The organism is Pseudomonas sp. GW822-FHT04H02 (genome assembly GCF_058800645.1).
Window position 1 is genome coordinate 425,593 of the sequence record NZ_JBXAMM010000004.1, and the last position, 115,343, is coordinate 540,935.

Annotated in this window: 90 protein-coding genes, 1 tRNA gene and 2 pseudogenes (1 of these 93 running past the window's edge); 51 read left to right on the forward strand and 42 right to left on the reverse strand. The window is 65.1% G+C overall.

The window, feature by feature from the left end:
- Positions 1-1,945, forward strand: partial view of an AAA family ATPase gene (locus tag AC1RMG_RS19350; protein ID WP_015636090.1) — the 3' portion only. 1,337 nt of this gene lie to the left of the window's left edge; the window shows 1,945 of its 3,282 coding nt (coding positions 1,338-3,282); its start codon lies beyond the left edge, outside the window; its stop codon occupies positions 1,943-1,945.
- On the opposite strand, the gene AC1RMG_RS19355 is transcribed toward AC1RMG_RS19350, so the two are convergent.
- Positions 1,936-4,563, reverse strand: a complete 2,628-nt coding sequence (locus AC1RMG_RS19355) for an MGH1-like glycoside hydrolase domain-containing protein (RefSeq protein WP_493169966.1) — start codon at positions 4,561-4,563, stop codon at positions 1,936-1,938. The genes AC1RMG_RS19350 and AC1RMG_RS19355 overlap by 10 nt on opposite strands.
- Positions 4,564-4,763: 200 nt before the next feature.
- On the opposite strand from AC1RMG_RS19355, the gene AC1RMG_RS19360 reads away from it, so the two are divergent.
- The 12 genes from AC1RMG_RS19360 to AC1RMG_RS19415 all read left to right on the forward strand — a co-directional run bounded on the left by AC1RMG_RS19360 (position 4,764) and on the right by AC1RMG_RS19415 (position 18,299).
- A complete protein-coding gene (locus tag AC1RMG_RS19360; protein WP_493169968.1) occupies positions 4,764-5,039 on the forward strand; it encodes a hypothetical protein in 276 nt (91 codons plus the stop codon).
- A 398-nt stretch (positions 5,040-5,437) separates the two neighbouring features.
- Positions 5,438-6,208, forward strand: coding sequence for a FadR/GntR family transcriptional regulator (locus AC1RMG_RS19365; protein ID WP_072449937.1), 771 nt, complete (start codon positions 5,438-5,440; stop codon positions 6,206-6,208).
- 102 nt (positions 6,209-6,310) lie between these two features.
- On the forward strand, positions 6,311-7,513 hold the full coding sequence (locus AC1RMG_RS19370) for an ABC transporter substrate-binding protein (protein ID WP_072449936.1): 1,203 nt from the start codon (positions 6,311-6,313) through the stop codon (positions 7,511-7,513).
- Between the two features lie 70 nt (positions 7,514-7,583).
- A complete protein-coding gene (locus AC1RMG_RS19375; protein WP_011061951.1) occupies positions 7,584-8,444 on the forward strand; it encodes a branched-chain amino acid ABC transporter permease in 861 nt (286 codons plus the stop codon).
- A 2-nt stretch (positions 8,445-8,446) separates the two neighbouring features.
- Entirely contained in the window at positions 8,447-9,457 is a 1,011-nt protein-coding gene (locus tag AC1RMG_RS19380) for a branched-chain amino acid ABC transporter permease (protein WP_041118906.1), read from the forward strand.
- Entirely contained in the window at positions 9,454-10,215 is a 762-nt protein-coding gene (locus tag AC1RMG_RS19385; protein ID WP_493169971.1) for an ABC transporter ATP-binding protein, read from the forward strand. Before AC1RMG_RS19380 ends, AC1RMG_RS19385 begins: the two co-directional genes overlap by 4 nt.
- The gene (locus AC1RMG_RS19390; protein ID WP_053152508.1) at positions 10,215-10,910 is read left to right on the forward strand and encodes an ABC transporter ATP-binding protein; all 696 of its coding nucleotides are present in this window, start codon (positions 10,215-10,217) and stop codon (positions 10,908-10,910) included. The genes AC1RMG_RS19385 and AC1RMG_RS19390 overlap by 1 nt, the downstream gene beginning before the upstream one ends.
- Before the next feature lie 13 nt (positions 10,911-10,923).
- Entirely contained in the window at positions 10,924-12,204 is a 1,281-nt protein-coding gene (locus tag AC1RMG_RS19395; protein WP_169893477.1) for a Zn-dependent hydrolase, read from the forward strand.
- Positions 12,201-13,613 (forward strand): amidase, encoded by a 1,413-nt coding sequence (locus AC1RMG_RS19400; RefSeq protein ID WP_401025099.1) that lies wholly within the window; start codon positions 12,201-12,203, stop codon positions 13,611-13,613. The genes AC1RMG_RS19395 and AC1RMG_RS19400 overlap by 4 nt, the downstream gene beginning before the upstream one ends.
- 379 nt (positions 13,614-13,992) lie before the next feature.
- Positions 13,993-15,387 (forward strand): amidase, encoded by a 1,395-nt coding sequence (locus AC1RMG_RS19405; protein ID WP_493169974.1) that lies wholly within the window; start codon positions 13,993-13,995, stop codon positions 15,385-15,387.
- Between the two features lie 87 nt (positions 15,388-15,474).
- A complete protein-coding gene (locus AC1RMG_RS19410) occupies positions 15,475-16,824 on the forward strand; it encodes a citrate-proton symporter (protein ID WP_493169976.1) in 1,350 nt (449 codons plus the stop codon).
- Between the two features lie 116 nt (positions 16,825-16,940).
- The gene (locus AC1RMG_RS19415) at positions 16,941-18,299 is read left to right on the forward strand and encodes an OprD family outer membrane porin (RefSeq protein WP_401153889.1); all 1,359 of its coding nucleotides are present in this window, start codon (positions 16,941-16,943) and stop codon (positions 18,297-18,299) included.
- Positions 18,300-18,393: 94 nt separating this feature from the next.
- Here AC1RMG_RS19415 and AC1RMG_RS19420 read toward each other — a convergent pair whose 3' ends face one another.
- Positions 18,394-19,296 carry a LysR family transcriptional regulator gene (locus AC1RMG_RS19420; protein ID WP_015636103.1) on the reverse strand — a complete coding sequence of 301 codons (903 nt, stop codon included), beginning with the start codon at positions 19,294-19,296 and terminating at the stop codon, positions 18,394-18,396.
- A 200-nt stretch (positions 19,297-19,496) separates the two neighbouring features.
- Between AC1RMG_RS19420 and AC1RMG_RS19425 the strand changes: the two genes are divergently transcribed.
- Entirely contained in the window at positions 19,497-19,970 is a 474-nt protein-coding gene (locus AC1RMG_RS19425; RefSeq protein WP_015636104.1) for a hypothetical protein, read from the forward strand.
- A 12-nt stretch (positions 19,971-19,982) separates the two neighbouring features.
- On the opposite strand, the gene AC1RMG_RS19430 is transcribed toward AC1RMG_RS19425, so the two are convergent.
- The 4 genes from AC1RMG_RS19430 to AC1RMG_RS19445 form a co-directional block, all read right to left on the reverse strand.
- Positions 19,983-21,224: an EAL domain-containing protein gene (locus AC1RMG_RS19430; protein WP_493169978.1), complete on the reverse strand. Its 1,242-nt coding sequence runs from the start codon at positions 21,222-21,224 to the stop codon at positions 19,983-19,985.
- Between the two features lie 185 nt (positions 21,225-21,409).
- Positions 21,410-22,321, reverse strand: coding sequence for a LysR family transcriptional regulator BsrA (gene bsrA / locus AC1RMG_RS19435; protein ID WP_493169980.1), 912 nt, complete (start codon positions 22,319-22,321; stop codon positions 21,410-21,412).
- Between the two features lie 85 nt (positions 22,322-22,406).
- Positions 22,407-22,886, reverse strand: a complete 480-nt coding sequence (locus AC1RMG_RS19440) for a hypothetical protein (protein ID WP_227454146.1) — start codon at positions 22,884-22,886, stop codon at positions 22,407-22,409.
- The gene (locus tag AC1RMG_RS19445) at positions 22,883-33,982 is read right to left on the reverse strand and encodes a two-partner secretion domain-containing protein (protein ID WP_493169982.1); all 11,100 of its coding nucleotides are present in this window, start codon (positions 33,980-33,982) and stop codon (positions 22,883-22,885) included. Before AC1RMG_RS19445 ends, AC1RMG_RS19440 begins: the two co-directional genes overlap by 4 nt.
- Positions 33,983-34,337: 355 nt before the next feature.
- Here AC1RMG_RS19445 and AC1RMG_RS19450 point away from each other — a divergent pair, with 355 nt between their 5' ends.
- Both AC1RMG_RS19450 and AC1RMG_RS19455 read left to right on the forward strand, forming a co-directional pair.
- The gene (locus AC1RMG_RS19450; RefSeq protein WP_125063539.1) at positions 34,338-35,513 is read left to right on the forward strand and encodes an SRPBCC family protein; all 1,176 of its coding nucleotides are present in this window, start codon (positions 34,338-34,340) and stop codon (positions 35,511-35,513) included.
- A gap of 24 nt (positions 35,514-35,537) precedes the next feature.
- Positions 35,538-36,641 carry an SMP-30/gluconolactonase/LRE family protein gene (locus AC1RMG_RS19455; RefSeq protein ID WP_493169984.1) on the forward strand — a complete coding sequence of 368 codons (1,104 nt, stop codon included), beginning with the start codon at positions 35,538-35,540 and terminating at the stop codon, positions 36,639-36,641.
- Between the two features lie 130 nt (positions 36,642-36,771).
- Here the strand turns inward: AC1RMG_RS19455 and AC1RMG_RS19460 are convergent, their stop codons facing one another.
- The 12 genes from AC1RMG_RS19460 to AC1RMG_RS19515 form a co-directional block, all read right to left on the reverse strand.
- A complete protein-coding gene (locus tag AC1RMG_RS19460; RefSeq protein ID WP_015636110.1) occupies positions 36,772-37,005 on the reverse strand; it encodes a DUF465 domain-containing protein in 234 nt (77 codons plus the stop codon).
- A gap of 135 nt (positions 37,006-37,140) precedes the next feature.
- Positions 37,141-39,807 carry an ATP-binding cassette domain-containing protein gene (locus AC1RMG_RS19465; protein ID WP_493169986.1) on the reverse strand — a complete coding sequence of 889 codons (2,667 nt, stop codon included), beginning with the start codon at positions 39,805-39,807 and terminating at the stop codon, positions 37,141-37,143.
- A gap of 141 nt (positions 39,808-39,948) precedes the next feature.
- Positions 39,949-40,215, reverse strand: a complete 267-nt coding sequence (locus AC1RMG_RS19470) for a DUF1652 domain-containing protein (protein ID WP_011061967.1) — start codon at positions 40,213-40,215, stop codon at positions 39,949-39,951.
- Positions 40,216-40,423: 208 nt separating this feature from the next.
- Positions 40,424-42,535, reverse strand: coding sequence for a hybrid sensor histidine kinase/response regulator (locus AC1RMG_RS19475; RefSeq protein WP_041752358.1), 2,112 nt, complete (start codon positions 42,533-42,535; stop codon positions 40,424-40,426).
- A 249-nt stretch (positions 42,536-42,784) separates the two neighbouring features.
- On the reverse strand, positions 42,785-43,435 hold the full coding sequence (locus tag AC1RMG_RS19480) for a DUF799 domain-containing protein (RefSeq protein WP_169893267.1): 651 nt from the start codon (positions 43,433-43,435) through the stop codon (positions 42,785-42,787).
- Between the two features lie 5 nt (positions 43,436-43,440).
- Positions 43,441-43,812: a DUF4810 domain-containing protein gene (locus tag AC1RMG_RS19485; RefSeq protein ID WP_072449923.1), complete on the reverse strand. Its 372-nt coding sequence runs from the start codon at positions 43,810-43,812 to the stop codon at positions 43,441-43,443.
- 29 nt (positions 43,813-43,841) lie between these two features.
- The gene (locus AC1RMG_RS19490; RefSeq protein ID WP_015636114.1) at positions 43,842-44,501 is read right to left on the reverse strand and encodes a CsgG/HfaB family protein; all 660 of its coding nucleotides are present in this window, start codon (positions 44,499-44,501) and stop codon (positions 43,842-43,844) included.
- A gap of 450 nt (positions 44,502-44,951) precedes the next feature.
- Complete coding sequence (locus AC1RMG_RS19495; protein WP_493169989.1) at positions 44,952-48,056, reverse strand: error-prone DNA polymerase; 3,105 nt, start codon at positions 48,054-48,056, stop codon at positions 44,952-44,954.
- Positions 48,053-49,468: a Y-family DNA polymerase gene (locus AC1RMG_RS19500; RefSeq protein WP_410036837.1), complete on the reverse strand. Its 1,416-nt coding sequence runs from the start codon at positions 49,466-49,468 to the stop codon at positions 48,053-48,055. Before AC1RMG_RS19500 ends, AC1RMG_RS19495 begins: the two co-directional genes overlap by 4 nt.
- 7 nt (positions 49,469-49,475) lie before the next feature.
- Entirely contained in the window at positions 49,476-50,093 is a 618-nt protein-coding gene (imuA, locus tag AC1RMG_RS19505) for a translesion DNA synthesis-associated protein ImuA (protein ID WP_011061974.1), read from the reverse strand.
- On the reverse strand, positions 50,093-50,710 hold the full coding sequence (lexA, locus tag AC1RMG_RS19510) for a transcriptional repressor LexA (protein ID WP_047337206.1): 618 nt from the start codon (positions 50,708-50,710) through the stop codon (positions 50,093-50,095). The genes imuA and lexA overlap by 1 nt, the downstream gene beginning before the upstream one ends.
- Positions 50,711-50,748: 38 nt before the next feature.
- A complete protein-coding gene (locus AC1RMG_RS19515) occupies positions 50,749-51,666 on the reverse strand; it encodes a LysR family transcriptional regulator (protein ID WP_011061976.1) in 918 nt (305 codons plus the stop codon).
- Between the two features lie 103 nt (positions 51,667-51,769).
- On the opposite strand from AC1RMG_RS19515, the gene AC1RMG_RS19520 reads away from it, so the two are divergent.
- Together AC1RMG_RS19520 and AC1RMG_RS19525 are read left to right on the forward strand one after the other, a co-directional pair.
- The gene (locus AC1RMG_RS19520; RefSeq protein WP_370059327.1) at positions 51,770-53,512 is read left to right on the forward strand and encodes an amidohydrolase; all 1,743 of its coding nucleotides are present in this window, start codon (positions 51,770-51,772) and stop codon (positions 53,510-53,512) included.
- Positions 53,513-53,613: 101 nt separating this feature from the next.
- Positions 53,614-54,351, forward strand: a complete 738-nt coding sequence (locus AC1RMG_RS19525; RefSeq protein WP_047287778.1) for a TorF family putative porin — start codon at positions 53,614-53,616, stop codon at positions 54,349-54,351.
- A 195-nt stretch (positions 54,352-54,546) separates the two neighbouring features.
- Here AC1RMG_RS19525 and AC1RMG_RS19530 read toward each other — a convergent pair whose 3' ends face one another.
- The 3 genes from AC1RMG_RS19530 to AC1RMG_RS19540 form a co-directional block, all read right to left on the reverse strand.
- Positions 54,547-55,515, reverse strand: coding sequence for a Gfo/Idh/MocA family protein (locus AC1RMG_RS19530; protein WP_493170257.1), 969 nt, complete (start codon positions 55,513-55,515; stop codon positions 54,547-54,549).
- A gap of 17 nt (positions 55,516-55,532) precedes the next feature.
- A complete protein-coding gene (locus tag AC1RMG_RS19535; protein ID WP_072444289.1) occupies positions 55,533-56,420 on the reverse strand; it encodes a Dyp-type peroxidase in 888 nt (295 codons plus the stop codon).
- Between the two features lie 290 nt (positions 56,421-56,710).
- A complete protein-coding gene (locus tag AC1RMG_RS19540) occupies positions 56,711-57,748 on the reverse strand; it encodes an AraC family transcriptional regulator (protein ID WP_011061981.1) in 1,038 nt (345 codons plus the stop codon).
- A gap of 260 nt (positions 57,749-58,008) precedes the next feature.
- On the opposite strand from AC1RMG_RS19540, the gene AC1RMG_RS19545 reads away from it, so the two are divergent.
- Positions 58,009-58,953: a SphA family protein gene (locus tag AC1RMG_RS19545; RefSeq protein WP_401400635.1), complete on the forward strand. Its 945-nt coding sequence runs from the start codon at positions 58,009-58,011 to the stop codon at positions 58,951-58,953.
- Between the two features lie 67 nt (positions 58,954-59,020).
- Here AC1RMG_RS19545 and AC1RMG_RS19550 read toward each other — a convergent pair whose 3' ends face one another.
- From AC1RMG_RS19550 to AC1RMG_RS19585, 8 genes are all read right to left on the reverse strand, one after another.
- The gene (locus tag AC1RMG_RS19550; protein ID WP_169893271.1) at positions 59,021-60,226 is read right to left on the reverse strand and encodes a DSD1 family PLP-dependent enzyme; all 1,206 of its coding nucleotides are present in this window, start codon (positions 60,224-60,226) and stop codon (positions 59,021-59,023) included.
- A gap of 85 nt (positions 60,227-60,311) precedes the next feature.
- Positions 60,312-61,640, reverse strand: coding sequence for a D-arabinono-1,4-lactone oxidase (locus tag AC1RMG_RS19555; protein WP_262212566.1), 1,329 nt, complete (start codon positions 61,638-61,640; stop codon positions 60,312-60,314).
- Positions 61,641-61,726: 86 nt separating this feature from the next.
- A complete protein-coding gene (locus tag AC1RMG_RS19560) occupies positions 61,727-62,134 on the reverse strand; it encodes a c-type cytochrome (RefSeq protein ID WP_011061985.1) in 408 nt (135 codons plus the stop codon).
- Positions 62,135-62,331: 197 nt separating this feature from the next.
- Positions 62,332-63,153, reverse strand: coding sequence for an energy transducer TonB (locus AC1RMG_RS19565; protein ID WP_065363315.1), 822 nt, complete (start codon positions 63,151-63,153; stop codon positions 62,332-62,334).
- Positions 63,150-63,596, reverse strand: coding sequence for a protein TolR (tolR, locus tag AC1RMG_RS19570; protein WP_011061987.1), 447 nt, complete (start codon positions 63,594-63,596; stop codon positions 63,150-63,152). Before tolR ends, AC1RMG_RS19565 begins: the two co-directional genes overlap by 4 nt.
- Before the next feature lie 16 nt (positions 63,597-63,612).
- Positions 63,613-64,323, reverse strand: a complete 711-nt coding sequence (tolQ, locus tag AC1RMG_RS19575; RefSeq protein WP_125063549.1) for a protein TolQ — start codon at positions 64,321-64,323, stop codon at positions 63,613-63,615.
- A gap of 81 nt (positions 64,324-64,404) precedes the next feature.
- A complete protein-coding gene (locus AC1RMG_RS19580) occupies positions 64,405-66,327 on the reverse strand; it encodes a phytase (RefSeq protein ID WP_262212308.1) in 1,923 nt (640 codons plus the stop codon).
- A 39-nt stretch (positions 66,328-66,366) separates the two neighbouring features.
- The gene (locus AC1RMG_RS19585) at positions 66,367-68,889 is read right to left on the reverse strand and encodes a TonB-dependent receptor (protein ID WP_493169996.1); all 2,523 of its coding nucleotides are present in this window, start codon (positions 68,887-68,889) and stop codon (positions 66,367-66,369) included.
- A 374-nt stretch (positions 68,890-69,263) separates the two neighbouring features.
- Here AC1RMG_RS19585 and AC1RMG_RS19590 point away from each other — a divergent pair, with 374 nt between their 5' ends.
- The 4 genes from AC1RMG_RS19590 to AC1RMG_RS19605 all read left to right on the forward strand — a co-directional run bounded on the left by AC1RMG_RS19590 (position 69,264) and on the right by AC1RMG_RS19605 (position 74,184).
- The gene (locus AC1RMG_RS19590) at positions 69,264-70,178 is read left to right on the forward strand and encodes a GGDEF domain-containing protein (protein WP_493169998.1); all 915 of its coding nucleotides are present in this window, start codon (positions 69,264-69,266) and stop codon (positions 70,176-70,178) included.
- A 9-nt stretch (positions 70,179-70,187) separates the two neighbouring features.
- Complete coding sequence (locus AC1RMG_RS19595; RefSeq protein WP_011061992.1) at positions 70,188-71,225, forward strand: AraC family transcriptional regulator; 1,038 nt, start codon at positions 70,188-70,190, stop codon at positions 71,223-71,225.
- Between the two features lie 183 nt (positions 71,226-71,408).
- Positions 71,409-73,034: an NADP-dependent glyceraldehyde-3-phosphate dehydrogenase gene (locus tag AC1RMG_RS19600; RefSeq protein WP_011061993.1), complete on the forward strand. Its 1,626-nt coding sequence runs from the start codon at positions 71,409-71,411 to the stop codon at positions 73,032-73,034.
- A 106-nt stretch (positions 73,035-73,140) separates the two neighbouring features.
- Entirely contained in the window at positions 73,141-74,184 is a 1,044-nt protein-coding gene (locus AC1RMG_RS19605) for an FUSC family protein (RefSeq protein WP_065363310.1), read from the forward strand.
- Here AC1RMG_RS19605 and AC1RMG_RS19610 read toward each other — a convergent pair.
- Together AC1RMG_RS19610 and moaB are read right to left on the reverse strand one after the other, a co-directional pair.
- Positions 74,181-75,386 (reverse strand): molybdopterin molybdotransferase MoeA, encoded by a 1,206-nt coding sequence (locus AC1RMG_RS19610; protein WP_493170000.1) that lies wholly within the window; start codon positions 75,384-75,386, stop codon positions 74,181-74,183. The genes AC1RMG_RS19605 and AC1RMG_RS19610 overlap by 4 nt on opposite strands.
- The gene (gene moaB, locus AC1RMG_RS19615; protein ID WP_015636134.1) at positions 75,383-75,922 is read right to left on the reverse strand and encodes a molybdenum cofactor biosynthesis protein B; all 540 of its coding nucleotides are present in this window, start codon (positions 75,920-75,922) and stop codon (positions 75,383-75,385) included. The genes AC1RMG_RS19610 and moaB overlap by 4 nt, the downstream gene beginning before the upstream one ends.
- 225 nt (positions 75,923-76,147) lie before the next feature.
- Here moaB and mobA point away from each other — a divergent pair, with 225 nt between their 5' ends.
- The 3 genes from mobA (at position 76,148) to fdhD (ending at position 78,648) form a co-directional block, all read left to right on the forward strand.
- Positions 76,148-76,762, forward strand: a complete 615-nt coding sequence (gene mobA, locus AC1RMG_RS19620; protein ID WP_183000956.1) for a molybdenum cofactor guanylyltransferase MobA — start codon at positions 76,148-76,150, stop codon at positions 76,760-76,762.
- A gap of 109 nt (positions 76,763-76,871) precedes the next feature.
- Entirely contained in the window at positions 76,872-77,762 is an 891-nt protein-coding gene (locus AC1RMG_RS19625; protein ID WP_011061998.1) for a LysR family transcriptional regulator, read from the forward strand.
- 58 nt (positions 77,763-77,820) lie between these two features.
- Positions 77,821-78,648 carry a formate dehydrogenase accessory sulfurtransferase FdhD gene (gene fdhD, locus AC1RMG_RS19630; RefSeq protein WP_015636137.1) on the forward strand — a complete coding sequence of 276 codons (828 nt, stop codon included), beginning with the start codon at positions 77,821-77,823 and terminating at the stop codon, positions 78,646-78,648.
- A 72-nt stretch (positions 78,649-78,720) separates the two neighbouring features.
- On the opposite strand, the gene moaE is transcribed toward fdhD, so the two are convergent.
- From moaE to moaA, 5 genes are read right to left on the reverse strand one after another with little or no spacing between them, the layout of a single operon-like run.
- On the reverse strand, positions 78,721-79,179 hold the full coding sequence (gene moaE / locus AC1RMG_RS19635) for a molybdopterin synthase catalytic subunit MoaE (protein ID WP_019094175.1): 459 nt from the start codon (positions 79,177-79,179) through the stop codon (positions 78,721-78,723).
- A gap of 2 nt (positions 79,180-79,181) precedes the next feature.
- Positions 79,182-79,433: a molybdopterin converting factor subunit 1 gene (gene moaD, locus AC1RMG_RS19640; protein ID WP_011062001.1), complete on the reverse strand. Its 252-nt coding sequence runs from the start codon at positions 79,431-79,433 to the stop codon at positions 79,182-79,184.
- Positions 79,430-79,912, reverse strand: coding sequence for a cyclic pyranopterin monophosphate synthase MoaC (gene moaC, locus AC1RMG_RS19645; RefSeq protein WP_036996513.1), 483 nt, complete (start codon positions 79,910-79,912; stop codon positions 79,430-79,432). The genes moaD and moaC overlap by 4 nt, the downstream gene beginning before the upstream one ends.
- A 26-nt stretch (positions 79,913-79,938) precedes the next feature.
- A complete protein-coding gene (locus tag AC1RMG_RS19650) occupies positions 79,939-80,838 on the reverse strand; it encodes a bestrophin family protein (RefSeq protein WP_011062003.1) in 900 nt (299 codons plus the stop codon).
- A 45-nt stretch (positions 80,839-80,883) separates the two neighbouring features.
- Positions 80,884-81,882, reverse strand: coding sequence for a GTP 3',8-cyclase MoaA (gene moaA / locus AC1RMG_RS19655; protein WP_011062004.1), 999 nt, complete (start codon positions 81,880-81,882; stop codon positions 80,884-80,886).
- 456 nt (positions 81,883-82,338) lie between these two features.
- On the opposite strand from moaA, the gene AC1RMG_RS19660 reads away from it, so the two are divergent.
- The 5 genes from AC1RMG_RS19660 to AC1RMG_RS19680 all read left to right on the forward strand — a co-directional run bounded on the left by AC1RMG_RS19660 (position 82,339) and on the right by AC1RMG_RS19680 (position 87,503).
- Positions 82,339-84,663 carry an FdhF/YdeP family oxidoreductase gene (locus AC1RMG_RS19660; RefSeq protein WP_493170005.1) on the forward strand — a complete coding sequence of 775 codons (2,325 nt, stop codon included), beginning with the start codon at positions 82,339-82,341 and terminating at the stop codon, positions 84,661-84,663.
- A 128-nt stretch (positions 84,664-84,791) separates the two neighbouring features.
- On the forward strand, positions 84,792-86,213 hold the full coding sequence (locus AC1RMG_RS19665; RefSeq protein ID WP_125063460.1) for a cytochrome ubiquinol oxidase subunit I: 1,422 nt from the start codon (positions 84,792-84,794) through the stop codon (positions 86,211-86,213).
- A gap of 16 nt (positions 86,214-86,229) precedes the next feature.
- Positions 86,230-87,246: a cytochrome d ubiquinol oxidase subunit II gene (cydB, locus tag AC1RMG_RS19670; RefSeq protein ID WP_011062007.1), complete on the forward strand. Its 1,017-nt coding sequence runs from the start codon at positions 86,230-86,232 to the stop codon at positions 87,244-87,246.
- Positions 87,233-87,364 (forward strand): hypothetical protein, encoded by a 132-nt coding sequence (locus AC1RMG_RS19675; protein WP_015636146.1) that lies wholly within the window; start codon positions 87,233-87,235, stop codon positions 87,362-87,364. Before cydB ends, AC1RMG_RS19675 begins: the two co-directional genes overlap by 14 nt.
- The gene (locus AC1RMG_RS19680) at positions 87,357-87,503 is read left to right on the forward strand and encodes a DUF2474 domain-containing protein (protein ID WP_011062008.1); all 147 of its coding nucleotides are present in this window, start codon (positions 87,357-87,359) and stop codon (positions 87,501-87,503) included. Before AC1RMG_RS19675 ends, AC1RMG_RS19680 begins: the two co-directional genes overlap by 8 nt.
- Before the next feature lie 58 nt (positions 87,504-87,561).
- On the opposite strand, the gene AC1RMG_RS19685 is transcribed toward AC1RMG_RS19680, so the two are convergent.
- The 3 genes from AC1RMG_RS19685 to AC1RMG_RS19695 form a co-directional block, all read right to left on the reverse strand.
- Positions 87,562-88,536: a Dyp-type peroxidase gene (locus tag AC1RMG_RS19685; RefSeq protein ID WP_015636148.1), complete on the reverse strand. Its 975-nt coding sequence runs from the start codon at positions 88,534-88,536 to the stop codon at positions 87,562-87,564.
- 326 nt (positions 88,537-88,862) lie between these two features.
- Positions 88,863-91,136 carry an FdhF/YdeP family oxidoreductase gene (locus AC1RMG_RS19690; protein ID WP_493170007.1) on the reverse strand — a complete coding sequence of 758 codons (2,274 nt, stop codon included), beginning with the start codon at positions 91,134-91,136 and terminating at the stop codon, positions 88,863-88,865.
- 251 nt (positions 91,137-91,387) lie between these two features.
- Positions 91,388-92,281 carry a DMT family transporter gene (locus AC1RMG_RS19695; RefSeq protein WP_194238045.1) on the reverse strand — a complete coding sequence of 298 codons (894 nt, stop codon included), beginning with the start codon at positions 92,279-92,281 and terminating at the stop codon, positions 91,388-91,390.
- 132 nt (positions 92,282-92,413) lie between these two features.
- Here AC1RMG_RS19695 and AC1RMG_RS19700 point away from each other — a divergent pair, with 132 nt between their 5' ends.
- From AC1RMG_RS19700 to AC1RMG_RS19780, 17 genes are all read left to right on the forward strand, one after another.
- Complete coding sequence (locus tag AC1RMG_RS19700; protein ID WP_011062012.1) at positions 92,414-92,851, forward strand: Lrp/AsnC family transcriptional regulator; 438 nt, start codon at positions 92,414-92,416, stop codon at positions 92,849-92,851.
- 305 nt (positions 92,852-93,156) lie between these two features.
- A complete protein-coding gene (locus AC1RMG_RS19705; protein WP_077934451.1) occupies positions 93,157-93,798 on the forward strand; it encodes a response regulator in 642 nt (213 codons plus the stop codon).
- Positions 93,799-93,833: 35 nt separating this feature from the next.
- Positions 93,834-97,490, forward strand: coding sequence for an ATP-binding protein (locus AC1RMG_RS19710; protein WP_493170010.1), 3,657 nt, complete (start codon positions 93,834-93,836; stop codon positions 97,488-97,490).
- Positions 97,491-97,613: 123 nt separating this feature from the next.
- The gene (gene gbpA, locus AC1RMG_RS19715; protein WP_072449898.1) at positions 97,614-99,143 is read left to right on the forward strand and encodes an N-acetylglucosamine-binding protein GbpA; all 1,530 of its coding nucleotides are present in this window, start codon (positions 97,614-97,616) and stop codon (positions 99,141-99,143) included.
- A gap of 318 nt (positions 99,144-99,461) precedes the next feature.
- The gene (gene gbpA / locus AC1RMG_RS19720) at positions 99,462-100,982 is read left to right on the forward strand and encodes an N-acetylglucosamine-binding protein GbpA (RefSeq protein WP_073857945.1); all 1,521 of its coding nucleotides are present in this window, start codon (positions 99,462-99,464) and stop codon (positions 100,980-100,982) included.
- 66 nt (positions 100,983-101,048) lie between these two features.
- Positions 101,049-101,555, forward strand: coding sequence for a cytochrome b (locus tag AC1RMG_RS19725; protein ID WP_065363301.1), 507 nt, complete (start codon positions 101,049-101,051; stop codon positions 101,553-101,555).
- Positions 101,552-102,085 carry a type II secretion system protein N gene (locus AC1RMG_RS19730; protein ID WP_065363300.1) on the forward strand — a complete coding sequence of 178 codons (534 nt, stop codon included), beginning with the start codon at positions 101,552-101,554 and terminating at the stop codon, positions 102,083-102,085. Before AC1RMG_RS19725 ends, AC1RMG_RS19730 begins: the two co-directional genes overlap by 4 nt.
- Positions 102,086-102,204: 119 nt before the next feature.
- Positions 102,205-104,019 (forward strand): type II secretion system secretin GspD, encoded by a 1,815-nt coding sequence (gene gspD, locus AC1RMG_RS19735; RefSeq protein ID WP_227454120.1) that lies wholly within the window; start codon positions 102,205-102,207, stop codon positions 104,017-104,019.
- On the forward strand, positions 104,016-105,509 hold the full coding sequence (gspE, locus tag AC1RMG_RS19740; RefSeq protein WP_410036847.1) for a type II secretion system ATPase GspE: 1,494 nt from the start codon (positions 104,016-104,018) through the stop codon (positions 105,507-105,509). Before gspD ends, gspE begins: the two co-directional genes overlap by 4 nt.
- A gap of 2 nt (positions 105,510-105,511) precedes the next feature.
- Positions 105,512-106,729 (forward strand): type II secretion system inner membrane protein GspF, encoded by a 1,218-nt coding sequence (gene gspF, locus AC1RMG_RS19745; RefSeq protein ID WP_065363298.1) that lies wholly within the window; start codon positions 105,512-105,514, stop codon positions 106,727-106,729.
- A gap of 17 nt (positions 106,730-106,746) precedes the next feature.
- On the forward strand, positions 106,747-107,181 hold the full coding sequence (gene gspG, locus AC1RMG_RS19750; protein ID WP_072450556.1) for a type II secretion system major pseudopilin GspG: 435 nt from the start codon (positions 106,747-106,749) through the stop codon (positions 107,179-107,181).
- A gap of 3 nt (positions 107,182-107,184) precedes the next feature.
- Complete coding sequence (gene gspH, locus AC1RMG_RS19755; RefSeq protein WP_065363297.1) at positions 107,185-107,679, forward strand: type II secretion system minor pseudopilin GspH; 495 nt, start codon at positions 107,185-107,187, stop codon at positions 107,677-107,679.
- Positions 107,654-108,049, forward strand: a complete 396-nt coding sequence (gene gspI, locus AC1RMG_RS19760) for a type II secretion system minor pseudopilin GspI (RefSeq protein WP_065363296.1) — start codon at positions 107,654-107,656, stop codon at positions 108,047-108,049. Before gspH ends, gspI begins: the two co-directional genes overlap by 26 nt.
- Entirely contained in the window at positions 108,046-108,690 is a 645-nt protein-coding gene (gspJ, locus tag AC1RMG_RS19765; RefSeq protein WP_065363295.1) for a type II secretion system minor pseudopilin GspJ, read from the forward strand. Before gspI ends, gspJ begins: the two co-directional genes overlap by 4 nt.
- The gene (gspK, locus tag AC1RMG_RS19770; RefSeq protein ID WP_123430510.1) at positions 108,683-109,567 is read left to right on the forward strand and encodes a type II secretion system minor pseudopilin GspK; all 885 of its coding nucleotides are present in this window, start codon (positions 108,683-108,685) and stop codon (positions 109,565-109,567) included. Before gspJ ends, gspK begins: the two co-directional genes overlap by 8 nt.
- Positions 109,568-109,573: 6 nt before the next feature.
- The gene (gene gspL / locus AC1RMG_RS19775) at positions 109,574-110,713 is read left to right on the forward strand and encodes a type II secretion system protein GspL (RefSeq protein ID WP_077934456.1); all 1,140 of its coding nucleotides are present in this window, start codon (positions 109,574-109,576) and stop codon (positions 110,711-110,713) included.
- A 3-nt stretch (positions 110,714-110,716) separates the two neighbouring features.
- A complete protein-coding gene (locus AC1RMG_RS19780) occupies positions 110,717-111,217 on the forward strand; it encodes a type II secretion system protein M (RefSeq protein WP_065363292.1) in 501 nt (166 codons plus the stop codon).
- 79 nt (positions 111,218-111,296) lie between these two features.
- On the opposite strand, the gene AC1RMG_RS19785 is transcribed toward AC1RMG_RS19780, so the two are convergent.
- Entirely contained in the window at positions 111,297-111,968 is a 672-nt protein-coding gene (locus tag AC1RMG_RS19785) for a Bax inhibitor-1/YccA family protein (RefSeq protein WP_011062013.1), read from the reverse strand.
- A gap of 123 nt (positions 111,969-112,091) precedes the next feature.
- On the opposite strand from AC1RMG_RS19785, the gene AC1RMG_RS19790 reads away from it, so the two are divergent.
- Positions 112,092-112,179, forward strand: a tRNA-Ser gene (locus AC1RMG_RS19790).
- A 228-nt stretch (positions 112,180-112,407) separates the two neighbouring features.
- On the opposite strand, the pseudogene AC1RMG_RS19795 reads toward AC1RMG_RS19790, so the two are convergent.
- A pseudogene (locus AC1RMG_RS19795) lies at positions 112,408-112,773 on the reverse strand (glycoside hydrolase family 19 protein); the annotation flags it as partial.
- Positions 112,774-113,144: 371 nt separating this feature from the next.
- Here AC1RMG_RS19795 and AC1RMG_RS19800 point away from each other — a divergent pair.
- Both AC1RMG_RS19800 and AC1RMG_RS19805 read left to right on the forward strand, forming a co-directional pair.
- Positions 113,145-113,543 (forward strand): annotated as a pseudogene (locus AC1RMG_RS19800) (hypothetical protein); the annotation flags it as partial.
- Positions 113,544-113,599: 56 nt separating this feature from the next.
- Positions 113,600-114,376 carry a hypothetical protein gene (locus tag AC1RMG_RS19805; protein ID WP_053159357.1) on the forward strand — a complete coding sequence of 259 codons (777 nt, stop codon included), beginning with the start codon at positions 113,600-113,602 and terminating at the stop codon, positions 114,374-114,376.
- Between the two features lie 373 nt (positions 114,377-114,749).
- On the opposite strand, the gene AC1RMG_RS19810 is transcribed toward AC1RMG_RS19805, so the two are convergent.
- On the reverse strand, positions 114,750-115,181 hold the full coding sequence (locus tag AC1RMG_RS19810; RefSeq protein ID WP_125063469.1) for a hypothetical protein: 432 nt from the start codon (positions 115,179-115,181) through the stop codon (positions 114,750-114,752).
- Positions 115,182-115,343: the final 162 nt, after the last annotated feature.

Genomic DNA, 115,343 nt, shown 5'->3' on the forward strand with positions numbered 1-115,343 from the left:
GGAACAGGCGAAAGAGCTCAAACGACTGTATCCCCATGCCCAGACTGCGTTCATCTGGATCAATGGCGCCCATTTGCTGTTTGAAAATGCGCAATGGCGTAACCCACAGATTCACACGCTGCTAGCAGCCTTGAGGCAAGCCTTTCCTGACTGGCGGTGGGCCTATGAGCTCAGCGAAAAGCCGGAAGAAGGCAGCTTCGGTCGCGATTGCACGATACAGGAAATACCAGGACTCGACCGGGCAGGTCTCGCAGCCCTTCTGGCAGCCAGGGCTCCCAATGAAAAAAAAGCCGAATGGACTTATACCGGCAATAACTTGAAAGCGCTCTACCAGTGGCTAGGTGGCGGTCAAGGAGGCACCGCCCATACCTTGGCAATCGAATTGCTCGCCACAATCGCGATAGAAAGGAAAAGCTCGCCCTTGGCGGTCTACCAAAACCTTCGCCAGGAAGTCATCGAACGCCTGGATGAAAAGCTGCTGAGCATTATTCACGATGAAGTACTCAGTGGTGCCGAGCAGCAATTGCTGAAGGTACTAGCCCTCTACCGCAACTCAATTCCACAGGACCATGCCGACTATCTTGAAGACCGTCTTTGTATCAAAGACGCTTGGCAAAACTTGAGAAGGCGTGGCCTGCTTCCTCTCGACAACAACAAAGACCACTACCTTCATGGATTCATCGCCAGTTGGACGCGGCAAAAAAAAATGGCGATCAAAGACGCAGAGCTCACTCCCGACTACGCAGAAAACATTCCGGAGAATGTAGCGCAAATGCATCTATTGATCGCCCAATGCTGGCAACGTCAGATCGGTCGTCAGAAAGAGCAAATCAATTTCCAACGTGCCAATGAAACCTTTTACCACCTGCTATGTTGCAACGAACTGGGAAACATCGAGGAGTGGATCGATCACCTGGTCGGAAAGGATACAGGCTGGAGCAACGAAGCTCTTTGGGCCATCTACCACCGTCGTCGCAATGCCAATGAGTCGATTGAAAGGCAGCAGGAAGTCTTGCAGCTACTGACCAACATTCATCCTCGCGAACACATGGCACAGCGCTTCCTTGGCGAATGCCTGCAGAAGACCAAGGGCAAAAGCTGCAACGAAGCCTTACAGGCTTTCGAACGTGCGCTGGAGCTCAGCCCACAATTCCCGCCCTATCTGGCCAATCTCGGCAAACTCCTTCTGGGTCGAGGCAAAAGTGGCGCTGAGGAGTTCCTGCGACGCCTTGAGGAGCACCAAGAAGCCTACCCGGAAGCAATCGACCACCACGTTCAGTCCATCCAGAATCGCTGCCAGCAGCTGGTAGGGGATGAGAATGAGGCAGCACTTCAACGCCGCCAAGCCATAAACAATGGCAGCAAAAACCCAGCTTTCTACAACGAAGAAGCCAGATACCAGTTGGAACAATGCAATGATGCCAACGAGGCACTGCGCCTATTGGATCTTGCCGACAAACACCAGTGCTCCAACGATTACAGCATTACCCTTCGGGGCAAAGTGCTAGAGAAACTAGATCGTGCCGCAGAAGCCTCCGATCAACGTCGTCAGGTTATCGACAGTGGCAGCAAGAACACCGTGATCTATAACGACGAAGCCCAATACCAATTGGACCAATGCAATGACGCTGAAGAAGCTCTGCGCATTTTGGATCTTGCTAACAAACACCAGTGCATCCCTGATAACTACATCGAGAACATTCGTGGCAAGGTGCTTGAGAAATTGAATCGTGGCACAGAAGCTTCCTCGTTACGAATGACCAGAATCAAAGCAGGCACTCGCGATCCGGTGCTATACGCAGATGAAGCGAGCTACCAAATGGAGAAGCTGAACAATCCTGAGGAAGCCCTACGTCTGCTGGATCTAGCTTGCATGCACAACTGCGACAATCACGTCACTCAGAACATTCGGCGCACAGCATTGCTGCGTAAAAATCAGCGCTGAAGCAGCAACGCCACCAGCGCCGTCCAGCCGGTCTGGTGGCTAGCCCCCAGGCCGCGCCCGGTTTCGCCATGGAAGTATTCATGGAACAGCACCAGCTCGCGGTCCTCGGCCTCCACCTGCAACTGCGGGTAGCCGCTCATGGACGGCCTGCGCCCGTCCTCGTCCAGCAGAAACAGTCGCGTCAGGCGCTGGCTCAAGCCGTCGGCCACCTCCTCCAGGGACGCCAGATACCCGGAGCCCCGCGGGTACTCCACCGAGAAGTTGACGTCGTAATAGCGGTGAAACTCGCGCAGGGATTCGATCAGCATGTAGTTGATCGGCATCCACAACGGCCCGCGCCAGTTGGAGTTGCCGCCGTACAACCGTGAATCGGACTCCGCCGGCTCATAGCGGGCGCACAACTGCTTGCCGTCCACCTGCATGGCGAACGGCTGCTCGAAGGCCTTGGACAGGGAGCGGATACCGAAGTCCGAGAGGAACTCGCTTTCATCGAGCATGCGCTTGAGCAGGTCCTTGGTGCGTTCGCCGCGCAACAGCGCCAGGAGCATGCGGTTGCCCTTGCCCGGCTCGTACCAGCGCGAGACCAGGCTCGCCAGGTCCGGCCGGTGATGCAAAAAACCCAGCAGGCGCTGGGCCAGCCCCGGCAGGTTTTCGTGCTCATGCTGCTCCAGCACCTGCACCGCGAACAGCGGCATCAGGCCGACGATGGAGCGCAGGCGCAGGGGTTCGTTCTGCCCATCAGGGCGATGCAGCACGTCGTAGAAGAACTGGTCCTGTTCGTCCCACAGCCCCTCGGCGCTTTCATCCACGCGGTTGATGGCCCCGGCGATATACAGGAAGTGCTCGAAGAACTTCACCGCAATGTCCACGTACACCCCATTGCGCTTGGCCAGTTCCAGGGCGATGCGCATCAGGTCCAGGGCATAGGCCGCCACCCAGGCCGTACCGTCGGCCTGGTCCAGGGCGAAACCTTCGGGCAAGGCGGCGGAGCGGTCGAACAGGGCGATATTGTCCAGGCCGAGGAAGCCGCCCTGGAACAGGTTGCGGCCTTCTGCGTCCTTGCGGTTGACCCACCAGGAAAAATTCAGCAGCAGCTTGTGGAAGATGCGTTCGAGAAAATCCAGGTCACCGACGCCAGTCAGGGACTTTTCCTGCTGGTAGACCCGCCAGCAGGCCCAGGCGTGCACCGGCGGATTGGCGTCGTCAAAACGCCACTCGTACGCGGGCAACTGGCCGTTGGGATGCATGAAACGATCCTTCACCAGCAGCAATAACTGCTGCTTGGCAAAGCCGGGATCGATCAGGGCAAAGGCTACCGCCTGGAAACCCAAGTCCCAGGAGGCATACCAAGGGTACTCCCAGGTGTCGGGCATGGAGACGATGTCGCAGTTGGACAGATGGCGCCAATGGGTATTGCGCAGGTGCTCGCGCGCGCTCGGCGGCGCCGGCTGGCCGGGATCACCATCAAGCCACTGGTTGACGTCGAAGTAGTACAGCTGCTTGGACCACAGCAACCCCGCCAGGGCCTGGCGCTGGACATTGCGCGCGTCGCTACTGGCGATACCTTGCTGCAACGCCCCGTAGAACTCATCGGCCTCGCGCCGGCGCTGCTCGAACAGGCGGCGGGCGCTGACCGGTTCGCTACCGGCCGGGGCAAAGCGCAGGAACAGGCGCTTGCTCTCGCCGCCCGCCAGATCCAGGACGAAGTGCGCCGCCACCCGGGTGCCGCCATCGAAACTCACCGCACTGGCCTGTCCATCCACCAGGTAATCGTTGAAACCATCCTTGAACGGCCCGGGTGACGCCAGCCCGTCCAGCTTGGGGAAATTGCTGTCGTTGTTGCAGAACAGCCACTGGCAGGGCTCGGCCCCCCAGGCGGTGATCTGCCGGTCGGGCAGTTGCCCATGCCGCGCCAGCACCTTGTCGCCCTCCAGGCGCAGGCTCGGCCGCGGTGCGTCGCCGCCCCAGCTCCAGGTGTTGCGCGCCCAGACCTGGGGCAGCACCCGCAGCCGCGCCGGCTGGTGGAAACGGTTGTGCACGGTGATGTGCATGAAAATGTCATCGGCCGTGTGCTTGGCGTATTCCACCGTCACGTCGAAGTAGCGGTTGTCCTCGAAAACCCCGGTATCGAGGATCTCGTACTCGGTGTCGTTCAGGCCGCGACGGGCGTTTTCCGCCACCAGGTCGGCATAGGGGAAAGCCGCATGGGGGTACTTGTAGAGCATGCGCATATAGGCATGGCTGGGCACGCCGTCGAGGTAGAAGTACAGCTCCTTGACGTCCTCGCCGTGGTTGCCCTCGGCATTGTTCAGGCCGAACAGACGCTCCTTGAGAATGCTGTCGTGTTCATTCCACAGCGCCAGCCCCAGGCACCAGTGCTGGGCCTTGTCGGAGAACCCGGCCAGCCCGTCCTCGCCCCAGCGGTAGGCGCGGCTGCGGGCATGTTCGTGGGGGAAGTAGCTCCAGGCGTCGCCATCGGCGCTGTAGTCCTCGCGCACCGTGCCCCACTGCCGCTCACTCAGGTACGGCCCCCACTGGCGCCAGTGCTCGGCGTCGCTGCCTTGCAGGCGCCGGCCCTCAACCGTATCGAGAATGCTGGTGGTGGATTTTGCCGGCATCGGGGAGTGTCCTTGACCATGGAGGTGACTTGCAGTGTAGGAGCAGCCCGTCTCGCTGCCCCGTGACAAATGTTTCACGGTACGAAGGCCCGAGGTGCCTAAAAACCCACGAGGCATCCGGGCCAGAGCCATTACGGCTAAATTTTTCGCCCCTGGCTCGTTATAATCGGCAACCCTTTTATGGCAATGCGGATTCAATGATGTTCAGTTGCAAAGCGTTTTTCCCGGGCGCACTGCTCGCGGCAGCCTTCTCGACCCAGGCTGAAGGCCTTGACCTGAGCTACCCGCAGCCCCCGTTACCGGCCCCCCCCATCCAGACCCCGGCGCCCCAGAGCGACATGCCCACCTTCAAACTGCAATTCAAGCCAGGCATCAGCTACGAGCACCATTGCAGCGGCCAATGCACCTACGAAACCAATATCGACCAGTTGCACGACCGCGAAACCCGCCACAGTTCAATCATCGGCTTCGACTGAGCCCGGCCATTAAACCTGCGGCGCGCTTGATCCACACTCGCGCTCCTGAGTCCTACAGCAAACTCAGGAAGTCCTGCCCTGCCGGCGAAGTGGCCTGCAACCTTGTGCAAGCCTTGCGACCGCCTTCGCTGGCAAGCCAGCTCCTACACAAGCGTCCGGCATCGCGCAAAATTCCGTAGGGACCGGCCTGCAGGCGAAGAGGCCCTGAGGCCTTGTGCAAACCTTGAAGCCAGCTCCTGCGGGTTTCGTGAGGGTTGGACGGGGGTGGAGGCCGCTCGGTTGTCCAGCTACGACCCCTCAACACCAAAAACGACACCCCCTGACCCCAGGCAGTTGACGCGCTGCCCTCATCTCTATTTATTACTATTTATCCGCATTAATACGATAAATAGCCGCCCATGCTGAAACGCCCCGTTCGCCGCAAACGCCAGAAGCTTTCCGACGTGATTGTCGAGTCGGTGAAGCGTTCCATCGTCACCGATGCCCTGCGCCCCGGGGACCGCTTGCCCACCGAGAAGGAGTTGATGGAAAGCTTCCAATGCTCCAAGGGCTCGGCCCGGGAAGCGCTCAAGGCGCTGGAGGTGGAAGGCCTGGTCAACACCCGCACCGGGCCCAACGGCGGCGCCTACCTGAACCAGGCCGGCACCGAGCCGGCCAGCCGCGCGCTGCGCAACTACCTGCACTTCCAGCACATGGACGGCGAGCAGGTCTATCAGCTGCGCAAGGTGATCGAGGTGGAGCTGGCGGTGTCGGTGATCGGGCGCTTGAGCGAGGCAGATTTCAAGGCCCTGCAGGACAATATCGACTTCTGCAGCCAACCCGAGGACAGCGAGGCCGGCCAGCGCGAGCAGCGCATCGCCGAGCTGGAGTTCCACAACCTGCTGGGGCGAGCCTGCCCCAACCCGCTGCTGAGTTTCATGGCGCAGTTTCTCAACGATTTGCTGCGCGACCTGGTGGTGCTGAAGAAGGCCTACAAGCCCAAGCGCAAGCAGTTCGACGCCGCCAACCTGGATTACCACAAACGCTTGCTGCTGGCCTTGCGCGCCGAAGATGAAAGCGCAGTGCGCCAGTTGATGCACGAACACATGTGCGACGCCGAGCACCACATGACCGCCCTGGAAGGCGAAGTCACCCAGCACTTCCTGCTGGAGTTCGACCACCACCGATAGCGCCCGCCGTCCACCGCTTTGCCAATAACAAGCCTGAACACAGGCTGCTACGTCGATTCGCCATTGCCACTCCTGCCAATAACTAAACCAGGGAGTTACCCCATGCAGCGTCGTACGTTGTTGAAAGCCGGTCTGGCCGTTAGCGGTGCCCTCAGCCTCGGGCTGGGGGTGCGCAACGCCTTTGCCGCCGAACCCTTTACCTTTTACGGTTTGAAGTCGATGTCCGGCGCCTTTGCCAGCTACGGCAAGTTCGCCGACATGGGCTCACGACTGGCGGTGGAGCAGTACCCGACCCTGCTGGGGCGACCGCTGCACTACAAGGTGATCGACACCGAGGGCAACGCCGGCAAGGCGGTGCGCCGGGTCCAGGAGGCGATTGCCCAGGACGGCGCGCGGTTCTTCCAGGGCTGCACCCTGTCGTCTTCGGCGCTGGCGGTGGCCAAGGAGGTGGGCAAGGTCGGCGGGGTGTTCATGACCCCGGTGGGCGCCGATGAGGTCACCGGCAAGGACTGCAATGCCTCGACCTTTCGCTGGTCGGTGCCGACCTACGGCGCCATCCGCGAAACCATGGTGCCGCTGATCAAGTTGCTGCCCGAGGCCAAGCGCTGGTACACCATCACCCCGCAATACGTGTTCGGCGAAGCCCTGCTGGAAGGGGCGAAGCAGGTGTGTGCCGAACACGGCATCGAGCACATCGGCAACAGCTACCACTCCTTGCAGGAGCAGGAGTTCTCCGGCTACCTGACCAACGCCATCGCCGCCCGCCCTGATGTGCTGGTGCTGTTGAACTTCGGCAGCCAGTCATCCAACGCCCTGCGCCAGGCGGTGAACTTCGGCATCAAGGAACGCATGAAGGTGCTGCTGGTATGGTCCGCCGGGCTCGACCAGTTCCAGGAGCTGGGCAGCGACGTCTTGGAAGGCGTCTACCTCGGCGCGCAGTACTGGCATCAGGTGGACACCCCGCTCAATCGCGAACTGGTGAAGCTGACCCAGGCCAAGTACGGCATCAACCCCACCTACCCGCTGGCCGCCGACTACATCGGCAGCAAGATCATCCTCGACACCATTGCCGCCACCGGCAGCTTTGACGGCGCTACCGTGGCCAAAGCCATGCAGGGCCTGACCTACCAGGGCCCCACCGGCGAGGAGAGCATCCGCGCCGGCGACCATCAGGTGATCAAGGATTACTACCTGCTGGTGGGCAAGGCCGCCGCCACGATGCGCGACAAGGACGACCTGGCCGAAGTGCTCAGCGCCGGTCGCTCGTTCCCGGATGTCAGCGCCACCGGCTGCACCCTGGCCTGACGCTCGACACTTCTATCGCTGGCTACAGGCAGCGGGCTCCGTCCAAGGGCTCCCTGCCGAGGGTTCCTGCATGCTTAATTTGTACCTGTTCCAGATCCTCAACGGCCTCGGGCTGGGGATGATCTACTTCCTGATCGCGGTGGGCCTGACGATCATTTTCGGCCTGCTGAACTTCGTCAACTTCGCCCATGGCGCGTTCTTCGTGCTCGGCGCCTACATCTGCTACACCGCCGTCAGCCTGACCGGCAACTTCTGGCTGGCCCTGGTGCTAGCGCCCCTGGTGGTGGCGGCCCTGGCCTGGATCATCGAGCGCCTGTTGATCCAGCGCATCTACCACTTGCCGCACATGTTCCAGATCCTGGTGACCCTGGGCATCGCGCTGATCATCCAGGAAGCCAGCGTGATGATCTGGGGCCCGGTGGGCAAGGCCGTGGCGGTGCCGGAACTGCTGCGCGGGGTGCTGGTGATCGGCGACTTCGTCTACCCCTACTACCGCCTGTTCCTGATCCTGTTCTCGGCCCTGGTGGGGCTGGGCCTGTGGCTGCTGCTGGAGCGCACGCGCTTCGGGGCCCTGGTGCGGGCCGGCAGTGAAAGCACCGAGACCGTGTCGCTGCTGGGCACCAATATCTTTCGCCTGTTTTCCATGACCTTCGCCCTCGGCGTGGCCCTGGCCGGGATCGCCGGGGTGCTGTTCGCACCCTTGCGCGGCGCCCAGCCCTTTGTCGGCCCGGAGATTCTCGGGGTGGCCTTCGTGGTGGTGGTGATCGGCGGCATGGGCTCGTTCGGCGGCGCCCTGGTGGGCGGTCTGCTGGTGGGGGTGGTGCAAAGCCTGATGACCAGCCTCTGGCCCCAGGGCGCCAGCCTGATGATCTACGGCGCCATGGCGGCAGTCATTCTGGTGCGTCCTTACGGCCTGTTCGGGAGAGCATGATCATGAGCGAGAAAAACCCCCTGCCCTTTGCCAAGACTCAATCGCGCGGCCTGCTGTGGCTGGTGATCGCGGTGCTGATCGGCCTGCCTCTGGTGCTGCCGTCGGCGACCCTGGCCAGCGAGATCCTGATCTTCGCCCTCGCCGCACTGGCCTGTAACCTGCTGCTGGGCTACACCGGGCTGCTGTCGTTCGGCCAGGGCATCTTCTTCGGCGCCGGTGCCTACTGCGCCGCCCTGTTGATGATCCATCTGCAGCTGGGGCTGTTCAGTGCCCTGCTCGGCGCGGCGCTGGTGGGAGCCTTGCTGGCACTGCTGGTGGGCGCCCTGGCGATCCGCCGCACCGGCATCTACTTCGTCATGCTGACCCTGGCCTTCAGCCAGATGGCCTACTTCATCGCCTACACCCTCAGCGACTGGACCGGCGGCGACAACGGCCTGCTCAGCGTGCCGCGCCCGGAGATCCGCATCGGTGACACAGTGCTGCTGTCCCTGGCCGACGCCCGCTATTTCTACGGCTTTGTCGCGGTGCTGTTCCTGCTGATCTTCATCGGTGCCCGGCGGGTGATCGCCTCGCCGTTCGGCAGCACCCTGATGGCCATCCGCGAGAACGAAACCCGCGCCGCCGCCATCGGCTACGACACCCGGCATTTCAAGATCCTGGTGTTCATGCTCTCCGGCGCGGTCACCGGGATTGCCGGGGCGCTGTACGCCATGCTCCTGCACTTCGTACCGCTGTCGAACATCGACCTGGCGATGTCGGAAAACATCCTGATCATGACCATCGTCGGCGGCACCGGCTCGCTGTTCGGTTCCCTGCTCGGCGCCGGCGCCATCGTGCTGCTGGGCGAGTTCCTCTCCGAGCTGTGGCCACGCTGGCTGATTCTGCTGGGGGTGATCCTGATCCTGGTGGTGGTGTTCATGCGTGGCGGTTTGTGGGGCGGTTTGTCGAGCCTGGTGGAACGCCTCAAAGGTTCACGCAAGACGGCCTTGCTGGCCGAGGAGAAACGCTCATGAGCAAGCCTGCGCAGTACCTGCTGGAAACCCAGAACCTGGAGCTGGCCTACGGTGCCTTCCACGCGGTCAACGGGGTCAACCTCAAGGTCGAGGCCGGCACCATCCACACCATCATCGGCCCCAACGGCGCCGGCAAGACCAGCCTGTTCCACTGCCTGACCGGCGAACGCCAGGCCACCGCCGGGGCCATCCGTTTCAACGGCAAGAACATCATCAAGAAACCCGTCCACGGCCGGGTCGGCCTGGGCATGGCGCGTTCCTTCCAGCTCACCAGCCTGTTCCAGAACCTCAGCGTGCGGGAGAACCTGCGCCTGGCCGCCCAGGGCCGCGACGGCCTGGGAGCGCTGAACTTCTGGCGCCACGTGGACAGCCGTCGCGAGCACCTGGAGGTGGCCGACCAGGTGCTGGAACGCCTGCAACTCACGGCCCGGGCCCAGACCCTGGCCGGCGAGCTGTCCCACGGCCAGCAACGGGTGCTGGAAGTGGGCATGTCGATCTGTTCGAAACCGCAATTGCTGATGCTCGACGAGCCCACCTCGGGCATGGGCATCGATGACATCCCGATCATGACCCAACTGATCAGCGACCTGGGCCGCGACCACACGGTGCTGCTGATCGAACACAACATGAGCATCGTCATGTCCATCAGCCAGCGCATCACCGTGATGAGCCACGGCCAGATCCTGGTCGAGGGCACGCCGGAAGTGGTGCGCGCCGATGAGCGTGTGCGTGTCGCCTACCTGGGAGAAGCCGCCTGATGCTGACCGTCGAGAACATCCATTCCTACTACGACAAGAGCCACGTGCTCGAAGGCGTCTCGCTCAAGGTGGAGGCCGGTGAACTGGTGACCCTGCTGGGGCGCAACGGCGCGGGCAAGACCACCACCTTGCGCAGCATCCTGGGGATCATCTGCCCGCGCCAGGGCCAGATCCACTTCAACGGCCAGCAACTGGTGGGCCAGAAGATCTTCGAGATCGCCCGCCAGGGCCTGGCCCTGGTGCCGGAACACCGGGGCATCTTTCGCCTGCTCAGCGTCGAGGAAAACCTGCGCATCGCCCAGCGCAAGGCCAGCCGCTGGCAACTGGACGACATCTACCGAATGTTTCCGCGGCTCAAGGAACGCCGCAAGAACGCCGGCCACGCCCTGTCCGGTGGCGAACAGCAGATGCTGGCCATCGCCCGTGCCCTGCTCAATGACCCCAAGCTGCTGATCCTCGACGAACCCACCGAGGGCCTGGCGCCGGTGATCGTCGACGAGCTGGTGAAGATCCTGCGCACCCTCAAGGAAGACGGCCTGCCGGTGCTGCTGGTGGAACAGAACCTGATGGTCTGCGACAAGCTCGCCGACCGTCACTACGTGCTCGAACAGGGCCGCGTGGTCTACCAGGGCAGCGCCGCCGAATTTCGCGCCGACCCGACCATCAAGAACCGCTACCTGGCCCTGAGCGCCTGACGGGAGAAACGCCATGAACAGTCGACTGGACCCACTGCAGTCCTTGCAAAGCAATGCCCCGCTGATCAACCGCGAGCGCCTCTGGCAGTCCTTGATGGACCTGGCCCGACTGGGCGCCACCGCCAAGGGCGGCGTGTGCCGCCTGGCCCTCACCGACCTCGACCGCCAGGCCCGTGACCTGTTCGTGCGCTGGTGCGAAGAAGCCGGCTGCAGCGTCAGCGTGGACGGCATCGGCAATATCTTCGCCCGCCGCGCCGGGCGTGACCCGAACCGCGCCCCGGTGATGACCGGCAGCCATATCGACACCCAGCCCACCGGCGGCAAGTTCGACGGCTGCTACGGGGTGATGGCCGGGCTGGAGGTGATCCGCACTCTGAACGACCTGGGCCTGGAAACCCAGGCGCCGATCGAAGTGGTGGTCTGGACCAACGAGGAAGGCTCGCGCTTCCCGCCGTGCATGATGGGTTCGGGGGTGTTCGCCGGCAAGTTCGACCTCGCCGAGACCCTGGCCAAGCAGGACGAACAGGGCCTGTCGGTGGGCGCCGAGCTGCAGCGCATCGGCTATGCCGGTCCGCGTGCGGTACTCGGCCACCCGGTGGGCGCCTATTTCGAAGCGCATATCGAGCAAGGGCCGGTACTGGAAGACCGCCAGACCACCATTGGCGTGGTCATGGGCTGCCTGGGCCAGAAGTGGTTCGACCTGACCCTGAGCGGGGTCGAGGCCCACGCCGGGCCGACGCCGATGCACCTGCGCAAGGACGCCCTGGTGGGCGCGGCGCAAGTGGTCAGCGCGGTCAATCGCATCGCCCATGCCCATCAGCCCCATGCCTGCGGCACCGTGGGCTGCCTGAGCCTGCACCCGGGCTCGCGCAACGTGATCCCCGGGCAGGTGCAGATGACCCTCGACCTGCGCCACCTGCACGCCGATCGGTTGCAAGCCATGGTCGATGAAGTGCGCCAGGTGATCGAAGACAGCTGCCGCCAGCACGGCCTGACGTTCGAGCTGACCGCCACCGCCGATTTCCCGCCGCTGGACTTCGACCCCGCCTGCGTGGCCGCCGTGCGCCAGGGCGCCGAGCACCTGGGGCTGAGCCACATGGACATCGTCAGCGGCGCCGGGCACGACGCGATCTTCATCGCCGAGCTGGGCCCGGCAGGGATGATCTTCGTGCCCTGCGAGGGCGGCATCAGCCACAACGAAATTGAAAACGCCGCGCCCCAGGACCTGGCCGACGGCTGCGCGGTCCTGCTGCGGGCCATGGTCAATGCCGCTCAAGGAGCTCAATCGCTATGAAGCAAGCCACTGACATCGCCGCCCTGAGCGGCGTCGAACTGCTGCGCCATTACCGTGACAAGCGCCTGTCACCGGTGGAGGTCACCGAGGATGCCCTGGCGCGTATCGAGCGCTTCAATCCGCTGGTCAACGCCTATTGCCATATCGACCACCAAGGGGCCCTGGACGCGGCACGAGCCTCCGAACAGCGCTGGCTCAAGGGCCAGCCCTGCGGCGCCCTGGACGGCTTGCCGGCGTCGATCAAGGACCTGACCCTGACCCGTGGCATGCCCACCCGCAAGGGCTCGAAAACTACCTTGGCCGCCGGCCCCTGGGAAGTCGACGCGCCCTTCTCCGGCTTCATGCGCGCGGCCGGCGCGGTGCTGCTGGGCAAGACCACCACCCCGGAATTCGGCTGGAAAGGCGTGACCGACAACCCTTTGTACGGCATCACTCGCAACCCCTGGGACACTCGCCTGACGGCCGGCGGTTCCTCCGGCGGCGCAGCGGCGGCGGCCTCGCTGAACCTCGGCGTGTTGCACCAGGGCAGCGATGCCGGCGGATCGATCCGCATTCCCTGCGCCTTCACCGGCACCTTCGGCATCAAGCCGACCTTCGGCTACGTGCCGCAGTGGCCGGCCAGTGCGATGAACATCCTCTCGCACCTGGGGCCGATGACCCGCAGCGTCGATGACGCCGTGCTGATGCTGCAGACCGTGGCCCGTCCGGATGCCCGTGACGGCCTGCTCGGCGCACCGCGCAGCACGCCCTGGTTACCGGAAAATGCCAGCCTCAAGGGTCTGCGCATCGCCTACAGCCCGGACTTCGGCTACGTCAAGGTCGACCCGCAAGTGGCGCGAGTGGTGGCCCGGGCGGTGGAGCGCCTGGCGCAACTGGGGGCACAGATCGAGCAGGTCGATCCCGGTTTCAGTGATCCCCTGGAGATGTTCAATACCCTGTGGTTCTCCGGAGCGGCGCGCCTGACCGCAGCCCTCAGCCCCGCCCAGCGCGCCTTGCTGGACCCGGGCCTGCTGCGCATCGCCGAACAGGGCGAAGGCATCAGCCTCAGCGACTACAGCGCCGCCCTGGAGGCGCGCGCCGCCCTGGTGGCCCACATGGCCGCCTTCCATGAGCGCTACGACCTGCTGCTCTCGCCCATGCTGCCCCTGACTGCGTTCGCCGCCGGACACAACGTCCCACCGGGCTCGGGCCTGGGGGAATGGATGGAATGGACGCCCTTCAGCTACCCCTTCAACCTGACCCAGCAACCGGCGGCTTCACTGCCCTGCGGCTTTGCCGACGACGGCCTGCCCGTGGGCCTGCACGTAGTGGGCGCACGCTTTGCCGACGAGCAAGTGCTGCGCTTGTGCCGGGCCTATGAGCAAGCGTTCCCCAGCCCCCACCCCCAAGCCCCCGTCCTGCGACACTGACCCGGGCGAAATCCCGTAGGAGCCGGCTTGCCGGCGAAGAGGTCCGCGGGCCTTGTGCAAACCCTGAGGCCGCCTTCGCGGGCAAGCCCGCTCCTACACCTGGTTCCGGCATCGTGCAGAATCCCGCAGGAGCCGGCTTGCCGGCGAAGAGGCTCGCGAGCCTTGGGCAAACCTTGAGGCCGCCTTCGCGGGCAAGCCCGCTCCTACAGAACGTCGCGATTGGGTGGGGCCGTATTCAATCGGGCCAAGGGATACGCCGCTGCAGTGCTCACAAAAACGCAACACCAGGCTGCGTCCTTTGTGATGGTTGGGCTAGGGTGGAAGCGATACAGTCGGGCCATCAGCAACCCGACTGACGCCCGACACAAGGATGCGTTCGATGACTGATTTGCACGATCTATCCACCACCCAGCTGCTGGCGCAATTCGCCAGCCGCACCCTCTCGCCACTGGACTACTACGAGCATCTGCTGGCCCATATCGGGCGCTGGGAGCCGCATATCCGTGCGCTCTACGCCTTCGATCCGGAGCAGGTGCGCCTGCAGGCCCGGGCCGCCACCGAGCGCTGGAACAAGGGCGCCCCCAACGGCCCGCTGGACGGGATTCCAGTGACGATCAAGGAACTGATCGCCACCCAGGGCACGCCGATTCCGCTGGGCAGCGCGGCCACCACGCTGAAGCCGGCGTTGCAGGATGCGCCACCCGCCGCGCGGATGCGTGAGGCCGGGGCGATCATCCTGGCCAAGACCACGGTGCCGGATTTCGGCATGTTGTCCTCGGGGTTGTCGAGCTTCCACGGCATTACCCGCAACCCCTGGAACACCGCCTGCAATACCGGTGGCTCCAGTTCCGGCGCCGCTGCGGCCGCCGCGGCCGGTTATGGACCGCTGCACATCGGCACCGACATCGGCGGCTCGGTGCGCCTGCCGGCCGCCTGGTGCGGGCTGGTGGGGTTCAAGCCGACCCTGGGGCGGATTCCCATCGACCCGTATTACACCGGACGCTGCGCCGGGCCCATGACCCGCAGCGTCGATGACGCGGTGCTGATGATGCGCTATCTGGCCAGACCCGATGCCCGGGACGCCACCAGCCTGCCGCCCTTGACCGGCGACTGGAGCGATGCGCCGGTGTCGGTCAACGGCTTGAAGATCGGCCTGATGCTGGAACCCGGCGCGGGGCTGCAGCCGGAAGGTTTTGTCTGCGCGGCGGTGGAACAGGCTGCGCGGCTGTTCGAAAGCCATGGCGCCCAGGTCCGCACCCTGGCACCGATCATGGACCGCGCTCAGCTGGACGGCCTGGACCGCTTCTGGCGTGCCCGACAATGGGCGGAACTCTCGGCCCTGGGCGCCGAACAGTTCGCCAAGGTGCTGCCCTACATTCGCGACTGGGCGGCGCCGGGGGCCGACTTGTCCGGGGTCGAGGCGGTGCTGGGCTTCAACCAGACCTTCGAGATGCGCCGGCGTGCCGCACAGGTGTTCAGCGAGTTCGACCTGGTGTTGTCGCCCACCAACCAGGTCAACCGCTTTCCCGCCCAGTGGCCGTCACCGAGCAACGACCCGCAGCAACCGTTCGAGCACATCGTCTTCACCCTGCCCTGGAACATGGGCGAACAACCGGCGCTGTCGATCAACTGCGGTTTTGCCGCCGATGGCCTGCCCATCGGCCTGCAGATGATCGCCCCGCGCTTTGCCGATCAATGGCTGCTGCAAGTGGCCAAGACCTATGAGAGCTGGCGTGGAGCGATCCACAACTGGCCGAACCCGCCGTCCCACTGATACACCGAAACTGCCACCTTCACCCCAGCCCCGGGCCTTGCCGCCCGGGGCCTGGGCAACCTATGAATAAAAATTCGAGGGGCCAGTATGCACAGCCAAGCGTCCAATCCATCCGCCACACCCGAGCCCGAAACGCCCAACTCGGCGGGAGGCAAGCGCAGCGTATTCGCGGTGATCCTCGGCAATGCCGTGGAGTTCTTCGATTTCGGGGTCTACGCCACCTTTGCGGTGATGATCGGCCACACCTTCTTTCCCTCCGACAGCGCCTTTGTCAGCCTGATGCTGTCGGTCACCGCCTTCGGTGTCGGTTTTATCGTGCGGCCCCTGGGGGCGGTGCTGATCGGCGCCTACGCCGACCGCGTCGGGCGCAAGCCGGCGATGCTCCTGACCCTGGTGATGATGGCCGTGGGCACCGGCAGCATCGCCATCCTGCCCAGCTATGAAAGCATCGGCATCGCCGCACCGATCCTGCTGGTGCTCACTCGGCTGATCCAGGGCCTGGCCTGGGGTGGCGAGGCCGGCCCCGCCACCACCTACATCCTCGAAGCCGCGCCAGCCCACAAGCGCGGCACCTACGCCTGCTGGCAGGTGGTGGCCCAGGGCGTGGCCGCCATGGCCGCCGGCACCGTGGGCTACACCCTGACCCAGGTGCTGTCCCCCGAGGACCTCAACAGCTGGGGCTGGCGCGTGCCCTTCGTGTTCGGCCTCTTGGTACTGCCAATCGGCATCTACATCCGCCGCAACCTGGCGGAAACCTTCCACGGCCAGGGTGAGACAGCCAGCACCGGCAGCCTGGTGCGCCAGGTGTTCGGCGAGCATCGCCGGGCGCTGGTGCTGGGGCTGCTGATTCTGTCGGGCAGCACCATCACCCAGTACTTCATCAACTACATGACCACCTTCGCCCTCACCGAACTGAAACTGCCCACCAGCATCTCCATGCTCTCGACCCTGGTGGCCGGCGCGGCCATGGCGGTGTGCGCGATTGCCGGCGGCATGCTCTGCGACCGTTTCGGCCGCCGCACCATCCTCATGGCGCCGCGGGTGGTGCTGTTGCTGGTGCTGTTCCCGGCGTTGCAACTGATGACCGAGCACCCCAGCCCGACGACCTTCCTGCTGACCCTGGCGGTGCTCTCCGGGCTGCACGGCATGAGCGGCGCGGCGCTGATCGTGCTGCTGGTGGAGAGTTTCCCCAAGGCGGTGCGCTCCACCGGTTTCTCCATCGTCTACGCCTTTGGCGTGGCGGCTTTCGGCGGTACGGCGCAGATCATCATCACCTGGCTGATCGGCACCACCGGCAACCCGATGTCACCCGTGGGCTACCTGCTGGTGGCCAACCTGGTGTGCCTGACCGCCGCCTGGTTCGCCAAGGAAACCCGCCCACAAACACCCGGGCGCAGCACCCCCGGCCAACGGCTCGCAGAAGCCCGCGCCCGCTGAGCATTCGCCTCACTGCCCAAAACCCTTTTCCGGCACCGCGTCTTTCTCTACCCTGCCGGCCGCGCATGACCGCGGTCGGGCGGAGGTTCGACGCCTTTGATTTGTGGGGAAGCGACATGAAACAGCTCGTACTTTGCCTCCTGGCCATGAGCGCCAGCAGCCCCCTGCTGGCCCAGGACAACCCGCGCCCAAGCCAGCAGGCCCAGGCCCCGGGCTTTATCGAAGGCAGCAGCCTGGACCTCAACCTGCGCCATTACTACTCCAACCAGCACACCCAACGCGACACCTACCTGACGATCAAGAAACCCGACGGCAACCAGCGCACCCGGGTGCGGGAAACCTGGGTACAGACCGGCATGCTCAAGTACAGCTCCGGCTATACCCAGGGGCTGATCGGCATTGGGGTGGACGCCGGCCTGTTCAGCGCAGTGAACCTGGAGCGCGGCCACGGCCGGGTGGCCAATGGCGGCGACCGAGTGCTGGTGGACAGTGACGGCGACGCCCTGCCCACCTGGAGCCGCCTGGGCATCGGCGATGTGCGCTTGCGCCTGTCCAACACCGAACTCAAGGCCGGGCGCCTGATGACCGACAACCCGGTGCTGCGCTACAAGGACAACCGCGCCCTGCCCTCCAGCTTCCAGGGCGTGGGCCTGTACAGCCATGAAACCGACTGGTTGTCGCTGCAGGCCGGCAGCTTCGACCGGGCCATCCCGCGCACCGGCACCGGCAGCGAACGCCTGACCACCACCTTCGGCAACCGCGCCTACAGCGGCGAGCGCATCAGCTACCTGGGCGCGACGGTCAAGCCCGGCCTGGGCCTGGAAGGCAGCCTTTATGCCTCACGCTTCGAGAACATGTGGGACCAGTACTACCTGGGCCTGACCCACCGCGCCGGGGACAAAAGCCGGCTGGCGCTGAAGACCGCGTTCAACTACTACCACACCCGGGACCAGGGCCAGCAGCGCCTGGGCTACATCGATAACGACGCCTTCAGTCTGGCGCTGACCGGCAGCCATCAGGCCCACAGCCTGACCCTGGCCTGGCAGCAGGTGTTCGGCGACGAGTACTTCGACTATGTGTGGGAGTCCACCGGCAACTACATGGCCAACTCCCTGTACTCGGACTACAACGGCCCCAATGAAAAGTCCTGGCAGTTGCGCTACGACCTGGATCTTGCCGCCTACGGCGTGCCCGGGCTGAGCGCCAGCTTGTGGCACGCCAAGGGCTGGGGCATCGACGGCACCCAGTACGACGGTGACCGCGATGGCCGCAACCGCGGCTACAACGTGCGCGGCCTGGACGGCGCCAAGCACAACGAGAACGGCCTGATGCTGGCCTATGTGGTGCAGTCCGGACGGCTCAAGGATGCGGTGCTGCGCACCATCGTCTACAACCACCGCGCCAGCGGCGGGCAGATCGACGGCAGCTATGACGAGTTCCGCCTGGTGGGGAATTTCCCGTTCAACCTGTTCTGACCACCGCCCCTCCTCCGTAGGAGCCGGCTTGCCGGCGAAGAGGTCCGTAAGCCGTGCAGCGCTCTTGGAAACGCTTTCGCGGGCAAGCCCGCTCCTACGCCAGGCTATGGCGTTGCATCGCCCGGACAAGCATTTCCTGGCACCTGAGGGTCGCCACCGACAAGGGCCGGTTGCGCACCACGCACAGGTCCACCCGGATCCGCTCCAGGTATTGGTCGTCGATCGGCACGGCCACCAGCCCATCCCCCAGGTCCCGGGCCTCGGCATCCACCTGGGGCAGGATCAGCACTGCCGCACGTTGGCGGGCCAGGCTTTTCTGCACCTCCAGGGAGCTGGTGGTGAATACCGGAAGGATGTTCACTCCGCGCTTTTTCGCCGCGCCCTCCAGGGCCTGGCGCACGCCGTAGGCCGAGTCGGGAATCGCCAGGGGCTGGCCCTCCAGATCCTGCAGGCGAATGCTCGGGCACTGGGCAAACGGGTGCTCGGCGCTGACCAGTACCCGGTGCCACAGTTGGCAGTGGGCGGTCACCTCCACTTCGGCCCGTTCCGGCAGGTAGAACGCCAGGCCCAGGTCGGCCTCGCCGCTGCACAGGGCATCCAGAGTGGCGCCGGCACTGGCGATGACGATGTTGAAGGTGACTTTCGGATGGGCCCGGTTGAACGCCGCCAGCACCGGCGCCAGCACGCTGGAAACGATACTTTCCGACACATGGATGCTGACGTTACCCGCTACCTGGCTCTGCCGGCTGGCGATCACATCGCGCACCTGGTCGAAGCCGCGCAAGGTGGAGGTGACCTGCTCGGCCAGGCATTCACCCTCCACGGTCAGGCGAATGCCCCGGGGCCCGCGCTCGATCAGCGCGGTGCCGAAGAAGTGCTCCAGTTGCTCGATCTGCCGGCTGACTGCGGTGGGGGTCACGTACAGGCGCTCCGCCGCCTGACGCAGGGAGGCGCACCGGGCCACCTCGTGGAAGTAACGCAACGCTCGTAATTGCATGGCCGCAGATCCCATCGTTGAACTGAGCCATGAGGCAGGCAATTACTGCGCCAGCCGCAGCGCCCCGGAGCCGTTCAACACGCGGTTTTCACACAAAAGATTGATCTGAACGATGCCCCTGCCTACCCTGCCAGGGCGCCGATGCCTCATTCGGCAAGAACCCTCCCCGCCCCCCTTGCCGTCTGCTTCCAAGGATTTCCATGAGCACTCTGCCCCGCACCGCACCACTTGCCGCAACCCTCACCGCCCTGGCGCTGCTTGGCGCCTGCTCCAGCGTGACCCGGGAGATCAACCCGGAGCCCACCATCACTTCCGCCGGCATCCTGGCCTTTCGCGATATCTGCCTGAAGTCCGCGCCGTCCTTCGCCGGCGCCGAGACCGCCGCGCGCAACCATGGCATCAGTGACCTGACCGATGCCGGCTTCGCCAAGATGGGCATGAACGAGGACCAAAGCCTGGGCGTGCAGATACAGGCCAACAAGGAATGCGCGATCACCACCCCGACCCAGAACGACAGCTCGCTGACCCAGCAATTTCTCAGCGTGGCCGGCAAGTTCTCCAGCACCCCGGTGGCCCAGAGCGTACCGAGCAAGATCACCCTCAACGGGCAGACCTTCATCCTCATGCACGACCGTCGTGGCGGTGAAGCCTATGTGATGCTCAAGACGCAGTGACCGCGCTGCGTCCTAGCTCTGGCTGAGCTGTCGCTGCGGCGGCCGGCTCAACGTCAGGACCCGGACCAGGGCGGCCGCATTCATCGGTTTGTGAAACAGAAAGCCCTGGGCCGCATCGACACCCAGGCGCTGCAGGTGCGCACGTTGCTTTTCGGTCTCGATGCCTTCGGCCACCAGCTCCAGGTTCAGCGCACCGGCCATCCCCACGATGGCCTCGATGATCCGGGTTTCCTTGGGCCCCGTAGCGTTGGCGACAAATCCGGAGTCCAGCTTGAGCTGGCCAAAGGGAATGTCCGCCAGGCGCATGATCGAGGAATGCCCGGTGCCAAAATCATCCAGGGACAGACGCACGCCACTGTGCACCAGCACACTGATGTTCTCGATGCACTGCATGCTCAGGACCAGAGCCTGGCGCTCGGTGATCTCCAGGGTCACCTGGCGTGTGGGCACCTGCGCCTCGTCGATCTGTTGCAACACCCGCAAGGCGAATTGCGGATCGCTCAGCTGGCTGGCCTCAATGTTGTAGGAGAACATCAGGGCATCGCCGCTGGCGTGGCCCTGCAACTGCCGCTGCAGCGCCAGGCCCTGCTGCAACAGGCAATCGAACAATTGGCGATGGCCCTGCGGGCTGTCGAACAGGTCGAGAAAGAACTGCGGCCCCAGCACCCCCTTGTGAGGATGCTGCCAACGGGCCAGGACTTCGGCGCCGGTGATGCGCCGGGTCTTCATGCAGACCTGGGGCTGGAAAAAAGGCACGATCTGCCGCTGTTCCAGGGCCTGGGAAACATCCAGTTCGGCCACCCAGTCGTTGTTGGCGCAACCAGCTCCCGCCGCCCCTGGAGCATCGTCACGTGCATGGCCTTTCACCGTACGCTTGATGGCCAGCGCCTTGAGCAGCAAGGCGCTGATCTGCAGCGTGTCCAGCTCGCTGTAACTGCCGACGCAGTACTTGCCGGAACGCACGCGAAAGTTCGCCAGCCCCCAACGGATCGGCGCTTGCAGCGCTTCGCATTCCATCATCGAGAAAAAGCCGTGGTGCTCGCAGAGCCTGCGCAGGTAGGGGATGGCGTTCAGGGAGTGCAGCGAGTCGCAGATCACCAGGTCCAGTTCATCCAGGGCGGGCGGGAACTGAGCGCCGTCGCAGTCATCGCTGATCACTTGTACCCGAGCAAAACCGCAAGACGCGAGAATTCTTGAAAAATGTCGAACCCGAAAAGCGTTCGAACACAACAACAGTACGCTCAGCGTCGACATCACCGCGGCTCCGGATAAAAAACCATGCTAGCCAAATTGAACTCAACTGAGTTCAAGACACTTCGCCAATGGAAGTAGGAAATTTCTGAGACTTGGCACTTTCTCAAGAAATTCCGGAGCCAGAGCTGGTCGGCCGAGGTCGGCCCCACCTGGGCAGCGCCCCGTTTACCCGGAGTGCATGGCGACTATGGAGCACTGGCAATGGCCGCAATCTCCCTGCGCAACCATTGCAGGCCCGGCGCCTGTTGCTGCTGGCGATGCCAGATCAGGCTGACCTGCACCGGCGCCGCCAGCAGCGGCAGGCTGGCGATGCGGATCGGCAGCAAGGCGCAGAAATGCTCCGCCAGGTAGCGTGGCACGGTGCCCAGCAGGTCGGACTGGGCAACGATCAGCGGAATGCTCAGGTAGTTGGGCACGAACACCTGCACCTGGCGCTGGACCTTGGCCGAGCCGAGAACGATTTCCAGGGGCGAGCCGCGCCCACCCCGATCGGGAATCGCCACGTGCTGGCAAGCCTGGTAGGCCTCCAGGCTCAGTTGCGGGGCAAAGGCCGGATGGTCGCGACGGCCGATCACCACCAGTTGCTCCTCAAGCAGCGGCTGGTAGCACAGGTCCGGGCTGTCGAAATACAGGTAGTCCACCGCCAGGTCGAGCATCCCGGCACCGAGCCAGGCGGCGATGGCGTCGGCGCTGTCGCTGCGCACCGCCAGCCGGACCCCGGGCGCTACCTGCTGCAGGCGTCGGGACAGGGCCGGCAGCAGGCGCGCCTGGGCGTAATCGTTCATCGACAAGGTGAACAGTTGCTGGGCCGCCGCCGGCTCGAACGCCGCAGCAGGATCGAGGCCCTGCTGCAACAGGTGCAGGGCCTGGCGCACGGCCACATGCAGGCTCAGGGCCCGGGAGGTGGGTTGCATGCCGCGGGCGGTGCGAATGAACAGCGGCTCGTCCAGGTGCCGACGCAGGCGCGCCAGGGCATTGCTCACCGCCGGTTGGCTGAGGTTCAGGCGTACCGCGGCCCGGGACAGGTTCTGCTCCTGCATCAAGGCGTCGAACACCCGCAACAGGTTGAGGTCCAGGCGCTGCACATTGAGCTTCATGAATAATGCCCATCGAAATTATCCAGGGGCTGGATAATTCGCGGCGCCAGCCCCGGCTGTCAATAACGGCAGCCGGAGCAAGGGGTCAGTCAGCAACCCCTGGACCAGCATTGCTCTCGGGCAGGAAAAGGCGCGCCGCCAGCCAGCAGGTCAGGCAGGCAGCCACGAATAGCACCAGCATCTCCACCTGGTAGTCGGCGAACTGTGCCTTCTTCACGCCATGGACCACCAGGGCGATGAAGATCAGCGCCCATAGGCTGGCCACGCTTGCGCCCACCAGGGCCAGCACCGCACAGGCGCGCGGGCTGTGGTAGACCTTCATCAGCGTCACCCCCAGGGCGAAGACCAGGAACGGCAGCAGAAACGCCACCTGGGCCACCAGCGGTGCAAGCACCGGCATCAGCAGCAACTCGCCCCCCCGCACCTCCCCCAGCAATCGCGGGTTGCTGGCCAGGTGGGCCAGCAGCGTGACGAACTTGAAGGCGCCGAACACCAGCCCCAACACCAGCGGGCAGAAGAAAAACGCCATGAACACCCGGCGGCGCGGGTAAGCCGCCGCACTCATGGCGCACAGCCCTGGCTCTTGGAGTAGCCCAGCAATTTGCAGCCAAACTCCACCCGGGACTTGTAATCCAGAATATCCACGCCGCCATCCATTCCTTTTCGATCACCGATCATTATCTCGGGCATGATCGACGTATCGGTCACCAGCCCGGAAAGCCAGGTGAATGCACTCCGGTCGCCCATGTACTGCTCATGAATCGGCTGCAGGATAGTCTGTTCGCCTTTCAACTGCTTGATGTCCCAGGCGACCGGATCGCTGGTGGCCTTGTTGTAGAGGTTCTTGAAGTTCTCGAAGCCACCGGTGATCAGCGCATCCCCGGCTGCCTTGCGCCAGTCATAGACCGGCGCCATCAGCCGGCCGACACCAAAGGTTATGTACGAGAGGTTATCGTCGGCTCCCAGGCCGGTCCAACCGGCCCTGGACACCTCTTCCGCCCCACCGAACCACTTGGCACCAATCCCCATGTTCTGCTCGTAGACATGGCTGGCACCAAAGAAATTGGCCCGGTTGTCGATGGTGTTCAAGTAGGTCACCAGGCGCCCGGCAGCCCCTTCGGTGTTGTAGAGATAGTCGAAGGTGTTCTTCGAGGAACGGGTCACATCCTTGTTCATGATGTTCCAGGCATCCTTCATGGCCACGTACTTGATCGAGGCATTGACCGCCGCGCGGCAACTGTCGCTGGTCGGCGCCTTGTCGCAGAGGCTGCGCATTTCCGAGTCCAGCCACTCGCTGAGTTTCTCGGCCTTGGCCACCGCAGCCTTCTTCTGCTCATCGGTAGAGCAGGTACGTCCCGACAGGCAGTTGCCCACCTCGTCGAAGGCCTGGTGCGTCAGGTAGTTGTACTGAGTGCCATTGGCCGCCACCGCCGAGGCGATGCTCATGTCACCACCGGACGCCGACGCGCCGAGTACACCGACAATCTGCGACAGCGCCATCAGGTTGGCCTGGGCCTGGATGTACTCCGGCGAGCCGGGGATCAGGTTGTCCGGCAGCAGCTTGTCCCCCAGCACCCCCACCAGCAACTCGTTGGCACCACCGGCGATGGCGCCGGTGCGAAAATCACCGCCCATGGCTTCAGACAGCAGGCCGCCGAGCCCGGCATGCAGGGCGATTTTCGCCAGGCCGCCCTCGGTCAGGCCCAGGTCGCCGATCTTGCCGGCACCATAGGCCCCGCCAATGCTCGCCGCGGTGCCGGCAGCGGCGCTGGCCAGGTTGTCCTTGAAGCTGCCGCCATAGACCGCAGTCTTGATCAGGGCATCGGCCGTGACCTTGACCGCCACGGTCTGCAGGCTCTTGGCATCCAGGCCCATGGCGCTCGGGTTGTAGTTCAACCCCTGGGCCACTCCGGCGGTGGCTGCGGCCACTGTGTAGCCCTTGATGCTCTCCTTGGAGGTCACGTCCTTGAGGACCTTGCCCAGGTTGCCGCGGTTGTCGATGGTGCTGACCGTGGCCTTGGTGGCCACACTGACCGACACTGCCTGGAGCATGGTGTTCATCCCGGCCATCATCGGCCCCATCACCGCCGACAAGGCGATGGCGATGATCAACTGCGCCGCCGGGCCCAGGCCCGAGTTGTTGTACTTGAAGGACTCGTGGATCTCCTTGACCTGGCGCCAGTCCACATCGCCACGGGCCTCGGCCTGTTTCAGCCAGGCCAGTTGCGGGTCGGCCTTGACCATGGCATCGATCGCCTGGCTGACGCTCTTCTGGTCAATGTGCTTGATGTCGATCTTCAAGCCTTCCACGGCCTTGATAGTCAGGCTGCCGCCGGCCACCAGGCTGCTCTGGCGCAGGGTTTCATCGGTGTTGCCGCGGCCTTTGGAGGAGTTCCAGAAGGCGTTGTTGTTGCTCTTGGTATGGCTTTCGTCGTGCAGGTCCTTGACCCCCTCGAAGGTGATCGCGCCGCCGCTGTCCAGGGTCAGGTCCTTGGCACTCTCCAGCTTGGCCACCTGGTACTTCTGGTCGCCACCGCTCTTGAGGGTCAGGTCGCCGCCAGTCGTGATCTCGCTGCCGATGTTGGTGACCTGGGTCACCTCGTCACGGCGGGTCTTCTTGGTGCCCCAGCTGCCTTTCTTCTTCATGTCGTACAGCGAGTAGTCGCTGTCCTGGGCCGCCAGCAACTCCAGGTTGTCACCGGCCACCAGGTAGGCCTCGTTGCCGGCGCTGATACGGCTGGAGATCAGGCTCAGGTCCTTGCCGGCACTGAGGACCACATCGGCCCCGGCGGTCAGCGAAGTGCCGACCTGGCTGACATGGTCTTCCTGGCGGGTGACCTTCTTGGTCTTGGAGTAGCTGTGCTGCTCATCCGCCGCCGAGGCCAGGGTCAGGTCACCCGCCGCATCCATGGCGATGTTGCGCTTGGCCTCGATCTGGCTGGCGACTGCCGTCAGGTCGCGTCCGGCGCTGACCGCCAGATCCCTTCCGACGCTGACGCTTGAACCGTGCTGGGTGATGCTTTCGTTGAGGTAGCGGTCGCGGGTGAGCTTGTCGTGCTCCTGGGCCGATACCAGGTTGACGTCGCGCGCAGCGATCAGGGTCGTGTCGCCGCCACTGCTCAGCACCCCGCCGATGTTATTTATATCGCGACCGGCACCGACATTCAGGTCGTTGCGGGCCTCGATCCGCCCGGCGTTGTCGGCGTAGTCCAGGCGCTGGGTGGTGGAGCCCGGGTTGCTCTGGAAGGTGGTGATGCTGCGCTCGTTGATCACGTCCCCGGCCAGGGCGCGGACCGTCACGTCACGCCCGGCGATAATACCGCCGGACTGGTTGACCACGTTGTCCCCGGCCAGCAGGTTCAGGCGATTGCCCGCCTCGATCAGGCCACCGTTGATCAGGTCAGTCCCCGCCGTGGCACTGAGGTTCTCACTGGCGCGCAAGGTCCCGGAGTTGACCAGGTCCTTGCCGGCGATCAGGGTCACGTCGCGGCCCTGGACCAGTGCGCCATTGGGCGCCAGGCGGTTGTTGGCGTTGGCCAGGTACAGCACTGGCACCAGCACCTTCTCGCCGTTCACCTCCTGCTCTTCGAGCCAGACGATGTCGTGGGTCAGGGCCGCCACCTGCTGGGAGGTCAGGGTCACGCCCACTGCCAGGTTGAGCGAATCCTTGCTGGCGATGGCGTTGTTCATCAGGTACTTGAACATGCCCTCATCGCTGTTCTGGCCATCGAGGAAACGCTGGCCGGTACGGGCCGTGACCGCTTGCTGGATCAGGCGCTGCTCGTAAAAACCATCACCCAGGCGCTTGGCGCTCTGGTCCGGGTCGTAGCCCAGTTTCGACAGCAGATAGTCCGAACCCATGAACTGCTTGAGGTCGGTGAGCAGCGGGTTGGTCTCGATCAGGTACTTGTGCGGATTGCTGCGCACACTGCTGTCCGGCAGGCCCTGGACGCGGTTGACGCTCTGGTTGCCAGCACTGCCCGTGGGCAGCAGCACGCCCCCCGGCGAATCCCCGGCCACGGCGTTCACCTGCACCGTCGCTGCGCGGCCATCGATGCCCGTGGCCTGGTGATCAACCAGGTTCAGGTCGCGAGCGCCCAGGGCCACTTGCGGCAGCGGCCGGTTGCTCAGTTCCCGGGGCTGGACCGGCTCCGGACCGGCCTGGCGAGTGCTCAGTTCCAGGCTGGCGCCGCCCATGCTCCAGCTCTGCGCCGGGGCCGAGGGCTGCGCTGCGCCGCCCTGGCCGCTCAGGCGGAACAGGCCGTTCTGCCCGGATGGCAGGCTGAAGTTGGGCAGGCTCAGGGGGTTGACCTGCTGCTGCGCCAGGTCCGGCGGTAGCTGGGAGTGGAGCACTACCATCAGCGGCTTGCTGGAGGCGCCCACCGCCGTGTCGCGGGTGCTACCGCCCACGGCGATGGCATTCTTGACCACGCTGATATTGCTGATGTCGTTGGCTGCCGTGAGCCGGGCCTTGCCACCGGCCTGGATGATGGCCGGCGCGGCGGAAGTGCTCTGGGTCGAGGTCTCTACCGGCCGGTCGATGCCATAGAAGATCCCCGGGTTGAACTTGGCCACCAGGGCGGCGAAGTCCTCCTGGTTGAAGGCACTGCCCTGCGGGTGCGCCCGGTCATAGGCCTGCACGTCACGGGCCAGCTGGAAGAACAGCCCGCGATTGATCTTGACCCCGGCGCCGACTTCATAGCCGGAAGAACCGGACGCCACCAGGGAGGCCTGGTTGGTGATGGTGCCGCTGGTGATGCTCAGGTCATTGCCTGCCGACACGGTGCTGTAGCGGTTGAGGAAGCTGGTGCTGTTGACCGTCAGGTTGCCCCCCGCGTTCAGGGTCGACTGCGGCGAGTCGCTGGTCACCACGCCTTCCACCGTCCGGTAGATAAACACCGGCCCCCGGACCCAACTGGCGCCACCGCCGCAGTGCTGGACGCAGCGGATGGTCATGCGGCCATCGGTGATCTGCTGGCTGGCTTCGTATTTTTCCCGGTCGTTGACCAGATCCAGTGCAGCGATATTGATATCGCCGCCACTCTGGATGTTGCCGGAGATGTTTCTCAGACTCTGCGCCGAGGTGCCTGCCGCCATGCCGGCCACAGTCAGGCCGCCCAGGCTGTAGAACTCGCCATAGCTGTTGGTCAGGGTATTGACGTTGAAGCCGGCGTTCTGGCCGCTGAATACGAAACCGTGGTCGTTGACCAGGGTCGGGGTGGTCAGGTTCAGGCCCTGGGCGGCGCCCAGGGTGCCGGTGTTGAGCACGCCGCCGGCATTCACCGAGAGTCCGGCGTTGGAGGTCAGGCGCCCGGCGTTGTTCAGTTGCCCGGCGACCGTGACCTGGGTACCGCCGCCACCGGCGATGCTGCCCGCGGCGCCAAGGTTGAGCTGGGCCGCGCCAAAGCCAAGGGTGCCCAGGCTGGATACCCGGCCATTACCGGAATAGGTGCCGCCGATCTGCAGGTCCAGGCTGCCATCGCTGGCCAGCAGCCCGTCGTTGTTCCAGTTGCCGCCCCGGGCCTGCAAGTGCTGGCTGGCCAGCAACTGGCCAGCGGCGGTCTGGCTGAAGTGGTTGACGTCGAGGTTCAGGCGCCCGGCCTGGATCACGCTACTGTTGGTCCAGCTGTCGGCGGTCAGCGTCAGCCCGCCCCGGGTGACCAGGCTGCCGCCGGCATTGATCACGTTGCCGGTGGCGATATCGAAGTTGCCTTCGCCCAGGTGCAGCAGGCTGCCACCCTGATTGAGGAAACCCGACGCCGCCAGGGTCAGGTCGGTGTTGGCGGATTCCAGCAGGCCGTTGCGGTTGTCGAACAGCCCGCCGATCTGCAGGTCGGTCTTGCCGCCAGGGGCCAGGGCCCGCAGCTTGCCGCCCTGGTTGTCCAGGCTGGCGCCGCGCAGCGCCAGGCTCTCGCGGCTTTCAATCAGGCCACCCTGGTTGACCAGGGAACCGTTGAAATCCAGGTCGATGTGCTGGCCGTTGATCTGCCCGGTGCTGTTGTCGAGCTGATTGCCGCTGGCCTTGACCCGCCCGCTGGCATACAGCCCGCCGTGGCTGTTATCCACCCCGGCGCTGCCGGCATTGAGCAGCAAGTCGCCACCCTTGGCCGCCATGCGTCCGGCGCCGTTGTCGAAACCGGCCAGGGCTTGCAGATCCAGGCGCTGGGCCTCGGCCTGGCCGCCATGGTTGTTCAGCACCCCCGACATCCGGGCCTGGAACAGCCCCTTGAGGCTGGACAGCACACCCGCGCGGTTATCCAGGCTGGCGCCTTGAATGTCCAGGTCACCATCCTCGGCAATCAGCTTGCCGCCCTGGTTATCGATGCCCCCGGTCGCTGCCAGGGTCTGGGCCTTGGCGCTCTGGATCGCGCCCTTGGCATTGTTCAGGCTGCCGGCGCTCAGGCTCAGGCCGGCGTCGCGGCTGTAGATCAGGCCGTCATTCTGGTTGCGCACCTCACCACTGACGTTGACCTGCAGCGCACCGTTGGCGGCCAGGGTGCCGCGGTTACTGTTGTCCAGGCTGTTGCTGAACAGAGTCATCAGGTTCTGGCTGACCAACTGCCCGCCCTGGTTGTCGATGCGGCTGGAACGCTTGAGCAGCAGCGGGCCGCTGGCGGCCAGCTTGCCCTGGGTGTTGACCAGGGCACCCAGAAGATCGAGGGTCACCGCGCCTTCACCGCGCAGGTTGCCACCCTGGTTGTTCAGGCTATTGCCGGTGAAGTTCAGGCCGCCCACGGCGCTGAGGCGGCCGCCCTGGTTGTCCAGGTCGCCGGCGCCGATGTCGAGGCTGGCGCTGCTTTCAATCAGCCCGCCCCGGGCGTTGTTCAAACCTCCACTGCCAAGGATCAGTTGCTGCTCGCCCTTGCTGGTGACGATGCCCTTGTCGCTGTTGTCCAGGCTCGCGGCCTTGAGGGTCAGCTGACCCTGGCTGGCCAGCCCGCCTTGCGCACTGTTGAGCAAGGCGCCGCTGAGGTCGATATTCAGATCCCCCAGCAGGCTCGACAAGGTACCTTGCTGGCGGTTGTCCAGGCTGCCGCCGCTGACCTTGAGCCCCTGCCAGCCGGATATCAGGCCCTGCTGGTTGCCCAGGTTCACGGCCTCGACCCCAAGCTGCTGGTGGCTGATCAGCTTGCCGCCACTGTTGTCCAGGCTGCGCCCGGCCAGGTTGAAGCCCAGGGTGCTGGAGATTTCCCCGGCCTGGTTCTGCAGGTCCCGCAGCCCGGCAATGCTCAGCACGCCCTGGGTGTTGATCAGGCCCTGGCGGTTGTCCAGGTCCGAGCCTTGGGCCCCCAGGTCGATGCCCACACGGGTGCCGCCGAGCAGGCGCCCACCCTGGTTGTCCAGGCCGTTGGCGCTGATCTGCAGCGGCCCGGCGGCCTGGATCAGGCCCTGGTTGCGCAACGGGCCAGTGACCCGCAGGTCCAGTTCGCTGTCGCTGAGCAGCGAGCCGCTGTGGTCCAGGCTAGCGGCATCGATCTGCAACGCGGCGGCGGCGATCTTGCCCTTGAGCGCGGTCAGCGCGCCCTCGATGCGCAAGGTCAGGGCCTGGTTGCTGAGCAACTGCCCGGCGCTGTTGTCCAGGCTGCGGGCGGCCAGTTCGAAAGCCTGCTGGCTGGAGATTTCCCCCTGACGGTTATCCACCGCGCCGAGGTTGCTCAGCAGTAGCACACCTGGGGCATTGATCAGGCCGCCCTGGTTGTTCAGGGTGCCATGGTTCAGGTCCAGGCTCAGGCGGCTCTTGCTGAACAGCTTGCCGCCCTGCTGCTGCAACCCGGTGACCGAGGCCGTCAGGGCCTTGGCGCTGCCGATGCTGCCCTGCTCGTTGTTGACCTGGGCAGCGTTCAGGCTCAGTTCATCACCGCTGTTGAGGTTGCCGCCCTGGCTGTTGTCCAGCGCTCCGGTATTGAGTGACAGCCGGCCCTTGGCGCTGATGATGCCCTGCTGCTGGTTGTCCAGCCGGGCACTGGCCAGGGTCAGGCCCGCGTCGCTCAACAACTTGCCGCCCTGGTTGCTCAGGGCCTGCCCGGCGCTGACCTGCAAGGCACCACCACTGGACAGGCTGCCCCGGTCGTTGTTCAGGTTGCGGGCCTGGATCGCCAGGCGGCCTTCGCTGCTGATCCGGCCTTTGCGGTTGTCGAGGTCTTCACCCAGCTCCAGGTCCAGGCGCTGGGCCCCCACCAGTTGCCCGCCCCGGTTGTCCAGGCCGATGCCGCTGAGGCTCAGGCCCTGGTCCGCGGAAATCAGGCCCAGGTTCTGGTTGAGCACCCGGGCCACCTTCAGGGTCAGGTCACCACTGGCCAGCAGGCGGCCCTGGTCACTGTTGTCCAGGCGCTCGCCGCTCAGGTCGATCTGCCGGCTCGACACTTCACCGCCGCGGTTATCCAGTCGCCCGACCTGCAGGTCCAGGGCGCGGGTGGCGCCCACCAGCCCCTCCTGGCGGTTGTCCAGGCTGGCGGCCTTGAGGGTCATCTGCCCTTCGGCCAGCAGTATTGCGCCCTGGTTGTCGGCGTGCCCGCTGACCTGCAGTTGGCTGTCGCCACGGCTGTGCAACTGGCCGTCGCGGTTGTCCAGACTGGCGCTGCGGCTGTCGATGGCTGCAGCCGAGATCAGCCCCTTGACGTTGGCCAGGGCCTGCTCGATGCGCAGGGTCAGGGCCTGATTGCTCAGGAGCTTGCCGGCACCGTTGTCCAGTTCCCGGGCGTTGAGGCTGAAGGCCTTGGCCCCGGAGATTTCACCGCTGCGGTTGTCCACCCGGTCGAGGTTGCGCAACAACAGCTGCCCCGGGGTGTGCAGGTTGCCGCCCTGGTTGTCCAGCAGGCCATGGTTCAGGTCCAAGGTCAGGTCGGCGTTGCTGAACAGCTCGCCGCCCTGCTGCTGCAGACCAGTGATGCTGGCATTGAGGGCCTGGTCGCTGCCGATCCGGCCCTGGTTGTTGGTCAGTTGGGCAGTGGTCAGGGTCAACTGCCCGGCACTGGTCAGGCTGCCGCCCTGGCTGTTGTCGAAAGCGCCGGTGCCCAGGCGGGCATCGGCCTTGGCGCTGATCACGCCCTTGTCGCTGTTGTTCAGGCTGGTGCTGTCCAGGGTCAGCCCCTGCTCGGCGACGATCGAGCCGCCCTGGTTGAGCAGCGCCCCGCGGCTGTCGAGGCTCAGGGCCCGGGCACCGGTCAGGCGTCCGCCGCGGTTGTCCAGGCTGCCAACCTTGAGGGTCAGCAGGTCTTCGCCGCTGATCAGGCCGCGCTGGTTGTCCAGGGCTGCGCTCAGGGTCAGCAGCAACGGCTTCTGGCTCACCAGCTGGCCGCCGCTGTTGTCCAGGCTGTCGCCACTCAGGGTCAGCCCTTGCTTGCTGAACAACAGCCCCTGGTTCTGGTTGATGACCCGGGCCACCTGGAGCAGCAGGCGTTGGTCCGCCAGGACCTTGCCGCCATCACTGTTGTTCAGCCCCTGGCCGTTGACCTGCACTTCCCCCTGGCCCGACAGTGCACCACCACGGTTATCCACCTCGACGACGTCCAGGGTCAGGGCCTTGAGGGAGGCCACCAGGCCCTGGTCCCGGTTATCCAGGGACTGGCCCTGCAGATGCAGAACGCCTTCGGCCACCAGCTCGCCGCCATGCTGGACAAGGCTGTCCACCTGGGCATGGAGTTCGCCTTTGCTGGCGATGCGGCCAGCGTGGTTGAGCACCTCGCCGCTGTTCAGCGTCAGGGTTGAAGTGGCGCTGAGCAGGCCACCGCTGTTGTCCAGGCGGTTGCCTTCGACGGTGACGGCGGTCCGGCTTTCCAGGCGGCCCTTGTCGCGGTTATCCACGTCACGACTGTGCAGGCCCAGGGCCTGATCGGCACGTATCACCCCACCGCGGTTGTCCGCACTCTCGCCGCGCACCACCAGGGTGTCGCTGCCGGAAATCCTGCCCTTGCGGTTGTCCAGTTGCCCGGCCTGTACTTCCATGGCCTGGTTAGCCTGAATCAAGCCCCTGTCCTGGTTGTCGAGACGCCCGGCGACCTGGACCTCCAGGCGCTTCTCGCTGCGCAGGTTACCGGCCTTGCTGTTGTCCAGGGATGCGGCCTGCACCTTCAGCAAGCGCTCCGCCCCCAGGGCACCGCCACGGTTGTCGATGGCCCCGCTGGCGTTGATATCCAGGGTTTCACCGGCCATCACCAGCCCGGCAACGTTGTCCAGCGCCGCCAGTTGCAGGCGAACCTGGCTCAGGCTGCTGAGCTCGCCGTGGCGATTGCCCAGGTGGCCGATCTCGGCCTTGAGTTGGCCGTCGCTGGTGATCAGGGCATTGTGGTTCAGCACCTGGGTGGCCTGCAGTTCCAGGCTGTCGCTGCTCAGGACCCGGCCCTGGTTCTGGTTGTCCAGAGTGCCGGCGCTGACCTTCACCTGATGCTGGCCACTAAGGGTACCGCCCCGGTTGTCCAGGGTCTGGGCCGTGTTCAGGGTCAGGTCGCGGCTGGCGACAATGCTCTTGCCGCGGTTGTCGAGATCCCGGGCGTTGAGGCTGATATCGCCGTTGGCGTTGCGAGAGTTATCGGCATTGACCCCGGCTTCGATGATGCCCTGGTTGCTCAGTTGGCCACCGCTGTCCAGCTGGATGCTGTCGCGGGCGGCGAGGGTTTTCTGGCTGCTCAGGTCACCCTTGGTCTGCACCTTGAGTTCGCTACCGGCGTAGACCGCGCCCTGGGCCTCCAGGCTGCCGGCCTTGATCGCCACCGCGCCCTTCTCGGCAGTGGCGTCCGCCATGCGCAACTGGCCATCGGCGTCCAGTTGGATATCACCGCCACTGGCGATCAGCTTGCCGTCGAGCTTCACCCCCACCCCGGCCTCGGTGCCCACCAGCTTGATCGCCCCGGCGTACATGCCGCCCAGGGCTGATGAGTCGATGGCCAGTTGCGGTGCATCCGCCGGGTTGGCGGTGCGGGCCGTGGCGTTCAAGGTCTTGGCGTCGACGTCGTTGGCCCCGGCGATCACCGCCAGGTGCCGGGCCTGGATCTCGGCGTTGATCTTGGCGCTGCGGGTGATGATTTCGAACTGGTCGATATTGCTCGCGTTGAGGCCCGCGCCCTCGATGGCGACGCTGCCCTGGTCCACTTGGTAACGCTGGAGCTGGCCGTTCTCGATCACCGGCTTGCCGGTGGTCAGGGTGGCCTTGGGGGTGTTGATGAAGCCGCAGCCGTTGCAGGTCACGCCGTAGGGGTTGGCGACAATGACATGGGCCGCTTGCCCGGCCACTTCGGTGTAGCCCTTGAGCTGGCTGGGGCTGCCGCCGTTGACCTCGTTGAGGATCACATTGGCCGCGCGGCCACCCAGGTTGGAGTTGCCGAGAATGATTCCACCGAGCTGGGTTTCCTGGGTGCGGCCGGTGGCGTTGTTGAGGATCAGCCCCTGCTGGCCGACGTTGTAGTCGCTGAACTTGTTGTGCGACAGGCCGCTGCCATTGGGCGTGGCAATGTTGACGATGGGCACGCCATTGCCGGCCTGTCCCAGGGTTGTACCGCTGCCGTTGACCACGATGCCGTCGGCCATCGCCACCAGCGGCTGCCAGAACATCATGTTGGCCAGGACGAACGCCAGGCTGCGCTTGGACAAGCCGCAGAACGAATCACGGGATTGCAGGACAGCAGAGGGTTGCTGGGCCAGGAAGGTGAAGTGGCGAACGTCCATGTCAGTCTCTTAGCAATGCAGGAGCACAAGCCCCTGGAGCCTTCATCCTGAAGGCCCATGGCGAGGAAAAATTGATTTCGGCAAGCAGGGTCGAACTGGCAGCCCCTCGATGCCTGACAGGCAAAACGGAACCAGAAAGAAGCAGAGTGCGAGCAGAAATGATATCAATTCAATATCAAAATACTAAATAGCCACTATTCTGGCGTCAATCTTTCATTCGCCTCGCTGTCGTTTCCCTGGGCTTTATCCAGGCATTTTCAGCCTGATGAATAATCCTCATTCCCACTATCCATTGGCTGGATAATTACCCGCCGGCTACGCTGCTGCCCATAAAAACAACAACGGGAATCGGGCCGTGCGAGAAACCACCCAGCACTTTCGTCAGCAATACCGAGCGGCGGTCAGTCCGCGCTACAACCCCTGGCTGCATGGCGGCTTTGTCCTGGCCTATGGCCTGCTGTGCATCGGCCTGCTATGCAGCACCCTGAGCCAGGTGCAGCCCCTGGAATGGCTGGCGGTGCCGGTGGCGCTGCTGTTCTTCAACCTGTGCATCTACGTGGTGCACCGCTGGCTGGGGCATCACAAGCAGCGCTTCGCGCGGATGTTCTATGCCCGCCATACCGGCGACCACCACAGCTTCTTCGCCCCCGGGCTGATGGCCTATGAAGGCTACCGGGACTGGCGGGTGATTCTGTTTCCGGCCTGGCTGATCGTGGTGCACAGCCTGCTCTTCGCCCTGCCCCTGTGGGCGCTGCTGCGCCTGTGGAATGGCAACGTGGCGGCGCTGTTCGCCAGTTGCACCCTGCTCGGCTACCTGGCCTACGAGGTGTTCCATGCCTGCGAGCACCTGCCCGCCAATCACCCCCTGGCGCGCCTGCCCTGGGTGCGGCAGATGCGCCGCCTGCACGAACTGCATCACCGCCGCGAGCTGATGCAGGAGCGCAACTTCAATATTGTCCTGCCGCTGATGGACTGGCTGTTCGGTACCCTGCACTGGCAACCGCAAGAGCCGCCAGCCGTCACTTCCACCCCTGACGAGGCCACGCCCATGACCCGCATGCAGCACCAGGTCGACATCCCCCGCAGCGCCGCCAGCACCCTGGCCTATGCCGCCAGCTCGCGGCTCTGGCCACAGTGGCACCCCTCCTCGCTCAAGGTCGAGGGCGACGAAGGCCCGCTGTTCGCCGGGCAAGGCTTCGAGGAAGACATCCATGCCGGCGGGCGCAGCGGTCACCTGAGCTGGAAGGTCGAGGAATACCTGCCGGGGCACCGCTGGCGTGCCAGCGCCCGGGGCGATCACGGCCTGCACCTGCAGGTGACCTACGAATGCCAGCCCCTGGGGGCGCAGCACACGCGCTTCGTACGGACCCTGGAGTACGGCTTTGACAACCTGCTGATGCGCCTGGGCAATCAGCTGTTATTCAAGCGACGGATAGAACGGGAATCCGCCGCCTCATTGCTGGCATTGTGCGAGATGGCCCAGCAAGCTATCCCGCTGCCCGCCACCGAGGCCCCCGGCCGCCCGTCCTGAGGCCGCCCCGACAGGAGTCATTGCATGAATCAGATTGCCCCCCGCCGCTTCAGCGGCCTGCGGATTGTCCTGCTGGTGCTGCTGGCCGTCCTGGCCTTCCTGCTGCTGATGCCGACCAGGGTCCAGCCGGTGGCCTGGAACCCGGCGCCGGCGCCGTCCCTGAGCCAGGGGCCGTTTGCCGAGAACCAGAAGCTCAAGGCCGTGCAGCCGGTGGGCGCCCGGGACATCGACGGCCCCGAAGCCCTGCTGCTGGAACACGAACAACTGCTCAGCGGCCTGCATGACGGCCGGGTGATCCAGAGCAGCCTCGACGGCAGTGCGCTCAAGGTGCTGGTCAATACCGGCGGCCGGCCCCTGGGCCTGGCCCGGCACCCGGACGGGCGCCTGATCATCGCCGATGCCATCAAGGGCCTGCTGGCCCTGGACAGCCAGGGCCAGTTGCAGGCCCTGAGCACCGAGGCCAACGGCCTGAAGTTCGGCTTTACCGACGATGTGGCGGTCGATGCCGCGGGGCGCTACGCCTACTTCAGCGACGCCACCAGCCGCTGGGGCTATGGCCATGACGGCGAAGCGGTGATCGAGCACGGCGCCGATGGCCGCCTGCTGCGCTACGACTTCCAGAGCGGCACCACCGAGGTGCTGCTGGACCGCCTGGAGTTCGCCAACGGCATTGCCCTGGGGCCGGACGAGGCCTATGTGCTGGTCAATGAAACCGGCGCCTACCGCATCAGCCGCTACTGGCTCAAGGGTGACAAGGCCGGCAGCCACGACCTGTTCATCGACAACCTGCCGGGGCTGCCGGACAACCTGAGCTTCAATGGCGCCGGGCGTTTCTGGGTGGCCCTGTACGCACCGCGCAACCCGTTGCTCGACGCCACCGCGCCCTACCCCTTCGTGCGCAAGATGCTGGTGCGGGCGATGACGGTATTGCCCAAGCCTGTGGAGAAGCGCGGCTTCGTGCTGGGCCTGGATACCCAGGGCCGGGTGATCGCCAACCTGCAGGATGGCAGCAGCGGCAACTACTCGCCGATCACCACGGTGCGCGAATATGGCGATGCCTTGTACCTGGGGTCGCTGACGGCCAGGCACATGGCCCGGTTGTCGTTGAAGGAGGCGCTGGCGCCTTGAGGCTGGGTGCGTTGCAGCTTGGGGTGGGGACAGCCCGGCGGGCGTCTGGGCGGCTATGCCGCCCAGCGGGAGCAAGCTCCCTCGCCACAACAAGCGCCTTGCTACTGCGAGCGTCTTTGCTACAGGGGGGTCAGGAACCGGCGGTGAGTTTCCCGGCGATCTCATCCTTGATCAGCAGGCGTTTTTCCTTGAGTTTCTTCAGTTCATCGTCTGCGGCAGCGGCAGCTTCGGCCTTGAGCACCTGATCGTCGATGCTGGTGTATTTGTCGAACAGCGCATTCAGGTGGGGGTCACTGGCCCGACGCTGTTGAATGTCTTCTTTACTGCAGCTCAGGTCCTGGTAAAGGTCGTGGGTCACCGGCATGGAACACCTCCGTGGTTGATCGGCAGCAAGGGCGTCATCACGCCCCCGCCGGTTATCAGAATGGCCTCGCCGGACCGGGTCTGTCGACCGCCAATCAGACCAGCGGTAACCGTTCGTCGCCACTTTTGCCCTGGATCAACGTCCGCCCAGCGCTTGGGCAAGAAAGGGCGCGGTGCGGCTAGTGCGCTGCTTTGCCACCTGGTGCGGGGTGCCGCAGGCCACCAGGGTGCCGCCCTGGTCGCCGGCTCCAGGGCCGATGTCGATCACCCAGTCGGCCTGGGCCACCACGCGCATTTCGTGCTCCACCACCACCAGGCTGTGCCCGGCCGCCACCAGTTTGTCCAGTTGCTCCAGCAGACGGTCCACATCCCGTGGGTGCAGGCCGGTGGTGGGCTCGTCCAGCACGTACAGGGTGGCGCCCCGGGCAGTGCGCTGCAGCTCGGTGGCCAGCTTGATGCGCTGCGCCTCACCGCCGGAGAGCTCGGTGGCCGGCTGGCCCAGGCGCAGGTAATCCAGGCCGATGTCGCGCAGCACTTCCAGGGCGCGGCGGATGCCCGGTTGTTCGGCAAACACCGGCAAGGCCTGCTCGACACTCAATTGCAGCACCTGGGCGATGTTCAGGCCCTGCCAGGTCACGGCCAGGGTCTGGGGGTTGTAGCGCGCGCCATGGCAGGTCGGGCACGGGGCGAACACGCTGGGCATGAACAGCAGCTCGACGCTGACAAAGCCCTCGCCCTCGCAGGCCGGGCAACGGCCCTTGGCCACGTTGAAGGAAAACTGCCCGGCGTCGAAGCCCCGCTCCCGGGCCTCGTCGGTGGCGGCGAACAGCTTGCGCACCTGATCGAACAGCCCGGTGTAGGTCGCGAGATTGGAACGCGGGGTGCGGCCGATGGGTTTCTGGTCCACCTGCACCAGGCGCTTGATCTGCTCCATGCCGGCCACCACCCGCCCGCCGCTGCTGACCGGTGCGTCGTCCGCCAGGTCCAGCTCCGGCGCCTCATCGCTGGCCGAAGCCTTGCCCAGGTGCGCGCCCACCAGTTCCAGCAGGGCCTGGCTCACCAGGCTCGACTTGCCGGAACCGGAAACCCCGGTCACCGCGGTAAAGCAGCCCAGGGGAAACTCGGCGTCCAGCTCCTTGAGGTTGTTGCGGCTGATACCTTCCAGCCGCAGCCAGCCCCGGGGCGGGCGCGGGGTACGCCGGGCCGGGGCCTGCTCGGGAAACAGGTAGGCCCGGGTCTGGGACTGCGCCACCTCGGCCAAGCCGGCCGGCGGGCCGCTGTACAGCACCTGGCCGCCACGCTCTCCCGCCGCCGGGCCCACGTCCACCAGCCAGTCGGCACGGCGCATGGTCTGCACATCGTGCTCCACCACGAACAGCGAGTTGCCGGCGGCCTTGAGCCGCTGCAAGGCCTCGAACAGTGCCTCGGCATCCGCCGGGTGCAGGCCTGCCGAGGGCTCGTCCAGCACATAGATCACCCCGAACAGCTGCGAGCCCAGCTGGGTCGCCAGGCGCAGGCGCTGCAACTCACCGGAAGACAGGCTCGGCGTGCTGCGCTCCAAGGCCAGGTAGCCCAGCCCGAGGTCGGTCAGGGTGCTGACCCGCTCCAGCAGGTCCTGGGCGATGCGCTGGGCGGCCAGGCGCTTTTCCAGGGACAGGTTCGGCGTATGCCGCACATCCGGCGCGCCACGATGCTCCGGGGCGCCCTGGGCATGGCGCTGCTGACGCGCGGCACGAGTCTGGGCGTGGCTCAGCACCGGATCATCGGCGGGCGCCTGCTCCAGGTAATCTGCCGCCGCCACCGGCCGCAGCACCTCGGCCAGTTGCAGCAGCGGCAGGCGCGCCAGCTCGCCGATATCCAGCCCGGCAAAGGTCACCGCCAGGGCCTCGCGCTTGAGCCGCTTGCCCTCGCACAGCGGGCACGGGCTGCCGCGCATGAACTGCGACACACGCTTTTTCATCAGCGCGCTCTGGGTGTGGGTGAAGGTGTGCAGCACATAGCGCCGGGCGCCGCTGAAGGTGCCCATGTAGCTGGGTTCCTGCTTGCGCTTGAGGGCTTCGCGGGTCTGTTCCGGGGTCAGCCCGGCGTACACCGGTACTGTGGGGGTTTCTTCGGTGAAGAGGATCCAGTCACGCTGCTTTTTCGGCAGTTGCTGCCAGGGGATGTCGACGTCGTAGCCCAGGGTCACCAGGATGTCCCGCAGGTTCTGTCCCTGCCAGGCCAGGGGCCAGGAGGCCACGGCGCGCTGGCGGATGGTCAGCGAAGGGTCGGGAACCATGCTCGCTTCGTCGACCTCATAGACCCGCCCCAGGCCATGGCATTCCGGGCAGGCGCCCTGGGGCGTGTTCGGCGAAAAGTCCTCGGCATACAGCATCGGCTGCCCCGGCGGGTAGCTACCGGCCCGGGAATAGAGCATGCGCACCAGGCTCGACAAGGTGGTCACGCTGCCCACCGAAGAGCGCGTGCTGGGAGTGCCGCGCTGCTGTTGCAGGGCCACCGCCGGCGGCAGGCCGTCGATGCGGTCGACATCCGGCACCCCCACCTGGTCGATCAGGCGCCGGGCATAGGGCGCCACCGATTCGAAGTAGCGACGCTGGGCCTCGGCATACAGGGTGGAGAACGCCAGGGACGACTTGCCCGATCCCGACACCCCACTGAACACCACCAGCGCATCCCGGGGAATGTCCACGTCGATATTCTTCAGGTTGTGCTCGCGGGCGCCGCGCACCCGGACAAAACCGCTGGCTGGAAAGGACGAAGGGCTCGCCTGGGAAGCATCGGAGGGGCTACGGGAAGCAGTCATGAACCAGCCTTATGTCGAGAACCGCGAACAGTCGAAGCGCGATCATCACACAAGGTCCGAGGCCCGAGGCAAGCCCCGTGGAAAATCGACGCGCGTACCCGGGGTTCGAGCCTCGCCCCCGGCGCAATGTTCCCTGGCGCTTCAGCGACCGTGCTGGCGGCGGGCTTGCTGCTCGGTGCTCAGGCGGGTGTGCTGGAGGTCGTAGCGCAACTCGGCAATCAGCTCCGACAGCGCCCGGGAGCTGGTCAGGCCGCGGGTGGCGATGCCGGTGACCAACAGGTCGACGCGCCCGCTGGCGGGGTCGCAGATGCGCACAGTCATGGCCCCGTCGTGGCCGACGGTGCACTGGCAATGCAGGGGCAGGAAGCTGGTTTCAACGATTCTGCGCAGTTCAAGGGTGGAGATCACGGCGGAGCATCCAAAAAAGGTTGAGAAGAAAAACCGCGCAAGACGACGTTTGTTGTTATGGGATCAGGCGGTCGATGCCCCTGTCCTTGGTCAGCAGAAAAAACGTACAAGTTCATTCAACTTCATGCAGCGTAGAAGTTTGACGCCAGTTTGTCGTCGCTCCCTGGGGATTTTTATGCGCTGCTTCACACTTGGCGCCAGGCGCCGCTCAGGCCTCCAGCACCGAACGCACCATGGCGCTCAGGTCTGCAGGCCCGTAGGGCTTGCTCAGCAGGTGGGTGTCGGGGCTGAGCTGGTGGTTGCGCGAAATCATGTCGCGGGTGTGCCCCGAGGTGAACAGCACCGCGATCGGCGGTGCCTGGGTCTTGGCCCAGGTGGCCAGGTCCGTGCTCTTGATCAGACCGGGCATCACCACGTCGGTGAAGATCAGATCGACCTTGAGCCCGTCCAGCAGCAGTTGCATGGCAGCGTCACCATTGCTCGCGGTGCGCACCCGGTAGCCCTCGTGTTCGAGCATTTCCACCGCGGCGCTGCGCACCTCGGCGTTGTCCTCCACCACCAGGATGCTTTCCTCGCCACCGCCCGCCCGCTGACCCGGGCGCGGCGCCTGCTGCAGCGTAGGTTCGGCACTGCGGGCAAAGTACATCTGCACCCGGGTGCCCTGCCCCGGGCTGCTGAAGATCTCGATATGGCCGCCGCTCTGCTTGACGAAACCGAACACCATGCTCAAGCCCAGGCCCGTGCCATGACCGTCGGCCTTGGTAGTGAAGAAGGGTTCGAAGGCCTGCTTGAGCACCTCGGCGGGCATGCCCGGGCCATCGTCAGCCACACTCAGGCACAGGTACTCGCCGGCAGCGATGCCCTTGCCGGCGCAGAAGCGCGAATCCAGCACCTGGTTCTCGGCGCTGATGAGGATCCGCCCCTCGCCGCCCAGGGCATCCCGGGCATTGATCGCCAGGTTGAGCACGGCGTTTTCCAACTGGTTGCGATCCACATGGATGCACCAGGGCTCGGCGGGCAATTGCACATCGATGCAAATGGTTTCGCCCAGGGCCCGCTGCAGCAACTCCCCCAGGCCCTCGTACAGGTGCCGCGGGTTGTAGCTGGCCGGTGACAGCGGCTGGCGCCGGGCAAAGGCCAGCAGTTGGTTCGACAGCTTGGCGCCGCGCTCCACCGCCGTCAGCGCGGCGGCTGTGCGCCGCTGCACATTGGCGTTGCCCGCTTCGTGGCGGGACAGCAGATGCAGGTTGCCGGCGATCACCTGCAGCAGGTTGTTGAAATCATGGGCCACGCCGCCGGTCAGGCCGCCAATGGCTTCGAGTTTCTGCACCTGGCGCAGTTGCTCCTCGGCGCTGAGCCGCGCGTTGACCTCCTCCAGCACCCGCTGCTCCAGATTGCGGGTCAGTTGGCGCAGGGCTTCCTCGGCGATCTTGCGCTCCTGGATATCGATCAGCACCCCGGGGAAACGCAAGGCCTGGCCCGACTCGTCGAACTCGCAACGGCCACAGGCCAGCACCCAGGTGTAGCTGCCGTCCTCGCGGCGCACCCGGTATTCGGCGTTGTAGGGCCCGCCCTGGGTCACGCTGTACCGGGCCAGTTCCTTGATGCGCGGCAGGTCATCGGGGTGGATGCGGCTTTCGGTAATATCGATCGGCAGGTTGTCCAGGGGCTGGTCCGCCGGGTAGGAAAAGGTCCGGGCAAAACGCTCGTCGCAAGACAGCACGTCGGCCTGAACGTCCCAGACGAAGGAGCCCAGCAACGCACCGGCATTCAGCGCCAGCTGCACGCGCTCGTTCTCCGCCCGGTAGGCGGCCTCCGCGGCCTGGCGGCGGCGCTCGGAAATCACATGGGCGGTGGTTTCCACGACAATGGCGATGACCCCGGCCGGAGCCTGGTCGTCCCCCGCCACCGGGCTGTAGTAGAGGTCCATCCAGACGTCTTCCGGCACCCCGTTGCGCAGCAGCACCAGTTCCTTGTTGTGATAGGACAGGGTGCCGCCGCTGAGGCAGGTGTTCACCACCCCGCGGTTGAACTCGGCGACCTCCGGCCAGCCCATCTCCACGGCGCAGCCCAGCAGGTAGGGATGGCGGCCGCCGGCGAACTCGGCATAGGCATCGTTGTAGATCATGTAGCCCAGGGGGCCCCAGAGCATCACCATCGGCAGCGGCGAGCCGAGCATCAGCTGCACTGTGCTGCACAGGCTGTGGCTCCAGTGCTGCAACGCCCCGAGGCTGGTGGCGGACCAGTCAAAGGCACGGATGCGCTCGGCCATCTCGCCCTTCCACCCCTGGCACCCGTGATGATCAGATAAGAACGGCATGAACGGACTCTACGAAAAACGTGGCACAGCGTGGGTTTTCAAGAGGCAGCAACGCAGCCTCCAGAGCCTTTGAGCACGGTGCACGCGGATGGTTTCACCAGGGCCGGGATCGGCTTCGCCACTGGTCGGCCATGCCGCCGGGCAACGCCCTTCGCGCGACTGAAAAAACAGAATAGGCGATGGCCCGGGTTCCAGGCGGACGCCGACAGGCGCCGCCTGAAAAAGAGCGGATTGCCCGCTCCCTGCCCCTCAGTCGGTGCCGTATTTCGGCGAACGCGGACCGTACAGCAAGCCGGTGCGTTGCCCGGCCGACAGCAGGCGCTGGCTGGTGATGCCGGCAATCGGATGGCCGGCGTCGGTGCTGGTGTTGATGATCTGCTTCACCGCAGCGGTGATCAGCATGCCCACCAGGCCACCGTTGTTGCCGTTGTTGCCTTCCTCACTGGAGGCGCGGGCGCTGCCGGTCCACAACGTGGTGCCAGTCTTCAGGTCCACCAGGGTGGCGCTGGCGGTGACCACGGTGGCGCTGCTGATCAGCATGTAGCTGGTGCCGTATTCCTTGACCGTGATGTACAGGCCGGCATCGGCGCCGAAGATCTCGTTGAGCTTGGCCGGCGCCAGGCCGTGGATGTCCGCCGGGTTGGTCAGGCCGTTGTGGCGGAAGGTTTCATCCACCACCGCGATCGGCATCACGTAGTAACCGGCTTCGGCCAGGGGAAAGGTCACCTGGGACAGCATGCTGTAGGTGGCCTTGATGTCCGGCGATTCATTGAGCGGCGGCAGCACCAGGATCGACTTCGGCCGGGCCTGCTTGTAGGCCGAGTAGTCCACGCTCCTGGGCGCGGCGCAGCCCACCAGCAGGCTCACGGCCAACAGGCCCAGCAGGTTGCGCAGGGTCATCAGGCTCATTGGGCGGCTCCCTTCTTGGCGTTCTTGAGCAGGAAGTCCATGTACGAGGCGGATTCGGGGAACAGCGCCTTCTCGGTATTGAACTGCTGCACCATCTGGTCATCCTTGCCCAGGCTCGCGTAGAGCATGCCCAGGTGGGCGTGGTAGCCCGGCGGCACGGCCTTGCCGGTGGACTTGATCTTCTGCAGGTCGCGCTCCAGGGCCTCGACCTGGGCCTCCCGGGCCTCCTCGCCCTTGAAGTACTCGTAGGTCTGGGTCTGGTAGGTTTCCCACTGGTACAGCGTCTTCGGCCCGCTGCAACCGGCCAGCAGCACACAGCCCAGCAAGGCGCCGGCCATCATTGGCCGCGCCATCATCGTCTTCGACATGCTTGCACTTCTCCCTGTCAGCTGTGTGATCAGCGGCCCGGTTTCCAGGCGCCGGCGTCGATGGCCTCGACCATGCGGTTGACCGCCTCGCGCATGGCCAGGTCGAGGACCTTGCCGTTGAGGGTCGAATCGTAGGCAGCGGTACCGCCGAAGCCGATCACTTCACGGTTGGACAAGGCGTACTCGCCAGCGCCCTGGGTCGAATAGACCACTTCGGAGGTGCTGATGTTGACGATGTTCAACGCCACCTTGGCGTAGGCCACCTGGGTCTTGCCGCGGCCGAGGATGCCGAACAGCTGGTGGTCGCCGGTTTCCTTGCGACCGAACTCGGTGACATCGCCGGTGACCACGAAGTCCGCGCCCTTGAGCTTCTGCGCCTGGCCCTTGATGGCCGCTTCCTGCTGGATCTCGCCCATGTTGTCGCGGTCCAGCACGCTGAAGCGGTTGGTCTGCTGCAGGTGGGTGATGAGGATGGTCTTGGCCTGGCCGCCGAGGCGGTCGACGCCATCGGAGAAGATTCCGCGCATGTAGCTGGAGCGGTTGTCGAACTTGCCCACGGCCATCGGCACCCGGGCTCCGGTCCATACCTGGCTGGCGCTCTGGACCTTCTCCACCGGCAAGGCCCGGGAACTTTCCGTGGCGCAACCGCTCATGCCCGCCAGCACCGCCAGTGCTACAGCGGACAACATCAACTTCGAGATCACTCTCACTCTATGTTCCTTCTTGAGTATCCATTTGGGTGCACTGTCTAGATGCACTTGCGCCCTGCCGCACGTCTGCGGCCCCAGTCTGTGCAGGCTCGAAAGTCGTCGGCCGAGCGTTCTGAAACTTGATGCAGGGGGCATCATCGGCGGCGATTATGCCAAAGCGCCATCAGTGCGAAAAGGAATAAAAAACCTTGGCGTCATTCTGTAACCATTGCCACAGACTCGGGGGATAGCAAAGCGGCAGGCCACTGCCGATCCGCGTTTCGTGTAGCCGCTGCCGCAGGCTCGGGCCGCGTTCGGACGAACGGCTTGGACGGCATTGCGACGCAGCAGACGCGGCGGTCTTGAGGACGCCGGGGTTCCGGCGGGAGACCGCCAAGCAAGGCCCTGCGGGCCTTTTCGCAGCATCGCCCGGGCTCGGCAGCGGCTACATCAGCGAAAGTCGCGGCTGCGTACGTGAATGCCATCCAGCAGCGGGCTCAGGTCACTCAGGCGCCCGGCAATCAGGTGGCGCACCTCGCCCTCGGTTTCCAGGGTGCCGTCGACCTTGAGCAACTGCGCACCCACCAGCACCCGGCGCTGGCGCTCGGCCAGGTCGCGCCAGACCACCACATTGACGTTGCCGAACTCGTCTTCCAGGGTCACGAAGGTCACCCCGCTGGCGGTGCCCGGCCGCTGGCGCCCGGTGACCAGCCCGGCCACGCTCACCGAACGCCCGTGCTCCACCGCCAGCAAGTCGCGCGAGCTGCGGCAGCGCCGGGCCGCAAGCTGCGGGCGCAGCAGCGCCAGGGGGTGCGGCCCGAGGGTGGTGCCCAGGCTGTGGTAATCCGCCTGCAGGTCTTCGCCGACACTGGGCCGGGGCAACGCTACCGGCGCTTCCTCCTGGCTCGGCAGGCCGGCGAACAGCCCCAGCTGTCTTTCCACCCCGGCCACTTCCCAGCGGGCCCGATAGCGATCCCCGGCCAGCGCCTGCAAGGCGCCGGCATCGGCCAGCAATTCCTGGGCGCGGACATCCAGGCGGGCCCGCTCGCCCAGGTCGGCGATATCGACAAAGGCCCGTTGCCGGCGGGCACGTTCGATGCGCCGGGCATCGTCCTCGCGAAAGCCCTTGATCATCCGCAACCCCAGGCGCAGGGCCGGCTGCCCAGGGGGGCCATTTCCAGCGCGTGCAGGCTGGACAGGAATCGGCTCCAGGCTGCAGTCCCAGTCACTGGCGCCCACATCCACCGCAAGAACCTGCAAACCATGGCGCCGGGCGTCCTGGAGGATCTGGTCGGGGCTGTAGAAGCCCATGGGCCAGCTGTTGATCAGGGCGCAGGCGAAGGCCGCCGGTTCGTGGCACTTGAGCCAGCAACTGGCGTAGGTCAGCAAGGCGAAACTGGCGGCATGGGATTCGGGAAAGCCGTAGCTGCCAAAGCCCTTGATCTGCTCGAAGATCTGCGCCGCGAATTCATCGCTGTAGCCATTGCGGTTCATCCCCCGGCGCAGCCGTTCGCGGTGCGGTTCCAGGCCGCCGTGGCGCTTCCAGGCGGCCATGGAGCGGCGCAACTGGTCGGCCTCCCCCGGGGTGTAGTCGGCGGCGACAATGGCGATCTGCATCACCTGCTCCTGAAACAGCGGCACTCCCAGAGTGCGCTTGAGCACCGCTTCCAACTTCGGCGACGGATAAGTCTCCGGCTCTTCACGGTTACGCCGGCGCAGGTAGGGATGGACCATGCCGCCCTGGATCGGCCCCGGGCGAACGATGGCCACCTCGATCACCAGGTCGTAGAAGTTCTGCGGCTTGAGCCGGGGCAGCATCGACATCTGCGCCCGGGATTCGATCTGGAACACGCCGATGGTGTCAGCGCGGCCGATCATTTCATAGGTGGCGGGATCTTCAGGCGGAATGCTGGCAAGGCTGTAGCGCTGGCCGCGGTAGCCGTGGATCAGGTCGAAACAGCGGCGGATGGCGCTGAGCATGCCCAGGGCGAGGATATCCACCTTGAGCAGGCCGACCATGTCCAGGTCGTCCTTGTCCCACTGGATCACCGTACGCTCGGCCATCGTCGCGTTCTCCACCGGCACCAGGTGGTCCAGGGGCTGCTGGGAAATCACGAAACCGCCGGGGTGCTGGGACAGGTGCCGGGGAAAGCCGATCAACTGCCCGGTCAGGCTCAGGACCCGGCGCAGCACCGGACTCTGGGGGTCGAACCCGGCCTCCTGCAGGCGCTCGACACTGGGCGGCGTATCACTCCAGTGGCCGCAGCAGTCGGCCAGGGCATTGACCTGATCCGGCGGCAGGCCCAGGGCCTTGGCCACATCCCGCACCGCCCCGGCGCCATGGTAGGTGCTGACCACCGCGGTCAGCGCCGCGCGATGCCGGCCATAGCGCTGGAACACATACTGCAGCACCTCTTCGCGGCGCTCGTGCTCGAAGTCGACGTCGATGTCCGGCGGCTCGTTGCGTTCACGCGACAGGAAACGCTCGAACAGCAAGGTCGAGCGGTCCGGGTCGATCTCGGTGATGCCGAGGGCGAAACACACCACCGAGTTGGCCGCCGAGCCCCGGCCCTGGCAGAGGATGTGCTGGCGCCGGGCGAAGTCGACGATGTCGTGCACGGTGAGGAAATAACTCTCGTAGCCCAGGTCGCAGATCAGCGTGAGCTCCTTGTCGATCTGCTTCAGTACCTCGGCCCGGGCACCAGCGGGCCAGCGGCGCACGATGCCGCGCTGGGTCAGCACCCGCAGCCAGGAGCCAGCGTCGTGGCCCTCGGGCACCAGCTCCCGGGGGTATTGGTAGCGCAGTTGGCCGAGGTCGAAAGCGCAGCGCCCGGCGATGGCCAGCGACTCGTCGAGCAGGACCTGGGGGTACAGGCCTTGCAGCACTTCGACGGGCCGCAGGTGGCGCTCGCCGTTGGCGAACAGGCGTTGCCCGGCCTCGGCCACCGGCAGGTGATGGCGGATCGCGGTCATGGTGTCCTGCAGCGCCCGGCGCCCGCGCACGTGCATGTGCACATCGCCACAGGCCACGGCCGGCAGCCCCAGTTGCCGGGCCAGGGCCAGTTGCTGTTGCAGGTGCCGGGCATCGTCCTGGCCGCAATGCAGCTCCAGCGCCAGCCACAGGCGCTGGGGGAACACCTGCTGCAACCAGCGGCCCTGGACCAGCGGCTCGCCGGCGCCCGTCAGCCACAGGGCCAGCAGCCCCGGCAGCGGTGCGGCGAAGTCCTCGCGCAGCAGGCGATAGCTGCCCTTCTCGGCTCGGCGCCGGGCCCGGGTGATCAACCGGCACAGGCCCTGGTAACCCGCCAGGTCTTCCACCAGCAGCACCAGCCGCGGGCCGTCCTCGACCTGCATTTCACTGCCGACGATCAGCTTGAGCCCGCTGTCGCGAGAGGCCTGCCAGGCCCGGACAATCCCCGCCAGGGTGCACTCGTCGGTGATCGCCAGGGCCTGGTAGCCCAGGGCCTTGGCACGCTGGAACAATTCGGCGGCACTGGAGGCGCCGCGCTGGAAGCTGAAGTTGGACAGGCAGTGCAGCTCGGCGTAGGCGCTCATGCGAACCAGCCCTGCAACAGCAGCGGCCCGGGCTCGCCCACCTGACGATAGGCCCAGCCTTGCTGGCCGGCGGCGGTTTCGATCAGGTAGTAGTCGCGGCGCACATCGGCACCGTCCCACCAGCCGGACTCGATCCGCTCCGGGCCCATGAGGATGCGCACCGAGCCCTCGCCCAGCACCTGGGGCTCGCTGAACAGCCAGCCGGGGCGGCGCAGCCCGGGGGTGGCCGGGCACGGGCGCGAATCGGTCTGCGCCTGCCAACTGCGCTCCGGGCGGTGATCGGCGCGATGCCCCAGGCCCTGCACCGCGTCATCCCCCAGGCGCGCCCGCAGGCGTTCGCGCAACTGCTCCCAGGGCAGGTTCTGCTGCGGGCGCTCGTCGAACAGCTCGCTGTGCTGGGGCACGAACAGCGGCAGGTCCTCGGCCACCAGCCGCAGGTTGCGCACCGGCGCCGGCACCTGGATCTGTTCCAGGCGCCCGCGGGCCAGTTCGAACAGCATCGCCGGGTCGCGCTCGGCGCTGAGCAGCCCCACCGGAATCAGGGTGTCGGCGCCTTCGGCGTGCTCCAGGTGCAGGGCAAAGCGCTGCACGCCACTGTCGCGACCACAGAGAAAGGCCGCCAGATCCGCGGTGAGCCGGCGCAGGGGAAACAGCAGCGCTTGATGGGACTGCACATCGAAATTCAGCTCGATGCGCAGGTCGAAGCGGTCCGGCGGCTGATAGAAGGCCAGCCCCAGCGGGCGCTCGCCGAGCAGGGTATCCAGGTGCTTGAGCAAGCTGCCGTCAAAACGCCGGGCCAGGCTGGGCCGGGGCAGCTCCCGCAGTTGCTGGAAGCTGCGCACCCCCATGCGCGACAGGGCCGTGGCCTGCTCCGGGGCCAGCCCCAGGCGCTCGATGGGCATGGCCCCCAGGGCCTGGGCCAGGGCCTCGCAGTCGGCCACCGCCAAACCGTCATAGGCATTGGCCAGGACCCGGGCCGCCGCTGGGTTAGGGGCGGCGACGATCCGGTGGCGAAAGCCCAGGGCCTGCAATTCACGGCGCAGGCGCGCTTCCAACTGCGGCCATGGGCCGAACAGGCCCAGGCTGGATTCGATCTCCAGCACCAGGGTGCGCGGATAGGCGACGCTGACCTGGGAGCTGAAGCCATAGGCCCAGGCCGCAAGAAACTGCTGCCAGTGCTCGATCTGCCGGGGGTCGTATTCGGCGCTGGCAAAGGCCTTGGTCAGGGCCTGGGCGGCTGTCAGCGATTGCCCGGGACGCAGGCCCAGTTCGCGGGCGGCGCCATTCACCGCCTGGATCACCCGGCGCTGCGGGGTGCCGCTGAGCAGCGCCAGGGGCGCTTCGGGCTCGGCGCGCTGACGCAAGACTGCGTCCAGCGCCAATTGCGGGAACAGGATGCACACCCAACGCATGCCAACCTCAGTGCCCGGCGGGCCAGGCGATAGGCGCCGGATGGGCCAGCCCGCCCCGGCACTTGAGCACCCGCAACTGCCCGGGACGGCCTTGCACGGCAATTCGCAGGGCCGCCGGCGAGGGGTTGCGCGCCGTCTCCAGGGGGCGGTAGGCAAAGGCCAGGGTCTGGCCGCTTTCCGCCGCCACCTGCAGGCGCCGCAGGGCGCGATCGTCGGCTTGCTGCGGCCAGCACAGCACCGCGCCGCAACTGCCGGAACGCAGGCACTGCTCGGCGGCCCACAGGGCATCACGCTCCCCGGCCTGGATGATCGACAACTGGCGCACATCCACCCCGGCGTTCTGCCAGGCCTGGGGATAGGGCACGAACGGCGGCGCCACCAGCACGATGCGCTCCCCCGCCGCGCTCAGCCGCGCCAGGCTCGGCCACAGCAGTTGCAGCTCGCCCAGACCCTGGGCGGCAATGAGGATTTCGGTCAGTGCCGCTTCCGGCCAGCCGCCCGTAGGCAGCACCGCATCCAGGGCGGCATGGCCGGTGGGCTGCGGGCTGGCAGGCGCGGCGGCCGGGCGGCCTTTCCACACCCGCCCGGCATTGAACAGCGAATCCAGTGCGACCACGGCGCCCATCAGCCTTGCCTCACCAGACCGCAGAACACGCCTTCGATAAACAGTTCGTGGTCGGCCGTGACCTCGATCGGCTGGTAGGCCGGGTTGCGCGGCAACAGGCGAATGCCCTGCCCCTTGCGCTCGAAACGCTTGATGGTCACCTCACCGTCGAGGCGGGCGATCACGGTCTGGCCGTTGCGCGCCTCACTGCTGCGGCGCACTGCCACCAGATCACCGTCGAAGATGCCGTCGTCGATCATCGAATCGCCCTGGACCCGCAGCAGGTAATCCGGAGTGCGGGAGAACATCCCCGGGTCCAGCAGCAACTGGCCGTGTATGTCGGCATCGACGCCAATCGGCGCACCGGCGGCCACCCGCCCCAGCACCGGGATCTCCAGCAGCTCGGGGCGCCGTGGCTGGTTGAGCAGGCGAATGCCCCGGGCCTGATGCGGGTTGACCTCGATGAACCCGGCCTCGGTCAGCGCCAGCACATGCTTGCGCGCCACGCTGCGCGAGGCGAAACCGAACGCCTGGCTGATTTCAGCAAGGCTCGGGGGCTGGCCGTGATCGGCGATGCGTTCGCGGATAAAGGTCAGGATGGCACTGCGGCGGGGAGATAAAGTCGTCATGGAGTACATTTGTACTCCTCTCGGATTTATCTGACAAGAACCGCCAATCAGTCCAGGCCACGGCTGGCCAGGAAGCCACTGACATAGTCGATGAATGCCTGCACCTTGGCGGTCGCTCGCCGGTGGCTGGGGTACACCGCGAGGATGTGCGGCCCGAAGCTGTCCGGGTCGATCGCGTAGTCGGCCATCACCCGCACCAGGCGCCCGTCGGCCAGGTACGGTGCGGCGCTCCATAGCGGCGTGTGCAACAGGCCGCGCCCGGCCAGGGCATTGGCCAGCAGCAGGTCGTAATTGTCACTGCGCAGGCGTGGTGCCTGGGGCTGGGGCAGGCTCAGGCGCTGGCCGTCGCGCTCGACCCACCAGAACTCCCGGCTGAGCAAGGGGTGGCGATACAGCAGCCATTCATGTTCTTCGAGGGTCTGCGGGGTCACCGGCCGGCCCTTGCGCGCCAGGTAGGCCGGGCTGGCGCACAGGGCCAGGCGGTTGCTTCCGACCACCCGGGCAATCAGCCCCGGCAGGTCGTCATGGCCTTCGCGCAGGGCCAGGTCGTAGCCGCTTTCCAGCAGGTTGACGAACTCGTCGCACAGGTCCACTTGCAGATTGATCTGCGGGTACTGCTCAAGAAAACCACCACACACCTGATCCAGAAACGCCTGGCCGTAGGCCAGCGGCGCGGTGACCTTGAGGTTGCCGCGCAGACCGTGCTGCAGCTGCTCCACCTCCTCGCCCACCTCTTCCAGCCGCTGCAGCACCTGGCGCGCGGTCTCCAGGTAGAGCCGGCCGATTTCGGTGAGCACGATGCGCCGGGTACTGCGCTCGAACAAGCGCGAACCCAGCTCGGCCTCCAGGTGGTTGACCGCCTTGGTCAGGGCCGAGGGGGTCTTGCCCAACTGCTCCGCCGCCCGGCTGAAACTGCCCAGCTGGGCGGTGACCACGAACATCTTCAAGGCATTCAACTTGTCCATGGTTTTTCCACCCAGGCAAAAATGTTTTTCGTGAAGCAGCCGTTCTGCCCGCTGCGGGCAGTCCCTAAGCTGGCGATCAGACGCAATAACAAGGAAATGTTCAATGAAAAGATTGACCCCCACGCTGTTACTGGCCGCCATGAGTTTTGCCTCGTTGGAAGCCATGGCCGCCGCCGACCTGGTGCTGCTCAACGGCCAGGTGTTCACCGCCGACCGCGCCCAGCCCAAGGTCCAGGCCCTGGCGGTGGAGAACGGCAAGGTCCTGCAAGCCGGCAGCGATACGCAGATCAAGGCACTGATCGACAGCCACACCCGGGTCGTCGACCTGAGCGGCAAGACCCTGATGCCGGGCCTGATCGACACCCACTCCCACGCCATCTTCGGCGGCCTGGAAATGACCGGCGCCAACCTGCAGGACGAGGTGGTCAGCCTCGACGAACTGGAAAAACGCCTGCGCGCCTGGCGTGACGACGGCAGCGCCCGGCATGCCGACGTGCTCAGCATCGCCGGCATGAGCTCGGCCTACTGGGCCCAGGCCCAGGCCCTGGGCCAGCGCTTCAACCAGGGTGAATGGGCCAGCGTACCGGTAGTGTTCACCGGCAGCGATCACCATACCGCCTGGGCCAATGACTTCATGCTCCAGCGCGCCGGCATCGACGCCGCCCTGCTCAAGAGCCTGCCCGAGGCCGAGCGCGGCACCATCGGCCAACTGCCCGACGGCCGCCCCAACGGTTTCCTGGTGGACGCTGGCTGGGACCGGGTGGCCGCGAAAATGCCGGTGCCGGGGCCCGAGCAGATGCTGCGCGCCGCGCAGTCGGCCCTGCACTACAACAACAGCCTGGGGATTACCGCCTGGATGGACCCGGCCGCCAACGCCGCCCCCGGCGAAGCGGTGTTCGCCCTCAAGCCCACCGTGCACACCGTCGGCGTGCTGCCGGCCTACAAGGCCCTGGCCGAGAGCGGCGGGATGACCGCCCACGTCGCCGCCCTGCTGGTGGCCAACCCCCGCAGCCGGCCGGCCGACCTCGACACCCTGGACAAAGTGCGCCAACAGTTCCAGGGCATTCCCAACCTGACCCTGCCGGGCATCAAGATCTTCGCCGACGGGGTGATCGAATACCCGGCGCAGAGCGCGGCGATGCTCGAGCCCTACAGCAACTCGCACAAACCCGGCGAACTGCTGATCGACCCGGCGCATTTTGGCGAACTGGTCAGCGCCATCGACCAGCGCGGCTGGCTGGTGCACATCCACGCCATCGGCGACCGTGCGGTGCGTGAGTCGCTGAACGGCATCGAGCAGGCGCGCAAGGATCGCCAGAGCGGCATCAGCCACTCCATCACCCACCTGCAGATGGTCAACCCCAAGGAGTTCGCCCGCTTCAAGCCGCTCAACGTGATTGCCTCGATGCAACTGCTCTGGGCCTCGGCCGACGACTACACCCTGGACATGATCAAGCCCTACGTCAGCGCCCTGGCGTTCCGCTACCAGTACCCGGCGCACTCGCTGCTCAAGCAGGGCGCGACCATCGCCGGCGCCAGCGACTGGCCGGTGTCGTCGCCCAACCCGTGGAACGCCATGGCCCAGGCCATCACCCGCCAGGGGCCACTGGGGGTGCTCAACGCCGACGAACGCCTGGACCGCGAAACCCTGTTCTATGCCTACACCCAGAATGCCGCGCGCACCCTGGGCCTGGAACAGCAGATCGGCTCGCTGACGGCCGGCAAGCAGGCCGACTTCATCGTCCTCGACCGCGACGTGTTTACCGTGGACGAAAAGGCCCTGCATGAAACCCAGGTGCTGCAGACCTGGTTCGCCGGCCGCGAGATCTACAGCCGCCCGCTCTGACCCCGCGCCACCGTTGCACCGCCTGCCCCGCGCCCTGGTGACGCCGGGGTACGGCGCCGCCTTGCCCGCTCCCCCATAACAATCACAACAACGGGATACCCATGAAGACCCTCACCCTGCTCACCCTGGGCGCCGTGTGCCTGCTGCCGCAGGCCGGCCACGCCCTGCCCCTGACCGACGACCTGGCCGTGGAGCTGGAGCTGACCCTGGCCAGCGACTACCGCACCCGCGGCATCTCCCAGACCCAGAACGACCCCGCGGCCCAGGCGGCCGTGACCCTGCTGCACAGCAGCGGCCTGTACCTGGGCACCTGGAGCTCCAACGTCGATTTCGGCGGTGGCCTGAAGACCCGCCAGGAAGTCGACTACTACGGCGGCTGGCTGTGGCAGGCCAGCGCAGACATCAGCCTGGACCTGGGCTACCTGAAGTACAGCTACCCCCGGGAAGCCCAGTTCAACCAGAGCGAGGTGTACGGCATCCTCAGCGTCTACGGGGTCAAGCTGGGGGCCTATTACTCCGACGATGCCCCCGGCATCGACAGCCAGCAGAGCACCCTGTACCGCTACCTTGGCTACGAGACCCGACTACCCCTCGAACTGGGGCTGCAACTGCGCTACGGCCAGATGGACTTCAAGGACCCGCGGCTGATCCGCGCCTCGGGCCAGGGCGAGGACAGCTACCACGAATGGGAAGCCAAACTGACCCGGGAAATGGCCGGTCTGGAACTGGGCCTGAGCTACATCGACACCGACCTGTCCCGCAGCCAGTGCACCAGCAACTACGGCTTCAGCGACCTGTGCGGAGCGACCTGGGTGGCCAGCGTCAAGAAGACCTTCTGAGCGACCAGCCGCCCGCCCCCGTAGGAGCCGGCTTGCCGGCGAAGGGGCCCGAACGACTGGCACCCGCCTCAAGGCCGCCTTCGCTGGCAAGCCAGCGCCTACAAAAGCCCGCAGGAACAGGCCGGCAATGCGCCCCACAAACCCCGTAGAAGCCGGCTTGCCGGCGAAGAGGCCCGACAGGCATGCGCCCTGGGATCAGCCGCGCTGCAGGATGCGGTCCATCACCCGGTCGGTCTTCAGGGCTTCGCTGGCCAGGGCCGGGTGCCGGATCTGGCCGCGGATATGGGCGTTCATGCCCTGCACGTGATGCCACTGGATGTGCGCGGGGTTGTCGATGAACAGGTTCAGGGACTCTTCGGCTTCAAGTTGCAGCGGATGCTCGTCGAACACGGAAAAAGTGATGCGCCCCTGGCTGCCGATGATTTCCACCCGGTCTACCCGGCGGTCGGCGACGAAGTTCCAGGCGCCGCTGCCCAGCGCCCCACAGGCGAAGCGCCAACTGGCGCTGACAGCATCCTCGGCGGCATACAGCCCGGCCTGGCGGGTGCTGAAGCCGGCCACCTCGACGATATCGCCCAGCAGGTACTGGAACAGGTCCAGGCCATGGCTGGCCAAATCGGCGAAATAACCGCCGCCGGCCACTTGCGGGTCGGTACGCCAGTTGGCCGCACCGCTGCGGTCGGCCTCGGAGGCCGCCTTGCTCAGGCTCCAGTGCAGGTGCCGGACCTCCCCGATACGCCCATCCGCCAGCCATTGCCGCACCTGCGCAAAGCGCGGCAAGGAACGCCGGTAATAGGAGACGAACAGATGCAGCCCGGCCTGCTCGAAGGCCTGCTGCATGGCCAGGCTTTGCCCGGCATGCAGGGCCATGGGTTTTTCCACGCAGCAATGCTTGCCGGCGGCAGCCACTTGCAGGCTGTAGGCGTAATGGCTGTCGGGGGGCGTGGCGATGTACACCGCGTCCACCTCGGGGTCGTCGATCAGGGCCTGGGCATCGGTATACCAGCGGGCAATGCCGTGGCGCTGTGCATAGTCGCGCACCGCCTCGGCCCGGCGGCCCATCACCGCCACCAGCGCCGACCCCGGAACCTTGTAGAAGGCCGGGCCACTCTTGCGCTCGGTGACACTGCCGCAACCGATCATGCCCCAGCGCACGGTCTGCAGCGGCTCGGCCCCGGTGTTCATTTCGACGCTTGCAGCGCGCGCAGGTCGAGCTGGCCGTTGTGCAGCGGCGGGCACCAGTAGTAGCCCCCGGTGATCGGCCGGCTCATGCGGTACAGGCCGTCGGTGATGCCGTCTTCCAGGCCGCTCATGCGCCGCAGTTGGGCTTCGAAGGCGTTCAGGGTGTGGCCGAAGGCAAGGAACATCAGGCCACCCTTGTCACCTTCGATCCACGGCATCGAGCGGCGCACGAGAAAGGCTTCCGGGGCGAAGCTTTCCTGGGCGGTGCGCTTGACGTGTGCCGAGACCGGCGCGTCGTCCAGTTCTTCGTTGTCGCTCAGGCGCCGGCCCATGATGTGGTCGCGCTCTTGCTGGTGCATCGCGGCAAAGCCCTGGAAGTCGTGCTGCCACTGCTGGATCGCGGCAAAGCTGCCACCGCGCAGGCCGTCTTCGCCCTCGGCCAGTGCGGCGGCCACGGCGGCTTCGTCCTGAGGGTTTTCGGTGCCGTCTTCATAACCGGTGAGGTCGTGGCCGGTCTTGTGGCGGAAGGTCTCGTTCATGCCGACCAGGCGCAAGGCCGGGGCCAGGGCGACCGCCAGCTCGTTGCTGCGGTGCAGCAGCTCGCCGCGATCATCACCGTGCAGCCAGACCCACAGCGCGTGCTGGGTCGAAGGGTTGTCCACGCCCACGCCGGTCAGCGCCGGGAACGCCTTGAGCCCCTGCACTCGCGCGCCCAGGGCCTTGACCAGTGACGCGCCAAAACCTGCCACCGCCGTTGCGCCATCCACCCGTGCCAGCAACTGGTCGAGGGCCTGGGGCAACGCCTCGATGGACTCAAGGGCAAAGAACAGGTGGCGGGCCTGGGACGGAACGGGTGCAGCGAGGATGCCGGGCTGGTAGTAACTCATGGGAACTCCTGAATAAAGGCGCAGGAGTTTACCGCCATGGGCTGCCGGCGTCAGCGTCGAAAGGGGCAAGGCTTGTCACCGCTTGCGCGGCGACGTTGCAAGGCCGTGGTGAAAAGGCCGGGCCGGGGTTGTGTAGCCGCTGCCGCAGGCTGAGAACGGCATGGGCGGCATTGCGACGCAGCAGACGCGGGGATCTTGAGGCCGCTCAAGGTTCGACGGGAGATCGCCAAGCAAGGCCCTGCGGGCCTTTGCGCAGCCTCGCGGGCTCGGCAGCGGCTACAGGGCGGCCTTCAATGCAGCGCCGCCTCTTCGCGAAAGGCGCTGGGGCTCAGCCCGGTCCAGCGCTTGAAGGCCCGGCGGAAGCTGCGCACGTCGCTGTAGCCGACCTCTTCGGTGATGCGTTCGATGGACAGCTCCGGGTTGCCCAAGAGGTTCAGGGTTCGCGCCTGGCGCACCCGTTCCAGCAGCGCCTCGAAGGTCAGGCCGTGTTCGGTCAGGCGCCGGCGCAGGGTGCGCCCGCTCATGTTCAAATCCCCCGCCACCTGCTCGATATGGCTGCCGGCCCGCAGGTCCCGGCTCAGGGCGCGCTCCACCGCCTGGATCAGGTCCATCTTCTGGTGCACCTGGGCGCTTTCCAGTTCCAGCAGCTTGAGGGCCTGGCGCAGGGCCACCGGATGATGGTTGGGCAACGGCGCCTGCAACCAGCGGGCCTCGATCACCATGCGCGCCTGCAGGCAGCCGAACTGCACGTGGGGGCCCAGCAACCGGGTATAGAGCTCGGCATAGGCCGGCGCGGCGTGCATGAACTCCACCCGCAGGGCCTGGAAATCCGCGCTGACCAGGGCCCGGCCATAGATCAGCAGGCTGGCGAAGAACTCTTCCGCGGCAAAGATCTGCACCTCGCCGTAGGGCAGGCGGCATTGCAGCTCGACAAAGAACTCTTCGCCCTGGCGCCCGACATCGGCGCTGACGATGGTGCCGGAGGTGTGCTGATGGCGGATGCCCAGCTCGAAGGCGTCGCCCAGGGTCCGGCACAACGACAACGCATGCCCCAGCAGGCCCAGGGTGCCCAGCACATTGCGGCTGCCGACCCAGAGCCCCAGGCCCTGCTGCGGCAACGCCGCCAGGGCACGTTCGATCATCGCCACCGCCTGGCGGTAGGAGATGCGCAGGGTCGGGTCCTGCAGGTCGTCCAGGGTAAAGCCCAGGCCGCGACACAGGCGCTCGGCGCTGACGCCCTTGGCTTCGGCGACATCCGCCAGGGTCTGCAGCAGGAAGGGTGAAACCAGGGCCAGCTGGTCGTGGGCATCGGCGGCTTTGATCTGCATGGGAGTGGGCTTCCGGGCCGCTTGAGCGGCTGTTTTTATTGTCGGTCAGGCACCGGCGCCAAGGCTTCACCGGCGGTTCAAGCATATCCCGTTGCCTGGGGTTTTACGGGGGAATGTAACAAAGCATTGCAAAGTGTCCGACAAAGTCCCCCTCCCTGTCCGCCAATACCCTGCCCCGCGCCCGGCCCAGGGCTTATTTCTATGGGGCGGGCGGCGTGCCTGCCGCCGCGCCCCCACTTACAATAAGAATGAGCCCAACCATGCACCCGACCCGCCTCACTCGCTCCCTGCACCTGGGCGTGGCCCTGGCCGCCTGCGCCAGCCTGAATGCCCAGGCCACCGAATCCGGGGTCGACAATATCGGCCCCGGCACCGACGGCTTCTACGTGCTGCCCCTGAGCCCCGACCAGCTCCCGGAGCACATGTTCGCCTTCAACCTCTACTACAACCATTACCAGGCCAGGAAGCTCGACATCAGCTCCTTTGGCGGCAAGGTCCAGGAGGTCAGGATCACCTCCGACGCGATCATCCCGCGCCTGGACTACCTGAGCCCGCTGCGGGTCCTGGGCGGGCGCCTGGGGGGCTACGTGGCCCAGCCCTACCTGCGCCAGCAGGTGTCGCTGTACGGCCAGAGCGACCGCCGCGAAAGCATGGGCGATACCACCTTCGCGCCGATCATCCTGTGGGACATGGGCCCCGACCTGACCCTGGGCGCGGCCTTGGAAGTGACCCTGCCCACCGGGCAGTACGATGCCGACCGGCTGGCCAACACCAGCAACAACTTCACCACCTACAAGCCGCTGTTCTCCATGACCTGGCTGCCCAGCGAGCGTACCGAGCTGTCGTTCAAGAGCACCTACAGCTTCAACCAGGAAAACCACGCCACCCACTACCGTTCCGGGCAGATCTTGCACTTCGACTATTCGGCCAGCTACCGCCTGACCGACGACCTGAGCCTGGGGCTCAACGGCTACTACCTGAAGCAGACCACCGACGACAAACAGCACGGCAAGACCGTGACCTTCATGGGCGAGGACGTGAGTGACGGGGTACGCGGGCAAGTGTTCGCCATCGGCCCGGCGCTGCACCTGCGTTTTCTCAAGTACGCCAGCGCCGAGATCCGCTGGGCCAAGGAGTTCGATGTGGAAAACCGCCCCGAGGGCGACATGCTCTGGGCCAAGCTGACCATTCCCTTTGCCCTGTGAAACCCGCGGCAGCCTGAAGCTGCTGCGGGCTCGGCGGGAGATCGCCAGGCAAGGGCTATACGTGGGATCAGTACACCGGCCAGCGTTCGACGATGCGCCCGCCGCGCAGGGCCAGCAGGTCGCCAAACTGCAGCAGTACCGCTTCGCTCTGCTGCGGGCGCAGGAAGACCTGGTCGTCCACTTGCAAGCCCACGGCGCGGGAGCCGTTGACCATCTCCTGGTTGGAGCTGCGACCGAACAGCTCGTTGCTCTGCAGACCCGCCGGCGATTCGAAATCCGCCAGCCAGTGGCCGCCATAGATGAAGAAGGTCTGGCGCTGGTTGCGGTCCCACCAGGAGAACAGCCGCGACTTGTCGTCCAGGGCCGGGATCCGCACCGGCCCGGTACTCTTGAGCACCGGGGTGGCGATAAAGGCGGCCGGCACGTGCTGCTCCAGGGACGCCAGGTCGTAGTGGCTGGGCTTGAGCAGTGCGGTGCCCACCGACACTTCGCTGCTCAGGGATTCCTGCTCGTGCCGACGGTAGCTGGGGCTGCCGGCGGTGTTCAGGGTCAGGCCGGCGTGCCACAGCGCCGGGTACTGCTGGCGGGTGAAGTCGACAAAACCGTTGTAGAGCGCCATGACCTGGTCGAACAGGCTTTGCGGCGAGCCCAGAATCCCCGGCACGCCCATGTCGACAAAGGGGTCGTAGCCCATGAAGCCGGCAAACTCCAGGTGCTGCGGGTGGGCGCTGATCAGCGCCAGCATCTGCCCGAGCACGGCATGGTCCGCCACGCCGCCACGGTGCAGCCCCACATCCAGTTCGATGTTGATGCGCATCCGCGTGCCCAGGCCCTGGGCCAGCGCCAGGTACTGCTGCAGGCGTTCGGGGGTATCGAGCAGCCATTGCAGTTGCCGGCGCGGGTCGAACGGCCCCTTGAGCTGCTGGTAGAACAGCTCGACGGCGCGGATCGGCAGGGGCTTGCCCAAGAGGATATCGGCGTCGGCAAATACCTCGGCGTCGTGGTTGAGAAACGGCTGGTGGAAGGACATCAGGCGCCGGGTACCGGCGCGCTGGGCGATGTAGGCCAGGAGCCCGGGCGATGGCAGGGATTTTTCCACCAGGCGCAGGTGCTTGCCGCCGCGCTGCACCGACTGCATGACCACATCGATGTTGTGGTCCAGGCGATCCAGGTCGATCAGCATCACCGGTTGCATCGGCCCGTGGGCCTTGAGCTCGCGATTGAGCTCGGCGAAGTACGGGCTGTAGGGCAGGCCCCGGTCGCCGGGCCGCAGCCAGGCGCCGACACCGGCCAGCAAGACTCCGGCCCCCAGGGTGCCGGCCATGAAATGACGACGGTTCATTGTGCGCATCTCCTGTTCACGCCACACCCAGCACCGAGGCCAGGTGGGCGTTGATGAATTTGCCTTGCGGGTCCAGTGCCTGGCGCACCCTGGCGAAGGCTGCCCATTGCGGGTACAGCCCCTGCAGGGTGCGGGCGTTGAGGCTGTGGTGCTTGCCCCAGTGCGGGCGCCCCTGGTACTTCCAGAAGATCGGCTCCACGGCGGCGAAGAAGTTGTGGTGGTCCATGCTGTAGTGCTGGTGCACCGAGATCGAACAGCTGTCGCGACCTTCGAACATGCTCAGGGGAATGTCGTCGGCCTTGACGTAGCGGTACTCGATGGGAAACCAGGTGCGCAGGTCCTTGTCGCGTATCAGCGCGAGGATTTCCCGCAGGCACGTCGGCCCCAGGTGCGCCGGCACCGAGTACTCCATTTCGTTGAAGCGCACGCTGCGCACGTTGGCGTAGATCTGGTAGGAATCCCCCACCCGCTCATCGAAGCGCGCCAGCCAGCGCAGGCTGTTGAGCAGGTGGCGGCGGGTCTCGGGGAAGTCGCTGACGTACTTGTCGAGGTTTTCGATCAGGTTGACGAACTCGTTGCCGCCCTCCTCGGCCGGATCGGTGGGCGGGGTCGGCGGCTCCGTGGTTTCGTTCAGGGCCACCGCCAGGGCGTAGTCGGAGTGGGTGACCACGAGCATTTCCCAGTGCTGGTTGTCGCGGGTCAGGTTGTCCATGTCCTCCAGCAGTTCCTCGGTCTTGCCGATCCACTGTTTTTCCCGCAGGCGATAGGCCTCGCGGTTCTGCAGGCGCACCCGGGTCGCCACCCCCAGCGCGCCGAGGGACACCCGGGCGGCGTGGAACACCTCGGCGTTGCGCCGGGGGTCGCAGTCCAGCACTTCGCCGCTGGCGGTCACCAGTTGCAGCCCGCAGACCCGGGACGAATAGGAACCGAAGCCGACCCCGGTGCCGTGGGTGGAAGTGGCAATCGCCCCGGCCAGGGTCTGGTAGTCGATATCCGCCATGTTCCACAGCGCCTGCCCCACCTCCTTGAGCGCCGGGCCCATCAGCGACATGGGCGTGCCGGCGGCGAATTCGGCTTGCAGGGTCTTGGGGTCGTGGTCCAGCAGGCCGTTGAAATAGGCCAGGGACAGCAAGGTGCCGTCGGTGGGCACCAGGGCGCTGAAGGAGTGCCCGGCACCCACCGGGCGGATCTTGCCCGGGGCCTGGCGGACCACCTGGCGCAGTTCATCCAGGTCCTTGGGCGCCAGCCGCGCCTGGGGCAGGCAGCTTTGCGCGCCAGACCAGTTGCGCCAGGGAATCAGCCGCGGGGCACGGGCCAGTTCGGCCAGCAGCGGGTTGCTGCACAACGCGCTGAACGCGCCGAGGGCGCCGGCCCCTTGCAGCAGCCGGCGTCGGGAAAGGTGCATGACCATGAAGGGGGAACCTGTGCTTTTTATTGGAATGAATGGCCGGACATGAAGCTGATCAGGGCCAGGAACTGCTCTTCGCTGCACTGCATGCACTGGCCCATGGGCGGCATGCCCTGGTAGCCGTTGATGCTGTGGTCCAGCAGGGTGTCGGCGCCCTGGGCCAGGCGCGGCGCCCAGGCCTTGGCATCGCCGGCCAGGGGCGCGCCGGAGGCCGGGTTGGCATGGCACAGCTGGCAGCTGCTGGCGTAGACCTGGGCCAGGGCCGGGTCGGCCGGGCTCTGGCGGGCGGCGTCGAGGCGCACGGCAGCAGGCGGTTCAGCCTCGCCGCAGGCGCTCAGCAGCAGACCCAGGGCCAGGCCCAGGGCGCTACGAATCGGTAGCCAGGAGTGGCGCCGCAACGGGCGCGAACAGGCGGGGGTGACAGTGGGCATCGGCGGTCCTCAGTGCGGCCAGGGCAAGGGGCCCGCCCCGGCGACAGCGGCGGACCACACCCGGCCACACTAAGACACCCGCGCCCCGGGGTTGAGGGCATTGCCGGCCAGCCAAGGGGACAGGCTCGGCCAGCCAGGGCGCGCACGGTCAGCCAGAGGCTGCCTGCATGGCAACGGGCCCATGCCTGCCCCGCGCCCTACTTGATCCGGTAGTGGAAGGTGTTGCGCACCGCCGGCACCGTTACCGCCTGGCCGTCGATCAGCCGCGGCTGATAACGGAAGGTCGCCACCGCTGCCAGGGACGGGCGCATGAACAGGGGGTGGCAACCGTCGATGACCTTAGGGTTCTCCACCCGCCCCTGGGGGTTGACGCTGTATTCCACGGTGCAGTCGCCTTCCAGGTTCTTGTCCAGGGCCCGTTGCGGGTAGTCCGGGGCCTCCTTGCTCAGGGGCTGGTACTGGCGACTGTCGGCCGCCGCCTGGGCCGCCTGCTGGCGCGTGCGCTCGGCAGCCAGCCGCGACTGTTCGGCACGCTGGGCCTGCGCTTGTTCCTGGGCCACACGTTGCTCGGTATCGCGCTGGCGCTGCTCGGCCTCCAGGCGCTCGCGCTGCTGGCGCTGCTGCTCCTGCACCTGCTCACGTTTCTTGTCTTCCACCCGCTTGCGCGCCAGGGCCGCCTGCTCCAGCTTCTGCGCCTGTACCTGGGGGTCAACCCGGGGCCTGGCCGGCTCCGGCGCAGCCGCGGGTGGTGGCGTTGGCGGTGGCTGTGGCGCCACCTCGGCCACCGCCGGCAGCGGTTCCGCGGGAGCGGCAGGCGGCGCCAGCATCACCAGTTGGGTGGTCAGTACCGGCGGCGTCTCGACCTGCGGCTTGTCCACCGACCAGCCCAGCGCCAGCGCCCCCAGCACTCCGGCGTGCAGGGCCAGGGCCAGGCTGGCCGCCAGGCTGTTGCGCCAGAAGCCGGACGCCTCGGGCCGCAGGGGCATCGCGGTGGGGTTGTGCATGATCATCGCCGTCATTGCGGGGCCTCGGTCACCAGCCCCAGGTTGTGTACCCCACCCTGCTGCAACGCGGCCATGGCCGCCACCACGCTTGCATAGGCGGCGTCCTGGTCGGCGCGGATATACACCTGGGTGTCGCCGCGCCGGGCAATCACCTGGGCCACCTTGGCGCGCATCTGCTCAAGGTCCACAGCGCTGTCGGTCTGATTGCGGGTGTCCAATTCGCTGCCCAGGTTCCAGTAGTAGCCGCCACCGGCCTGCACCGACAGGGTGAGGATCTGCTGGCGGCTGTCGGTGGCCAGGGCTTCGCTGGCGACCTTGGGCAATTCGATCTTCACCCCCTGGGTGAGCATCGGCGCGGTGACCATGAAGATCACCAGCAGCACCAGCATCACGTCGATGTAGGGCACCACGTTCATTTCCGCCTTGGGTCCGTGCTTGCGTTGCGGCCGGGTCAACATCGGCTTGCTCCTTCTCTCAGGCGGCCACGGCCAGGTGGCTCGGGGTACCCTGCAAGGTGCGATGCAGGCGTACTTGCAGTTCATTGCCAAAGGCGTAGTAGCGGGTCAGCAGGGTCTGGCTGCGGGCCGAAAAACGGTTGTAGGCAATCACCGCGGGAATGGCCGCGAACAGGCCGATGGCGGTGGCGATCAACGCCTCGGCAATGCCGGGGGCCACGGTGGAAAGGGTCGCCTGCTGCACCTGGGACAGGCCGAGGAAGGAATTCATGATCCCCCACACGGTGCCGAACAGGCCGATATAGGGGCTTACCGAACCCACAGTGGCGAGAAACTGCAGGCCCTTTTCCAGGCGGGTTTCCTGCTCGCTGATGGCCACGTACAAGGCCCGTTCCACACCCTCCAGCACCCCTTCTCCGGCACCGCCGGGCTGGCCGCGCAGGTGGCTGAACTCCTGGTAGCCGGCGGCAAAGATCGGCTCCACGCCGCCTTCGGCGTCGCTGCCCTTGGCCACTTCGCGGTACAGCGGCAGCAGCTCGGGGGCGGCGCGAAAACGCTGGATGAAAGCCTGGAAGCGCAGCTCACGACCGCGCAGCACGGCGCCACGCTGGATGATCAGGTACCAGCTGAGCAAGGACGCCAGGAGCAAGGTCAGCATCACCGCCTTGACCAACAGGCTGGCATCGCTGATCAGCCCCCAGATGCTCATGTGTTCGAGTGTGGCCTGCATGGTGGAACTCCTTCTCGGGTGCCCGCCTGGGCTGGCGGGGCTATTCGATGACATTCAAATGACAAGGTGATGACCGCCGGCTCAGGGCAGCTTCAGGGCCTGGGTGACCTCGGCCCAGGGCACGAACTTGAAGTTCTGGGTCTGCTCGGGCATGCGCTTGCGCCCGTCCTGGACCACCAGCAGGCCCTGGCTCCAGGGCCCGCCGAGGTTGGCCGAGGTGACTTCCAGGCCATCGGTTTCCGAAGCGCCGTCGATCCCCGCGCGGGCGTTGAGGCTGACCCGGAAGGCGCCATGGGAAGCGAACGGCGGTTCGGCATCCAGCACCAGGTAGCTGTCGTTGCCCTGGCTGGAAATCACCAGGTAGTCGCGGGCGTTGCTCTGGTACAGGGCCAGGCCCTCGACATCGGCCTGCAACAGGCCGCCGACCTTGATCACGCTGTGCAGGGTCGCCGGCTGCTCGGGCCGGGCATCCACCGCCCACACGCCGACGTCCTCTTCACCGAGGAACAGGCGCTGGCGCTGGTCATCGGCGACACAGCCCTCGGGCTGGCTGGCCACCTTGAACCGGCGCACCAGCTCGCCCTGGGCGGTACCGCCGGGGGCGCTCAGGCGGTACTGGACGAAGGTGCCGTCCTTGTCGTTGGCAATGGCGTAGATCTCGCCACTGGCCGGCTGGAACAGGCAGATGCCGTAGATTTCCTTGAGCGGCGTGGGCACCTCCCCGGCCTCGCTCAGCTCGCCGCTAGCGCGGTCGATGGCGAACAGGCTGAGGCTGTTGCGGTCGCGGTTACTGGCCACGGCCAGGTCCACACGGCGCTCGCCGAGCTGGAAGTTGGGCCGCACGTCGACGTTGTTCAGGCGCCCCACTGCCAGTTCCTGCAACAGCTTGCCCTGCAGGTCGTAGGCCAGCAGGCCCTGTTTCTTGTTGGTGCCCAGCACCCGGCTCAGGGAGGGCTGCTGCGGGTGGACCCAGATCGCCGGGTCATCGGCGGCATCGCCCTGGCGCCCCACCGGCTCGCTCTGTGCCGCCGCCTGTACGGTGGGCAATACCGGCGGCAGGGCCACTGGGGTGGCCTGCCAGTTCAACTGGCCCTGGTACAGGCGCCCGTCCTCGTCATCGCGCAGCAAGACCTGCAGGCCTTTGTCGCTGGCGCGCAGGGCGATGTTTTCCGGTTCCTTGAGGCCGGCCAGGGGCAACGTGGCCTGGGCCACCCAGCCTTGTTCCTGCTGCTGGTAGAGATGCAGTTGCGCGGCCTTCGGGTCCAGGCCCAGCACCCCGCCCGGCACCAGGGCCATGGCCCCGGCGCTTTTCCTGATGTCGCCAAAGGGCGCGCGCAGGGCCACCGGCTGGCGCGCGGTGTCGGCTTCGGCATGGGCCGGGTAGGCCCACCAGCCGACATTCTGTTCATTGACCAGCAGTTGCTGGGCGGCGTCGTCCACCTGGCAGAACTTGGCCTCCGGCGGCAGCGGCAGGCCACGTACCCGCTGCGGCTCGGCGCTCAACTGCGCGCCGTGGCCCACCAGCCACTGCTCGCCCTTGCCCTCCTCGCCCACCAGGAACAGGAACAGGTTGCTGGCCTCGTCGCGGTACAGGCACAGGCCGTTGACCGGGTAGTCCCGAGTGGGCAGGTACAACGGCTGGCCCCAGGTGCGGCGGGCCGGGTCGAGGCTCACCAGCAGTGCCTGCTGGCGCTGGTTGTCGAGGCTGGCCACCAGCAGTTGCCCACCGGCGGCGCGGCTGTCCAGGCCGTTGAACGAGCCCTTGAAGCGGGCCAGTTGCCGGCCCTGTTCGTCCACCAGCAACAGGCCTTCGCGCTCGCTGGCCAGCAGCCGGTCGGCGCCTGTGCCGGCGGGCACGAAACCCAGGCCAGTAACGCCCGGGGTCTGCTCGGCCCAGGGCTTGAGGTTCAGGCCGGGCACGCTGGGGGCAGCCAGGGCGGCGCCACAGGTCAAGCCAATGCACAGGGCCAGCAGGCGGTTTCTTGCGGTCGATACAGTGCTCATCACAATCCTTGGGTGTGCGGTCGGGCAAGGGCCCGTTGCTTAGAAATGGGTGAAGGTCAGGCCGAGCTTGTAGGTCGGGCCGTATTCCTCGTACTGGGCGTTGTAGGAGCGGTTGCCGGTGTAGACGAAGTACGGCTGGTCGGTGAGGTTCTGCGCCTCGAAGCTCAGTTGCAGGTTCTTGGTCAGGGAGTACTTGGCGCTGAAATCGACGAAGGTCTGGGCATCCACATGCAGGTCGTGGGCCTTGTCGCTGATGGAGGCCAGCTCATAGAGGTAGGCCGATTTGTAGTTGGCCGACAGGCGCAGGCTGAGCTTGTCGTCTTCCCAACCGAGCATCAGGTTGCCCACGGTGTCCGACTGGTTGGGCAGGTCGATGTCGCGCTTGCGGTTGACCCCGGCCTTCTGGTCGAAGCCCTCGATGCTCGCACTGGAGCGGCTGAAGGTGCTGTTGGCGCCCAGCAGCAGGCCGCTCCACGGCGCCGGCAGCCAGTCGAATTTCTGTGAATAGGCCAGTTCCAGGCCGTACAGCTTGGCGCTGTCGCCGTTGGCGAAGGTGTGCGCCTCGGAGAACCCGCTCCAGGCGCCGGTGCCGGCCAGGTCGGTGTTGTAGACGAAGTTCTGGATGTCCTTGTAGAACACGAAGGCCGAGACGGTGCCGGCATGGCCCATGTAGTGCTCGATGCCCAGGTCCAGGTTGCTCGACTCCAGGGGCTTGAGGTCGGGGTTGCCGAAGGTCGCCTCGTCGCCGTCGATGACAAAGCCCGGGGCCAGTTGGCCGAAGGTCGGGCGCACCACGCTCTTGGTCCAGGCCGCGCGGACCTGGGTGTTCTTGTCCAGCTGGTAGCGCGCATGCAGCCCCGGCAGCCAGTGCTGGTAGCGGCGTTGGGTATCGGTGGCGGTGAAGGCGCCGTCGGTGACCCCGGTGCCCTTGGCCTCGAACTCGGTGCCCTCGTAGCGCAGGCCGGCGATGAAGCGCCAGTCGTCGATGTCCAGGGTGTTCATGAAGTAGCCGGCGTTGATGTCTTCGCGGATCTTGAAGTCGTTGACCCGGGATTCTTCCTCGTCGTAGAAGGCCGCCTGATTCAGGCCGCCGATCAGTTGCTTGATGGCGCCGCCACTGATGCCCGGGCCGAAGCGGCCGAGGGAATAGTCCACATTGCCCTTCTGGAACTGCCCGAGGTTGAGCTGCTGGTCGGTAAAGCCCAGGGTGTCGAAGTCCTTGTAGACCCAGGCTTCCAGGTCGTTGTCCTTGTTGCGCCGGCTGACTTTGCCGCCGAACTTGAACTGCGCGGCGTAGCCACTCAGGTCATAGTCCCGGGCCAGGTCCAGGCGCAGGTTCTTCTCGGTGTCGGTGGTGTTCTGCTTTTCCCAGTCGACCTTGTCCAGGGTGAAGTTGGCCGGGTCATAGAAACCGGCGCCGATCACCGGGCGCGGCTTGCCGTTGTCGTAGAAGCCGCTGTCGGAAAAATCGCTGTTGCCCTTGAAGGTGGCCCCGGCGATATGCGCCGGGCTGTCTTCGCTGGAACGGCTGTAGCCGGTCTGGCCGCTGAGGGTCCACAGGCCGAGCTGGCGCTCGCCGCCGAACACGTAGGACTGGATATCCTGGGTTTCCTCGCGCTGCTTGAGCTTGCGCGAGGCTTCGGCGTCGCCGCGCTCGCCGGCCGCCAGGGGATCGGCGAACTCGATGCTGGTGGAGTTGCGGGTCTCGCTGTCCTTGTAGCGGCTGTACAGGGTGCGCAGGTAGTAGCTGCTGCTGTCGTCGGGCTTGTAGTCGAAGTTCAGGCCGCCACCGGCGCGCTCGCGGCTGATGGCGTAGTCGCGCTGCTCGAATTCCTGCAGCTTGGCGCCTTGCTCGAAGTCCCAGGCGCCACCGGTCTCGACGTTGTCGGAGCCGAAATCGCGCTTCTGCCAGCTCAGGGCCGCGGCCACGCCGAAGTTGTCGACGCCGTCGCCGAGGCTGAAGCGGTTGCTCGCCGCGCCGGAGAATTTCGGGCTGGTCTGGCGGGTGTTCTGGTCGTAGCTGGCCTCGCTGCTGCCGGTGTAGAACAGGCCCTTGTGGTCGAAGGCCGAGAGGCTTTTCACATCCACGGTGCCACCCAGGGAGTTGGCGTCCATGTCCGGGGTCAGGGTCTTGATCACTGACAGCGACTGCACCAGTTCCGAGGGCAGTACATCCAGGGCCACGGCTCGGCGGGCGCTTTCCGGCGAGGGCACCAGGGTGCCGTTGATGGTCACGCTGTTGAGGTCCGGGCCCAGGCCGCGGACGCTGACAAAGCGCCCTTCGCCCTGGTCGCGCTCGATGCTGATGCCCGGCAGGCGCTGCGCCGCCTCGGCGACGTTCTGGTCCGGCAATTGGGCCACGCCGTCGGCGTGCACCACGCTTTCGATGCTGTCCGAGCGCCGCTGCTCCTTGAGCGCCTGGTCGATGCTGGCGGCCTGGCCCACCACTTCCACATGCTCGGTGGCCGCAGGTTCCGCGGCGCTCAAGCGTTCACTGGCGATGGCCATGGCCAGCGCGGTCAAGGTAAAGCTGACAAGCCCGGGACTGCTGCGCTTGTACATGATGGTCCTCCCCCAAGAGTCCGCTAACGCCGGGCAAGAGGCCCGGCAACTGGGAGGGCACGCTAGGGTCGGCGAATGACGGTTCTGTGACAGGCCTGGGCGGCAACGGGCCAAAACGCCCCATTGCCCGGCTTTCGCCCCGGCAAATGAGCTGAATTGACCCCTGTGGAAACGGGCTTGCCCGCGAAAGCCATCCCCCTCGGGCGCAGGTCTTGCCGGCCCCTTCGCCGGCAAGCCGGCTCCTGCGGGCCGAAAAAAAACGCATTCGCCGTGAGCTGATTCGACCTCACGCCGGGTTTCCCCGGCGTCACCCCACTGTCACAAACATCTGCTGTGCTGGCGCCCTCTCACTCCTGGCAAAAAGGATCGCGGCCATGTTCTCCGTGCTCAAACCCCACCGCTGGAAACTCGCCGCGCTGTTGCTGGCGGCCAATGCCGGGCTGCTGCTGCACCTGGCCTGCGGCAGCCTGAAATCGGTCAGCGAGTGGCAGTGGCTGGACATCATCGGCGAAGGCGGCTCGGCGCTCCTGGCCCTGGTCTGGCTCGGGCTGGTGCTCAAGAGCCGCCCCGCCGGGCGGGTCACCAACTACCTGGCCCTGGGCCTGAGCTGCATTTTCTTTTCCTGGTGGATCGACAGCCTCGACGAGTTCATCCGCCTGCCCGACAGCATCACCTGGGACCACTGGCTGGAGTCCGGGCCGATGCCCATCGGCATGATCCTGCTGACCATCGGCATCTACCACTGGCACCGCGAACAGCTGGCCATCAGCGCGCAGATGGAAAAGAAGGAGCGACTGTTTCGCGAGCATCGCCAGTTCGACAAGCTCACCCCCCTGGCCGGCGCCGACTACCTCAAGCGCGAGCTGGTCAGCAGCCTGCAAGACAGCCGCCGCCAGCAGCAGCCGCTGTCGCTGCTGGCCCTGGACCTGGACCACTTCGCCGCGATCAACCAAGACTACGGCCATGCCGAAGGCGATGCGGTGCTGCAGGCCCTGAGCCATGTGCTGCTGCTCAACCTGCGGCGCCAGGACCTGCTGTGCCGGCTGGCCGGCGACCGCTTCGTGGTGCTGCTGCCCAACACCGGGGAAAGCCAGGCACGGCTGCTGGCCCTGGAGCTGCAACAGGCGGTGCAGGGCCTGGCACACAAGACCCGGCAACACGGCGAGCGCCTGCACCTGGCGGCCAGCACTGCGGTGGTGATGGCCCTGGAGGAAACCCCGGAGGGGCTGCTCAAGCGCCTCAACCTGGCCCTGGCCCGGGCCAAGCAGCCCCTGGCAAAAACCGCCTGAGGCGCCGTCATGACCGTGAAGACCAGCTGGTACGAAGCCGATACGCGGTTTATCCCCGGGCACTATCAACCGGCGGCGCTGATCGACCTGGCGCTGTCCCGGGACATCGACAGCCACCGCCTGCTGCGCGGCACCGGGCTGTTCCACGAGGACATCCTGGCCGGCCAGACCCGCCTCAGCCCGCAGCAGTTCCTGGCGCTGATCGGCAACGGCCGGCGCCTGCTGGATGCCGACGACAGCAGTTTCCTGTTTGGCCAGCGCCTGCTGCCCGGGCACTACGGCGCCGCCAGCCATGCCCTGCGCCATGCGCAGAACCTGCACCAGGCCCTGGACGCCCTGGTGCAGCAGCAGGCGCTGCTCAGCCCCCTGGCCAGCCCGCGCCTGGTGCTGGACGAGCATCACGCCTACTGCTACTGGCTGGACAGCTGCGGCGCCGGCGAGCACTGGCGGTTCCTCCTGGAAGCCAGCATGACTTCACTGGTGGCCATGAGTCAGTGGCTGGCCGGCCAGCGCCTGCCCTGGGAATGCAGCTTCAGCCACAGCGAGCCGCGCTACGTCGAGCAGTACTGGGTGCACCTGGGGGAACAGACCCAGTTCCAGCGGCCCCTGGACCTGATGCGCATCCCCCGGCAATACCTGACCCGGCCCTGGCCCGGGGCCTCGGCCACCGCCGGCCAGGTGGCGCGCCTGGAGGCCGGCGAGCACCTGCGCCAACTGGGGTTTGCCAGCAGTTTCCTCGACACCCTGTACCGCTACCTGAAAACCCAGGTACGCCACACCCCGAGCCTGGAGCAGGCGGCCCAGGATTTCGCCATGAGCCCGGCCACCCTCAAGCGCAAGCTGAGCAAGCACCACAGCGGCTACCAGCAACAGGTGGACCGGGTGCACAAGCACGTGGCGCTGTACCTGTACCAGATCAAGGGCTGGAGCAACGAGGCGGTGGCCGAGTACCTGAACTTCAATGACCCGGCCAACTTCCGCCGGTCATTCAAGCGCTGGACCGGCAGCACCCCGAGCTTGATCCGGCAGTTGCTGGGCAGCGGCTGAAACGTTTAATCTCGAACCACGACCGCTGACGCGCCGCGGGCCCGCACAGGGGCGCCGCGGGCCGTCGCGCTCGGGCGCCCGGTGGAAAAACCGCTAAAGCGCCGGGCCATTAAGGCGTATAAACCATGGAGCGATGCCGTCGCTGTCACCGCGCCGGAGCCATTTCCAACACGGGGTAGAGTCATGACCACAGCCAATCTATTGAGCCACCTGTTTCCTGCCGCCGCCGACATCCCCGAAGCCTTTCGCCTGCCCGACCCGGTGGAGCAGCGCGACTACCTGGTGGACGGTGAACTGCGCACCTGGAACGGCCCCCTGGCCCAGGTCCGCAGCCCGATCTACCTGAGCGGCGCCGACGGCGATACCCAGGTGATTCTCGGCAGCACCCCGCTGCTGGACGCCGACACCGCCCTCACCGCCCTGGACGCCGCGGTGCGCGCCTACGATCGCGGCCAGGGCGCCTGGCCAACGATGCGCGTGGCCGAACGCATCCAGCACGTGGAAGCCTTCCTGGCGCGCATGCGCGAGCAGCGCACGGCGGTGGTCAAGCTGCTGATGTGGGAAATCGGCAAGAACCTCAAGGACTCGGAGAAAGAGTTCGACCGCACCTGCGACTACATCGTCGACACCATCGGCGCGCTGAAGGAACTGGACCGGCGCTCCAGCCGCTTCGAACTGGAACAGGACACCCTCGGCCAGATCCGCCGCGTGCCCCTGGGCGTGGCCCTGTGCATGGGCCCCTACAACTACCCGCTGAACGAGACCTTCACCACCCTGATCCCGGCGCTGATCATGGGCAACACCGTGGTGTTCAAGCCGGCCAAGCTCGGCGTGCTGCTGATCCGCCCGCTGCTCGAAGCCTTCCGCGACAGCTTCCCGGCCGGGGTGATCAACGTCATCTACGGCAGCGGCCGCGAGACCGTCAGCGCGCTGATGGCCAGCGGCAAGATCGACATCTTTGCCTTCATCGGCACCAACAAGGCCGCCAGCGACCTGAAGAAACTCCACCCCAAGCCCCACCGCCTGCGCGCGGCCCTGGGCCTGGACGCGAAGAACCCGGGGATCGTGCTGCCCGATGCCGACCTGGACAACGCGGTCAGCGAAGCCCTCACCGGCTCCCTGTCGTTCAACGGCCAGCGCTGCACCGCGCTGAAGATCCTGTTCGTCCACGAAGCCGTGGTGGAACGCTTCATCGAGCAGTTCAACGCCAAGCTGCAAGGCCTCAAGCCGGGCATGCCCTGGGAACCGGGGGTGGCCCTGACGCCGCTGCCGGAGAACACCAAGGTCGACTACCTGCACGCCCTGGTGGCCGACGCCCAGGCCCACGGCGCCAAGGTGGTGAACGCCCACGGCGGCGAGGCCCGGGCTTCGTTCTTCTACCCGGCGGTGCTGTACCCGGTGACCCCGCAGATGCGCGTCTACCACGAGGAGCAGTTCGGCCCGGTGGTGCCCATCGTGCCCTACCGCGACCTGGACACCGTGATCGACTATGTCCTGGAATCGGACTTCGGCCAGCAACTGAGCCTGTTCGGCAGCGACCCGGCCGAGATCGGCCGGCTGGTGGACGCCTTTGCCAACCAGGTCGGGCGGATCAATATCAACGCCCAGTGCCAGCGCGGCCCGGACACCTTCCCCTTCAACGGCCGCAAGAACTCCGCCGAGGGCACGCTGTCGGTACATGACGCACTGCGCACCTTCTCGATCCGCACCCTGGTGGCGACCAAGTTCCAGGAGCGCAACAAGCAACTGATCAGCGACATCATCCGTAATCGCGAGTCGAGCTTCCTGACCACCGACTACATTTTCTGAGGGAGCCCCGAGCGTTCGCCCTGGCGCGAACGCCCGGCCCCTGCCGCCAACCGGAGGAACCGATCTGGGCCCGTTAAAACACCTGCGGGGCATCACCCTGCCACCTTTGCTGCGCCGCCTGCTGCGTCCCGTGCTCGACCCGTACCGGCGCTACCGTCACGCCCGGCTGATCCACGCGGTGCGGGTCGCCCTCGGCCTGATCGCCACCATCGTGCTGACCACCGGCCTCAACCTGCCCCACGGCGAATGGGCCTCGGTAACCATGCTGGTGGTGATCGGTGGCCTGCAGCACCACGGCAACATCGGCAAGAAGGCCGCGGAACGGGCCATCGGCACCCTGGTGGGCGCCGGGGTCGGGCTGGTGCTGGTGGTGCAGCAGGCCTACTTCGGCCACCCCTGGCTGACCTACCTGGGCATGTCGGTGGTGTGCGGCTACTTTTCCTATCACGCCATCGGCAAGGGCGGCTACACCGCGCTGCTGGCGGCGATCACCGTGTTCATCGTCGCCGGCCACGGTGACAACCAGGTCAGCGACGGCCTGTGGCGGGCGGTGGACATCCTCATCGGCATTGCCCTGGCCCTGGCGTTTTCCTTCGCCATTCCGCTGTATGCGGTGTACTCCTGGCGCTACAACCTGGCCAGCGCCCTGCGCGACTGCGCGCAGTTGTACGGGCGGATCATCAAGGGCCAGTCGGTGACCGACGACGAGCACCTCAAGCTCCTGGGCCGGGTCAACAGCGCCATGCTGCAACTGCGTTCGCTGATGCCTTCGGTGTCCAAGGAAGTACGGATTTCCATGACCGAGCTGGACGCCATCCAGCGCAACCTGCGCATGTGCATCAGCACCCTCGAGATCCTCGGCAACACCCGCCCCGATGCCAGCGACCCGCAGGCCATGGCGCAGATGCAACTGGCGCTCAAGGCCGAGCACCGGCAGATCCGCGTGCAACTGATCGGCATGGCCCGGGCCCTGCAATCGGGGGTCACCCAGCGCCTGGAGAAATCCGTGGAAGGCCACCCCGAAAACGCTCTGGAGGCCCCGGTGTATTCGGCCCTGGATGGTTACCGGCTGCTGACCCGGCAACTGGCCGCGACCCTCGGCGAGATGCACCAGCGCCTGGCCAAGAGCGCCCGGCACTGGAAGATCTAGAACAGCTCGCTGAAAGGAATGAAGGGCGCCCGATCCCCTGCCTGCAAGGTCCGGCCCTCGACGATTTCCACCAGGCCATCGGCCCAGGAAGCCCCCAGCAACACCCCGGAACTCTGGTTCGGATAGAGCACGGCGCGGCCGTTCTCCAGGCGCACCCGCAGGTACTCGCGGCGCTTGCCGGCCTTGGGCCAAGCGAAGGCCACAGGCACCTCGACGCTCAGCGGCGCCACCTCCTGTACCCCCTGCAGCCGCAGCAGGTAGGCCCGGGCCAACAGGCCGAAGGTCACCAGTGCCGAGGCCGGGTTGCCCGGCAGGCCGATCACCGGCACCTGGCCGAAGTAACCCACGGTCAGGGGCTTGCCGGGCTTGATGGCGAGTTTCCAGAACAGCGGCCGGCCACTGTCCCTGAGCACCTGCCCGAGGCAGTCGGCATCCCCGGCGGAAACGCCGCCGGTGGTCAGGATCAGGTCCGCGCCATGCTGCAACTGCTCCAGCCTGAGGCGGGTGTGCTGCGGCCGGTCGGGCAGGATCCCGGCGTCGATCACCTCGCAGCCCAGGGCGTCCAGCCAGTGCCTGAGCAGGGTACGGTTGCTGTTGTAGATGCAGCCGGGGCGCATGGGCGTGCCCGGCTCCAGCAATTCATCGCCGGTGGACAGCAGCGCCACTCGCGGGCGGCGCACCACCTGCAACTCGGTGCAGCCCTGGGCGGCGGCCACCGCCAGTTCGAAGGGGCCGAGGCGCTTGCCGGCCTGCAGCAACACCTCGCCGGCGCGGTTCTCCTGGCCCTGGGGGCGAATGTTCTGCCCCGTTTTCAGGGCCTGGGTAAAACGCACCCGGCCGTCTTCCAGCAGCTCGACGTTCTCTTGCATCTCGACGCAGTCGGCGCCTTCGGGCACCGGGGCGCCGGTGAAGATCCGCGCACAGCTGCCCGGTTGCAGGGGCGCACCGGGCTGCCCGGCGAACACGGTCTGCGCTACCGGCAACGGTGCACCGTCCCAGTGCTGCAGGTTCAGGGCGTAGCCGTCCATGGCACTGTTGGGCCAGGGCGGCAGGTCCAGGGTCGCCACCAGGTCGGTGGCCAGCACCCGTTGCCGGGCCTGATCCACGGCCAGGGTTTCGCTCTCCGGCAGGCGCTGGGCGTCGGCCATGGCCAGCAGGCTGGCCAGTGCCTCTTCCACCGGCATCAGTGGGTTCTGGCTCATCCCCGGCTCTCGCAGGCCTGCACCGGCTTGAGGTGCGGCACGAAGTTGCATGGCCGGTGTCGGGCATCCAGCTGCTCGGCGAGGATGCCTTCCCAGGCGGTGCGGCAGGCCCCGGTGGAGCCCGGCAGGCAGCACACCAGGGTGCCGTTGGCCAGCCCGGCCAGGGCCCGACTCTGCACCGTGGAGGTGCCGATATCGAGAATCGAGATGGCGCGAAACAGCTCGCCGAAACCGTCGATGTGCTTGTCCAGCAGGCAGCCCACGGCTTCCGGGGTGCTGTCGCGGCCGGTAAAGCCGGTGCCACCGGTGATCAGCACCACCTGGATGCGCTCGTCGGCGATCCAGGCCGCCACCTGGGCGCGGATCTTGTACAGGTCATCCTTGAGCAGGTTGCGCTCGGCCAGGCTGTGGCCGGCCTCCAGCAGGCGGCTGACCAGCAGTTGCCCGGAGGTGTCAGTGGCATATTCCCGGGTATCGCTGACCGTCAGCACGGCCATGTTCAAGGGTACAAACAACGCATCCGACTTCACGCTCATGTCATTCTCCGACCGGCAGGCTAAAAATCATGAACCCAGGCTAAAGGCCCGCCGACGCGGCTGTCTAATCGTTCTGGCTGACCGGATTATCGATGCGCTCTATCATCCTGCCGGGCCCTGCCGGGGGCCGATAAAGCCCGTCAATCGGCCATTCAACACTTCCGATTGGACGTACCCGAAGGACAATGCCATCGTTTGCGCCACCTACTTGATATGCGTCCTGCCATGACCCCGAACCAGCCCGCCCCCGCCTGTTCCCTGCCCTGCTCGATCCTGCTGCTGGCCGGTGGCCGCGGCTCGCGCATGGGCGGCCAGGACAAGGGCCTGGTGGCCTGGCGCGGCCAGCCGCTGATCGCCCATGTGCAGGCGGTGGTGCGGCCCTTGAGCGATGACCTGATCATTTCCTGCAACCGCAACGCCGAGCGCTACCGGGCCTATGCCGACCGCTTGGTGGAGGATGGGCAGAAGGATTTCCCCGGGCCCCTGGCCGGAGTCCTGGCCGGCCTCGCGACGGCCCGCCACCCCTGGCTGCTGGTGCTGGCCTGCGATGCGCCGCAGATCGACGCGGCGCTGATCCAGGCCCTGCTGGATGCCCGCGGCAACGACACCAGGCCGGTGATGGTGCAGCAGGCCGGGCAATGGCAACCCATGTTCAGCCTGATCCCCACGGCGCTGCTGGGTGACCTGCGCCAGGCCTGGGACAACGGCGAGCGCAGCCTGCTGCGGGCCCTGGCCGCCCATGGGCTGAGGCCCCTGCCCTGCGCCGCGGACGATCCGCGGCTGAGCAACTTCAATACCCCTGAACTACTGTCTGAAGCAGGCCCCAAGCCCCTGGCCTGAACAGCACCGGAGGTGCCCAAGGGCGCGACCGGGCAAGGCCCCAGGCCTTTTCATGGGCGCAACACCTGCGTTATTACTGAACCCGACTTTTCCCACAACAGGTGCCACCGTGGACATCAAGCAACTCAAGTTTCTGATCGCCCTGGAGCAGACCCGGCACTTTGGCCAGGCCGCCGCGCGCTGCCATATCACCCAGCCGACCCTGTCCATGCGCCTGCGCAATCTTGAGGATGAACTGGACCTGATCCTGGTCACCCGTGGCCAGCGCTTCGAAGGCTTCACCGAAGCCGGCGAGCGGGTGCTGGCCTGGGCCAAGACCCTGCTGGCAGCCCATGACGGGCTGTTCGCCGAAGCCGCTGCCTGCCGCGGGCAACTGGTGGGCAAGCTGCGCCTGGGGCTGGTACCGCTGAGCGGCTTCAACCCCATCAGCTACGTGCAGCAGCTATCGTCGAGCTTCCCGGAACTGCAGTTCAGCCTGTCGTCCATGAGCTCCGACCGGATCATCGAGGACATCGGCAACAACCAGCTGGACCTGGGGGTCTGCTACCTGGACCACGTCAACCCCAACTATCTGGACTTCTTCGAGATCGGCGAGACCCGGGTCGGCCTGCTCTACGACACCCGGCACTTTCATTTCGAAGGTACCGAGATGAGCTGGGAGGACGCCGCCGAACTGCCGCTGGGCATGCTCAGCACCGGCATGCACTATCGCAAGTCCATCGACCTGAGCTTTCGCAGCCGCGGCCTGAACCCGCAGCCGATCCTGGAAAGCGACTCCACCTACCAGCTGTTCCAGGCGATCCACGAAGGCTTCTGCTGCTCGATCATGCCCCTGGACAGCGGCCTGGATTCGCCCATCGAGAACCTGGCCTTTATCCAACTGCCGGATGCCAGCGTGCTGGCGCCACTGGGGCTGGTGATGCGCAAGACCGAGCCGCGCTCGGCGATTGCCGAAAAGTGCTTCGCCGAAGCCAAGAAGCTGTTTGCGATCAAAGAGTGAATCAATGCCCCAGGGCCGCCCATGGCCCTGGGCAAATCGAATGCAACGAGGTGTGGTCATGGTTTGCCGGATCGAACAAACGGAGCAACAACCCGAGGCCAATGCGCCGGCGCCGGCGCCGCAGCGGGTGGCCTATCGCGAGTACAGCGCCGACGGCCCCATGGCCGAGGCGCCGCTGGCCGCCGAGATCGCCCTGGCGATCACCTACAACGGCCTGAGCCAGGCGGTGATGATGGTGTCTCCGGGCAACCTGGAAGACTTCATTCGCGGCTTCAGCATCACCAACGACATCGTCAATGACCTCGGCGAAATCTACGACATCCGCCTCAGCCACTTCCCCCAGGCCTGCCAGGCCGACGTGGAAATTTCCAGCCGGGCGTTCTGGGCCCTCAAGGACCATCGCCGGCAAATGGCCGGCACTAGCGGCTGCGGCCTGTGCGGAGTGGAGGCCCTGGAACAGGCGCTGCCGCAACTGCAGATCCTCGAACCCGCGGCCCTGCCACCTGCCGAACACCTGCAGGGCCTGCGCGAGCGCATCGAACAGGCCCAGCACATGGCCCGCAGCAGCGGCGCCCTGCATGCGGCGCTGTACTTCGACGAACAGGGCGAGGTGCGCCTGTGCCAGGAAGACATCGGCCGCCACAACGCCCTGGACAAGCTGATTGGCGCGCTGCTGCAGGCCGGGATCGATGGCAGCCGGGGCTTCACCGTGGTCACCAGCCGTTGCAGCCTGGAACTGATCCACAAGGCCGTGCGCGCCCGCCTCGGCACCCTGGTCAGCCTCTCGGCGCCGACCGCACTCACCGTGCAATGGGCCAACAAGCATCGCCTGAACCTGATCCACGTCCCCCACCGCAACGCCCCACGTATCTACAGCCCGGTGTAAATGCACCACGCCGGATGACATGCATCCGGCGTGGCTAGCCCCTTCCCTCAAGCCTCTGTCAGCGGCATAAGCTCAACGTTCTACACCCCAACGTTCGGCCGCCTGCCGGTCGCTCTCGCGGCCGTCGATCCAGCGTTCGCCGGCCGGGGTGACTTCGCGCTTCCAGAACGGGGCGCGGGTCTTGAGGTAATCCATGATGAAGGCGCAGGCCTCGAAGGCCGCTTGGCGATGGGCGCTGGCCACCCCGACAAAGACGATGGGCTCACCCACCTGCAGCAACCCCACCCGGTGCACCAGGCTCACCCGGTTCAGCGGCCAGCGCGCCTGGGCCTGCTCCACGATGCGCTGCAGCGAGCGCTCGGTCATGCCCGGGTAGTGTTCAAGAAACAGGCTGTGCACCGCCTCCCCCAGGTTGAGATCGCGCACATAACCGATAAAGGTCACCACGCCGCCGACGCTGGCGTCGCCGGCCTGCAAGCCGGCATTCAACTGGTCGAGGCTCAACGCCTGGGTCTGCACCTGGATGCTCATGCTCAGCCCCCGGTCACTTGCGGAAAGAAGGCGATTTCATCGAAGTCCTCGATGGCCGCATCGAGCTTGCACAGTTCCTGGTTCAGCGCGCACATCAGGCTGTTCTCCCCCAGCACCTGCGCCCAGGTTTCACCCCGGGCCATCAGCCGCTGGCGCAGGTCCTCGACGGTGCGCAGGCTGGCATCCAGGGGCAGTTTCTCGCCACCGCAACCCAGTTGCTCACGGTAGCGGGCAAAGTAGTTGACCAGAATCATCGGGCCTCTCCTGCGATAAAGGTGCCGGACTTGCCGCCCTGCTTCTTCAGCAGGTGCAGCCCTTCGATGACCATGGCGCGGTCCACCGCCTTGCACATGTCATAGATCGTCAGCGCCGCCACGCTGGCGGCGGTCATGGCTTCCAGCTCGACCCCGGTGGCGCCGTTGAGCCGGCAGCAACTGGTGATCTGCACCCGGTCCGGCGGCAGTGCCTGCAGTTCGATGTGGATCCCGGTGAGCAGCAACGGGTGGCACAGGGGGATCAGTTCGTGGGTCTTCTTTGCCGCCATGATCCCGGCGATGCGCGCCACGGCGAACACATCGCCCTTGGGATGGCCCTGGTCCTGGATCAGTTGCAGGGTGGCCGGGAGCATGCGTACCCAGGCCCGAGCCTGGGCCTCGCGCTCGGTAGCGGCCTTGCAGGTGACATCCACCATGCTGGCCCGGCCCTGGTCGTCCAGGTGAGTGAGTTCATTCATGTGCAACCTCGGATAACAACAGTGGATCAGCTCAGGACATAGTCCACCGGCTCCAGCGCCGGCGGCAGTTCGGTGGCCCCCAGGGCTTCGAGAATCTCGCGCTCGATGTTGCGCACGATGGCGCTCAGCGGCAGGTCGTTCTCGTCGTGGCCGAAGGGGTCTTCCAGCTCGTCGCCAATGGCGTCCAGGCCGAAGAAGGTGTAGCTGACGATGGCGGTGAAGATCGGCGTCAGCCAGCCCAGGGGCTCGGCCATGGCAAAGGGCAGGAGGATGCAGAACATGTAGCTGGTGCGGTGCAGCAGCAACGTGTAGGGAAACGGCAGCGGCGTGGCCTTGATCCGCTCGCAGGTGGATTGCGCGCCGGTGATGGCCGCCAGTTGATTGGCCAGCAGCAGGTAGCGCCATTCGCTGAGCCGCCCCGCCTGGGCCTGGTCCGAACACTGGCGCGCGATCTGGCGCAGCAGGCTGTCCGGCAGGTTGCTGGTGCTTGCCGGCGGCAACTGGCTGAGCCAGGTTTCGGCAGCGCTCAGTTCATCTTCGCGGCGCAGCCGGGCCTTGAGGGCATGGGCGAAACCGCACAGGTCACGCAGGATCGCGCTGCGCGCCCGGGTGTCTTCAAGCACCTGGGTTTCGCGGATCATCGAGCGCACCTCGGTCACCACCGTGCCCAGGGCCTTGCGCGCTTCGTACCAGCGGTCGTAGCAGGCGTTGTTGCGAAAGCTCATGAAGATCGACAGCGACAGGCCGAGCAAGGTGAACGGGGTGGCATTGACCTTGGAGAAATACGCCGGGTGCAAGGTCTCGATCAGCACGATGGCCGAGGCCAGCAGGGTCACCAGCAGGCTGCGCAGGGCGATACGCTTGGCAATCGACCCCTTGAGGGAAATCAGCACGCTGATCAGGTTGGGTTTGGATCTGACGATCATCGGGGTAGAACCTTTGCACAATGAAAAGCCGTGATGAGCAGCGGTTCAGCCGCCGGTCATGTTCATGAAGCGCACCACCTGCACCTCGTCGTTGAGTTCGAAGTGATGGCTGTAGGGCTTGAGTTTCATCGCCTCGACTATGGCCCGCTGCAGGCGCCCGGTATCGCCGGGGTAAGCGCGCAGCACGGCCTTGAGGTCCACCGAGTGCTCGTTGCCCAGGCACAGCAGCAAGCGGCCTTCGACGGTCAGGCGCACGCGGTTGCAGGTGCCGCAGAAGTTGTGGCTGTGGGGCGAGATGAACCCCAGGCGAATGTGCGGCGCCTCGGCCAGGCGCCAGTAGCGCGACGGGCCCTGGGTCGACTCGGCGGACTCGATCAGGGTGTAGCGCTCGGCGATCCGCTCGCGAACCCGGGCACTGGAAAAGAACGCATCGCTGCGGCTGTGTTCGCTGATGGTGCCCAGGGGCATTTCCTCGATAAAGGAGATATCCAGGCCGCGGTCGATGGCAAAGGCCACCAGCTCGTTGATCTGCTGGTCGTTGCGCCCCTTCATCACCACACAGTTGAGCTTGGTGCGCTCAAAGCCGGCGGCAATCGCCGCGTCGATGCCGGCGACCACCTGGCCCAGCTCGCCGGTGCGGGTCAGCTGGCGAAACAGGGTCGGGTCCAGGCTGTCGAGGCTGATGTTCAGGCGCTTGACCCCGGCGTCGAACAGCGGCGCGGCCAGCTTGCCCAATTGCGAGCCGTTGGTGGTCATGCACAGCTCCCGCAGCCCGGGCAGCCGGGCAATGTCCCGGCACAGCTGGACCACCCCGGGGCGGATCAGCGGCTCGCCGCCAGTGAGGCGGATCTTGCGGGTGCCCAGGGCCACGAAACGTTCGGCCAGCTGGTACAGCTCTTCCAGGGTAAGAATGCGTTGGCGCGGCAGGAACTGCATGTCCTCGGCCATGCAATACACACAGCGGAAATCGCAGCGGTCGGTCACCGACATGCGCAGATAGTCGACCCGCCGAGCGAAGCCATCGAGCAATACCTGATCTGACATCCGAGCCTCTTTCGACGGTGGGAATCCATCGCGATTAGTTGAAGTTCTTCCACACAAGCACATGCAGAAGGTGTTATTGGCGGCAAGATTAAAAGCCATTAAAAGCCCCGTCCAATCGCTATTAACAACTGGCTGATCAATACAATCTATCGCTCCTCAAATCGCTTCCAAAAAAGACCGAAACAAACAATCAAGCATTTGATATATATAGATTTTTAATGGTGATAGAGGCTTTCGATCAGCCGGTCATTAATTGCGATTAGACAGCGGCCACGGGTGACGAATAGGCTTTATTCGTGGCCCATATAACGAGCCCTGAAAGTTACTCCACGCCAATAAGCAATACCGAACTCAAACAAGTTCACAACAACCGCATTTAGCCTGTGCAGTCAAACAATCACTGACATCGATTCAATGTCGGCCGGTTGCCTGCGTGCGCTGTATTGGAGAAATATCATGAGCGAAGTTGATCGATACAAACCCTACAAGGGCGCCGCTGCCGGTTGGGGGGCGCTGATCGCAGTGACCAAGAACTGGCTGGGCAGCGAGAATGCCTTCAAGAACATCCGCGCCATGCTCAAGACCAACCAGAACGGCGGCTTCGACTGCCCCGGCTGCGCCTGGGGCGAGTCGCCAGAAAACGGCATGGTCAAGTTCTGCGAGAACGGCGCCAAGGCGGTCAACTGGGAAGCCACCGGGCGCCTGGTGAACCCGGCCTTTTTCAACAAATACACGGTCTCGGCCCTGGCCGCGCAGAGCGACTACTGGCTCGAGTACCAGGGCCGCCTGACCCACCCCATGCGCTATGACGCCACCCAGGACCGCTATGTGGAAACCACCTGGGACGAAGCCTTCGACCTGATTGCCAGCCACCTAAAGGGCCTGGACTCGCCCAACCAGGCGGAGTTCTACACCTCCGGCCGGGCCAGCAACGAGGCGGCCTACCTGTACCAACTGTTCGTGCGCGCCTATGGCACCAACAACTTCCCCGACTGCTCCAACATGTGCCACGAGGCCAGTGCCGTGGGTATGTTCGAAAGCGTCGGCGTGGGCAAGGGCACGGTGGTGTTCCATGACCTGGAACAGGCCGACGCGATCTTCGTCATCGGCCAGAACCCCGGCACCAACCACCCGCGGATGCTCGAGCCACTGCGCGAGGCGGTGAAACGCGGTGCCCAGGTGATCTGCTTCAACCCGCTCAAGGAACGTGGCCTGGAACGCTTCCAGCACCCCCAGCACCCGCTGGAGATGCTCACCAACGGCTCCGAGCCCACCTCCTCGGCCTACTTCCGCCCGGCGCTGGGCGGCGACATGGCGGCCTTTCGCGGCATCGCCAAGTTCCTCCTGCGCTGGGAGCGCGAAGCCCTGGCCAACAATGGCGAAGCGGTGTTCGACCGGGCCTTCATCGCCGAACACACCTCGGGCCTGGACAGCTACCTGGCCGAGGTCGATGCCACGTCCTGGAACCACATCGTCGAGCAGTCCGGCCTGAGCCTGGCCGACATCGAGCTGGCCGCGCGCATGTACCGCAAGGCCAAGCGCGCGATCATGTGCTGGGCCATGGGCCTGACCCAGCACACCCACTCGGTGCCAACCATCCAGGAAGTGATCAACGTGCTGTTGCTGCGGGGCAATATCGGCCGTCCCGGCGCCGGCCTGTCGCCGGTGCGCGGCCACAGCAACGTGCAGGGCGATCGCACCATGGGCATCAACGAACTGGCGCCCACCGAGCTGCTGGATGCCCTTGAGGCGCGCTTCGGCTTCAAGCCGCCCCGGGAGCACGGGCACAACACGGTGATGGCGATCTCGGCCATGGAACAGGGCCGGGCCAAGGTGTTCATCGGCCTGGGGGGCAACTTTGCCCAGGCCACCCCGGACACACCGCGCACCCACGCGGCCCTGCGCAACTGCGAGCTCACCGTGCACATCGCCACCAAGCTCAACCGCAGCCACCTGGTGACCGGGCGCGAGGCGCTGATCCTGCCGTGCCTGGGCCGCACCGATATCGACATCCAGGCCAACGGCCCGCAAGGCATCACCGTGGAAGACACCTTCAGCATGGTGCATATCTCCCACGGCCAGCTCAGACCCAAGTCGCCGCACCTGCGTTCGGAACCGGCGATCATCGCCGGCATCGCCAACGCCACCCTGGGCCAGCACCCCATCGACTGGCTGTGGGCGATCGAAGACTACGGGCGCATCCGCGACCTGATCGCCGACACCATCCCCGGTTTTTCCGACTTCAACCTCAAGCTGCTCAACCCCGGCGGCTTCCACCTGGGCAACGACGCCAGCCAACGGCGCTGGAACACCGCCACCGGCAAGGCGCGGTTCATACCCAGCGAGCTGCCGGAACACCTGGTCAGCGCCGGGGTGCGCAAGCTCAAGGTCAAGCCCGACCTGATCCTGCAGACCATGCGCTCCCACGACCAGTACAACACCACCCTGTATGGCCTGGACGACCGCTATCGCGGGGTCTACGGCATGCGCGAGGTGCTGTTCGCCAACGAGGACGACATCCGCCGGCTGGGCTACGAGCCGGGGCAGAAGGTCGACATCGTGTCGCTGTGGGATGACGGCCGGGAACGCCGGGTCAGCGGTTTCACCCTGATCGCCTACGACATTCCCACCGGCCAGTCGGCCGCCTACTACCCGGAGACCAACCCCCTGGTGCCCCTGGAAAGCTACGGCGACCGCACCTACACGCCGACCTCCAAGTTCATCGCCATCCGCCTGGAGCCGGCGGCGGCCAGCAACCTGATCCAGTCCGTCGGCGTTTGACCCGGCCGGAGCGGCCAAGGCGCCGCTCCAGCCTGCCCCGCGCAGCCTTTTGCCGTACGCCGCGAACCCGGGTTCACGGCGGCCGGAAGGCGCCTGCGCGGGCCCCCAGCCATTACGAGGGTTTCGTCATGTTTCATCTACAGGCACTCGACCTGGCGCGCATCCAGTTCGCGTTCACGGTCTCGTTCCACATCATCTTTCCCGCCATCACCATCGGCCTGGCCAGTTTCCTGGCGGTGCTCGAAGGCTTGTGGCTCAAGACCCACAACAGCACCTACAAGGACCTGTACCACTTCTGGTCGAAGATTTTCGCCGTCAACTTCGGCATGGGCGTGGTTTCCGGGCTGGTCATGGCCTACGAGTTCGGCACCAACTGGAGCCGCTTCTCGGACTTCGCCGGGAGTATCACCGGCCCTCTGCTGACCTATGAAGTGCTGACCGCGTTCTTCCTCGAAGCGGGCTTTCTCGGGGTCATGCTGTTCGGCTGGAACCGGGTGGGTCGCGGGCTGCACTTTTTCGCCACGGTGATGGTGGCCATCGGCACCCTGATCTCGACCTTCTGGATCCTCGCCTCCAACAGCTGGATGCAGACGCCCCAGGGCTTCTCCATCGTCGATGGGCGGATCATGCCCATGGACTGGCTGGCGATCGTCTTCAACCCGTCCTTCCCCTTGCGCCTGATGCACATGGCGATTGCCGCATTCGTCGCCACGGCGTTCTTCGTCGGATCGAGCGCCGCCTGGCACCTGCTGCGGGGCAACGACACGCCGCCGGTGCGCAAGATGCTGTCGATGGCGCTGTGGATGGCGCTGATCGTGGCACCGATCCAGGCGGTGGTCGGTGACGCCCATGGCCTGAACACTCTGGAGCACCAGCCGGCGAAGATCGCCGCCATCGAAGGCCACTGGGAAAACCACGGCAGCGAACCCTCGCCCCTGGTGCTGTTCGGCATTCCCAACATGGACGGCGAGAAAACCGACTACGCCGTGGAAGTGCCCTACCTGGGCAGCCTGATCCTGACCCACAGCCTGGATAAGCAGATCCCGGCGCTCAAGAGCTTCCCCAAGGAAGACCGGCCCAACTCGGCCATCGTGTTCTTCAGCTTCCGCATCATGGCCGGCCTGGGCATGTTGATGATCCTCACCGGGTTGCTGGGCCTGCTGCTGCGACGCAACGGCGGGCTGTACCGCAACCGCCTGTTCCTGCGCCTGGTGCTGTGGATGGGCCCCAGCGGCCTGATCGCCCTGCTGGCGGGCTGGATCACCACCGAAGTCGGGCGCCAGCCCTGGGTGGTGTACGGTCTGCTGCGCACCAGCGACGCCGCCTCCAACCACAGCGTGGCGCAACTGAGCATCTCCCTGGCGCTGTTCGTGGTGATCTACTTCTCGGTGTTCGCGGTGGGCATCGGCTACATGATGAAGCTGGTGCGCAAGGGCCCGCAGCCACACCACGAGCATCCGCCCAGCACTGCGCCCGGCCAGGAGCCGACTCCGCGCCGGCCGCTGTCGGCCATCCCCGAGACCTTCGCCACCGGCGACCACCACCTCTGAAACAAGGGCAACCAACATGACGATTCAAGGCATAGACCTGTCATTGATCTGGGGCGTGATCATCGCCTTCGGGGTGATGATGTACGTGATCATGGACGGCTTCGACCTGGGGCTGGGGATCCTCTTTCCGCTGATCCCCGATGCCCGGGAGCGGGACGTGATGATGAACACCGTGGCCCCGGTGTGGGACGGTAACGAGACCTGGCTGATCCTCGGTGGCGCGGCGCTGTACGGCGCCTTTCCCCTGGCCTATTCGGTGATTCTGGAGGCCCTGTACCTGCCGCTGATCTTCATGCTCGCAGGGCTGATCTTCCGCGGCGTGGCCTTCGAGTTCCGCTTCAAGGCCAGCCCCGAGAAACGGCACATCTGGGATTGGGCGTTCATCGGCGGCTCGCTGCTGGCGACCCTGTGCCAGGGCATCGTGATCGGCACCTATATCAGCGGCATCCCGGTGGTCGATCGGCAGTTCGCCGGCGGCACCCTGGACTGGCTGGCGCCCTTCCCGCTGTTCTGCGGCCTGGGGCTGATCGTGGCCTATGCGCTGCTGGGCAGCACCTGGCTGCTGGTCAAGACCGAAGGCATGCTGGAAGCGCGCATGCGCCACTACACCCGGCCCCTGGCGTTCGCGCTGACCGCGGTGGTGGCGGTGCTCTGCGTGTGGACCGCGCTGCTGCACCCGGAGATCGCCAACCGCTGGTTCAGCCATGCCCATATCGTGATCTTCGGTGCGCTGCTGGTGCTGGGGCTGGCGGCACTGTTCGGGCTCCTGGGCACTTTGCGCCAGCACCATTCCCACTGGCCGTTCGTGTTCACCCTGGTGCTGGTGTTCCTCGGCTACATCGGCCTGGCGTTCAGCATCTGGCCGAACATAGTGCCGCCGTCCATCAGCCTGTGGGAGGCGGCTTCACCGCTGTCCAGCCAGCTGTTCATCCTGATCGGCACCCTGTTCATCCTGCCGGTCATCCTGATGTACACCTGCTGGAGCTACTACGTGTTCCGCGGCAAAGTGAGGATTGGCGATGGCTACCATTGATCGAGCTACACCCCTGCCCTGGCACAAGGCTGTGGCGCAACTGAGCCTGCTGTTCATCGGCGCACTGCTGATGCTCGCCTGCAGCGGCGCACTGATGCTGGAGCTGGCGCATGGATAGGCTATCGACGCGGCCGGCATCCACCTGGCAGCGGTTGCTGTGGATGGGGGGTATCTGGCTGGCCAGTGTGGTGGGCCTGGGGCTGGTGGCCGGCGTGTTGCGGCTGCTGATGCAAGCCGCCGGCATGCACAGCCACTGAGCAGGGGCGATAACGCCTGCAACCCCGGCCCGCAATAGCGGGCCGGTTTTTTTTGCGCCTACAGGCCGGTGGGCGCGCGCTCGGCCAGGTCTTCCAGCAGGTCGGCGGAGGGCACGAAGAACAGCCCGCCGGTGACCGCAGTGCTGAAGTCCAGCAGGCGATCGTAGTTGCCTGCAGGGCGGCCGACGAACATGTTCTCCAGCATCTGCTCCACCGGCCGTGGCGAGCGGGCGTAGCCGATGAAATAGGTGCCGAACTCCCCGGCGCCCGGGCGGCCGAACGGCATGTTGTCGCGCAGGATCTTCACCTCCTCGCCGTTCTCTTCCAGGGTGGTCAGGGAGCTGTGTGAGCAGCTGGGTTTCACTGCATCGTCGAGTTCGATATCCGACAGTTTGGTGCGGCCGATGATGCGCTCCTGGGCCTCCACCGTCAGTTCGTTCCAGGCGGTCATGTTGTGCAGGTACTTCTGCACCAGCACGTAGCTGCCATTGCAGAACTGCGGGTCCTCGTCCCCCACCAGGGTGAAATCCACCGCCTCGCGGCCTTCCGGGTTCTCGGTGCCGTCGACGAAGCCGACCATGCTGCGCATGTCGAAATAGCGGAAGCCCTGGACCTCATCCACCACCTTGATCGAATCCCCCAGGGGCTTGAGCAACTGCGTGGCCAACTCGAAGCACAGGTCCATCTGTTCGGCACGGATGTGCAGCAGCAGGTCGCCGGGAGTCGATGGCGCGCGGCGCCCCTCCACGCCCACCTCGATGAACGGGTGCAGCGACGCCGGGCGCGGGCCGCCGAACAGGCGGTCCCAGGCGCTGGAGCCAAAACCGCAGACACAGGACAGATTGCCCCCCGGGACGCGCTTGCCCACCGAACGGGTCAAGGCGGCGATATCGGCGCACCAGTCGCGCACGGTTTGCGCGGCAGCGGCGCCGGGCGCCAGGGTGGCGACGATGAAGATCGCGCTACGGGTGATGGGATTGCAGATGGCTTGGGGCTCGGGCTTGCGCTCGGCCAGGGAGGACGGCTGGGTCATTATGGGTTCCACAGGCTGCGGTCGGAAAAATCACCGACAGGAAAATAGCAGATTGTGACCTTGGCCAGGGAGATTGCTCCCCCTGGAAGGTGCCGCCCTCCCATTCACCAAATCCCCGGGCCATCAAGCATCTCTGGCCTCCCGAAGCGCACGACCCTGTAGCCGCTGCCGAGCCTGCGAGGCTGCGCAAAGGACCGCAGGGCCTTGCTTGGCGATCTACCGCCGGGCATCAGCGTTTTCCGGATCGCCGCGGCCGCTACGCGACCGTGCGCAGCCTGCGGCAGCGGCTGCACGAGTCGCGAGGCGCTGTGGCGCTGTGGCTCCGTTCAAGCGGGGCTTGAGCGCAACACTCGCACCGGCACCGATTTGTAGGACGGCGTGCCGCTGTCCACGTCCAGGTAGTCCAGGGGCACCAGGCGGTTGGCTTCGGGGTAGTAGGCGCCCACCGTGCCATTGGCGATCTTGTATTCGATGGCGGTGATCTTCTCGTAGCGCAGCCGGCGCCCGCCGATCACCGTTTCGATGTCCACCAGGTCGCCATGGGCCAGGCCCCGGGCGGCCAGGTCCGCCGGGCTGATGAACAGTACGTCGCGGCGGCCGAACACCCCGCGATAGCGGTCGTCCAGGGCGTAGATGGTGGTGTTGTACTGGTCGTGGCTGCGCAGGGTGATCAGCCGCAGCACATCGGCGCCGTCCACTTCCTTGTCCTCATGCAGCCCGGGAAAGACGAAGAATTCGGCCTTGCCCGAGGGCGTCAGCCACTGCCGCTCGGCTGCCGCCAGGGGCATGCGGAAACCACCTGGCACGCGAATGCGGGCGTTGTAGTCGTCAAAGCCGGGCACGGTCTGTTCGATCAGGTCGCGGATCTTGTCGTAGTCGGCCACCAGCTCCAGCCAGGGCACGCGGCTGCCCGGCAGGGTGGCCCGGGCCATGCCGGCGACGATCGCCGGTTCCGACAGCAAAAACTCGGAGGCCGGCGCCAGCTTGCCGGCCGAGGCATGCACCATGGACATCGAGTCTTCGACGGTGATCGCCTGACGCAGGCCGTCCTGCATATCCAGCTCGGTACGGCCCAGGCAGGGAAAGAGGAAGGTTTCCCGGGCCATCAGCAGGTGGCTGCGGTTGAGCTTGGTGGCGATGTGCACGCTCAGGTCCAGCTTGCCCATGGCCGGGAAGCACTGGCCCGGGTCCGGCAGGGCCACGGCAAAGTTGCCCCCCAGACACAGCAGGGCCTTGGCGCTGCCGGCGATCATCGCCTGCATGGCTTGCACCGCATCGTGACCGTGATGCGCCGGCGGGGTGAAGCCGAAGGTCTGCTGCAGCTTGTCGAGAAAGGCCGGGGAAGGCTTCTCGGTAATGCCCACGGTGCGGTTGCCCTGCACGTTGGAGTGGCCGCGCAACGGGCAGATCCCCGCCCCCGGCTTGCCCAGGTTGCCCCGCAGCATCAGCAGGTCGCAGATCAGCCGGACATTGGCCGTGCCTTCGTTGTGCTGGGTGATGCCCATGCCGTAGGTGACGATGGTGGCGTTGGACTTGGCATAGGCCGCGGCGACCATTTCCAGGTCCGCCTGGTGCAGGCCGCTGGCCTGCTCGATGTCTGCCCAGGCGGTGGCATGCAGGTCCGCCGCCAGGGCCTCGAAGCCCTGGGTGTGCTCGGCGATGAATGCCTGGTCCAGGACTTGCCCCAGGCTGTCCTCCAGGGCCAGCAGCGCCTTCATGATGCCCTTGATCGCCGCCGCGTCGCCGCCGGCCTTGACCTGGAAGTACGACGAGGCGATGCGGGTGGAACCGTAGGTGGCCATCTCCACCATGTTCTGCGGGTCGGCGAACCGCTCCAGGGCGCGCTCGCGCAAAGGGTTGAAGACCATGATCGGCACCTTGCGCCGCGAAGCTTCATGCAGGGTGCCCATCATCCGCGGGTGGTTGGTGCCGGGGTTGTGGCCGATGGAGATGATCAGCTCGCAGAGGTCGAAGTCCTCCAGCGACACCGTGCCCTTGCCGATGCCAATGGACCGCGGCAGGCCGACGCTGGTGGGCTCGTGGCACATGTTCGAGCAGTCGGGAAAGTTGTTGCAGCCGTATTCCCGGGCGAACAGCTGGTACAGGTAGGCCGCTTCGTTGGACGCGCGCCCGGAGGTGTAGAACTCCACCTGCTCGGGCTGCAGGCTGCGCAGGATCTCGCCGATGCGGGCAAAGGCGTCCTGCCATGCCACAGGCTTGAAGGTGTCGCTGGCGCGGTCGTAGACCAGGGGCTCGGTCAGGCGCCCGAGGTCTTCGAGTTCGTAGTCCGAACGCTGCAGCAATGAGGTCACCGGATGCTGGGCGAAGAACGTCGGGGTTACCCGCTTGTTGGTGGCCTCCCAGGTCACCGCCTTGGCGCCGTTTTCACAGAACTGGAAGGTCGACTTGTGCTCCTTGTCCGGCCAGGCGCAGCCCGGGCAGTCGAAGCCGTCGGGCTGGTTGGTGCGCATCAGGGTCAGCGGCGCCTTGAGGGTGTCCATCTGCTCGCGCACCGCGGTCGCAGTGGCCTTGAGCGCGCCCCAGCCACCGGCGGGACCATCGTAGTTGCGGATTCCGGGAACCTTGCGTCGAGTACTCATGAGCGCTCCAGGGCCGGCCCGGCGCTGCACGACGCGAACCGGTGGTTGCGGGTGACCGAGGCGCGCCAGGGCAGGATGCCCAGGGGCCTGGATCAGGGGGCAAGCGCGCTGGAAAAGCCTCAGCGCAGGGTAAAATCTAGCCCTGCGGGTTGGCCTGTCAAGGCCAGGCGCCGACCGGTACAGGGCCCATGCCAGGGCCCCGGCCAGGCCCGAGGGAGCCTATTGCAGGCCCCCGCCAGAACCTGTAGCGCCTACTGCAACACGCTGCGCCGGCGCTTGAGGGTCCAGCCCTGCTGCATGCCGGCCGCGGCCAGCAGGATCGCCCCCACGCCCACCCATTGCAGCAGCCCCAGGCGGTGCCCGAAGGCCACCCAGTCGACCAGGATCGCCGCAATCGGGTAGATGAACGACAAGGCGCCGGTCAGGGCCGTCGGCAGTTTCTGGATCGCCCCGTACAGCAGCACGTACATCACCCCGGTATGGAGAATGCCCAGGGTCAGCAGGCTGGCCCAGGCGCTGGCCTGCTGGGGTGGCGTGCCGAGGTTGGCCCAGGGCGCCAGCAACAGCACCCCGGTGCAGACCTGGATCAGGGCGATCAAGTGCGGCGGCGTGCCGCTCAAGCGCTTGATCAGCAGCGCGGCAAAGGCGTACAGCGCCGCCGCGCCCAGGGCCAGGGCAATGCCCAACAGGTAGTCGCCACCCTCCTCGCCCTGGCTGCCGTGGGCACTGACGATGGCCAGCATTCCGGCGAACGACAGGCCCAGCCAGAACAGCTTCTGCGGGGTGATCTTTTCTCCCAGGAACAACGCCCCGAGGGCCACCAGGATGAACGGCTGAACGTTGTACACCGCGGTGCCGATGGCGATCGAAGCCCGGGAGTAGGAGCCGAACAGCAGCACCCAGTTGCCGACAATGGCCACGCCACTGAGCACCGCGAGGATCAAGGCGCGCTTGCTCAGAATGTTCTTACGCAAAAAGCCGAAAGCTCCACAAATCAGCAGCAAGGTCCCGGCGCCGAACAGGCACCGCCAGAACACCACATCCAGCACCGGTTGCCCGGACACCAGGACGAACCAGCCAATGGTTCCGGAAATCAGCATGGCAGCGGTCATTTCCAATGATCCGCGTCGGGTTTGTGCATCCATCATCAGGCTCCTTTGCAAGTGGGCAAATTATGCCCAGCCAGCAGAGCCCATCGCCAGATCAAAACCTGGGCTAGAATCGATTCAGACCTTTTTTATCAAGGCCAAAGAGCCCATTCACCTAACGAGATCGCCATGCTGGATGCCATCGACCAAACCCTGATCAGCGCCCTGATGCAGGACTCGCGACGCTCCCTCAAAGCCCTGGCGCAGATCAGCGGGCTGTCCGCTCCCAGCGTCTCGGAGCGCTTGCGCCGGCTGGAAGAACGCGGCGTGATCAGCGCCTATACCCTGGAGATCGACCCCAGGTTTCTCGGTTACCAGTTGCAGGCCATCGTCCGCATCCGCCCCTTGCCGGGCAAGTTGCAGGAGGTCGAACGGCAGATCCTCGCGATTGCCGAGTTCACCGAATGCGACAAGGTCACCGGCGACGACTGCTTCATTGCCCGTCTCCAGGTGCGCTCCATGGAACAACTGGACAGCCTGCTGGACCACCTCAATCACTACGCCGAAACCAACACCGCGATTGTCAAGAAATCGCCGATCAAACGGCGCCTGCCGCCTCTGGAATGAGCCCCATTCCGAAAGCGCCTTCAGGATTGAAAAACGCCAGAAACGAAGCAGAAAAGCACCGCTGAGAGCCCAATCTAGAGGCGTTTCACACTACAAATCAGCTACGCATCCTACATATTTACAGGACATTTCTTAGCAAACATAAGACGATTCTTAAAAGCGCCTCAGCAGCTTTTTGACGCCAATTTCAGTGATACCCTGCGAAACCTCTGACGAACCCACTAGCAAAATGCCTACTCCAACCAAAGGAAGCCGGCGCTTTGCTGGGTGCTCATGCCTGTCGAAAAGCCGAGTAGCGAAAAACGATGTCGATCCGCGTCCAGATAGCCGATGACCATCCCCTGACCCTGATTGGGATACACACCCTGCTGGAGAACCGCGCCAACCTGGACGTGGTCGCCCAGGCCCACAGTGTTGAAGCCCTGCTGGAGAACCTGCAGCGTCACCCCTGCGACCTGCTGTTGACGGATCTGATGATGCCCGGCGGCGAGCAGGTAGACGGTATCCGCCTGATCCGCCGCTTGCGCACGCTGTACCCGCAGCTGGCGATCGTGGTGGTCACCATGCTCGACAACCCGGCGCTGATCAGCAGCGTGCTCAAGCTGGGCATCCAGGGCCTGGTGAGCAAGCGCGGCCTGCTCAACGACCTGCCCAAGGCCGTGGCGGCCAGCCCGCGTGCGCCTTTCGTCTCCGCGTCGATCCAGCACCTGCTGGATTCCAGCGCCGCGTTGCACGGCAAGCCGTTGCTGCAACCGGAGCAACTCTCGGCCCGGGAAGTCGAAGTACTACGCCTGTACGGCACCGGCATGAGCATCGGTGCCATTGCCCTGCATCTGTCCCGGAGCAAGCAGACCATCAGCACGCAAAAAAGCAGCGCCATGCGCAAGCTCGGCCTGGACACCTCTGCCAGCCTGTTCCTGTACATCCAGGAGCACGGCCTTTCCTGAGCTGCAAGCGCGGCACATCCCGGAGTCCCCCCTCTATGTATCTCTTTTCGCTTTCCTTCGTGCGCCGGAGGATGCAGCGCTTTTGCCTGCTGCTTATCCCGCTGGCCAGCCTGCCAACCCTGGCCACAGCCCACGCCGACAACCTGCCGCCAGCCGCCCGGGACAGCAACCTGCCGCTGAACAAACTGTTGCAGCTGCGCGACAGTCTGCCGCGCAAGCGCCTCAAGGTGGCGCGGATCGTACCGCCGGATCGGCCCATGGAGAGCGCCGGCAATCAGGTCTTGAAGGCCATCTCCGACCAGTACCTGCAACTCATCGGTGAACAACTGGACCTGCACTTCGAAAACGTCGAGCTGCCTTCGCCCCAGGCGGCGGTGGATGCGCTGCTGGAGCAGCGGATCGACCTGCTGCCGAGGGCCAGCGATTTTGAAGCAGCCAATCCGGAGCTGCGCCTGAGCCTGCCCTATTTGCGCAACCAGCCCATCATTGTCGGCCGCTCCAGTGACCGCAGCCTGCCCCTGGACCTGCGAGGCAAGCAGGTGCTGGTGCTAAAGAACTACCTGGACAGCAATCGGGTCCGCAAGGCCTACCCCCTGAGCATACTGCGCGAGGTCAGTACCACGGCGCTGGCCTTCGAGCAGTTGGCCCGGGGCGAAGCGGACGCCTTCATAGGCGACCAGTTCCGCTCCGGCTTGTACCTCCAGGCACGTACGGACCTGGCTCTGCACAACAAGTTTTCCGCACAACTGCCCGACACCGGCTTCGCCTTCGCCGTGCGCCGTGATGAACTCACCCTGCTGACCCTGCTCAACCATGCGCTGCAGAGCATTCCCGAGGCCCAGAAGCTCAAGCTCCAACAGCAGGCCAGCCACGGGCCGTTCCCCTACTCCCCGATCGACACGTTCATGCTCAGCCCCCAGGAACTGGGGTGGTTACAGGACCACGGGCAAATCAACTTGCTGGCCCATGAAGCGCCGCCGTACCTGTATCGCACCAGCGACGGGCGCTGGTCCGGTCGCAGCGTCGAGCTGCTGCAGACCCTCGCCGATGCCTTTCGCCTGGAACTGAACATCGAGTCGAGCCAGTCCCGGTCCCACGACCTGGAGCAACTGGCCAGAGGCCACGTCGACCTGGCCAGCCGCCCGCTGGCGATTGCCGACGGCTCCCGCGGGATACGTTTCAGCCAGCCCTATGTCACCCGCAACTGGGCCTTCATCATCCGCAACGGAGACAGCTCCCCCAGTTCCCTGGAGGCCATGGAGGGGCACACCCTTTCGCTGCCGCGCCAGCACCCGCTGCTTGAACACTTGCGTCTGCGCTATCCGCAGATCCAACTGATGCTTACCGACAACTTCCAACAGGCCCTTGACCTGGTGCGCCTGCGTCGGGCCGACGCGACCCTGGACAGCCCCGCAAGCGACCCGATGCAGCCTGGCCCCGGCCTGCAATACGGCCTGTCGATCAAGGCCACGCCCAGCCCCCACCAGTTCGCCGTGGCCCAAGGCTCCGGCGAGTTGCTGGGTATCCTCGACAAGCTGCTGGACTCGTTGTCCCGCGCACCGCTGAGTGATATCCAGGTGGTGGCCGAACGCCCCCGGGAGAATTTCTGGGAATGGGCCGCAGAGCAGGCCTGGCACGTCGGCGTCGGGGCTCTGGTGATCTTCGCCCTGTTCCTGGTGTGGAACTGGCGGCTGAAGATCCAGGTCAAGGAACGGATCTGCGCCCAGACCCGGCTGCAGGACAAGCTGGCATTCCAGTTCTCCCTGCTCAACGGTCTGCCGACGCCACTCTACGTCTGCGACCTGCATGGTCGCCTGAGCACCTGCAACCGCGCCTACGAGGAGTTCTTCAGCACCTCCCAGGAACAGGTGGAGGGCTGCCTGCCCACCGAACAACTGAACATGCCAGCGGAGTTCGCCCAGGTCCTGCAGGACGAGCACCAGCAACTGCTGCACAACCACCGGCCGCGCTTTCTCGACACCAGCCTGGTGATCAAGGGTGAACAACATTACCTGTACCAATGGCTGGTCCCCTTCTACAGCGCCCGGGGCCTGCTACAGGGACTGCTCGGCGGCTGGCTGGACATCTCCGAGCGCAAACACCTGGAAATCAAGTTGCGCGAAGCCAAGCAGGTGGCACTCAAGGCCAGCGCGGCCAAGAGCGAATTCCTGGCGTCCATGAGCCACGAGCTGCGCACTCCGCTCAACGCTCTGGTGGGCCTGCTGGAGCTGGAAACCAGCAGCCGCACCTTGCCATCGCACAACCTGCGGGTGGCCCAACAATCGGCGACTTCGATGATCGACCTGATCGGCAACATCCTCGACCTGGACAAGATCGAGAGCGGCCTGATGCAGCTGGCTGCGCACCCTACCGCGCTGGAGCCGTTGCTGACCAACAGCCTCGGCCTGTTTGCCGCCCAGGCGCGGGAGAAAAACCTGCAACTGCACTTCGACTACCATGCCGACCGCCAGCGCCTGTACTGGGTCGACTCGCTGCGTGTGCAGCAGATCTTCCATAACCTGATCAGCAATGCGCTGAAGTTCACCGACCAGGGCGGCATCCATGTCCGAGTCAGCGAAAGTGTCCTGCGCGAAGGCGTCAGCCTGCTGACCCTGAGCGTCAGCGATACCGGGATCGGCATTCCCCTGGCCTTGCAGCCACAGATCTTCGAGCCCTATCGCCAGGCCAGCGCGCGTACCGCCCACCTCTACGGCGGCTCGGGCCTGGGCCTGAGCATCTGCAATCAGTTGACCCAGTTGATGGATGGGCATATCTGGCTGGAAAGCCAGCCCGGCCAGGGCTGCTGCGTGAGTGTGGAACTGCCCCTGAGCTGGCAATTGGCCCCAGGGCCAGTGGACGAGCCCCTGTTACCTGACCAGCAGGAGGCCAAGGCCCTGCGAGTCCTGGTGGTGGACGATGTGTCGACCAACGGCCTGGTGCTGACTCTGCAACTGGGTCGCCTGGGGCATCAGGCAGAACATGTGTGCAGCGGCGAACAGGCCTTGCTGGCCCTGAGCGAATCCACCTACGACGTGCTGATCAGCGACTGCAACATGCCGGGCATGGATGGCTACGCCCTGGCTCGCACCGTGCGCCAGGATGAACGGCGCCTGGGTCTGCCCCAGCGGCTGATCATCGGCTACACCGCCAGTGCCCTGAGCAATGAAGCCACCCAGTGCTCCAACGCCGGGATGAACGACCTGATGATCAAGCCGGTGACCCTGGCACGCCTGCAGGAAGTCCTGAACAACTACGCGCCGGTCGAGGAAGAGCCTCGGGATATTCGCGCCTTCAGCCTCGACCACCTGGATGAAGCAGGCCGGAACAGTTCGATCCTGCGCCGGCGCATTCTCCTTGAGCTGACCAAAAACCTGCAGCAAGAGATCCAGCAGATACGCGACACCGACCTGGCCGCCATGACGGAGACCATCGGTGACCTGAGCCACCGCCTGACCGGCGTGGCCTGTCTGATCGATGCCAGCGAAATGGCCGCGGCCTGCCAGGCCCTGCGCCAGGTCAACGTGCGTCAGCCACAGGCAGTCCGCCGTTGCCAGGCCGACCTGTTGCACAGCATGGAGCGCATCTTCGAACAGGCCAAGGCCGACCTGGCGGCCCTGCGCCAGCCCCTCCGGCCCTGGTCCAGGGGCATTGCTCGCGCGCCGCTGACTGACTCTCGTACTTGTCCCATGTGAAGTGGCGCCCGCCCTTCCTACCCTTGCGCTTGCTTTCGGGGGGCGCAAGACAGGGGTGCCAGCTGCACATCCTTCCCCACGATCGCGTGTTGAATCCAATAATTCCCAACTAAGGATCAATCGATGATCACGTTGCACCGAGCCCGTTCATTCCTCAAGCTTCCGCTGGCCATGGCCATCGGCATGGCTGCGCTCGCGGCTCAACAAGCCAGCGCTCACGGTTATATCGAGAGCCCGAAATCCCGCGCCTTCATGTGCCATACCAATGGTGGCAAGCTCAACGCCAACTGCGGCGCCGTGACCTATGAGCCACAAAGCACCGAGTACATCGGCCGCCCGGGGGAAGGGTCCATCTCGCACTTCCCAAGCAGCGCCCAGGCCTGCACTGGGGACTTCACCAAGTGCGGCCCGGCCAACGGCACCATCCCTGCCGGCGGCCTGGCGCGTTTCTCGGAGCTCAACGAGCAGACCGCCACGCGCTGGAGCAAGAACACCATCAAGCCGGGCCCGCAGACCTTTACCTGGCACTACACGGCGGCCCACTCCACCCGCTACTGGCAGTTCTACATCACCAAGAAAAACTGGAACCCGAACCAGCCACTGACCCGTGATTCGTTCGAAAGCACCCCTCTGCTGGACGAGCCATGGCCAGCCCTGAACGCTCCGACCGCGGCGGGCGGCAAGACCAGGCACACCGTGAACATCCCGTCCGACCGCAGCGGTTACCACGTGCTGCTGGCGACCTGGAAAGTCCACGACACCGACGCCACTTTCTATCAGGTGGTCGACCTGAACATCGACAATGGCGCCACCATTCCGTCGACCTGGACCACTGTCGGCGCAGTTCAGCCTGAAGCCTTGAGCATCGGCGACAAGGTCAAGACCCGGGTGTTCAATGCCCAGGGCGAACAGGCCGCCAAGCAGATCGTGCTGCAAATCAGCTCCGCCGAACTGGCCAAGGCCGACGTCTGGCCGCACGAACTGGCCAAGAAGGTCAACGCTGCCAAGCAGGGCTACCAGATGGGCCTGCTCAACGACAAGGACGAAGTGCTACCCAACTTCGGCAAGAACGACATCCTGGTCAAGAAAGGCAGCGACATCGTCAACGTGATGATCGACAAGGAGCAGGCTGCCAAGCCGGGCGAACTGTCCATCACTGGCATGCAGTCCGAATACACTCTCAAGGACGGCAAGGTCGACCTGCACTTCAATGCCATCGCCAAGGGCGGCGACTACACCGTGAAAGCCACGGTGTACAACGCCAAGGGTGAAAGCGTGGCGTTCCAACAGGCTCCAGCCGGCAATACCCCGCACTTCTCCATGACGCTGACCGGTCAGAGCGCCGGCAAATACGACCTGGTCGTGGTAGCCACGTCGAAGAAAGGCGAAGTGCTGCAGCAGACTGCCAGCTTCTCCCTGAAACAGGAGGAAAGCGGCGGTGGCGGTGAGGGAGGCGGCAAGTACGATCACGTCTTCCCCCAAGGCTTGAGCACCTACAAGGCCGGCACCCTGGTGCTGCAACCCAAGGACGGCAATACCTACAAGTGCAAGCCCTTCCCCTACAGCGGCTACTGCGTGCAGTGGAAGGCCGGAGCGACGCATTACGAGCCAGGTACCGGTAGTCACTGGACCATGGCCTGGGATCGCCAGTAACCATCAGTGGTGAAGGTTTCACCTTGGAGCGTGGCATGCGAATGCCACGCTTTTTCTGCGTACAAAGCACGCTCCGTACCAGTGCTGGCAATCGCGCAAAAACGCGCGAAAACGCCCGGCACGCCTGGCCCTTGCTGCCCAACAGCGCTAGCTGGCGACTCTCGTACTCGTCCCATGTCCCCTCCCAGACCCTGCCGCGTAGCCTGTGGTTGTTCCCAGGGCAGCTCTGGCACGGATGCCAACCGTCCCCTCAGATCGGTCCCCAGTGGCGCCCCCGAGAACTCCTGCATTTCCTTCTATCTGCTCAAGGATCTAACAATGATCAAATCCAACCGAGTTCGCTCGTTCCTCAAGCTGCCTCTGGTCCTGGCCATGAGCGTTGCCGGCGTTGCTGCTCAGCAAGCTTGCGCTCACGGCTACATCGAGAGCCCCAAGTCCCGTGCCTACATGTGCAACGAGAAAGGCCTGAACCAGAACAGCAACTGCGGAGCGGTGGCTTACGAGCCACAGAGCACCGAGTACATCGGCCGCAAGTTCGAAGGCGGCTTCTCGCACTTCCCAAGCGCCGCCCAGGCCTGTACCGGTGACTTCACCAAGTGCGGCCCGGCCAACGGCACCATTCCTGCCGGCGGCCTGGATCGTTTCTCCGCGATCAACGAACAAAGCAGTACTCGCTGGACCAAAAATACCATCAAGCCAGGCCCGCAGACCTTCGCCTGGAAGTACGCCGCTCCCCACGCCACTCGCTACTGGCAGTTCTACATCACCAAGAAAGACTGGAACCCCAACCAGCCACTGACCCGTGATTCCTTCGAAAGCACCCCACTGCTGGATGAGCCATGGCCAGCCCTCAACGTTCCGGCGAAAGCTGGAGAGACCACCAAGCACACCGTGAACATTCCGTCCGACCGCAGCGGCTACCACGTCGTGCTGGCGACCTGGAAAGTCCACGACACCGACGCCACCTTCTATCAAGTGGTCGACCTGAACATCGACAACGGTGCAGTCATTCCTTCGGGCTGGACCACTGTCGGCCAGGTCAACCCGGAAGCCTTGAGCATCGGCGACAAGGTCAAGACCCGGGTGTTCAATGCCCAGGGCGAACAGGCCGCCAAGCAGATCGTGCTGCAAATCAGCTCCGCCGAACTGGCCAAGGCCGACGTCTGGCCGCACGAACTGGCCAAGAAGGTCAACGCTGCCAAGCAGGGCTACCAGATGGGCCTGCTCAACGACAAGGACGAAGTGCTACCCAACTTCGGCAAGAACGACATCCTGGTCAAGAAAGGCAGCGACATCGTCAACGTGATGATCGACAAGGAGCAGGCTGCCAAGCCGGGCGAATTGTCCATCACTGGCATGCAGTCCGAATACACCCTCAAGGACGGCAAGGTCGACCTGCACTTCAACGCCATCGCCAAGGGCGGCGACTACACCGTGAAAGCCACTGTGTTCAACGCCAGAGGTGAAAGCGTCCTGTTCCAGGAAGCTCCAGCCGGCAACAACCCGCATTTCAGCATGACCCTCACCGGTCAGGGCGCCGGTCAGTACGACCTGGTCGTGGTTGCTACTTCGAAGAAAGGCGAAGTGCTGCAACAGACCGCCAGCTTCGCCCTGAAAGCCGAAAACGGCGGCGGCGAGCCAGGCCAGTACGACCACGTGTTCCCGCAAAGCCTGAAGTCCTACAAGGCTGGCACAGTGGTGCTGCAGCCCAAAGATGGCAACACCTACAAGTGCAAGACCGGCCCTGTTGCCGGCTGGTGCACCATCTGGACCAGCACTAACAACGCCTATGAACCAGGCGTAGGTTTCGCCTGGCAGCAGGCGTGGGACAAGAACTAAGCCACACCTTCGTTAACCCGAGCGTGGCGCTTGGCGCCACGCTTCCTTTTGCCAGTCATGCCCCCTATGTCTACTCGCAATTACTCCAGGCTTCATGTGCTGCTGCACTGGACCTTCGCCACCATCATCATCTGGGCGACGCTCAGTGGCTTCGGCAACGCCCTGCTCGACCTGCCCACCGTGATCGCCGACGGGATCAACTTCATCAACGTGTCGTTGACCTTCCTGCTGATTCCGCTGCTTGGCCTGCGAGTTGTGTGTGCCCTGGACCGCCAGGAACCGGCCTCCCCCCATCGGCTCGCCCGCCTGCTGGCCAAGGGCGGACACCTGGCGCTCTACCTCACGACCGGCCTGGTGCTGGCCACTGGCGTATTGATGATGGAACGCCCGATCAATGTCTTCGGCCTGCTGTCACTGCCCCAGCCGCTGCAGGAACCGCTGCTCACTGCCTTCTTCAATAGGGTGCACAAGTACGCCTGCGTCGTGCTGGCGCTGCTGGTGGTCGGGCATGTGGCAGCGGTGGTGATCCATCACTGGCGCGGTGAAAAACTCCTGCGGCACATGAGCCTATGAACCTCCTGCGCCGATGCCCACGCGCCGTTCTACAGATCGGCGCGTTGTCGTTGCTGGTGACCTGGCTGGGCTGGCTCGCCTACAACAGCTTCCTGTTCGCCCAGCGTCTGGACGAGACCGTGCGCCCAGGGCCCCTGGCCGTCAGCGAGCCGCCGCGCCTGCCGCCGAACAACGCGGCCATAGCCCAACTGTTCGGTGTGCTGCCCCAGGAAGCCACCGGCAACCTGCCAAGAGTGCCGCTGACGCTGCTGGCCAGCCTGGTGGAACGTCGCCCGGAACTGTCCAGGGCGCTGATTGAATCCCCTGAGGGCAGCCGTTTCTATGGCATTGGCGAGCCCCTTCCCGGAGGTGGCAGCCTGCGCGAGATCAGCACCCAACAGGTGCGCATACAACGCTTTGGCGAAGACCAGTCGCTGTCTCTGGCCCACCACTCGACTCCCCTGCTGATGCCGTTGCCCATGGCCCCCGAGATGCCTCAAAGCACTGCTGTGCGGGCAGAAACCCACAACCTTGTTCAACCCTCTTTGTGACCCCCCAAGACATCATGAAACGAACATTCATTGCAGGCTCCCTACTGGCCCTTAGCACCTTGATCGGCCCCGTCCAGGCCGCTGAAAAACCTCCCCAGGGACAACAGTGGACCTTGAACATGAAGGACGCAGAACTACGCGACCTGATCAACGAGGTCGGGCAGATCACCGGCAAGACCATGATCCTCGACCCGCGCCTGAACGGTAAGGTCACGGTCCAGTCCACCACCGCCATGGACCAGAAAGGCATTTACTCGCTGTTTCTCACCGCCTTGCGCAGCCAGGGCTACGTGGCCATGGACCAGGGCGACCGGGTACTGATCCTGCCGGTAGCCGAGGCCAAGACCAAAGCCTATGCCCAACCCGACGAGGGCAGCGAAGAGTTCATCACCGAAGTCATCGAACTGCACAGCGTCAACGCCAGCGAAGTGGTCTCCGCCGTGCGCCCTCTGGTCGCCTCCGACGCCTACATGGCAGCTTCCACCACATCCAACTCATTGATCGTTTCCGACAGCGCCAACAACGTGCAACGCGTGCGCCAGGTGATCGGAGAACTGGATAACGCCGGCGGGCGTCAGTTCAACATTCTCCAGCTCAAGCATGCCTGGGCCAACGACGTGGCCAAGACCTTGAGCGAAAGCCTGACCGATAACAGCAGTGGCCAGAGCAGCGCCAAGGCTATCGGCGATTCGCGCAGCAACCGCCTGATCCTGGTCGGCCCGGCACCGATTCGCCAACAGATGCAGCGCCTGGCCCTGAGCCTCGACGTGCCGAACAATGTCGGCGAGAACGCCCGAGTGCGACGCCTCAATCACAGCGATGCGAAGAAGCTCGAAGAACTGCTCAGCGGGATCGGCAAGCGCCTGGAAGCGGGAAGCCGCGGTGGCGACAATCAGAGACAGGAAAGCCCGGTGCTGGTGAGCGCCGACGAAAGCCAGAATGCCCTGGTGCTGATGGCCTCACCGGCACAACTGGCGACCTTCGAAAGCATCATCGACGAACTCGACCAGCCCCGCGCCCAGGTGCTGGTGGAAGCGGCCATCGTCGAAGTCAGTGGCGACATCAACCAGGCCCTCGGCGTGCAGTGGGCCGCAGGCCGGGGCAAATGGGGCGCCGTCAGCAACTTCAACAGCGCCGGCATGACTATCGGCACCCTGCTGGGCAACCTGGAGAGCGGCAAGAGCCCGACCCTCCCGGACGGAGCCGTGATAGGCATCGGCAGTAGCAACTTCGGCGCGTTGATCACCGCCCTGTCCAGCGACTCCAACAACAACCTGCTGTCCACCCCGAGCCTGCTGACCCTGGACAATGAGCAGGCGGAAATTCTCGTCGGCCAGAACGTGCCATTCCAGACCGGCTCCTACACCACCGACACCGCAGGGGCCAGCAACCCCTTCACCACCGTCGAGCGCAAGGACGTGGGGATCACCCTCAAGGTCACTCCGCATATAAATGAAGGCAACTTTCTGCGCCTTAAAGTCGAACAGGAAAGCTCCGAGCTGGCCGCGGCACCACCCGGCATCAGCACCAGCGATGTGATCACCAACAAGCGCTCGGTCAAGAGCACCATCCTGGCCAACGACGGGCAGATCATCGTGCTTGGCGGCCTGATCAAGGACAACATCAAGGTCCAGGTGAGCAAGGTGCCGTTGCTCGGTGATATCCCTTGGCTCGGCAAGCTGTTCAGCAGCAGCAAGGAGGTCAACGAGAAGACCAACCTGATGGTGTTCCTGCGTCCGACCCTGCTGCGCAATACGGCCAATGCCGACAAGCTGAGCACCCAGAAGTACAACAACCTGCGCTCCCTGCGCACCCTGGATGGCAAGACCCGCGGCCAGCTTCCGCACAATCCGCATCAGTTGTTCGATGCCAACAGTGACGGCGACCAGGGCCTGATCGACATGCGTACCCAAGGGATTGCACCGCAGCCATGATCAGTCCCAACCCAAGCCCGCGCCTGGCGTTCGCCTATGCCCGCCGTCACGGCGTGGTCCTGGAGCACCAGGCCCAGGGCCCGGTGCTCTATTGCCGCGCCAATACCCCCTGGTCGGTGATCGCCGAGGTCCGCCGCTTCAACGGTGCGCCACTGCGCAGCGAAATCCTCGATGAACAGGCCTTCGCCCAGCGCATGGCTGCCCACTACCGCGACGGCCAGGACGGTGCCAAGCAGGTGGCCGATGGCCTGGGCGAACAGTTCGATGAAGAGTTCGACCTCTCCAGCCTCGCCGAGCAGTTGCCGAAAACCACCGACCTGATGGAGCAGGAAGACGACGCCCCGATCATTCGCCTGATCAACGCGATCCTCAGCGAAGCGGTCAAAAGCAAGGCCTCCGACGTGCACCTGGAGGCGTTCGAGGAACACCTTTCGGTACGCCTGCGGGTCGACGGCCTGCTGCGCGAAGTGCTGCGCCCGCGGCGTGAACTGGCGACCCTGCTGGTGTCACGGATCAAGGTCATGGCCAAGCTCGACATCGCCGAGAAACGCATCCCCCAGGACGGTCGCATTGCCTTGCGCATCGCCGGGCATGAAGTGGATGTCCGGGTCTCGACCCTGCCTTCCAGCCACGGCGAGCGGGTAGTGATGCGCCTGCTCGACAAACAGGCCGGGCGCCTGGACCTGGCGCACCTGGGCATGAACCCGGCGGTACGCCGGCGCCTGGAAACCGCCCTGCACAAACCCCACGGCATCCTCCTGGTGACCGGCCCCACCGGCTCCGGCAAGACCACCACGCTGTACGCCGGGCTGGCCAGCCTCAACAGCCTGGAGCGCAACATCCTGACCATCGAGGACCCGGTGGAGTACCACCTCACCGGTATTGGCCAGACCCAGGTCAACGCCAAGGTCGACATGACTTTCGCCCGTGGCTTGCGGGCCATCCTGCGCCAGGACCCGGACGTGGTGATGGTGGGTGAAATCCGCGACCGCGAGACCGCGGAAATCGCCGTGCAAGCCTCCCTCACCGGGCACCTGGTGCTCTCGACCCTGCACACCAACAGCGCCATCGGCGCGGTGACCCGCCTGGTGGACATGGGCATCGAGCCGTTCCTGCTTTGCACGTCGCTGCTGGGCGTACTGGCCCAGCGCCTGGTACGTCTTTTGTGTCCCGAATGCAAGGAGCCCCATGACGCCGATCCCGCCGCCTGCGAACGGTTGGGCGTGGGCCCGGATAGCGCGCCACAACTGTACCGGCCAGTGGGTTGCCCGAACTGCCAGCACTCGGGCTATCGCGGCCGCCGCGGGATCTACGAGCTGGTGCTGTTCGACGACGTCCTACGCCAGTTGATCCACACCGGCGCCGGAGAACATGAATTGGTCAGCCACGCCCGGCAACACAGCCCAAGCCTGTTCGACGATGGCCAGGTCATGGTGCTACAGGGGCTCACCAGCCTTGAAGAGTTGCTGCGGGTTACCCAGAGGGACTGAAGATGGCCGCCTACGAATACCTGGCCATGTGCGCCGCCGGCAAGAAATCCAGCGGTGTACTGGAGGCCGACAGCCCGCGCCAGGCCCGCCAAATGCTGCGCGAACGCCAGCTGATCGCTCTGAAAATCACCACCAGCCAGGGCCATCGCAGCACCGTCCTGGGCGAGGTCAAGACGGCTGGCGGCGGCCTCAGCAGCGCCGAGCTGGCCCTGCTGACCCGGCAACTGGCAACCCTGGTGCAAGCCTCGCTGCCCCTGGAGGAAGTGCTCGCTGCCGTGGCCGCACAGTGCGAAAAGCAGCGGGTAAAAAGCATGCTGCTGGCGCTTCGTGCTCGGGTCCTCGAAGGCTACAGCCTGGCCGTGGCCTTGGCCGCCTACCCCAAGGCCTTTCCCGACCTGTACCGGGCCACGGTGGCCGCCGGCGAACATTCAGGGCACCTGGACCAGGTGCTGATGAACCTCGCCGACTACACCGAAGCCAGCCAGGCCGCACGCCAGCAGATCCATCTGGCCATGCTCTATCCAAGCATTCTCATGGTGGCAGCCATCAGCATCGTCGGCTTCCTCCTGGGCTTCGTGGTGCCGGACGTGATCAAGGTATTCATCGACAGTGGCCAGGAGCTGCCGTTGCTGACCCGCGGGCTGATCGCCACCAGCGGCTTCCTGCGGGACTTCGGCCTGCTGTTGTTGATCCTGATCGGCGCCGCAGTGACGGCCCTGCGCATGCTCCTGAAACAGCCGGCCAACCGTGAACGCTGGCATGCGCTGGTGCTGCGCCTGCCAATCATTGGCGGGCTGGTCAGGGCCAGCAACTGCACGCGCTTCGTCAGCACCCTGGCGATTCTCGGGCGCAGTGGCGTGCCACTGCTGGACGCTCTGGCGATCGCCAGTGAGGTCGTTGCCAATCAGAAAATTCGTACCGGTCTGAAAGACATCGTCCGTGGCGTACGCGAAGGTATCAGCCTGACCCGAGCGCTTGAGCTCAACGGCAGTTTCCCTCCGATGATGCTGTACATGATCGCCAGCGGTGAACGCTCCGGTGAGCTGGACAGCATGCTCGAACGCGCGTCCAAGCAGCAGGAAGCACAGCTGGCCAACCGCATCGCCCTGCTGGTGGGCCTGTTCGAGCCGGCCATGCTGGTGTTCATGGGCGCGTCCGTGCTGGTCATCGTCCTGGCGATCCTGATGCCGATCCTCAGCTTGAACCAACTGATCACCTGAATGTGGAATCCCCCAACGTGCACACACGAAACAAGCAACGCGGTTTTACCCTGATCGAAATCATGGTGGTGGTAGTCATTCTCGGTGTTCTCGCCGCCCTGGTAGTACCGCAGATCATGAGCCGCCCCGATCAGGCCAAGGCCACCGCCGCCCAGAGCGACATCCATGCCATTGCCATGGCCCTGGACATCTATCGCCTCGACAACCACCAGTACCCCAGCAGCCAGCAAGGCCTTCAGGCGCTGGTGAGCAAGCCCAGTGGCAGCCCGGCAGCCCGCAACTGGAACCCCGACGGTTACCTCAAGCGCCTGCCGGTCGATCCCTGGGGTAATGGCTACCAGTACCGGGTGCCCGGCACCAAGGGTGGCGCCTATGACCTGTTTTCCTTTGGCGCCGACGGCAAGCTCGGCGGCGAAGGCGTGAACAGCGATATTGGCAACTGGGAACAATAGACCGTGCAGCGCCACCGTACCCGGGGCTTCACCCTGCTTGAACTGCTGGTGGTGATTCTGCTGATCGCCCTGACCGCCGGCCTGGTCGGCATCGTACGCCCGGACTCCGGTGGCCGCCAGGCGCACCAGGAAGCACAGCGCCTACTGGGCCTGTTGCAGCTGCTGCGCCAGGAAGCGCTGCTCAACTACAGCGACTACGGCGTGCGAATCGAGCCCGACGGCTACTGGGTGCTGCGCCTGGACCAGCAGGGTCGCTGGATCGAGGACAGGGATTTGCGTACGCATGCACTACCCGCCAAATTGCGCCTGCGCCTGGACGTACCCGAGGCCGGCGCGGCCCTGGGTACCAGTGACAGTCGCACTGGCCTGCCGCAATTGCTGGTGCTTTCCAGCGATGAAACCAGCGCCTTCACCTTGTGGTTCGAATACCGCGACCAGGCACTGCTGAGCCTTTCCAGCGATGGCATACAGGATGCGCAAATTGAAACCCGGAACTGAACAGGGCTTTACCCTGCTGGAGGTCATGGTCGCTCTGGCGATCTTTGCCACCCTGTCGATCGCCCTGTTCAGTGCGGTGCAGCATGTGGCCATGAACAGCGCAAACCTCACCGAGCGCACCCAGGCGCTGTGGATCGCCGACAACCGCATGAATGAACTGCGCATCGGCCTGCGAGAGCCGCAGAGCCAACGCAGTGCGGAACAGATCGAGTTCGGCGGCCGCCTCTGGTGGCTGTTCAGTGATATCCAGAGCGCACCCGACAGCCGTCTGCTCAAGGTCCAGTTGCGCGTCTCCGTCGAAACCACCCAGCAACGCGCACGCCAGTACAGCCGTGCACAACTGCTTGGCTACATCGAGGCCCGGCCATGAACCAGCGCGGTTTCACTTTGCTCGAAGTGATCGTGGCCATGGCCATTTTCAGCCTGTTGGGCCTGGCCACCTATCAGATGCTCGACAGGGTGCTGCGCAGCGATCAGCGCATTGGCCTGCATGAGCAGCAATTGCGTCAACTGCAACGGGCCATGAGTGTGCTGGAGCGTGACCTGGTGCAAGCCCGTCGACACCCGCTGGCGGATGACCCCAGCCAAAGCCAGGCACTGATCAGCCAGCCTGACGGCATTCGCCTGGTACGCGGTGGCTGGCGCAACCCGCTGGAGTACCCGCGCAGCAACCTGCTACAAGTCAGCCACCGTTGGGAAGGCGGCAGCTGGGTACGCGACACCCTGTCCCTGTCCCAACCCCTGGCCGCCCCCGGGGCGGCACAGCCTCCACCCGCCCCCATCAGCCAGAACCAGCAACTGCTGGCTGGCGTGGAGCTGACTCGCCTGCGCTTTATCGATGCCCGCGGCCAGGCCCACGAACACTGGCCGGCAGGGACCGAGAGCCTGAGCCTGCCGGCGGCCCTGGAAATCGAACTGGATGCCCCCGGCTACCCTCAGGTACGCCGGCTGATACTGCTGCCCGGCGGCCTCGATGCCCAGGAACCCGACGAGGCCGCTCTGCATGAATAACCTGGCCCGGCAACGAGGCGTGGCCCTGCTCAGCGTATTGCTGATCACCGCCCTGGTGACCATGGTGGTAAGCAATATGCTCGCCCGCCAGCGGCTCAACCTGCACGCCAGCAGCAACCTGATAGAACAACAGCAGCTCTGGCAACTGGCGCTGAGCGGTGAAGCCTGGGCCCGTCAACAATTGCTCGAAGACACTCGCAGCAAGGACGGCCTGCTGGTGACCCACCTGGGGCAGCACTGGGCGCAACCGGCGCCAGCGTTCAAGATCGGCGATGGACGCATTCATGTCCAACTGCAAGACCTCGGTGCCCGGCTCAACCTCAACAGCCTGCGCCAGCGCAGCGATCTGAACCTGCGGGCCCGCTACCAGCGTCTGCTGGCCTTGGAAGGCATCCGGGCCCACGATCCGGCACTCCTGGTCGGCCAGAACAACCGTGATGGCCTACCGCTGCCCTTTAGCGACCTCAGTGAACTGCGCCAACTGCCCGGGGTGGACAGCCAGACCCTGCAACAGCTTGAGCCGCTAGTGGGGGTATTCGGCAACAGCCCGATCAACGTCAACACCACCCGCGCCGAGGTCCTGGCCAGTGTTGAAGGCATCGACCTACCCACGGCTCGCATTCTGGTCAGTTCCCGTCCGGAAGGTGGCTATCCCGATATCACCCGTTTTCTTTCCAACCCGGTGCTCCAGGGCCGGGACATCAAACCTCAGGGGCTAGGCGTCAGCAGTCGGCAGTTCCGCGCCACCATCGATGTCGAACAGGGCCGGCAACGCCTGCGCCTGGTGAGCGACCTGCGAGTCATGGATAGGGAAAAGGTCCGGGTGCAGCAGCGCACGCTGATGCCCGCTCCTCCTGAACAACCGAAGACCGAGTAGACCGACATGAGGCAGTGGCTTTATCTATCTCCCCGTGCCACCGGCAACATGCCTTGGCAATGCTTCTGGTGGCAGGCCGGTGGCCAGTTGCACCAGGGCGACCTGCAGCAGGCTGCGGCCGCGCTGGGCAACCAGCCCCTGAGCCTGCTGCTTCCCATGGAAATGGCCAGCCACCATCAGGTCAGCGTGCCCGCCCGCAGTGGACGCTGGCTGCGCCAGGCATTGCACAGCGCGCTGGAAGAACAACTGATCGATGAACTGGACAACCTGCACCTGGCCCACGGGCCACTCAAGGACAAACGCCATTGCGCGGTGTTGGCGGTCAATCGTCAGCACCTGAACCAGTGCCTTGGACAACTGGCCGAACTGGGGTTGCAGCCTTCGCATATTCATGTCGACGCCGATTGCCTGCCCCCAGACCAGCCCCGGGCCCTAACCTGGGACGGTCGCTGGCTGCTGGGAGGCAGCGCGCCGATGCGCCTGGCCCTGTACCCGTGCGAACTGGCGGACCTGGCCCCCCTGCTTCCGGCAGACTTGCACTGGCAGGGGCCGCAACCACCGGGCCTGGAAAGTTTCGACCAGCATCACTGGCAGGCCGATGAACGTCCCTGGGAATGCTTGAGCCAGGGCGCGCAGCAGGCCATCGACCTGCGCCAGGGCGAATTCCTGCAGCGCCCCCGGCAAACGGCCCCCTGGCGCCTGGCCCTGCTCCTAGTGGTGGTGGCCGCAGGCTCCCACTTGCTGCAGAGCATGGGCCATCGCTGGTACCTGGAGCAGCAGAGCGAGCAGGTCCAGGCGCAGAACCAGGCATTGTGGCAGGCCCATTCGGGTACTGAGGAGCCTGTGACCGACCTCGCCGCCCAGGTACACGCCAAGCAACAGCAAAAGGTCGAGAAAAGCTCCGGTAGCGCCCACAAACTGTCACTGCTGGCCGAGCAATGGAGCGCCAGTTACGGCGCCCTGGCCCAGGTACAGCGCCTCGACTACCAAAGCGGCGAAGGCTGGAACCTGCAGATCAGTGCACCAGCGTTCTCCGATCTTCAACAACTGCGCGAAGGCCTGATTGCCCAGGGCCTGGATGCCAGTACCGATTCTTCCGTCCGCGATGCCCAAGGGGTCAGCGCACGGTTGCAGATCAAGGAGTGAGGCATGAGCCTGCCGTTACTGAAAAAACCACTGTCCGCCCTGCTCCACCCACCCCTGGGGCACTGGCATCGCCTGGCGAAACGCGAACAGCGAGCCCTTAAAGGGCTGACCCTATTCAGTGCCCTGACCGGCGCCTACCTTTTGCTCTGGCAGCCACAACAACAAGCCCTGCAGCTTGCCGAACAACGCTTTATCGAGGCCACACAATTGCAGCGCCTGATACTCCAACTGCATGCTGGCAAACCTGCCAGCCCCGTCACGGCAATCTCGGCCGAAGCCCTGCCCGGCATGCTGGCCCGTTCCAGCAGCCAGGCCGGCATCAGCCTGGAGCGCATGGACAACGAAGCGCCCGGTCGGGTCAGCCTGGCCCTGGAAGGCCCGCTCACCGGGGTGATCGCTTGGGTTGATGAGCTTGAACAGAAACAGGTGGACGTGCTGGCGTTTTCCATCGAGGTCAACAAAGACGCCGTCGCCACCGCGCGAATGCAGGTACAGGCACGTTGAAAAACTGAACGTCCCAAGGAGTCCAGGACAAAAAAAAACCCGCCGAAGCGGGCTTTTTTCAATGGCTCAGCACCTGTGATCAGTCATCGCGACCCATGATGCCGAACAGTTGCAGCAGGCTGACGAACAGGTTGTAGATCGATACATACAGGCTGATGGTGGCCATGATGTAGTTACGTTCGCCGCCGTGGATGATGGCGCTGGTCTGGAACAGGATGCACACCGAGGAGAACAGCACGAAGCCGGCGCTGATCGCCAGTTGCAGGCCGCTGATCTGGAAGAACAGGCTGGCCAGCACGGCGCCCATCAGGACGAAGAAACCGGCGGTGATGAAGCCGCCGAGGAAGCTCATGTCCTTGCGGGTGATCAGCACATAGGCCGACAGACCGCCGAATACCAGTGCCGTCATGGCAAAGGCCGAACTGACCACTTCGGCGCCGCCCTGCATGCCCAGGTAGCGGTTGAGAATCGGGCCGAGCAGAAAGCCCATGAAACCGGTCAAGGCGAAAGCCGACACCAGGCCCCAGGCCGAGTCACGGAGTTTGTTGGTGAGGAAGAACAGACCGTAGAAGCCGATCAGCACCACGAAGATGTTCGGATAACCGACACGCATCTGCTGTGCCACATAGGCCATCACCCCACTGAACGCGAGGGTCAGGGCCAGCAGGCCGTAAGTGTTGCGCAGGACGCGGCTAACCTCTAGCTGCTCGGCCTGCACGCCGTTGTTAACTGCGTAATCCTGTTCGCGCATGGCGACACTCCTGTTGGGGGAAACATTTAGTGGCATGGATGATAACAGAGGCTCTGTAACTCGCGACGCAGAGAGTTTGACAGTGTGTTTCATTCGGGTATTATGGCGCCCGCAATGCGATCTGGAGGTGTGGCCGAGTGGTTTAAGGCAGCGGTCTTGAAAACCGCCGACTGTAACAGGTCCTAGAGTTCGAATCTCTACGCCTCCGCCAAATCTCAACGAAAAAGCCCTGATTTTTCAGGGCTTTTTTGTGTCTGGGGTTCAGGCTTGGGCCCCTCCCATCAAAGCGTTCCATAAATATTATGGGCGTGTTCCATAACTAACCCTCCTCCGACGTCCTGTCGAACAACTACCCATCCTCTATACCTACATCTCGTCGGCTCAAATCGCAGCGCCGCAAAACCTCGATCACTGTATGCACACAGCATTGGATTCGAGGTAGTACCTTCAGTGCAAGCTCATACAATGCCTCGCGATCCGCCAGGCCATTGGTTGCGCCGTTGATGCGCTTGGTGATCGTGAGGAAGTCTCCCTTATCGGCAACGGTGTTAAGGCCCGCCTTCTGCCAGAACCAGCCCGCTGACAATGCTGCATAGACAGGGTTTTCCAGCCGCTCCGGGGTATTGAGCAATCGCCAATCGCCGAACAGTGCTTCGCTGCAAGCCTCATAGTTGGCCCGGCCGGTGACTTGAATCAGCCCCCTGCCCCGATAGTTCTGGCCGTCACCATCAGCCTCGGGTGTATTGCCCAGGCGCTTAGCCTGGGTGCCGGTGTCGTACTTGCTCAGGTACCAGTCGCCGCCCATAGAGTCCTGGGACTGATACCCGCTCCGCCAATGTCGTAGCGATTGTCTGCTCCCGGCTGGAAATCACCGATCGCTCGAACCTGCCAACGCATTGCTCCACTGTTTGCTCCCGTCGTACAAAACTGAATCGAGGCAGAACTACGCCGGACGAAGGCGTGCCGTCAACAGCAGAGCTCACAGACGAGGCCATGTTGAAGGCTGTCCCTGAATACCCAACAAACTGAAAAGCCCCCGATGAAGGTTGGTATCGGCAACAGCTGTTGGCACCGCGACAGAACCACGCGAGCGCAAGAGATTGAAGCGCGGGCAGTACCCTGCGTTGTCGGTGCTAACGATGAATTCGGACACGATGTTTGAGTTCTTCGCGATTGAGATACCTCTATAAGTCGAAGTACGGTGCCACCACCGACGGCGAAGCACCCGAGAAGTCGCTAACCGATGCAATCAAGAAGTCCCTGTCGATGCTCGGCTTCAGTGCTGACGTGTTTCTGAGGATGTTCGATGACACCGAGTATCCAGCCCCGCTGAAGGACGAGGAGAGGATCGAGCAGGCCGAGCTGGATCGCCAGAAACAGGAGCGCCTGGACTATCTCAAATTGGTAATCGAGACCATGGCCGGCGCTCAGTCAGCGCAAGAGCTAAAGAAGATTCACGACGTCGCCGTACGCAAGCTCACTGTGCGCAATGACACAAAGGAGGTTGAGCGTATTTCGATGCAATGGAAACCCATTACTGACGAGCACCGCATGAGTCATGCTCTACAAGCTTAGGCGTCGGGCCATTTCGGCCCGCACTCAAGCACGCACTTCACTTAAGGATGAGCAGCATGAGCGATGATTTGAAGCAGTCAGGCTCTACTACAACCTCTCAGACCACCACCTCGCTGGAGCAGGTGAAAACCGGAAGGGTCTTGGATTTCACCTGGGCACCTAACGCCAACACCACGACCACCACCGTATCAGCGGACTTTGTCGACTACCGAGTCGATACAGCCCAAGGCAGCCCTACCGGGGACAGCCACTCCATAGCACGCTTTACCTATGTCCAGGGCAAAGGCGGCGGCCAGATCAGCCAGCTGTTTCTCGAGGAGATGCGTGCCGGTGTACGGGCCAACACCCAGATCGGGCTGATGGTCGGACGCAAGTGGGTTCTGGACCCCAACGGCGAGGTCTCGGGCAGCATCGGCACCTATGTGGTCGAACAATTCGATGACATGCGCGCCAGTGTCAATTATGTCGGTTCCTTCGCCCGCGTCTTCGCCGACCCCAGGATGGTCAGCTACCACGCCGGGGGCCATGTGCACCCCAATGTCTCGATCACCGGCAGCAGGCCCCTGACCATGGCGGATTCAGGCAAGTCGATCCTGGTCATTAGCGACACCGACGTCACGCTGACGATTGGTGACGATGTGACTGAAGGGTTCAAGGCCACGCTAATCCAGGCCGCCGCCGGCAAGATCAACATCGCGGTGTCGAGCAGCCACATGATCTACAGCAACGCAGGGGGCCGCACGCGCACGCTCAACCCCCTGGATGAGCTGGAAGTCAGCACCTTCCCATTCGGCCCGGTGTACCTGGCCTTCCGTGTCAGACCTACTGCATAACGATCTGTCGCGCGCCGGCTGAGCCTTCACTCAACGCCGGCGTCGTACTCACATCCGAGCCACCGACAAACCTGGTCGACGATACCGGCCAGCGGCATCGAAGAGCTAGGCCACGGCCAAGACCAACGCGGAATTGCAACAGCAGAAACGCGCCAAGGAGAGGGCGTTGCTCGAGCGGATCGGCGCTGAGCAACCTACAGCAACTACTGAGCAGCCGAGGTAGTAGAGGTAGTGGATGAATTCGATTAACGCTCCACGGTTGCCACTAGCAACACTGCCAAGATCAGCCATAGGCGCCAAGCAAGCGTTGTGGGCGACAACACTTCCCCAGGACCGGAATCTGCTGAGCGCTCCGGCTTCGAGATAACTACGTCTATTGACAGGTACCGAAGTAGTTCTTGTTGCCCTGCTTCTTATATGAGAAAGCGTGGCATGACTTAGAGGGCCTCGCGCTGGTGGGTTTATCATAAATATAAACAGTCACATGCACATCCTCCGAAAAAGGAACTGAACCCCCTTTATGCCATAGGTCTTTCTTGAGGTAGAGATTTTTACCTTTCGGATCCTTAGTCTTGTAAGCACTGGAAATTTCTGTCCTTACTGAATTCTCCAGGGTCGCCTTAATAGTGGTTTTATTAATATCTGGAGACTTTATATTACGTTGATCTTCTGTGAGTGGAGTCGGCTCCCAAGTATTACAAGGATCGGATGTACAAAGGTATACATCCGCCAGAGCATAACTAGAAAGAACAGATAGACTCAGCGCCGAGGCAAGTGGAATCAAACAGGCTGGTAGTTTTTTCATTGGTATCCCTCCCAATGGGAATTTGCTAGATATAACTGTGAAAAGTGGCCGATTCCTACCCTGCACTGAATGCCTCCTGGCACGCTGAAGTAAGAACTGAGATAGACCTTAGACCGGTCAGGGAAATTAGCAAGATAGCAATCGCAGCGTCCACTGTAGTGG

What these genes read in the sequence shown, in the direction of transcription:
- mobA (WP_183000956.1), top strand. Translation starts at nt 76,148, where the DNA reads ATGACCCCGAACCAGCCCGCCCCCGCCTGTTCCCTGCCCTGCTCGATC.
- gspJ (WP_065363295.1), top strand. Translation starts at nt 108,046, where the DNA reads ATGAACCAGCGCGGTTTCACTTTGCTCGAAGTGATCGTGGCCATGGCC.
- AC1RMG_RS19460 (WP_015636110.1), bottom strand. Translation starts at nt 37,005, where the DNA reads ATGCCGGTGACCCACGACCTTTACCAGGACCTGAGCTGCAGTAAAGAA.
- AC1RMG_RS19400 (WP_401025099.1), top strand. Translation starts at nt 12,201, where the DNA reads ATGAAGCAAGCCACTGACATCGCCGCCCTGAGCGGCGTCGAACTGCTG.
- AC1RMG_RS19390 (WP_053152508.1), top strand. Translation starts at nt 10,215, where the DNA reads ATGCTGACCGTCGAGAACATCCATTCCTACTACGACAAGAGCCACGTG.
- AC1RMG_RS19610 (WP_493170000.1), bottom strand. Translation starts at nt 75,386, where the DNA reads ATGAGCCAGAACCCACTGATGCCGGTGGAAGAGGCACTGGCCAGCCTG.
- AC1RMG_RS19500 (WP_410036837.1), bottom strand. Translation starts at nt 49,468, where the DNA reads ATGCGTTGGGTGTGCATCCTGTTCCCGCAATTGGCGCTGGACGCAGTC.
- AC1RMG_RS19515 (WP_011061976.1), bottom strand. Translation starts at nt 51,666, where the DNA reads ATGGACAAGTTGAATGCCTTGAAGATGTTCGTGGTCACCGCCCAGCTG.
- fdhD (WP_015636137.1), top strand. Translation starts at nt 77,821, where the DNA reads ATGGTTTGCCGGATCGAACAAACGGAGCAACAACCCGAGGCCAATGCG.
- AC1RMG_RS19475 (WP_041752358.1), bottom strand. Translation starts at nt 42,535, where the DNA reads ATGCCGTTCTTATCTGATCATCACGGGTGCCAGGGGTGGAAGGGCGAG.
- AC1RMG_RS19385 (WP_493169971.1), top strand. Translation starts at nt 9,454, where the DNA reads ATGAGCAAGCCTGCGCAGTACCTGCTGGAAACCCAGAACCTGGAGCTG.
- AC1RMG_RS19560 (WP_011061985.1), bottom strand. Translation starts at nt 62,134, where the DNA reads ATGCCCACTGTCACCCCCGCCTGTTCGCGCCCGTTGCGGCGCCACTCC.
- AC1RMG_RS19375 (WP_011061951.1), top strand. Translation starts at nt 7,584, where the DNA reads ATGCTTAATTTGTACCTGTTCCAGATCCTCAACGGCCTCGGGCTGGGG.
- AC1RMG_RS19365 (WP_072449937.1), top strand. Translation starts at nt 5,438, where the DNA reads ATGCTGAAACGCCCCGTTCGCCGCAAACGCCAGAAGCTTTCCGACGTG.
- gspE (WP_410036847.1), top strand. Translation starts at nt 104,016, where the DNA reads ATGATCAGTCCCAACCCAAGCCCGCGCCTGGCGTTCGCCTATGCCCGC.
- AC1RMG_RS19705 (WP_077934451.1), top strand. Translation starts at nt 93,157, where the DNA reads ATGTCGATCCGCGTCCAGATAGCCGATGACCATCCCCTGACCCTGATT.
- AC1RMG_RS19600 (WP_011061993.1), top strand. Translation starts at nt 71,409, where the DNA reads ATGACCACAGCCAATCTATTGAGCCACCTGTTTCCTGCCGCCGCCGAC.
- moaC (WP_036996513.1), bottom strand. Translation starts at nt 79,912, where the DNA reads ATGAATGAACTCACTCACCTGGACGACCAGGGCCGGGCCAGCATGGTG.
- AC1RMG_RS19675 (WP_015636146.1), top strand. Translation starts at nt 87,233, where the DNA reads ATGGCTACCATTGATCGAGCTACACCCCTGCCCTGGCACAAGGCTGTG.
- AC1RMG_RS19425 (WP_015636104.1), top strand. Translation starts at nt 19,497, where the DNA reads ATGAGCACTCTGCCCCGCACCGCACCACTTGCCGCAACCCTCACCGCC.
- AC1RMG_RS19535 (WP_072444289.1), bottom strand. Translation starts at nt 56,420, where the DNA reads ATGAGTTACTACCAGCCCGGCATCCTCGCTGCACCCGTTCCGTCCCAG.
- AC1RMG_RS19785 (WP_011062013.1), bottom strand. Translation starts at nt 111,968, where the DNA reads ATGCGCGAACAGGATTACGCAGTTAACAACGGCGTGCAGGCCGAGCAG.
- AC1RMG_RS19810 (WP_125063469.1), bottom strand. Translation starts at nt 115,181, where the DNA reads ATGAAAAAACTACCAGCCTGTTTGATTCCACTTGCCTCGGCGCTGAGT.
- AC1RMG_RS19725 (WP_065363301.1), top strand. Translation starts at nt 101,049, where the DNA reads ATGTCTACTCGCAATTACTCCAGGCTTCATGTGCTGCTGCACTGGACC.
- gspD (WP_227454120.1), top strand. Translation starts at nt 102,205, where the DNA reads ATGAAGGACGCAGAACTACGCGACCTGATCAACGAGGTCGGGCAGATC.
- AC1RMG_RS19420 (WP_015636103.1), bottom strand. Translation starts at nt 19,296, where the DNA reads ATGCAATTACGAGCGTTGCGTTACTTCCACGAGGTGGCCCGGTGCGCC.
- AC1RMG_RS19440 (WP_227454146.1), bottom strand. Translation starts at nt 22,886, where the DNA reads ATGAGTGCGGCGGCTTACCCGCGCCGCCGGGTGTTCATGGCGTTTTTC.
- AC1RMG_RS19465 (WP_493169986.1), bottom strand. Translation starts at nt 39,807, where the DNA reads ATGACTGCTTCCCGTAGCCCCTCCGATGCTTCCCAGGCGAGCCCTTCG.
- AC1RMG_RS19540 (WP_011061981.1), bottom strand. Translation starts at nt 57,748, where the DNA reads ATGCAGATCAAAGCCGCCGATGCCCACGACCAGCTGGCCCTGGTTTCA.
- AC1RMG_RS19360 (WP_493169968.1), top strand. Translation starts at nt 4,764, where the DNA reads ATGTTCAGTTGCAAAGCGTTTTTCCCGGGCGCACTGCTCGCGGCAGCC.
- moaD (WP_011062001.1), bottom strand. Translation starts at nt 79,433, where the DNA reads ATGATTCTGGTCAACTACTTTGCCCGCTACCGTGAGCAACTGGGTTGC.
- AC1RMG_RS19565 (WP_065363315.1), bottom strand. Translation starts at nt 63,153, where the DNA reads ATGACGGCGATGATCATGCACAACCCCACCGCGATGCCCCTGCGGCCC.
- AC1RMG_RS19370 (WP_072449936.1), top strand. Translation starts at nt 6,311, where the DNA reads ATGCAGCGTCGTACGTTGTTGAAAGCCGGTCTGGCCGTTAGCGGTGCC.
- AC1RMG_RS19520 (WP_370059327.1), top strand. Translation starts at nt 51,770, where the DNA reads ATGAAAAGATTGACCCCCACGCTGTTACTGGCCGCCATGAGTTTTGCC.
- AC1RMG_RS19485 (WP_072449923.1), bottom strand. Translation starts at nt 43,812, where the DNA reads ATGTCGAAGACGATGATGGCGCGGCCAATGATGGCCGGCGCCTTGCTG.
- AC1RMG_RS19805 (WP_053159357.1), top strand. Translation starts at nt 113,600, where the DNA reads ATGAGCGATGATTTGAAGCAGTCAGGCTCTACTACAACCTCTCAGACC.
- AC1RMG_RS19700 (WP_011062012.1), top strand. Translation starts at nt 92,414, where the DNA reads ATGCTGGATGCCATCGACCAAACCCTGATCAGCGCCCTGATGCAGGAC.
- AC1RMG_RS19410 (WP_493169976.1), top strand. Translation starts at nt 15,475, where the DNA reads ATGCACAGCCAAGCGTCCAATCCATCCGCCACACCCGAGCCCGAAACG.
- AC1RMG_RS19480 (WP_169893267.1), bottom strand. Translation starts at nt 43,435, where the DNA reads ATGACCCTGCGCAACCTGCTGGGCCTGTTGGCCGTGAGCCTGCTGGTG.
- AC1RMG_RS19690 (WP_493170007.1), bottom strand. Translation starts at nt 91,136, where the DNA reads ATGAGTACTCGACGCAAGGTTCCCGGAATCCGCAACTACGATGGTCCC.
- AC1RMG_RS19680 (WP_011062008.1), top strand. Translation starts at nt 87,357, where the DNA reads ATGGATAGGCTATCGACGCGGCCGGCATCCACCTGGCAGCGGTTGCTG.
- gspF (WP_065363298.1), top strand. Translation starts at nt 105,512, where the DNA reads ATGGCCGCCTACGAATACCTGGCCATGTGCGCCGCCGGCAAGAAATCC.
- AC1RMG_RS19545 (WP_401400635.1), top strand. Translation starts at nt 58,009, where the DNA reads ATGCACCCGACCCGCCTCACTCGCTCCCTGCACCTGGGCGTGGCCCTG.
- AC1RMG_RS19495 (WP_493169989.1), bottom strand. Translation starts at nt 48,056, where the DNA reads ATGAGCGCCTACGCCGAGCTGCACTGCCTGTCCAACTTCAGCTTCCAG.
- AC1RMG_RS19490 (WP_015636114.1), bottom strand. Translation starts at nt 44,501, where the DNA reads ATGTTGTCCGCTGTAGCACTGGCGGTGCTGGCGGGCATGAGCGGTTGC.
- AC1RMG_RS19650 (WP_011062003.1), bottom strand. Translation starts at nt 80,838, where the DNA reads ATGATCGTCAGATCCAAACCCAACCTGATCAGCGTGCTGATTTCCCTC.
- moaA (WP_011062004.1), bottom strand. Translation starts at nt 81,882, where the DNA reads ATGTCAGATCAGGTATTGCTCGATGGCTTCGCTCGGCGGGTCGACTAT.
- tolR (WP_011061987.1), bottom strand. Translation starts at nt 63,596, where the DNA reads ATGTTGACCCGGCCGCAACGCAAGCACGGACCCAAGGCGGAAATGAAC.
- gspL (WP_077934456.1), top strand. Translation starts at nt 109,574, where the DNA reads ATGAGGCAGTGGCTTTATCTATCTCCCCGTGCCACCGGCAACATGCCT.
- AC1RMG_RS19455 (WP_493169984.1), top strand. Translation starts at nt 35,538, where the DNA reads ATGAATCAGATTGCCCCCCGCCGCTTCAGCGGCCTGCGGATTGTCCTG.
- AC1RMG_RS19665 (WP_125063460.1), top strand. Translation starts at nt 84,792, where the DNA reads ATGTTTCATCTACAGGCACTCGACCTGGCGCGCATCCAGTTCGCGTTC.
- AC1RMG_RS19525 (WP_047287778.1), top strand. Translation starts at nt 53,614, where the DNA reads ATGAAGACCCTCACCCTGCTCACCCTGGGCGCCGTGTGCCTGCTGCCG.
- AC1RMG_RS19380 (WP_041118906.1), top strand. Translation starts at nt 8,447, where the DNA reads ATGAGCGAGAAAAACCCCCTGCCCTTTGCCAAGACTCAATCGCGCGGC.
- gspK (WP_123430510.1), top strand. Translation starts at nt 108,683, where the DNA reads ATGAATAACCTGGCCCGGCAACGAGGCGTGGCCCTGCTCAGCGTATTG.
- AC1RMG_RS19355 (WP_493169966.1), bottom strand. Translation starts at nt 4,563, where the DNA reads ATGCCGGCAAAATCCACCACCAGCATTCTCGATACGGTTGAGGGCCGG.
- bsrA (WP_493169980.1), bottom strand. Translation starts at nt 22,321, where the DNA reads ATGAAGCTCAATGTGCAGCGCCTGGACCTCAACCTGTTGCGGGTGTTC.
- AC1RMG_RS19405 (WP_493169974.1), top strand. Translation starts at nt 13,993, where the DNA reads ATGACTGATTTGCACGATCTATCCACCACCCAGCTGCTGGCGCAATTC.
- gbpA (WP_072449898.1), top strand. Translation starts at nt 97,614, where the DNA reads ATGATCACGTTGCACCGAGCCCGTTCATTCCTCAAGCTTCCGCTGGCC.
- AC1RMG_RS19395 (WP_169893477.1), top strand. Translation starts at nt 10,924, where the DNA reads ATGAACAGTCGACTGGACCCACTGCAGTCCTTGCAAAGCAATGCCCCG.
- AC1RMG_RS19445 (WP_493169982.1), bottom strand. Translation starts at nt 33,982, where the DNA reads ATGGACGTTCGCCACTTCACCTTCCTGGCCCAGCAACCCTCTGCTGTC.
- cydB (WP_011062007.1), top strand. Translation starts at nt 86,230, where the DNA reads ATGACGATTCAAGGCATAGACCTGTCATTGATCTGGGGCGTGATCATC.
- AC1RMG_RS19660 (WP_493170005.1), top strand. Translation starts at nt 82,339, where the DNA reads ATGAGCGAAGTTGATCGATACAAACCCTACAAGGGCGCCGCTGCCGGT.
- moaB (WP_015636134.1), bottom strand. Translation starts at nt 75,922, where the DNA reads ATGAGCGTGAAGTCGGATGCGTTGTTTGTACCCTTGAACATGGCCGTG.
- AC1RMG_RS19580 (WP_262212308.1), bottom strand. Translation starts at nt 66,327, where the DNA reads ATGAGCACTGTATCGACCGCAAGAAACCGCCTGCTGGCCCTGTGCATT.
- moaE (WP_019094175.1), bottom strand. Translation starts at nt 79,179, where the DNA reads ATGAGCATCCAGGTGCAGACCCAGGCGTTGAGCCTCGACCAGTTGAAT.
- AC1RMG_RS19430 (WP_493169978.1), bottom strand. Translation starts at nt 21,224, where the DNA reads ATGTCGACGCTGAGCGTACTGTTGTTGTGTTCGAACGCTTTTCGGGTT.
- AC1RMG_RS19590 (WP_493169998.1), top strand. Translation starts at nt 69,264, where the DNA reads ATGTTCTCCGTGCTCAAACCCCACCGCTGGAAACTCGCCGCGCTGTTG.
- tolQ (WP_125063549.1), bottom strand. Translation starts at nt 64,323, where the DNA reads ATGCAGGCCACACTCGAACACATGAGCATCTGGGGGCTGATCAGCGAT.
- lexA (WP_047337206.1), bottom strand. Translation starts at nt 50,710, where the DNA reads ATGTACTCCATGACGACTTTATCTCCCCGCCGCAGTGCCATCCTGACC.
- AC1RMG_RS19730 (WP_065363300.1), top strand. Translation starts at nt 101,552, where the DNA reads ATGAACCTCCTGCGCCGATGCCCACGCGCCGTTCTACAGATCGGCGCG.
- AC1RMG_RS19710 (WP_493170010.1), top strand. Translation starts at nt 93,834, where the DNA reads ATGTATCTCTTTTCGCTTTCCTTCGTGCGCCGGAGGATGCAGCGCTTT.
- AC1RMG_RS19585 (WP_493169996.1), bottom strand. Translation starts at nt 68,889, where the DNA reads ATGTACAAGCGCAGCAGTCCCGGGCTTGTCAGCTTTACCTTGACCGCG.
- gspI (WP_065363296.1), top strand. Translation starts at nt 107,654, where the DNA reads ATGCGCAAATTGAAACCCGGAACTGAACAGGGCTTTACCCTGCTGGAG.
- AC1RMG_RS19780 (WP_065363292.1), top strand. Translation starts at nt 110,717, where the DNA reads ATGAGCCTGCCGTTACTGAAAAAACCACTGTCCGCCCTGCTCCACCCA.
- imuA (WP_011061974.1), bottom strand. Translation starts at nt 50,093, where the DNA reads ATGGGCGCCGTGGTCGCACTGGATTCGCTGTTCAATGCCGGGCGGGTG.
- AC1RMG_RS19595 (WP_011061992.1), top strand. Translation starts at nt 70,188, where the DNA reads ATGACCGTGAAGACCAGCTGGTACGAAGCCGATACGCGGTTTATCCCC.
- gbpA (WP_073857945.1), top strand. Translation starts at nt 99,462, where the DNA reads ATGATCAAATCCAACCGAGTTCGCTCGTTCCTCAAGCTGCCTCTGGTC.
- AC1RMG_RS19685 (WP_015636148.1), bottom strand. Translation starts at nt 88,536, where the DNA reads ATGACCCAGCCGTCCTCCCTGGCCGAGCGCAAGCCCGAGCCCCAAGCC.
- AC1RMG_RS19695 (WP_194238045.1), bottom strand. Translation starts at nt 92,281, where the DNA reads ATGGATGCACAAACCCGACGCGGATCATTGGAAATGACCGCTGCCATG.
- AC1RMG_RS19415 (WP_401153889.1), top strand. Translation starts at nt 16,941, where the DNA reads ATGAAACAGCTCGTACTTTGCCTCCTGGCCATGAGCGCCAGCAGCCCC.